120 protein-coding genes and 1 other RNA gene (2 of these 121 running past the window's edge) are annotated in these 115,343 nt (G+C 42.2%); 24 read left to right on the plus strand and 97 right to left on the minus strand.

Annotated elements, in window-relative coordinates:
• A protein-coding gene (gene rsgA / locus IGI88_RS15915) for a ribosome small subunit-dependent GTPase A (RefSeq protein ID WP_016611787.1) crosses the window boundary here: on the plus strand, window positions 1-704 show its 3' portion. The gene continues 238 nt to the left of window position 1, outside the view; the window shows 704 of its 942 coding nt (coding positions 239-942); the start codon falls outside the window, past its left edge; its stop codon occupies window positions 702-704.
• 313 nt (window positions 705-1,017) lie between these two features.
• On the opposite strand, the gene IGI88_RS15920 is transcribed toward rsgA, so the two are convergent.
• The 4 genes from IGI88_RS15920 to IGI88_RS15935 form a co-directional block, all read right to left on the minus strand.
• Window positions 1,018-1,371 carry a DUF2200 domain-containing protein gene (locus tag IGI88_RS15920; protein ID WP_005235929.1) on the minus strand — a complete coding sequence of 118 codons (354 nt, stop codon included), beginning with the start codon at window positions 1,369-1,371 and terminating at the stop codon, window positions 1,018-1,020.
• 96 nt (window positions 1,372-1,467) lie between these two features.
• Window positions 1,468-1,755: a hypothetical protein gene (locus tag IGI88_RS15925; protein ID WP_005226077.1), complete on the minus strand. Its 288-nt coding sequence runs from the start codon at window positions 1,753-1,755 to the stop codon at window positions 1,468-1,470.
• Window positions 1,752-2,030 carry a hypothetical protein gene (locus IGI88_RS15930; RefSeq protein ID WP_016611786.1) on the minus strand — a complete coding sequence of 93 codons (279 nt, stop codon included), beginning with the start codon at window positions 2,028-2,030 and terminating at the stop codon, window positions 1,752-1,754. Before IGI88_RS15930 ends, IGI88_RS15925 begins: the two co-directional genes overlap by 4 nt.
• 41 nt (window positions 2,031-2,071) lie before the next feature.
• Complete coding sequence (locus IGI88_RS15935) at window positions 2,072-2,440, minus strand: hypothetical protein (protein ID WP_005235931.1); 369 nt, start codon at window positions 2,438-2,440, stop codon at window positions 2,072-2,074.
• Window positions 2,441-2,653: 213 nt separating this feature from the next.
• On the opposite strand from IGI88_RS15935, the gene IGI88_RS15940 reads away from it, so the two are divergent.
• Window positions 2,654-3,040 (plus strand): hypothetical protein, encoded by a 387-nt coding sequence (locus IGI88_RS15940; RefSeq protein ID WP_005235932.1) that lies wholly within the window; start codon window positions 2,654-2,656, stop codon window positions 3,038-3,040.
• Between the two features lie 160 nt (window positions 3,041-3,200).
• Here IGI88_RS15940 and IGI88_RS15945 read toward each other — a convergent pair whose 3' ends face one another.
• Both IGI88_RS15945 and IGI88_RS15950 read right to left on the minus strand, forming a co-directional pair.
• Window positions 3,201-3,611 (minus strand): hypothetical protein, encoded by a 411-nt coding sequence (locus IGI88_RS15945; protein WP_429960777.1) that lies wholly within the window; start codon window positions 3,609-3,611, stop codon window positions 3,201-3,203.
• Window positions 3,612-4,435: 824 nt separating this feature from the next.
• Window positions 4,436-4,696, minus strand: a complete 261-nt coding sequence (locus tag IGI88_RS15950; protein ID WP_429969535.1) for a helix-turn-helix domain-containing protein — start codon at window positions 4,694-4,696, stop codon at window positions 4,436-4,438.
• A gap of 137 nt (window positions 4,697-4,833) precedes the next feature.
• On the opposite strand from IGI88_RS15950, the gene IGI88_RS15955 reads away from it, so the two are divergent.
• From IGI88_RS15955 to IGI88_RS15995, 9 genes are all read left to right on the plus strand, one after another.
• Window positions 4,834-5,073: a hypothetical protein gene (locus IGI88_RS15955; protein ID WP_429960779.1), complete on the plus strand. Its 240-nt coding sequence runs from the start codon at window positions 4,834-4,836 to the stop codon at window positions 5,071-5,073.
• Window position 5,074: 1 nt separating this feature from the next.
• A complete protein-coding gene (locus tag IGI88_RS15960; protein ID WP_429969536.1) occupies window positions 5,075-5,701 on the plus strand; it encodes a hypothetical protein in 627 nt (208 codons plus the stop codon).
• 231 nt (window positions 5,702-5,932) lie between these two features.
• Window positions 5,933-6,112, plus strand: coding sequence for a hypothetical protein (locus IGI88_RS15965; RefSeq protein WP_429960781.1), 180 nt, complete (start codon window positions 5,933-5,935; stop codon window positions 6,110-6,112).
• Window positions 6,113-6,195: 83 nt separating this feature from the next.
• Window positions 6,196-7,584, plus strand: a complete 1,389-nt coding sequence (locus IGI88_RS15970) for a hypothetical protein (RefSeq protein ID WP_429960782.1) — start codon at window positions 6,196-6,198, stop codon at window positions 7,582-7,584.
• Window positions 7,585-7,830: 246 nt separating this feature from the next.
• Entirely contained in the window at window positions 7,831-8,568 is a 738-nt protein-coding gene (locus IGI88_RS15975) for a hypothetical protein (RefSeq protein WP_429960783.1), read from the plus strand.
• 477 nt (window positions 8,569-9,045) lie between these two features.
• Window positions 9,046-9,240 (plus strand): hypothetical protein, encoded by a 195-nt coding sequence (locus IGI88_RS15980; RefSeq protein ID WP_429960784.1) that lies wholly within the window; start codon window positions 9,046-9,048, stop codon window positions 9,238-9,240.
• A gap of 10 nt (window positions 9,241-9,250) precedes the next feature.
• Window positions 9,251-9,526, plus strand: a complete 276-nt coding sequence (locus IGI88_RS15985) for a hypothetical protein (protein WP_429960785.1) — start codon at window positions 9,251-9,253, stop codon at window positions 9,524-9,526.
• Window positions 9,519-10,697 (plus strand): replication initiation factor domain-containing protein, encoded by a 1,179-nt coding sequence (locus IGI88_RS15990; protein ID WP_429960786.1) that lies wholly within the window; start codon window positions 9,519-9,521, stop codon window positions 10,695-10,697. The genes IGI88_RS15985 and IGI88_RS15990 overlap by 8 nt, the downstream gene beginning before the upstream one ends.
• A gap of 50 nt (window positions 10,698-10,747) precedes the next feature.
• Window positions 10,748-10,981, plus strand: coding sequence for a hypothetical protein (locus tag IGI88_RS15995; RefSeq protein WP_429969537.1), 234 nt, complete (start codon window positions 10,748-10,750; stop codon window positions 10,979-10,981).
• Between the two features lie 676 nt (window positions 10,982-11,657).
• Here IGI88_RS15995 and IGI88_RS16000 read toward each other — a convergent pair.
• The 23 genes from IGI88_RS16000 to IGI88_RS16110 form a co-directional block, all read right to left on the minus strand.
• Complete coding sequence (locus IGI88_RS16000) at window positions 11,658-11,810, minus strand: hypothetical protein (RefSeq protein ID WP_008379912.1); 153 nt, start codon at window positions 11,808-11,810, stop codon at window positions 11,658-11,660.
• 120 nt (window positions 11,811-11,930) lie between these two features.
• Window positions 11,931-12,779, minus strand: coding sequence for a sce7725 family protein (locus IGI88_RS16005; protein WP_016611778.1), 849 nt, complete (start codon window positions 12,777-12,779; stop codon window positions 11,931-11,933).
• 15 nt (window positions 12,780-12,794) lie between these two features.
• Entirely contained in the window at window positions 12,795-13,463 is a 669-nt protein-coding gene (locus IGI88_RS16010; RefSeq protein WP_008379910.1) for a hypothetical protein, read from the minus strand.
• A gap of 87 nt (window positions 13,464-13,550) precedes the next feature.
• Complete coding sequence (locus tag IGI88_RS16015; RefSeq protein WP_429960788.1) at window positions 13,551-14,189, minus strand: hypothetical protein; 639 nt, start codon at window positions 14,187-14,189, stop codon at window positions 13,551-13,553.
• Window positions 14,190-14,325: 136 nt separating this feature from the next.
• The gene (locus IGI88_RS16020) at window positions 14,326-16,593 is read right to left on the minus strand and encodes an AAA family ATPase (protein WP_429960789.1); all 2,268 of its coding nucleotides are present in this window, start codon (window positions 16,591-16,593) and stop codon (window positions 14,326-14,328) included.
• 18 nt (window positions 16,594-16,611) lie between these two features.
• A complete protein-coding gene (locus IGI88_RS16025; protein WP_005235941.1) occupies window positions 16,612-17,091 on the minus strand; it encodes a DUF6530 family protein in 480 nt (159 codons plus the stop codon).
• 195 nt (window positions 17,092-17,286) lie between these two features.
• Window positions 17,287-17,544, minus strand: a complete 258-nt coding sequence (locus IGI88_RS16030) for a TfoX/Sxy family protein (RefSeq protein ID WP_429960790.1) — start codon at window positions 17,542-17,544, stop codon at window positions 17,287-17,289.
• Window positions 17,537-18,079: a GNAT family N-acetyltransferase gene (locus IGI88_RS16035; protein WP_429960791.1), complete on the minus strand. Its 543-nt coding sequence runs from the start codon at window positions 18,077-18,079 to the stop codon at window positions 17,537-17,539. Before IGI88_RS16035 ends, IGI88_RS16030 begins: the two co-directional genes overlap by 8 nt.
• A gap of 177 nt (window positions 18,080-18,256) precedes the next feature.
• The gene (locus IGI88_RS16040; RefSeq protein ID WP_005235946.1) at window positions 18,257-19,105 is read right to left on the minus strand and encodes a DegV family protein; all 849 of its coding nucleotides are present in this window, start codon (window positions 19,103-19,105) and stop codon (window positions 18,257-18,259) included.
• 93 nt (window positions 19,106-19,198) lie between these two features.
• The gene (locus IGI88_RS16045) at window positions 19,199-20,473 is read right to left on the minus strand and encodes an LCP family protein (protein WP_429960792.1); all 1,275 of its coding nucleotides are present in this window, start codon (window positions 20,471-20,473) and stop codon (window positions 19,199-19,201) included.
• 116 nt (window positions 20,474-20,589) lie between these two features.
• Window positions 20,590-21,060, minus strand: a complete 471-nt coding sequence (locus IGI88_RS16050; RefSeq protein WP_429960793.1) for a GNAT family N-acetyltransferase — start codon at window positions 21,058-21,060, stop codon at window positions 20,590-20,592.
• On the minus strand, window positions 21,035-21,916 hold the full coding sequence (gene pheA, locus IGI88_RS16055) for a prephenate dehydratase (protein ID WP_086295403.1): 882 nt from the start codon (window positions 21,914-21,916) through the stop codon (window positions 21,035-21,037). The genes IGI88_RS16050 and pheA overlap by 26 nt, the downstream gene beginning before the upstream one ends.
• Before the next feature lies 1 nt (window position 21,917).
• Window positions 21,918-22,424 (minus strand): shikimate kinase, encoded by a 507-nt coding sequence (locus tag IGI88_RS16060; RefSeq protein ID WP_008379901.1) that lies wholly within the window; start codon window positions 22,422-22,424, stop codon window positions 21,918-21,920.
• A complete protein-coding gene (aroA, locus tag IGI88_RS16065; RefSeq protein WP_429960794.1) occupies window positions 22,421-23,710 on the minus strand; it encodes a 3-phosphoshikimate 1-carboxyvinyltransferase in 1,290 nt (429 codons plus the stop codon). Before aroA ends, IGI88_RS16060 begins: the two co-directional genes overlap by 4 nt.
• Window positions 23,711-23,719: 9 nt before the next feature.
• Complete coding sequence (locus IGI88_RS16070) at window positions 23,720-24,802, minus strand: prephenate dehydrogenase (protein ID WP_008379898.1); 1,083 nt, start codon at window positions 24,800-24,802, stop codon at window positions 23,720-23,722.
• A 45-nt stretch (window positions 24,803-24,847) separates the two neighbouring features.
• Entirely contained in the window at window positions 24,848-26,014 is a 1,167-nt protein-coding gene (aroC, locus tag IGI88_RS16075; protein WP_016620144.1) for a chorismate synthase, read from the minus strand.
• 19 nt (window positions 26,015-26,033) lie between these two features.
• Window positions 26,034-27,089 (minus strand): 3-dehydroquinate synthase, encoded by a 1,056-nt coding sequence (gene aroB, locus IGI88_RS16080; protein ID WP_016611764.1) that lies wholly within the window; start codon window positions 27,087-27,089, stop codon window positions 26,034-26,036.
• A 36-nt stretch (window positions 27,090-27,125) separates the two neighbouring features.
• Complete coding sequence (gene aroF / locus IGI88_RS16085) at window positions 27,126-28,151, minus strand: 3-deoxy-7-phosphoheptulonate synthase (protein WP_005226100.1); 1,026 nt, start codon at window positions 28,149-28,151, stop codon at window positions 27,126-27,128.
• Window positions 28,152-28,191: 40 nt separating this feature from the next.
• Window positions 28,192-29,061 (minus strand): shikimate dehydrogenase, encoded by an 870-nt coding sequence (locus tag IGI88_RS16090; RefSeq protein ID WP_034872642.1) that lies wholly within the window; start codon window positions 29,059-29,061, stop codon window positions 28,192-28,194.
• A gap of 413 nt (window positions 29,062-29,474) precedes the next feature.
• Window positions 29,475-30,233 carry an ABC transporter ATP-binding protein gene (locus IGI88_RS16095; RefSeq protein ID WP_005235966.1) on the minus strand — a complete coding sequence of 253 codons (759 nt, stop codon included), beginning with the start codon at window positions 30,231-30,233 and terminating at the stop codon, window positions 29,475-29,477.
• Window positions 30,233-31,117: an ABC transporter permease gene (locus IGI88_RS16100; protein ID WP_008379889.1), complete on the minus strand. Its 885-nt coding sequence runs from the start codon at window positions 31,115-31,117 to the stop codon at window positions 30,233-30,235. Before IGI88_RS16100 ends, IGI88_RS16095 begins: the two co-directional genes overlap by 1 nt.
• Before the next feature lie 78 nt (window positions 31,118-31,195).
• Window positions 31,196-32,248 (minus strand): tryptophan ABC transporter substrate-binding protein, encoded by a 1,053-nt coding sequence (gene trpX, locus IGI88_RS16105; protein WP_010748363.1) that lies wholly within the window; start codon window positions 32,246-32,248, stop codon window positions 31,196-31,198.
• Window positions 32,249-32,625: 377 nt separating this feature from the next.
• Complete coding sequence (locus IGI88_RS16110; protein ID WP_005235969.1) at window positions 32,626-33,201, minus strand: hypothetical protein; 576 nt, start codon at window positions 33,199-33,201, stop codon at window positions 32,626-32,628.
• Between the two features lie 126 nt (window positions 33,202-33,327).
• Here IGI88_RS16110 and IGI88_RS16115 point away from each other — a divergent pair, with 126 nt between their 5' ends.
• On the plus strand, window positions 33,328-33,726 hold the full coding sequence (locus IGI88_RS16115; RefSeq protein WP_005235970.1) for a DUF1622 domain-containing protein: 399 nt from the start codon (window positions 33,328-33,330) through the stop codon (window positions 33,724-33,726).
• 108 nt (window positions 33,727-33,834) lie between these two features.
• Complete coding sequence (efbA, locus tag IGI88_RS16120; RefSeq protein WP_429960795.1) at window positions 33,835-35,535, plus strand: fibronectin-binding protein EfbA; 1,701 nt, start codon at window positions 33,835-33,837, stop codon at window positions 35,533-35,535.
• Window positions 35,536-35,788: 253 nt separating this feature from the next.
• On the opposite strand, the gene IGI88_RS16125 is transcribed toward efbA, so the two are convergent.
• The 19 genes from IGI88_RS16125 to IGI88_RS16215 form a co-directional block, all read right to left on the minus strand.
• Entirely contained in the window at window positions 35,789-36,280 is a 492-nt protein-coding gene (locus IGI88_RS16125; RefSeq protein WP_429960796.1) for a pyridoxamine 5'-phosphate oxidase family protein, read from the minus strand.
• On the minus strand, window positions 36,280-37,197 hold the full coding sequence (locus tag IGI88_RS16130; protein WP_005235975.1) for a helix-turn-helix domain-containing protein: 918 nt from the start codon (window positions 37,195-37,197) through the stop codon (window positions 36,280-36,282). Before IGI88_RS16130 ends, IGI88_RS16125 begins: the two co-directional genes overlap by 1 nt.
• A 323-nt stretch (window positions 37,198-37,520) precedes the next feature.
• Entirely contained in the window at window positions 37,521-38,198 is a 678-nt protein-coding gene (locus IGI88_RS16135; protein WP_016620153.1) for a carbonic anhydrase family protein, read from the minus strand.
• Window positions 38,199-38,355: 157 nt separating this feature from the next.
• Window positions 38,356-38,991 carry an orotate phosphoribosyltransferase gene (pyrE, locus tag IGI88_RS16140; RefSeq protein ID WP_144330363.1) on the minus strand — a complete coding sequence of 212 codons (636 nt, stop codon included), beginning with the start codon at window positions 38,989-38,991 and terminating at the stop codon, window positions 38,356-38,358.
• Window positions 38,988-39,707, minus strand: coding sequence for an orotidine-5'-phosphate decarboxylase (pyrF, locus tag IGI88_RS16145; protein WP_008379878.1), 720 nt, complete (start codon window positions 39,705-39,707; stop codon window positions 38,988-38,990). Before pyrF ends, pyrE begins: the two co-directional genes overlap by 4 nt.
• On the minus strand, window positions 39,707-40,630 hold the full coding sequence (locus IGI88_RS16150; protein ID WP_008379876.1) for a dihydroorotate dehydrogenase: 924 nt from the start codon (window positions 40,628-40,630) through the stop codon (window positions 39,707-39,709). The genes pyrF and IGI88_RS16150 overlap by 1 nt, the downstream gene beginning before the upstream one ends.
• Window positions 40,630-41,406: a dihydroorotate dehydrogenase electron transfer subunit gene (locus IGI88_RS16155; RefSeq protein ID WP_429960797.1), complete on the minus strand. Its 777-nt coding sequence runs from the start codon at window positions 41,404-41,406 to the stop codon at window positions 40,630-40,632. The genes IGI88_RS16150 and IGI88_RS16155 overlap by 1 nt, the downstream gene beginning before the upstream one ends.
• A 21-nt stretch (window positions 41,407-41,427) precedes the next feature.
• Window positions 41,428-44,613 carry a carbamoyl-phosphate synthase large subunit gene (gene carB, locus IGI88_RS16160; RefSeq protein WP_008379870.1) on the minus strand — a complete coding sequence of 1,062 codons (3,186 nt, stop codon included), beginning with the start codon at window positions 44,611-44,613 and terminating at the stop codon, window positions 41,428-41,430.
• Between the two features lies 1 nt (window position 44,614).
• Window positions 44,615-45,694 (minus strand): carbamoyl phosphate synthase small subunit, encoded by a 1,080-nt coding sequence (locus tag IGI88_RS16165; protein WP_005235984.1) that lies wholly within the window; start codon window positions 45,692-45,694, stop codon window positions 44,615-44,617.
• A gap of 1 nt (window position 45,695) precedes the next feature.
• On the minus strand, window positions 45,696-46,979 hold the full coding sequence (locus IGI88_RS16170; RefSeq protein WP_008379867.1) for a dihydroorotase: 1,284 nt from the start codon (window positions 46,977-46,979) through the stop codon (window positions 45,696-45,698).
• A 36-nt stretch (window positions 46,980-47,015) separates the two neighbouring features.
• The gene (locus IGI88_RS16175; protein WP_005235988.1) at window positions 47,016-47,942 is read right to left on the minus strand and encodes an aspartate carbamoyltransferase catalytic subunit; all 927 of its coding nucleotides are present in this window, start codon (window positions 47,940-47,942) and stop codon (window positions 47,016-47,018) included.
• A gap of 47 nt (window positions 47,943-47,989) precedes the next feature.
• Window positions 47,990-49,270: a solute carrier family 23 protein gene (locus IGI88_RS16180; protein WP_429960798.1), complete on the minus strand. Its 1,281-nt coding sequence runs from the start codon at window positions 49,268-49,270 to the stop codon at window positions 47,990-47,992.
• A gap of 19 nt (window positions 49,271-49,289) precedes the next feature.
• Window positions 49,290-49,826, minus strand: coding sequence for a bifunctional pyr operon transcriptional regulator/uracil phosphoribosyltransferase PyrR (gene pyrR / locus IGI88_RS16185; protein WP_005231374.1), 537 nt, complete (start codon window positions 49,824-49,826; stop codon window positions 49,290-49,292).
• Between the two features lie 243 nt (window positions 49,827-50,069).
• Window positions 50,070-50,978 (minus strand): RluA family pseudouridine synthase, encoded by a 909-nt coding sequence (locus tag IGI88_RS16190; protein ID WP_005235994.1) that lies wholly within the window; start codon window positions 50,976-50,978, stop codon window positions 50,070-50,072.
• Window positions 50,962-51,447: a signal peptidase II gene (gene lspA / locus IGI88_RS16195; protein ID WP_005226122.1), complete on the minus strand. Its 486-nt coding sequence runs from the start codon at window positions 51,445-51,447 to the stop codon at window positions 50,962-50,964. Before lspA ends, IGI88_RS16190 begins: the two co-directional genes overlap by 17 nt.
• Window positions 51,444-52,151, minus strand: coding sequence for a CBS domain-containing protein (locus IGI88_RS16200; RefSeq protein WP_005235996.1), 708 nt, complete (start codon window positions 52,149-52,151; stop codon window positions 51,444-51,446). Before IGI88_RS16200 ends, lspA begins: the two co-directional genes overlap by 4 nt.
• A complete protein-coding gene (locus IGI88_RS16205; RefSeq protein ID WP_005235998.1) occupies window positions 52,144-52,551 on the minus strand; it encodes a hypothetical protein in 408 nt (135 codons plus the stop codon). Before IGI88_RS16205 ends, IGI88_RS16200 begins: the two co-directional genes overlap by 8 nt.
• A 228-nt stretch (window positions 52,552-52,779) precedes the next feature.
• On the minus strand, window positions 52,780-54,450 hold the full coding sequence (locus IGI88_RS16210; RefSeq protein WP_429960799.1) for a formate--tetrahydrofolate ligase: 1,671 nt from the start codon (window positions 54,448-54,450) through the stop codon (window positions 52,780-52,782).
• Window positions 54,451-54,658: 208 nt separating this feature from the next.
• Window positions 54,659-55,069, minus strand: coding sequence for an EbsA family protein (locus IGI88_RS16215; RefSeq protein WP_194199743.1), 411 nt, complete (start codon window positions 55,067-55,069; stop codon window positions 54,659-54,661).
• Window positions 55,070-55,134: 65 nt separating this feature from the next.
• On the opposite strand from IGI88_RS16215, the gene IGI88_RS16220 reads away from it, so the two are divergent.
• Entirely contained in the window at window positions 55,135-55,551 is a 417-nt protein-coding gene (locus tag IGI88_RS16220; RefSeq protein ID WP_005236004.1) for a ribonuclease HI family protein, read from the plus strand.
• On the opposite strand, the gene cls is transcribed toward IGI88_RS16220, so the two are convergent.
• The 4 genes from cls to IGI88_RS16240 form a co-directional block, all read right to left on the minus strand.
• Window positions 55,531-56,997: a cardiolipin synthase gene (gene cls / locus IGI88_RS16225; RefSeq protein ID WP_008379854.1), complete on the minus strand. Its 1,467-nt coding sequence runs from the start codon at window positions 56,995-56,997 to the stop codon at window positions 55,531-55,533. The two genes, IGI88_RS16220 and cls, sit on opposite strands and share 21 nt — an antisense overlap.
• Window positions 56,998-57,021: 24 nt before the next feature.
• The gene (locus IGI88_RS16230; protein ID WP_429960800.1) at window positions 57,022-58,164 is read right to left on the minus strand and encodes a cation diffusion facilitator family transporter; all 1,143 of its coding nucleotides are present in this window, start codon (window positions 58,162-58,164) and stop codon (window positions 57,022-57,024) included.
• A gap of 277 nt (window positions 58,165-58,441) precedes the next feature.
• Entirely contained in the window at window positions 58,442-61,084 is a 2,643-nt protein-coding gene (alaS, locus tag IGI88_RS16235; protein ID WP_005236010.1) for an alanine--tRNA ligase, read from the minus strand.
• 351 nt (window positions 61,085-61,435) lie between these two features.
• A complete protein-coding gene (locus IGI88_RS16240; protein ID WP_005236012.1) occupies window positions 61,436-62,488 on the minus strand; it encodes a DUF7278 family profilin-like fold-containing protein in 1,053 nt (350 codons plus the stop codon).
• Window positions 62,489-62,558: 70 nt separating this feature from the next.
• On the opposite strand from IGI88_RS16240, the gene IGI88_RS16245 reads away from it, so the two are divergent.
• Entirely contained in the window at window positions 62,559-63,002 is a 444-nt protein-coding gene (locus tag IGI88_RS16245) for a GNAT family N-acetyltransferase (RefSeq protein WP_087664150.1), read from the plus strand.
• Window positions 63,003-63,033: 31 nt separating this feature from the next.
• Here IGI88_RS16245 and IGI88_RS16250 read toward each other — a convergent pair whose 3' ends face one another.
• Window positions 63,034-64,380: a DEAD/DEAH box helicase gene (locus tag IGI88_RS16250; protein ID WP_005236016.1), complete on the minus strand. Its 1,347-nt coding sequence runs from the start codon at window positions 64,378-64,380 to the stop codon at window positions 63,034-63,036.
• 58 nt (window positions 64,381-64,438) lie between these two features.
• Window positions 64,439-65,602: a VanZ family protein gene (locus tag IGI88_RS16255; protein ID WP_429960801.1), complete on the minus strand. Its 1,164-nt coding sequence runs from the start codon at window positions 65,600-65,602 to the stop codon at window positions 64,439-64,441.
• A 93-nt stretch (window positions 65,603-65,695) separates the two neighbouring features.
• Between IGI88_RS16255 and IGI88_RS16260 the strand changes: the two genes are divergently transcribed.
• Entirely contained in the window at window positions 65,696-66,022 is a 327-nt protein-coding gene (locus IGI88_RS16260; RefSeq protein ID WP_005236019.1) for a hypothetical protein, read from the plus strand.
• A 158-nt stretch (window positions 66,023-66,180) separates the two neighbouring features.
• Here IGI88_RS16260 and IGI88_RS16265 read toward each other — a convergent pair whose 3' ends face one another.
• The 8 genes from IGI88_RS16265 to IGI88_RS16300 form a co-directional block, all read right to left on the minus strand.
• A complete protein-coding gene (locus tag IGI88_RS16265) occupies window positions 66,181-66,414 on the minus strand; it encodes a hypothetical protein (RefSeq protein WP_005236021.1) in 234 nt (77 codons plus the stop codon).
• Complete coding sequence (locus tag IGI88_RS16270; RefSeq protein WP_005236023.1) at window positions 66,411-66,791, minus strand: hypothetical protein; 381 nt, start codon at window positions 66,789-66,791, stop codon at window positions 66,411-66,413. The genes IGI88_RS16265 and IGI88_RS16270 overlap by 4 nt, the downstream gene beginning before the upstream one ends.
• A gap of 83 nt (window positions 66,792-66,874) precedes the next feature.
• Window positions 66,875-67,534 (minus strand): HD domain-containing protein, encoded by a 660-nt coding sequence (locus IGI88_RS16275; protein ID WP_016620164.1) that lies wholly within the window; start codon window positions 67,532-67,534, stop codon window positions 66,875-66,877.
• 147 nt (window positions 67,535-67,681) lie between these two features.
• On the minus strand, window positions 67,682-69,196 hold the full coding sequence (locus IGI88_RS16280) for a carboxypeptidase M32 (RefSeq protein ID WP_005236028.1): 1,515 nt from the start codon (window positions 69,194-69,196) through the stop codon (window positions 67,682-67,684).
• Window positions 69,193-70,356 (minus strand): THUMP domain-containing class I SAM-dependent RNA methyltransferase, encoded by a 1,164-nt coding sequence (locus IGI88_RS16285; RefSeq protein ID WP_005236030.1) that lies wholly within the window; start codon window positions 70,354-70,356, stop codon window positions 69,193-69,195. Before IGI88_RS16285 ends, IGI88_RS16280 begins: the two co-directional genes overlap by 4 nt.
• Window positions 70,357-70,422: 66 nt before the next feature.
• Window positions 70,423-70,788: RNase P RNA component class B (gene rnpB / locus IGI88_RS16290), an RNA gene on the minus strand.
• A gap of 19 nt (window positions 70,789-70,807) precedes the next feature.
• On the minus strand, window positions 70,808-71,218 hold the full coding sequence (gene gpsB / locus IGI88_RS16295) for a cell division regulator GpsB (RefSeq protein WP_005226142.1): 411 nt from the start codon (window positions 71,216-71,218) through the stop codon (window positions 70,808-70,810).
• Window positions 71,219-71,289: 71 nt separating this feature from the next.
• Complete coding sequence (locus IGI88_RS16300) at window positions 71,290-71,835, minus strand: DUF1273 domain-containing protein (RefSeq protein WP_042890769.1); 546 nt, start codon at window positions 71,833-71,835, stop codon at window positions 71,290-71,292.
• Between the two features lie 70 nt (window positions 71,836-71,905).
• Between IGI88_RS16300 and recU the strand changes: the two genes are divergently transcribed.
• Together recU and IGI88_RS16310 are read left to right on the plus strand one after the other, a co-directional pair.
• The gene (gene recU / locus IGI88_RS16305) at window positions 71,906-72,544 is read left to right on the plus strand and encodes a Holliday junction resolvase RecU (protein ID WP_005236038.1); all 639 of its coding nucleotides are present in this window, start codon (window positions 71,906-71,908) and stop codon (window positions 72,542-72,544) included.
• The gene (locus tag IGI88_RS16310; protein ID WP_034872636.1) at window positions 72,534-74,855 is read left to right on the plus strand and encodes a PBP1A family penicillin-binding protein; all 2,322 of its coding nucleotides are present in this window, start codon (window positions 72,534-72,536) and stop codon (window positions 74,853-74,855) included. The genes recU and IGI88_RS16310 overlap by 11 nt, the downstream gene beginning before the upstream one ends.
• 76 nt (window positions 74,856-74,931) lie before the next feature.
• Here the strand turns inward: IGI88_RS16310 and IGI88_RS16315 are convergent, their stop codons facing one another.
• The 17 genes from IGI88_RS16315 to IGI88_RS16395 form a co-directional block, all read right to left on the minus strand.
• Window positions 74,932-76,131: a hypothetical protein gene (locus IGI88_RS16315; protein ID WP_429960802.1), complete on the minus strand. Its 1,200-nt coding sequence runs from the start codon at window positions 76,129-76,131 to the stop codon at window positions 74,932-74,934.
• Complete coding sequence (locus IGI88_RS16320; RefSeq protein WP_254910584.1) at window positions 76,131-76,982, minus strand: hypothetical protein; 852 nt, start codon at window positions 76,980-76,982, stop codon at window positions 76,131-76,133. Before IGI88_RS16320 ends, IGI88_RS16315 begins: the two co-directional genes overlap by 1 nt.
• 121 nt (window positions 76,983-77,103) lie before the next feature.
• A complete protein-coding gene (gene lepB, locus IGI88_RS16325; protein ID WP_008379825.1) occupies window positions 77,104-77,583 on the minus strand; it encodes a signal peptidase I in 480 nt (159 codons plus the stop codon).
• Between the two features lie 18 nt (window positions 77,584-77,601).
• Entirely contained in the window at window positions 77,602-79,653 is a 2,052-nt protein-coding gene (locus IGI88_RS16330) for a glucosaminidase domain-containing protein (protein ID WP_429960803.1), read from the minus strand.
• Between the two features lie 299 nt (window positions 79,654-79,952).
• Entirely contained in the window at window positions 79,953-83,006 is a 3,054-nt protein-coding gene (locus tag IGI88_RS16335) for a pectate lyase-like adhesive domain-containing protein (protein WP_429960804.1), read from the minus strand.
• Window position 83,007: 1 nt separating this feature from the next.
• A complete protein-coding gene (locus IGI88_RS16340) occupies window positions 83,008-84,135 on the minus strand; it encodes a DUF916 and DUF3324 domain-containing protein (RefSeq protein WP_429960805.1) in 1,128 nt (375 codons plus the stop codon).
• Between the two features lie 13 nt (window positions 84,136-84,148).
• Window positions 84,149-84,961, minus strand: coding sequence for a WxL domain-containing protein (locus IGI88_RS16345; RefSeq protein ID WP_429960806.1), 813 nt, complete (start codon window positions 84,959-84,961; stop codon window positions 84,149-84,151).
• A 42-nt stretch (window positions 84,962-85,003) separates the two neighbouring features.
• Window positions 85,004-85,807: a WxL domain-containing protein gene (locus tag IGI88_RS16350; RefSeq protein ID WP_008379814.1), complete on the minus strand. Its 804-nt coding sequence runs from the start codon at window positions 85,805-85,807 to the stop codon at window positions 85,004-85,006.
• 14 nt (window positions 85,808-85,821) lie between these two features.
• A complete protein-coding gene (locus tag IGI88_RS16355) occupies window positions 85,822-86,196 on the minus strand; it encodes an LPXTG cell wall anchor domain-containing protein (RefSeq protein ID WP_429960807.1) in 375 nt (124 codons plus the stop codon).
• Window positions 86,197-86,791: 595 nt separating this feature from the next.
• A complete protein-coding gene (gene nth, locus IGI88_RS16360) occupies window positions 86,792-87,448 on the minus strand; it encodes an endonuclease III (RefSeq protein WP_005236053.1) in 657 nt (218 codons plus the stop codon).
• 24 nt (window positions 87,449-87,472) lie between these two features.
• Complete coding sequence (locus IGI88_RS16365) at window positions 87,473-88,174, minus strand: DnaD domain protein (RefSeq protein WP_016611727.1); 702 nt, start codon at window positions 88,172-88,174, stop codon at window positions 87,473-87,475.
• A 111-nt stretch (window positions 88,175-88,285) separates the two neighbouring features.
• Window positions 88,286-88,672, minus strand: coding sequence for a RidA family protein (locus IGI88_RS16370; protein ID WP_005236057.1), 387 nt, complete (start codon window positions 88,670-88,672; stop codon window positions 88,286-88,288).
• Window positions 88,669-89,109, minus strand: a complete 441-nt coding sequence (locus IGI88_RS16375) for a Fur family transcriptional regulator (RefSeq protein WP_005226158.1) — start codon at window positions 89,107-89,109, stop codon at window positions 88,669-88,671. The genes IGI88_RS16370 and IGI88_RS16375 overlap by 4 nt, the downstream gene beginning before the upstream one ends.
• A gap of 167 nt (window positions 89,110-89,276) precedes the next feature.
• Entirely contained in the window at window positions 89,277-90,206 is a 930-nt protein-coding gene (gene cysK, locus IGI88_RS16380; RefSeq protein ID WP_005236064.1) for a cysteine synthase A, read from the minus strand.
• A gap of 200 nt (window positions 90,207-90,406) precedes the next feature.
• The gene (locus tag IGI88_RS16385; protein ID WP_016611726.1) at window positions 90,407-91,276 is read right to left on the minus strand and encodes a glucosaminidase domain-containing protein; all 870 of its coding nucleotides are present in this window, start codon (window positions 91,274-91,276) and stop codon (window positions 90,407-90,409) included.
• A gap of 372 nt (window positions 91,277-91,648) precedes the next feature.
• Window positions 91,649-93,646 carry a transketolase gene (gene tkt, locus IGI88_RS16390; protein ID WP_194199752.1) on the minus strand — a complete coding sequence of 666 codons (1,998 nt, stop codon included), beginning with the start codon at window positions 93,644-93,646 and terminating at the stop codon, window positions 91,649-91,651.
• A 100-nt stretch (window positions 93,647-93,746) separates the two neighbouring features.
• On the minus strand, window positions 93,747-93,986 hold the full coding sequence (locus tag IGI88_RS16395; protein ID WP_005236078.1) for a DUF896 family protein: 240 nt from the start codon (window positions 93,984-93,986) through the stop codon (window positions 93,747-93,749).
• A 136-nt stretch (window positions 93,987-94,122) separates the two neighbouring features.
• Between IGI88_RS16395 and lexA the strand changes: the two genes are divergently transcribed.
• Together lexA and IGI88_RS16405 are read left to right on the plus strand one after the other, a co-directional pair.
• Window positions 94,123-94,743 carry a transcriptional repressor LexA gene (gene lexA, locus IGI88_RS16400; RefSeq protein ID WP_005226165.1) on the plus strand — a complete coding sequence of 207 codons (621 nt, stop codon included), beginning with the start codon at window positions 94,123-94,125 and terminating at the stop codon, window positions 94,741-94,743.
• 128 nt (window positions 94,744-94,871) lie between these two features.
• Window positions 94,872-95,084, plus strand: coding sequence for a hypothetical protein (locus IGI88_RS16405; RefSeq protein WP_005236082.1), 213 nt, complete (start codon window positions 94,872-94,874; stop codon window positions 95,082-95,084).
• A gap of 75 nt (window positions 95,085-95,159) precedes the next feature.
• On the opposite strand, the gene IGI88_RS16410 is transcribed toward IGI88_RS16405, so the two are convergent.
• The 7 genes from IGI88_RS16410 to obgE all read right to left on the minus strand — a co-directional run bounded on the left by IGI88_RS16410 (window position 95,160) and on the right by obgE (window position 102,452).
• Window positions 95,160-95,672 (minus strand): adenine phosphoribosyltransferase, encoded by a 513-nt coding sequence (locus tag IGI88_RS16410; protein ID WP_429960808.1) that lies wholly within the window; start codon window positions 95,670-95,672, stop codon window positions 95,160-95,162.
• Between the two features lie 11 nt (window positions 95,673-95,683).
• Window positions 95,684-97,984 carry a single-stranded-DNA-specific exonuclease RecJ gene (gene recJ / locus IGI88_RS16415; protein ID WP_196044330.1) on the minus strand — a complete coding sequence of 767 codons (2,301 nt, stop codon included), beginning with the start codon at window positions 97,982-97,984 and terminating at the stop codon, window positions 95,684-95,686.
• A 147-nt stretch (window positions 97,985-98,131) separates the two neighbouring features.
• Window positions 98,132-98,569: a lipopolysaccharide assembly protein LapA domain-containing protein gene (locus tag IGI88_RS16420; RefSeq protein ID WP_196044329.1), complete on the minus strand. Its 438-nt coding sequence runs from the start codon at window positions 98,567-98,569 to the stop codon at window positions 98,132-98,134.
• Window positions 98,570-98,581: 12 nt separating this feature from the next.
• Window positions 98,582-99,370 carry an SDR family NAD(P)-dependent oxidoreductase gene (locus tag IGI88_RS16425; protein ID WP_016612306.1) on the minus strand — a complete coding sequence of 263 codons (789 nt, stop codon included), beginning with the start codon at window positions 99,368-99,370 and terminating at the stop codon, window positions 98,582-98,584.
• Window positions 99,354-100,310 (minus strand): ribonuclease Z, encoded by a 957-nt coding sequence (gene rnz, locus IGI88_RS16430; RefSeq protein WP_196044328.1) that lies wholly within the window; start codon window positions 100,308-100,310, stop codon window positions 99,354-99,356. Before rnz ends, IGI88_RS16425 begins: the two co-directional genes overlap by 17 nt.
• A gap of 84 nt (window positions 100,311-100,394) precedes the next feature.
• Window positions 100,395-100,958: a DUF456 domain-containing protein gene (locus IGI88_RS16435; RefSeq protein ID WP_196044327.1), complete on the minus strand. Its 564-nt coding sequence runs from the start codon at window positions 100,956-100,958 to the stop codon at window positions 100,395-100,397.
• A gap of 180 nt (window positions 100,959-101,138) precedes the next feature.
• A complete protein-coding gene (gene obgE / locus IGI88_RS16440; RefSeq protein ID WP_042890376.1) occupies window positions 101,139-102,452 on the minus strand; it encodes a GTPase ObgE in 1,314 nt (437 codons plus the stop codon).
• 249 nt (window positions 102,453-102,701) lie between these two features.
• On the opposite strand from obgE, the gene gap reads away from it, so the two are divergent.
• Window positions 102,702-103,712 carry a type I glyceraldehyde-3-phosphate dehydrogenase gene (gene gap / locus IGI88_RS16445; protein ID WP_429960809.1) on the plus strand — a complete coding sequence of 337 codons (1,011 nt, stop codon included), beginning with the start codon at window positions 102,702-102,704 and terminating at the stop codon, window positions 103,710-103,712.
• 50 nt (window positions 103,713-103,762) lie between these two features.
• On the opposite strand, the gene IGI88_RS16450 is transcribed toward gap, so the two are convergent.
• On the minus strand, window positions 103,763-104,713 hold the full coding sequence (locus IGI88_RS16450) for an alpha/beta hydrolase (protein ID WP_087664158.1): 951 nt from the start codon (window positions 104,711-104,713) through the stop codon (window positions 103,763-103,765).
• Between the two features lie 177 nt (window positions 104,714-104,890).
• Complete coding sequence (locus tag IGI88_RS16455; RefSeq protein ID WP_061054147.1) at window positions 104,891-105,982, minus strand: DUF871 domain-containing protein; 1,092 nt, start codon at window positions 105,980-105,982, stop codon at window positions 104,891-104,893.
• 182 nt (window positions 105,983-106,164) lie between these two features.
• Between IGI88_RS16455 and IGI88_RS16460 the strand changes: the two genes are divergently transcribed.
• Entirely contained in the window at window positions 106,165-106,914 is a 750-nt protein-coding gene (locus IGI88_RS16460) for a peptidylprolyl isomerase (protein ID WP_061054146.1), read from the plus strand.
• A gap of 52 nt (window positions 106,915-106,966) precedes the next feature.
• Here the strand turns inward: IGI88_RS16460 and fabZ are convergent, their stop codons facing one another.
• The gene (gene fabZ / locus IGI88_RS16465; protein ID WP_005226178.1) at window positions 106,967-107,407 is read right to left on the minus strand and encodes a 3-hydroxyacyl-ACP dehydratase FabZ; all 441 of its coding nucleotides are present in this window, start codon (window positions 107,405-107,407) and stop codon (window positions 106,967-106,969) included.
• A 206-nt stretch (window positions 107,408-107,613) separates the two neighbouring features.
• Between fabZ and fabI the strand changes: the two genes are divergently transcribed.
• Both fabI and IGI88_RS16475 read left to right on the plus strand, forming a co-directional pair.
• Window positions 107,614-108,369, plus strand: a complete 756-nt coding sequence (fabI, locus tag IGI88_RS16470; protein ID WP_005236100.1) for an enoyl-ACP reductase FabI — start codon at window positions 107,614-107,616, stop codon at window positions 108,367-108,369.
• 146 nt (window positions 108,370-108,515) lie between these two features.
• On the plus strand, window positions 108,516-109,433 hold the full coding sequence (locus tag IGI88_RS16475; protein ID WP_005236101.1) for a mechanosensitive ion channel family protein: 918 nt from the start codon (window positions 108,516-108,518) through the stop codon (window positions 109,431-109,433).
• A 34-nt stretch (window positions 109,434-109,467) separates the two neighbouring features.
• Here the strand turns inward: IGI88_RS16475 and cbpB are convergent, their stop codons facing one another.
• From cbpB to IGI88_RS16515, 8 genes are all read right to left on the minus strand, one after another.
• On the minus strand, window positions 109,468-109,971 hold the full coding sequence (gene cbpB / locus IGI88_RS16480; protein ID WP_008381899.1) for a cyclic-di-AMP-binding protein CbpB: 504 nt from the start codon (window positions 109,969-109,971) through the stop codon (window positions 109,468-109,470).
• 109 nt (window positions 109,972-110,080) lie between these two features.
• Window positions 110,081-110,593, minus strand: a complete 513-nt coding sequence (locus IGI88_RS16485; protein ID WP_005236103.1) for a metallophosphoesterase — start codon at window positions 110,591-110,593, stop codon at window positions 110,081-110,083.
• Window positions 110,590-111,942, minus strand: coding sequence for a ribonuclease PH (rph, locus tag IGI88_RS16490; protein ID WP_429960810.1), 1,353 nt, complete (start codon window positions 111,940-111,942; stop codon window positions 110,590-110,592). Before rph ends, IGI88_RS16485 begins: the two co-directional genes overlap by 4 nt.
• A complete protein-coding gene (gene racE, locus IGI88_RS16495; protein WP_008381904.1) occupies window positions 111,943-112,758 on the minus strand; it encodes a glutamate racemase in 816 nt (271 codons plus the stop codon).
• Between the two features lie 231 nt (window positions 112,759-112,989).
• Window positions 112,990-113,646, minus strand: a complete 657-nt coding sequence (locus IGI88_RS16500; protein WP_005236107.1) for an amino acid ABC transporter permease — start codon at window positions 113,644-113,646, stop codon at window positions 112,990-112,992.
• Window positions 113,647-113,663: 17 nt separating this feature from the next.
• Entirely contained in the window at window positions 113,664-114,311 is a 648-nt protein-coding gene (locus IGI88_RS16505; RefSeq protein WP_005226186.1) for an amino acid ABC transporter permease, read from the minus strand.
• An 11-nt stretch (window positions 114,312-114,322) separates the two neighbouring features.
• The gene (locus IGI88_RS16510; protein WP_008381907.1) at window positions 114,323-115,132 is read right to left on the minus strand and encodes a transporter substrate-binding domain-containing protein; all 810 of its coding nucleotides are present in this window, start codon (window positions 115,130-115,132) and stop codon (window positions 114,323-114,325) included.
• An 18-nt stretch (window positions 115,133-115,150) separates the two neighbouring features.
• Window positions 115,151-115,343, minus strand: partial view of an amino acid ABC transporter ATP-binding protein gene (locus IGI88_RS16515; RefSeq protein ID WP_008381909.1) — the 3' end only. Its footprint extends 545 nt past the window's final position; the window shows 193 of its 738 coding nt (coding positions 546-738); its start codon lies beyond the right edge, outside the window; it ends in the stop codon at window positions 115,151-115,153.

Genomic DNA, 115,343 nt, shown 5'->3' on the forward strand with positions numbered 1-115,343 from the left:
GCACGGACGAGCAAGGCATTGCGGCGAACATCGACACAGTTTTTATTGCAACTAGTGCCAATGAAGAATTCAATTTGGCTCGGTTAGAGCGCTTTGTAACGATCGCTTGGGACAGTGGGGCTAATCCGGTGATTCTCTTGACCAAAGCCGATCAAGTTACTGCTGATAAAAAAGCAGAGCTGCTGCAAGCATTAAACGATGCATTTGGTGTGAAAACATTTGCTACGTCCATTTTTGAACCAAACGAATTGCTGATGGAAACGTATTTTTCTGACGGACAGATCAGCGCATTTATCGGTTCATCTGGGGTCGGAAAGTCCAGCTTATTAAATCAGCTTATGGCGCAAGACGTTCAAAAAACCAATGACATACGAGAGGATAGTCGAGGACGACACACGACGACGAGTCGCCAGTTGTTCACTCTGTCCTCTGGCGCAATGATCATTGATACTCCTGGCATGCGGGAAGTTGGCATCAGTACCGTCCGGTCAGCTTCGATCGACCAATCCTTTGAAGCGATCAGCCAGTATGCTGAAGGTTGTTTTTTCAGAGACTGTCGTCATGAAACAGAACCGAAATGCGCGGTCAAAGCGGCCATTGCTGCCGGTGAACTTTCAGAAGAAGCTTTCGCCCGCTATCGTAAAATGGAAAAAGAACTGGCGTATTTGAAGCGAAAAGAACAGATCAAAGAATTGAAAAAGTAAAAGTTAGCACTCCTTTCTTTAAGAGGAGTGCTTTTTTGTACGTGTTAAGAGAGTCTTGTTGAGTAAAGAAGAGGGACGTAGACAATGTCCTTGTGTTTTCACGAAAAGTCGGCCAATTCCACTGGGCACTACATGCTAAATGGTTGAACTAAGCTAAGAACGCCTGTCTCGTTGAAAGCTACCGTCAAGAAAGTCAGTATAAAAAAACACAGTGGGGTGTTTTCCCACTGTGTTTTGAGCAATGATTTGCCCCTGCCAAGGTATTTCAAGTATAAAGCGTTGATTCTTAAATAGCAACTCGAAAAAAATCGCCTCATTCAGCAGAGCGCAGAATTTTCGTCATGGCTTTTCCTTTCGCCAGTTCATCGATCAGTTTATCTAGATAACGAATTTCTTGGACCATTGGCTCTTCGATCTCTTCTACCCGAATGCCGCAAATGACACCAGTGATCTGCTTTCGTGCGGGATTGAGCTGAGGGGCTTGACTAAAAAAACGTTCAAAAGAAAGCTCTTCATTCATCTGTTGCAGCGTTTCTTGGTCATAACCGGTCAGCCAGGTAATAATCTGATCCACTTCTTCTTTTGTTCGATTTTTCCGCTCTGCTTTGGCAATATATAGGGGATAGACTTTCGCGAAACTCATTTGGGTGATCTTTTGATTTTTCATGATATACTCCTTTAGTCTTTACACAAAGTATACTTTATTTTCTTCGTTTTGCCGAGATTTTCGACACTTGTTGTGTGCCAAAAATAGGCGAGGGGACTAAAGAATGATCTTTTCTTCTTGTTCACGAAACCCTAGAACTTTTTGACGTGACTCGCCATCCCAATAGAGTAAGTCCAAATTCTTATGCAGCATTAGCTGTGTATATAATTCTTTCAGCGTCAGAGCGGGTTTTTTTGGTTCAAAAAATAAAATCAATTGGTTATGGCTATCTTGGGCGATCGTCGTAAAAGGAATCAGGTTTTCTTTGTAAGTTAAATAAATTCCTTGGTAATCTGCTGCACTCGACGACGTTGTCAGTGCTGTCAAGAGGTCTCTTGCTCTCATAATGAACCCGCCTTTACTGTTTTTTGTCGATAGGCATCGATATCCAACATGATTTTCGTTTTGCCGTACACCGTATACTTTTGCACCACGAATTGACGGCGCTTATTCCAATAGCCGCCCACGGTTAGAAACATGCCGTCATCAACATCCCCTAAAAAATTCAAACTGTGTTTCGCAATCAAACAGTTGGTGGTACCTAGTGTAAAGCGGACCAAAGGGGAGGGGGCAAAGGAGACGATTCTTATTTTTGAGACAGATCCTTTTTGTGTTTCCATCATTTCTTCCTCCTTTAGTTTAAGTAGTGTAAACAGTTGTATTATTCGCTGAGATCAAACCATTTTCTTTCTTCGTAGAAAGCAACGTGACGAATCTCATCATAATGGATTTTTTCCGTTCTTTCTCCCGTCAAATAAATACCTAATGGGTCATAACCGTTGATTTTCCCGATAATATCTGGAGGATAGCCGCCTTCTTCATTAACTTCTTCTCGTTGGATCGCCACAGTTAGGTTCTTTTTCATGGCTTCAAATAAGCACTGATTGATTTCTTCCGTTGTGAGTGACGGCTTAGGTGGACAATCAAACTTACGTGTCGGTTCCTCTTCAATTTCAGTTGTATGCTCAGATAAAAAGAATCCTTGCCACTTTAGCTTTTTCCGATCTTCATATGGTTGCAGCATACCCATAGCAATCACCTCTTATCTATATAATACAAACATACGTTCTCTTTTGTAAAGCGAACAGATTTTTAAATTTCTGATTCTTCTATGAAACATCTAAAAAGTGCATCAAACAAGGGGATAGTGGCGGGTATCGTTTTTTTATACTATATATGTTATAATTTATCCTGAAGTAATCATGAACGTTTTAGAAAATAGCTGGCGAAAAAGGAGAATAGTATGTCTGGATTAATCGTGGTCCTGCTTACGATCTACTTTGCAAGTAGGAAAGATAAAGAACAGTGGCTTTTTGATCGCAAACGATTGACTATTCTGGCGCTTATGTTTATGATCGTCGGCATAAGTTGGGGCTTAAATGACAAAATAATGAAGGATCCTCTGAACCAAAATATTAGAAGTGATTTACTGTTTAATTATTCGTTCCCCTTATTGATATGTATGCTAGGTCTATTTATCAAAGAAATACCACGGTGGGGACGGATCGTGACTTTGTCATTTGGCTTTATGATTTTCGGGTATTTAGCCATGCACTATTTGATAGGGTTTCACAATCCGTATTGGGAAAATCTACAGCTAAGTCCATTGTATTGGCTACCAAGTGACTAGCCATACGAAAGTATCGCCAATGGAAACGCAAAAAAAGCACTCCCTTTATTGAGTGCTTTTTTCGGCTAAATAACTGCAGCAAGGTGTTTCTTTTCCTAAAAAAATGGGTTGGGCCTAAGTAACGAGGGGATCATGCAAGGAGAAATCACGACTGTTTAAATCAAAACGATTGATTCTTGACTAATCCGTATCTTTTGATCATTGCCAAAGTAAAATATGCGATGAGCGTTCCTGCAATACCAAAAAGTAAATCGATTCGATCAGGGGTGTTCATAAAGCCAAAGACAGTCTCACTCAATAGATTGGCAATGAGCAAAAGCAGGGTCAATAGCGTGACGGCTTTAAATGGCGCACCTATAAGAAGCCAAAAATACCCCAGTAAGCCAATAATCAAACTAATCGAAAAATTGGAGATATGAAGATAAAAGTCAGCATACCTCGAAGTAAAGAAAGAAATGTCCAAGTACTTTGATAAATAGAGGAAAAGGGCTGTGAACACAAAAAGCAAGTAGAGGAGTGACGCCCATAGTTTTGGTAAAAGGGCTAGCTTTAATTGCTTCTTCTTTTTCATTTTTATTCTCCTTTTTAGGAATTGTCAGCCATACTTATGAAATTGCTTTTATCGGATATTAATTATACAAATGGAAAAAAAGTTGCAAACCAGGCAAATCAGTGGTCTGCACCTCATTAATGGTAAAATGAGTTGAGGTGATAAAATGACAATAATAAACAATGAGCGATTATGGTTAGGCTTAGGGGTAGAAATTATTTTGCTTATATCATTCAGCATGATTATGTATTTCATCCTGACTAGTGGCAATTTGAAGCAAAGTCCGTTCACCAGTCAACGAAATGGAAAAATAAGCTTCTGGATAGCTGCTGGTTTGATTTTACTTGCCAACGAAATATCCTAAGTTATCTACCTGATTTTAGGGTTCTTTTTTATAGAATCATGTAACGGGTATTTGTTAGCATTTGCAACATCTAAGCACTAGTGTTAGAACTTTGAAATGGATTGGCTGTAAATGAATAAAGTTCTAGGTAAAAGCTCAAAGATTTCCAAAATGATTATAGCATACAATCAAACCGATTGGTTCGTAAATCAAGGCTAAGGCTGATAGCTTGAATCTGTATTTGCTGAGATAAAGTAGGACGACGAATCCGCAAGTACTTGCTACCAGACAGTTATCAATCTGTTAATCAGCAAATCAAAAAAAGAATCTGAAGAACATGTAAAACAAGAAATTCTTAGTTTTAATTGAATTTTAGGTGCATTAGCGACAATCTACTGATAAAAGTCATTCGGAGGGAGGTAAAATGATACAAAATTGTCTTGAACTATTTAGAATGGCACGAACCCTTTTTTGAATGTAACTTTGTATAATATATAACTTGTCACTTAATCGAAGTCTCTCTTGAGGCTTCTTTTTTGTTATATGGGTAAAAATCGAAAAATTCAGAAAGAGTGATATTCAAAGCTGTGCAAATAGATAATACTGTTGATACTGTTGGTATTGAACCGTTATTAATAATATTGTTTATAGTGGATTGCCGTAAACCTCCTAGCAAAGCCAGTTTTCGAATTGTTATATTATTCTCAAATGCTAGTTGTTTAATTCTATCTGCGATTAATCTGTTCTGTAAAGAATGGTCCACGCCTTAACCCCCTTTTAATTTATAATAGTATAACACTCAAGGTGAACTTAAAAAAGTTTATTAAAATAAATATTAAGGTATACTTAACTTGTGAACTTAATTCAGTTCAACTTTATATAAATTGAGGAGGATGTCAAATGTTTGTCAGTAATTCAGATTTTATTTTCGAGAAAAAAGAGGAAAAGGTTTCAAAGGCAGGTAATCCTTATACTGTTATTCACTTGATCGATACGAAAAATTATCAGCGTTTAGAGTTCTTTGCAGATGAAAATCTTACTATCAGTTGTGGTGAAGGTGCAAAATGCAAAGCTGTATTAAAAGCTGAGCGTCGTGGATTTAGCACTAACTTAAATTGTTTATCTATCACTGCAGCATAATATGTTTGATTATACTGCAGAAATGAAAATCATTGAAAATATGACTTATCAAGCAAGGACTGTTGATACTTCTGTTTTTGATGAATTGCTTGATCGTGATGTTTCAGACGATACGAAAGCCTTGATAGAAGCGCAGCGAGAAGTCTATATAAGTCAATATGCGATCGTTGACATGGTCGAATTTCGTGGGCAACAAAGTTTTATGGCAATTCTTGCTACTCAAAATCAGCTAGCTAGTTCGTTTGATAAAATCGATCAAAAACAAACAGAAATTATAGATCACTTGAAAAATAATAGTGATCACTTAGAAAAAAATGAATTGCGAGGTGATCAATTAAATGACTTGCTACTTGATATCAATGGCTCGTTGGTCTCGAGCGCCGACAAAATAAGCGATTTTGAAGCTTCATTTCAAAATGAAATGGCTAAAACGCACGATTTCAATGAACGTTTAGGCGAAGGAATAATAAGCATTCGTGAGAATACTTATGTATCAGAAGAAAAAGAAGCAATAGAAATGTATGCACTACTTGCGATTATCCTTGTTATAGTGTTTGCTGTTCCAGTGATACTCACAGCAAGAACAATTTGGTTCTTTTATAAGAATGTGATCTTATCTGTATTTTAGAAAGCAGGTAGAAAATGATAGAAGAATTTACTGGTAAATATGAGGTTAGTAAGAATACACTCAAATGTAATGAATGTAATTCGAGCAATATTGAGTTTCATTTTTATCGAGAAATCGACACATACAACTTTTTAGTCGTTGTTGTTTCGTGTGAATGTGGTTATTGTACAACGTGTAAAATTACAGATGGAAGAAAAATATAAAAAAACATAATTTTGGAGGAAAAAGAAAATGAATGAAACGTCAAGAATTGCTACTAGTGCTATTGCGGATATGCTCGCAGAAATGCTTGTGGCTTCTCAAGAGATTATTATTCTGGCGGTACCTGCATTACTTTCGATTATCGGGGTTGTTGCGGTTGGGATGTTTGTAATTAAGATGGGCAAACGTATTGTGAATAAAGCCGGATAGCAACAGGGTACTTGAGATCTCAAATGGTCTAAGGTGGAGAGACTAAGGTCTCTCCGCTTTTTTTTTAGAATGTGGGTGGATATATGAAATGTATTAAATGGTTCGTATTGCTTTTGTCTTCTTTCTTGTTTCTTTTTTGTAATCCAACTGAAGGGGACGCTTTAAGCTTTTCTGATGCCCCAACGTTATCAGATTATATTGAGAGTAGAGGGGAATCTAAGCTTGTATATGTACTTGGTGCTGTTGCTAGGCTCCATTTCGGCGCTACTGCGAGAGATTGGGATGAACTTGAAGAGCAAGGGACGAAAATGCTCCAAGGGCTATCTGCTCAATCGATAGCAGAATTTATTTTTGTTAATACGTATGAGTATAAGCTGACTATGACGTTTTATCAGCTTTTATCGGAAAGTTTGCATTCAGAATTTGCTGTGCAAAACAAAGAATACTTTGATTTATCAGGTTCTTATATACCGCTTAATGCACAAAATGTTTTAGTTCGAGGTGGCGCGTTTGTCGATGTAGCTAACTTATTTGGTGCAAGTGCTATTTTGACGACGACAAGACCACTAGAAAATGGTTACGAATACTCTAATAATCAGTTGTTGATCAACGGCATTGAAATGCAGCTGATCAATTCTGATTTGTCGCTTACTCAAAAGATTTTAGATTTTGAAGTTGTTTCTGGTGAAAACAATTCTTCCGGACGTTATCTGCCTTTTGTTGGATCGCTACAAAATGCGTATAACTATCAGTACACCGCTGCAGGTATGGCGCAAGATTATTCGTTTTTTAGAGTTGATGCTGATGTTTCAGGTTCGCTTTCTGAATTGCGATTATTAACACAGATGAGCATGACTATCACAATCGGCGATATGACAAGGACTGTTTACGGTACCGGTAATATAAAATCTGATTTGGAAATTGATAAAATTGTTACTGTCGATCCTGATGAGCCTCTTGTGACAGATGGTAGTGGCAGTGGTGAAGATGATAGCGGGGGCGGTAGCTGGTGGGACGGCGTTGTTGGTGGTGTTGTTGGTGGTCTTACAGACTGGTTGCTTGAAAAATTATTAGCACCGCTGCTTGCGTTCTTCGAGTGGATCAAAGAGTTCTTAAATGACTTTCTTCTTAAACCGCTGTTGGCATTTTTCGATTGGATCAAGGATTTTTTTATTCCTGACTTTTCTGGTATTGCTGATCGATTTCATGAGTTTGTTGATTTATTAACGAATAAATTTTCAGGAGTCCTAGAAATAATGGATTTGTTATCTGGTTTCTTTGTGTCAGAGAAAAGTTTGCATGATCTAACGGTAGTTTGGCTAGACGAAAAGGAATATGCTATTTTTCCTAGAGAGTATACCGAAGAATTTTTTGTCAATTTAAAGCGAGCTGTCAACGTTTTAATCTTTATGTTAACTGCTATTCATATTTACAAAAAAATTACTGGAGAAGGTGACGCAATTGCTACTTAAACTACTCTTTGATGGTTTGTTTTCCATACTTGAGTTTTTTATCGGTTTGTTTCCAACGATTAGTCTTCCTGATTCTGTTGCTACGGATATACCATATTTTACTGATGTTATGGGGTATTTTGGGACTGTAGTTAGCTTCCCTCTAGTTTTATCTTGTATCGCTGCGATCGTGACTGTACAAAATTTTAGCTTGTTTACTCGAGTTTTAAAATTTGTGCTTAATAAATTTATGTTAGGGTGATTATTTTGAAGAAAAAAGAAAAGAAAAAGAAGCAGATGCCTTCTAAAAGATACGAGGTTTTGCGTGAGAAATTTTTTATTGTGAAGGTAGGGTTATTTATAGTTAATGTTTTAAAAGACCTTAAAACACACTTTAAGAGGGATAGGAGAAAAATGAATCTTTATGGATTGACTATGTATGCAGGCATGCAGGGGGAAGGGAAAACTGTTTCATTGGTTGAACAATTAGAATATATTCGTTCTCGTTTTCCTGATGTTCCTATTTGTACAAATTTTGGTTATGAAAAAGAGACGTTTCCCCTTGACGATTGGAATTTTATCACTGAAACAGATTTTAAAGAAGAATATCCAAACGGCATAGTCATTGCGATCGACGAGATCCAGAATGAATTTAGTGTGTATGAGACTAGGAATTTTAATATGGATCTCTTGCATAAGATCACGCAACAACGGAAAAGCGGGGTGAAAATCTACGGTACGTCGCAACACTTTACACGAGTAACTAAACCGCTTAGGCAACAAACCTTTGAAGTGGTTGAGTGTAAAACGTTTCTGGGACGTTGGACGTTCCAACGTTGCTTTGATGCTCAAGAATATGATGCTCTAGTGGAAAATCCTTTGAAGCTGCGAAAACTGCCTAGGAAATGGCGTAGGAATTTCGTTCAGTCGGACAAGCTGCGAAGTATGTATGATAGCTATGCAGTCATAGATAGATTGAAAAAGCTTGATAAAACGAGTAAGTAAAGGCTCCAAAATAAAAATGATGATTTTCGCTACTGTTTCTTTGCGGAACGGAGGACGGAGCGCAAGCCCGGCCGACGCACGCAAAAAACGGTAGCAGCAATCTTGAAGAATTTTAGCAGCTCTTAATTAGTTTTAGCAATTTTCATCTGTTTACAGCTATCAACTTATACAAACAAAAGAAGCTTATACGAGGTGCTGTCAAGTATAAATGTATGACCGCAGGGAATTTATGCCTTGACAGCTATAAACAGCACCCCAAACCCTAGAGTGCCTTCTTCGGTATTACCATACCGGAGAAGCTGGCTCCCGCCGAGGGGTGCCCCTCGAGAACGAGGGGGTGGGGAGTTGATTTTTTTTACTGTAGTAGAAGTGTAACACCAACACCTTCAGTAAAAGGTGTTACACGGTTCACACGTGCAAAAGGTGAAACACTATTCAGGACAAAGGTGGTTCACTTGAATCCAGGAGGGAAAAATAATGGTTATCAAAAAAGGAAAAACGAGAAAATTTATTACTTTGTCAGATGAAACCTGGGAATACCTTGAACGAAGAGTTTCTGCCAAAAAGAGAGACTGGTGGAATAACAGGGGACAAATTACTTGTAGTACGGTTTTGGAAGAACTGGCTATCTCAGATAAAAAAGTAAGAGAAGCAATTGATATAAAAACTTAGGAGTGGTCGTATGTTTGTAGAACATGATTTTATGATAATCAAGAAAGTATCTGTTATAGAAATGTACAAACGAAAAGTACAGTTGTTAGTTTTGGGTGTTCCCGAATCAAGCATAGAATTGCATTATCTTGTGAATTGCAAGATAAACTTGGATAAATTAAAAAAATATGACAAAGTTCGAGTAAAACTGGGTGTCAGCTGCAAAGGCGCTTCAAATGTTCCTCATTATTTTGTGAAATCTATCGAACGTGTTATTTTAAAAGATGAGGTATCTTCTTATGTTTGATGGAAAAGAAAATTCAACCCCCGTTTCTAACAGGGGGGTTGTCGATACATGCCCAAAATCTCCAATCGCTTGCGTGGACTGGTTTAGTTGCACTTTTTTTTCTGCAAGAAGTTGGCAAGAACTTGCAGCACTTTTTCGGCTTCCTTTAGAGAAATTTACGGTAAAAGATAAGGGCATAAATGGTTATTTAAAATCAGCAATATGGGATAATATTGAATTTTATTTTGAAGGTCATAACGATTCTATGGGTATTTGGTTAAACTTAGGGGGACAAGGTTGTCGTCAATTCGAGGAATTGTTTGAACACACCAAATGGACATGGATAGAAGTTTTTGAGTTTGTACTTGAAGAAAAAGCAAATGTAACTCGATTAGATATTGCGATTGATGATTTTAACAACATATTTACGATACACCAGTTAGAATTATGTATGAGAAACGGGTGTGTAGCAAGTCGATTTAAACATGGCAGAAATTTTGAAAAGATAAATCTTGATACGGGTAAGACAGAGGGGCAAACATTGTATTTTGGGCAATCAGAAGTCATTTTCAGGTTCTATGATAAATATTTCGAAAGGTTGCAAAGAGGGAAATATTTTCATGAGGATATTAAAACATGGGTTCGTTCTGAGGTTCAGCTTCGTGGTGATCGTGCGAAAGCAGCGTTAGATGTGATTGTAAATAATGATATGGATTTGGGTGATTTTCTTAGAGGGTTGTTAAATCGCTATATTGCATTTAAGGTAAAGGGGAATGATACGAACAGAGCGAGATGGAAAAACACAAGATGGTGGGATAAATTTCTCAATAAAATTGGCAAAATTAAGCTCTCTCTACAAGCTCCCGATAAAAGCGTTCTTCGCACAAAGGACTGGATTGACAAACAAGTGCTTGCCTCATTAGCAACTCTGTATATCTCGCTCGGTTCAGATGATAAACTCTTTAATGATTATATCATCGAGAAAGGCAAATCACAAATGAGTGACCACCAGTTGCAAATGGCTCTAGAGTTTGCTAAAAAGGATGATTTTAGAAATCAACTTAAGTCTGATATGGCTTTATACATTCAGGATAAGAAGACTTTTAGTAAACAGCAAGCGACTAATCAATGGCTTCAAACAGCGAATTCTATAATTCAATATAACAGTGAAAAAACAACCAAAAAACCTTAAACAACTAAACAATTTTAACGTAAAATGGTAATATTAATTGAGGTGATAAAATGACTATTATGAATTCGGATAGAATTTGGTTAGGAATTGGGATTGAGGTTTTATTAGTTGCAAGCATATGGTTAATACTTTACTTTATTTTTACAAGCGGAGCTATTAGAAAAGATGTGTTTAGCAAACGTGGCAAAAGTAAATTAACTTTATGGTTGGCTGTATTGCTAATGATGGTTACAATGGTACTAATTTATAAAGGTATGATTAGTGGATCGACTTATAGTTTTTAAGAAAAAATCGGGTTTTAAATGTTACAATTATATTAAATAACAAAATAGGGCTAAAAAAAGCTAAAAAAAATAAGCTTATTAGCCTTTATATTTTAACTATTAACTTTGTATAATATATATTATGTAAACTAAAATAAAAAATTTTTTAAACACCGTATTTAGCTAGTAATTGTGCGACTCTCCTCTCTCTTATTCATGATTATTTCCTTCAAATTAACCTAAATAGCAGCAGCAGCATAATCCAAAAAAACGGTTATTTAAGCGATAGTTTAAGATTTTTGTTTATTTTACGACTGACAAGAAAATCAATTGACAAATTATATCTGTACCTTTGTCTGTATTTGATCTTGTTGATCCTTTAATCTTTGAATTCAAACATTGCTTGCAACTGCTAGCCAATCTCAATGAATCACTCAGCGCTTAATGAATCGCTGTTCACGATTTTATCAGTAGTGATTCGTACATAACCCAGCCAAATTTGTGCTAACTAAATAGCCTAATGGGAATCTTGATCACAGGCAAACCAGCAACGATAAACAAGAAAAGTTGAGTTGCGTTCAGTTTTCACCTAAACGGATCCAATTCCCATAGCGAGTCCTAATCAAGGGATCACAGTCATCTAAGTACAATTTTCTTTTTGTTGCTGCTAATAAAGCAATGACAGCTACGGAAAGTTTCAAACTATGTAATACAGGATCGCCGAAAAGACAATGATCAAAACGACCAAAACAATGATTAGTTGATTTAAACGTCGAATAAGCAGGTTTTTCTTATTTTTTTCAAATTCTTTTCCTTCATTTCGATAATATTCTCTATCTTTTGTTCCCACGAGCGCCAACTCCTTTTCCCTGATTTTATCACTATCCTGAAAACAATGGGTGCAATCAAGGTGTTTTGTACAATAAATGGCAGTATTTTGTTAGAGCTTACCATCGTATACGTATAGAGACTAAATAAGACGACTGACGAGTTCCAAGTGATTCATAACCGCAGCTTTCCGAATAACGCCCATACCTGGAAACGACCTTTGCTGATAGGCAGCAATTAATAGCTGCAGCCCAGCTGTTTGTGTAGGATACTCTTCTTCATGCTGTAACAAAGCTTCCATGACTTCGAAAAATTTTTCTTTCTGATTTGGTAATTCTTCCTCAGAAAATAAGTGAACGATTCGCAAATCTTGCTCAGTTGTCGGATAGATCCAATGCAAAACCAACCGCTTTGAGGGATAACTGTGCTCATAATAAATTTTGCTATCGACAGAAAAATCACTAAAGCCAGCATAACCCAATTTTTGATAAAGATGATGGGTTTTTGAAAACCCTTCGTCCGGACATTCTGTATAAAAACTATTTTTAGGTAAACGTGTAAACGGATCTTCCATCAGTAGTTTCGGGCCGTTGATTTTATTTAACAAACGAAACTCTTTGCCTACCAGCACCGGCAGTGTATTTTCCCGCCAATCACTAGCGAGTGCTGGGTCCGCTTGATGAACGATCCAAAGATCAGGCGTTTCTTCCACTGTTTCAATGGGTCGATCTACGATCATTGCTTTAGGGGCAGCAACATTTTGCAACTCTGCTAACCCCTCTGCAGTCAGAAAAGCCCCAGCCTGTGGATTGCGAACAAGATAAAAAGGATGCTGCTTCCTTTGAAACAGGTCAATGGTCGTCCAAAACGTTTTTGATTGCTTGACCGGTTCAATGATCGGCTGGATCGCTTCTGACAAGCGATCTTGTTCCAACAGTGCTTTCAATGCCAATAAATCAAATTGTTTTCCACGAATATAAGGGAAGTACATCTTCTTCTCTCCTTCTTACTCGCCTGATAAAAAACGTTTTTCCAGCGCTTCATAGGCTGCTCTCGTAGCGGCCAATTCTTCTTTCAAGGCTTCGATCGCTTGCAGCTGAGTATCTTCAATAAATCGATCATAGTAATTGACTCCACCACCGAACAAGTCATACTCAGGCTGACGTTTCTTCAGTTCTTGGTACAAACGTTCTGTTGAAAATACCCGCAATCCTCGAGCAGTCTGTTTTGCTTTGCCGACTTCTCTCGCTTGTGCCGAAATCAACCGAAACAATAAGCCATTTTCTGGAACCTGCAGCTCTTGCCGTTGGGGTTTCTTTTCGACACTGAAATACCCTTTGCTGCCCGTTTCTTTTTCAAGAAATGCATGATAGACCAAAACACCAATTGTAGGTGCAATCTGATCTTTGACTTTTTCATACAATGACTTGGGTAAGACAAAATAATTATAATTCCCAATAAAGGATAGTTTTGCTTTTGAGCGAAAATCTGCCAAACTAACTTTGAGTTCGTAGCAACGCCATTCAAATGTATTTTCAGTCGTCAAGCGACAACTCAAAGTATCCACGATGCCGTGATCATCTGGCATGACTACCTCTTCTACAACAATATCACTGTTTTCACGACAATAATAATAAAGTGCCTCTTCCATTTCTAAAGTTAAGGATGTCTTCACAAATTCACGACCTTTATCTTGTTTCACCTATTATAAAACATATGTTCGCATTTTAAAAGAGGGAAATAAAAGCAACCTATCATCCCCTCACTCATTCGGGCATCCGTTACCGAGAATCTCTTCAACCGTCCTCTTTGTACCGCGGAATCGTAACAAAAAAAGCAGCAAGAGCACACCAAGTTGCGTGATTAATAGACCTTTAAAGGGAAATTCAAAAGTAAATCCTGCGGGAAGATGAAAGAAATGGAAAAAATCCTGCAGTGCTTTTTGACTAAGCCACAAACCGCTGACAAGCCCTATCAAACCAATAACAATGCTTTGAATGCCTACAAAGAAAAGCTCTTCTAAGGTGACCACCAACGGAGACTGTCCTAACAACAACCGAATACTCAGGGATTGCTGCTCCTCCCCCATCAAATGAAAACGATACATGTGATTGCAGTGCCATAAAAAGGTGGCGATCAAGCCTATAGCTAGAATGCTAAGTACGAAGCGCAGCAATTGCAAAAAGAAAAGCCAACTGGCATATGTGAGATCCATCTGATTCTCACTGCTATTTGTTTCATATTGTAGCCATTGATGAAAAAACACTAGCCAATGCTCTGCAAAGATGGCGATGATCAGTAGAAGAATCGCCAATACACCACTCATCAGCAAACTGCGCCTACGAAGTGCTGCGTGCCAGCCGAATTGGCAAGGATAGTAGAAGTACCGCCATTTGTTCATGATATCCCTCCTTTTGGCGTCTATTTTACAGAACTTTTCAAATTTAGACAAACATCTTCTTGTTTACATAATATAATTATGATCAAAAAAGAGTGCGGCACGTAGCCCACACTCTTTTCCCTTTAGCTATCGACGTTTACAAATACCTTGTCAGCAGCTGCAACAAGCGCTGCGGAAATTCTGTTAGATTGGAAAGATCAATAAAGCGTTCTTCCCCATAAATCGCTTTGATCACCTCTTTGTCTTGGCCAATGGCAGCTGCCAGAAACAGCACCCCTTGTCGTTCATAGTCAGCGATCACCTGCTGAATATCTTCTTTGGCTTTTACCCCTGTATAATCAGGAAGAGCTTTTGGCTGGCCATCACTGATATTCAAGAGTAATTTAGTGGTTGCCGGCTGATGAGCGAGCTTTTCAGCTAGCACGCGCAAGACAGCCCCATCACGGTTATTTTGCCGAGGCTTCATTGTCATGAGTTTCTCTGGCACAAATTCAAAGCCTTCATTAAATTCTTTGTATGCAAAAAGCGAGGTTTTTTCACGAGCGGTCACGTCTGCTGTATCGCCATAGATCATCAATGGCAAAGATAAACGTTCGGCAAAAGCATTCACCGCTAAGACCGCCTGTTGCGCATACAATATCCGATCTTCTCGAATCATCGAACCCGATTCATCGATGCGCAAAGCAAGAGCTAAGGAAGGCTGTTCATGAGGTGGATTCTTCTTGTCAAAGGTCCGGAAATCTTGATACGCAACCTTGCTGGCATCAAAGCGTGTGCCGCTGTACTTACCTTTACTGTATGCCGAAGCTTGTTCATTTTCCAATACTTCTTGGGTTTGCTTGATCAATGACTCTACGATCGGCAGCAACGGCTGCAAACGCTGTTGGGCTTCAGTCGCTTTTTCTAAATCGACGGGTGGTCGATGAACGATCAGCCCTTCTTTGGCATGGATTGATTCTTTCAATGCTTGTCGTGCTGTCTTTGATGCCGTGGTTTTCTTTTCTTTCTCCTGGGTTTCATACGCTTCGATCGACAAAGAATGAGCAGCAGGAGCTGCCTCTTGTGCCTCACTCCCAGCTTTTGCTTGGCCATCGTGACTATTGCGTTCCAGTTCTTCTGAAAACGTCGCCTCAGTTGCTGCGCTTTTCGCTTCTTGTTTGTCAGAATCACTGGTTTCCATCGTTTCCGCCTCAGTTTCTTGATTGGGCGTCTCAAGGACTTGTTCATTTTTTAGGACGGGCGTACCTTCTTCCACTACATTGCGCTGGTCCGCCTCTTCGCTGCTGATTCGACGCCCTTTGATTTGTTGTTTAAAGGCATTTAGTGGTTGTCCAGAAAACAAAAGTCGCAGTTGCGCCAATAACCCTGAAGCTTCTAGTGCCTGTTGTAACAGAGAAAGCTCATTTGGATCGGTGGTGATTTTGTATAGCACTTTGCTATCAATTGCAGTAAAAGGATCTTGTCCTTGTTTGACTGCATTTAGCCAATAAAAATAGGAACGCATGCCCGCCACCCCTTTGATGGCATTGGCTTTGGCGGTCACGTCTAGCAAGCGTATGATCTCAGCCATTTTCTCCGCAGTCGTTTTGTCTGGATAATTGGTTTTGGCAATGCCTCGCTGCACCATGACTGCCAGCTCAGGTAAATCCATTTTTTCAGCATGCTGCATCCGGTCTCGCAAGGATTCGTTCAAGGGGCGGTTGCCTTGGTAATTCCGATTCGTTGTGATGATCACCACACAGTCAGGGTGTCGTCGGACGAAGCCAGTCGGGATATTCAGCATTCCATTTTGTTCAAGGGCCGAGTTTAGTGCCACTAGTACCGAAGCATCACGAATGACCGTTGGCTCTTGAATCTCAAGCAAGTAGCCTTTTTCCAGCGCCCGTACGATTTCGGAGGGATAAAATTTGTATTGAATCGTAGGTTGTTGATCACTGGTTTCGATTCGTTCGATCAGTTCTGCAAATTTCGCCCGTGCCCGCTCACGAGTCAGGGAAAAATGCCGCTGGATCAACCCCAAAACATCTTCAAAACAATCACTTCGATAAATCGCATCCAGCAAGTCCTTGTCCTCTTCTTGGTCGGTGTTGATCACTGGTAATAAAGCACCAAACACATCTGACTTATCCATATCCGCAAAGCAGGTGATTTTGGTGTAGGGCAGTTGCAGGTCGGCAGAAAGTGCCTTTGCCAACTGGGTCTTGCCGGAACCAGCATCGCCTTCCAACAACACATTGAAGATCTTCATTTCTGGATCCGTCCAGTTCAACGCGATCTCTGAAGCGATTCGCAGTTCTTCGGCACTGGTCTGATGACTTTGTGGTTTCTTCCAAATCATTGTTTGTTCTAATTTGCTAAAAGCGCGTCCTTTCGTTACGACAAAAGACGGTTGAATTTGTGTCATGGCAATCTGCTCCTTTTCTTAATAACCTAGCTCATCCAAAAGCCGTTTTAGGATTTTGAAGCGTTCACCATAAAGTTCGCCATCTTTTTGCAAGGAATCATAAAAAAGTAGAATGTCTTCATCGATCTTAGGATTTTCGGTGTCTACTTCAACGGTCATACGATTTCCTTGTAAGCCAATGATCTCGATCAACGGATTTTCAGGATCGTAAAACTTTTCATGGCGATAAGCCTCTTGAAAATACAAACTGGATTGCGCCACTAAGATTGCTAGATCTAAGATTCTAGTGAGCGGTAGTTCTTCTGACTGACGAGACCATTTTTCACCTGTGTGGCGCCAAACCTTGCCTGAGATATCGACTTTTCCCCGGTCGTTCCATTGTGCCAATCCGAGGGAAAGGCCTTTTGCATCCGTATGTAACGCATTTTTTCCGTCAACAGTATCATAGTCTTCCACTTTAATGACGGGCTTATGTTTCAAGTTTTCTGGTATTTTCATTGTTCTCACTCCTTGTTTAGTAAATTACTAATTTACTAGATAGAGTAAGTATAATGAGGAAGCTAGTTTGGGACAAGCAAAAGGTCTTTTCTAGTAGCTAGGGACAGATGTCTATAGAAAAAGCACTTGATAAGAAGTATCTAAAAACAAACGCTCTTAAAAAGTGCTTTTTTATGACGCATTACTTCAACTTCACTAACTCAATTGATTGAAAAAAAGGCGCAATTCTTGCTTTCTCTCACTTGCAAGCTGCGCTTTGGGAATGCCTTGGATCGCCCCTTCAATGCCGTAGAGCATATGCAAGCAAGCGCCCGTATCGCATTGTTGGCGGATAGCTAGAAAAACCTCTTCGGCCGTTTTTGTGCGTAGTTGTTCAGGGGTGTTGATGCCGATACGAACCAGGTGATCCGCTAAAACTTGACCTACATTTGGTAACTTTTGCAGTTCATTCATAGGTTTCTCCTTTTTGATTGTTGTCATCCTGCCCGTCTTCCTCTTGACGAATCAACGCATAGAGTTTCATATCTAACAGCTGATGGTTTTTCTCCGCATGCTTTCGCAAAACGCCTTCTAATGTAAAACCTGCCTTTTCCAACACACGACAAGAGGAATGATTCTTCGCAAAAGATTCAGCAGAAATACGAACGATAGTTGAAGTAGTAAATATATAGTCACATAGTTGTTGAACGGCTTGTGTCATCAAACCTTTTCCCCAGTACTCTTGTGCAATAGAGTAGCCAATCTCAGCCGTTCTATAATGGATATTTTCTTTGCGAACAGCACGGATACTGCCGACTGCTCGGTCATCCACAGTGATTGCAAAGGCAAATTCTGCTTCTTCCACAGATCGAATATAGGCTTGTGCATCTGCGACCGTATACGGGAATGGCAACCCATGCATTAAATAATCGTGGATGGATTGATTATTTAATGCATGGGCTAAATCTTGCGCATCGCTCATTTGCCACCTTCTTAAGGAACACTTCATAGCAATTCCTCCTTTGTCAGTCCTTCATTTTGATCCTATTGTACGAGTTTGTGTGATTTTTTACAAGCGAATCTCAAAAAAGCAGAAAAAAGAACCAGCTAGACGAACGTCTAACTGATTCTTACATACATTGTCTTGAGGAGATAATGGCGTGAATAAACATAGAAAAAATAAAAATTATTGCGCTGAAATAGCGATGCCAATGGCTTTTTCCCCTAAATGCGTGCCGATAACTGGTCCGAAGTGACCAATCTCAATTTCTGCATTTGGGTATTTCGCTTGAAGCTTCGCTTTTTCTTCTTTCGCTACTTCTAAATTATTGGCGTGGATTACATAAAATTTAACAGGCAATGCGATTTCTTGCTCCCGTTGACCAATGATATCTTCCGCGCGATTGAATGCTTTTTTGCTGGAACGAATGCGCTCGTAAAGCACAATTTTTCCTTGATCAAAGGTCAAAATCGGTTTGATTTTTAATAATCCGCCAATCAAGGCTGCTCCATTGGTTAAGCGACCGCCACGAACCAAGTTATTCAAGTCGTCAACGATCAAATAGGCATAGGTATTGTCTCTGATAGTGTCCAGATGGGAAATGATCTCTTCTACGGTTTTGCCTTGACTTGACAGATCAAGAGCGGTTTCTACCATGTGGCCCATCGGCATACTTGTGATTTTCGAATCGTAAGGAATGATTTGAACGCCTTCGATTTCATCGGTAATTCCATAAAGCGTTCCGATAAATCCAGAGATACCGCTTGATAAGTGGATACTAATGATCGTGTCGTAACCGCGATCTTTCAATGACTCATATAAGGCTAACACTTCTCCTAATACCGGTTGAGAAGTGGTGGGGAATTCTTTGCTGTTTTTCAACAAAGCGTAATACTCATCAGCTTCAATGTCGATGCCCTCATTGTAGACTTTTCCATCTAAAATAACAGGGATCGGTATGATAAACAAATCTTCATGGTTTTTGATCCGTTCCGGCAGATAAGCTGTACTGTCAGTAACAACGGCTAATTTCATTCTTTTTCCTCGTTTCAACAAATTTCAAACGTCATTAATAATATAGCATAAATTTACTTACTTTCAAATGGTTTTCAGAACTTTTCATTCTGCTTACTCATTAAGAAAATTCCTGATCGCTTGTTGATTGGTTTCAAGATTGACGACTAACACACTTCCGGCACTCGCACTTGAACCGTATTGCCAAGAGTCAGCGACTGGGACAGTCAAGCTGTCGACTCCTCCCGCCCCTCGAGCAATCGAGAAGGTATTTTTTAATAGGAAAGACATTGGCAGGTTGGTGGAAGCATAGCCTAAGACTTTTCCAGCTGCATAAGGCAATTTTAAAATAGCTAAAGGATTTTTCATTTCGCTAAAGATCGCATCCATTACTTGCTGCTGTCGTCTTACACGACCGAAGTCACCTTCTTCGTCCATCCGAAAGCGTGCGTATTGCAACAGCTCAAGCCCATTCATTTGTTGTTGCCCTTGCTTGATGGCAACTTCAAGATTTTTACTCATATCTTTTTCCGCGTTGATAGCAACGCCTGAGGGAAACAATGTGTCGATCACTTTTTCAAAGGAACGAAAGTCAACTTTTGCATAATAGTTGGTTTCTAGCCCGAAGTTCTCCGCTAACGTTTGTCTAACCAAATCAGCACCACCAAAGGCATAAGCCGCATTGATCTTGTTTTCGCCATAACCGGGAATCGTAACTAAAGTATCCCGCATAAAGGAAAGTAGCTTCGGTTGCTTACTGGGACCATCTAATTGCAAAACCATAATAGTGTCTGCTCGTCCAGCTTCTCCTTCACGACTATCACTACCAATGAGCAATATATTCCGAGCACCATTTGCAGCGGCCGTACCATTAAAGATCTCTTCATCAGTCGTAGCAAAAGCAGCGTCACTTCTTGCGACTTGCTGACCGACAAGAAACGCAATCAATGAATAGGCAAAAAGCACCAATAGTACCCGAACCACAATACGCAGAACTGGGTGCTTCCGCTTTTTCTTTTGTTTGGGTTGCTTGGTCTTCTTAAGCTTTGACGGTTTTTGTTTGCTTTGTTCCTGGCTTTGATGCATCGCAGGCCTCTGAGCAGATAGCGGAGGGATCGCGCTTTTTCGTCCCTCAGATTTTATTGCTCCTACTTGTGACTGTTCTCGAGAACTTTGAGCCGCACGAGAGTCGCTTGCCCTAGGATGCTCGGTGTTTTGATAAGGAATGTCTCCTACTCGCTCATCAGCAGAAGAAGTAGAATCACTCGGTCTGACGCGCTGGTTTCTTCTTTTGGTTTCTCGACGGGCAAAGATACTTTCTTTGGCTGCCTGACTGGATTCCTTTTCTAGCCGTTCATGCAGTTTTTTATTTTTTTCCATCCTGCTCATTGCTTCTGATCCTCCAACTAAAAAATAGCTCTCTGTCTATAAGGATACCCTAGACCTTATAGAAAGAAAGCTATTTTCTGAAATTTTAACCTTTTTCTAGGAAATTTCTTCATATTTTACCTTAGATGCTTTGATGCACCTTGTCGTATGCTCACAAATCCTGCTTGCTCATAAAATGATTTCACTTGGTTTGCCGACCAAAAGTTTAGTGAGAGATCATCGAAGCCTTTTTCCAGCGCAACGTTTTCAGCAAATGCCAACAATTGTTTTCCAATATGCATCCCTTGGTACCGAGGGTCAACAGCGATCGCTGCAATTTCCAGCCACTTTCGTTCATGCATCATCGCATTTTGGGGCAAACAGACCTCTTGAAGATGCACAAAGCCACAAGGCTGGTCCGCCAACCAAGCGATAAAAAAGTGGTGGCTTGGCTCTTGCAGCTGCTGTGTGATTGCTTGTTCAAATCTTGACTGATCAAAGGGCTTAAAAATCGTTGGGTACCATTGATGGTGCTGTGTTTGGATCTCTTTATGAAACGTTGCTAAAAGGGTTTCATCATGGCTAAATTTTATTTTGACTTGAGTCATTTTTTGTCACTTCCTCAACAACATTTACGGAATACACGCCGAGAAGATGGACTTGACCACCCAACAACTGAATCTCTTCAAAGGCATTTACAATCAGTTGCCACGGCTTGTCCATCACCAGATCGATCACGAAAAAGTATTCCCCTAAGGTGGTTTTTGAAGGCCGCGATTCAATTTTGCTTAAATCAATTTCTCGCCAGCCAAAGGTTGCTAAGATTTTGTGCAAGATCCCCGGTCGATTTGCCGGGAGCGTCACAAAAATCGTTGCTTTCTCAGCAGTCTGCTCTGGTAATTGGGTGTTTGCTGCTTTCTTCGTCAAAACCCAAAAACGGGTTTGATTAAAGGCAACATCTTGAATATTGGTTTTTTTGATCGTTAATTGATAGGCCAATGCCGCTTCTTTGGAAGCAATCGCCGCAACTGCTTCTTCTGGATGTTTTGCTACGTAGGCTGCTGCAGTCGTTGTGGAAGCAACCGCCTCAACAGTAGCTCCAGCAAATCGGGCTTCGATGAAGTCGGCACATTGCGCTAAGGCTTGCGGATGAGAAATTATCTTAGTGATGGGACGGTTGTCTTTTGCTGATTGCTGAGAAACTAACAATTGATGATTGATCGGTAAAATAACTTCCTGTTCGATGCTCAACTGATTTTGACGAAAGAGCGTATCAATCGTGGCATGAACAGATCCTTCTAATGAGTTCTCGTTCGGAACGACCGCGCGATCGATCACGCCGTTAGCTAGCGCTTGAATACAAAGCGGAATCGATCCATAGGGGATACAGGTATTTTCCGGATAAGCTTCTTGCGCAGCTAAATGCGTAAAGGAACTTTTCGGTCCTAAATAACCAATCTTCATTTTATGCACCCGCTTTGATCAAAATTTCCTGTACGATTTCTTCTGGTGCTTTGTTCGTCGTTTCAACGATCAATGAAGCAGTTTCTTCATAAAGAGGGATCCGAGGACGGTAAACAGCCAATATTTCTTCTGGTGATTTTGAGACGACTAAGGGACGAATGCTGCCATTATCCGCCTTTAAGCGATGAATCAGCTCCTCGGGATCTGTTTTTAAATACACGACGAGCGGCATCTCTTTTAAAAGTTGACGATTTTCTTCTTTTAATACGATGCCCCCACCAGTGGAAATAATTTGTTCCTTTGCCAAAGTTTTAGCTAAAATATCCGTTTCGATTTTGCGAAAGGCTTCCTCACCGTGTTGGTCGAAAAATTCTTGAATGGTCATGCCGATCTCAGCAACGATCAAGTCATCAAAATCCACATGAGACTGTTTCGTTTCTTCAGCCAAAAGACGACCAATCGTGGTTTTTCCAGCACCCATAAATCCAATTAATATCACTTTTTTCACTCGCTGTTTCCTCCTTTAGCCAAACGTGCGACATCCTCAAAAAAATCAGGATAAGAAACTGCTACGGCTTCGGCTTTTTCTAATTCTACCTCTTCATCTGTCAATAAGGCGGCAATTTGCAGCATCATGCCGATGCGATGGTCCCCCCGACTTGACACACGTCCGCCATGCAAAAGGGTTGGACCGTTGATGATCAACCCGTCCTCGGTGGGAGTGATGTCCGCCCCAAGTTTTGTCAACTCTTCGGCAGTTGCATCAATTCGGTTGGTTTCTTTTACTTTCAGTTCTTCCGCATCTTTGATCACCGTTTTGCCATGAGCCTGCGTGGCTAACAACGCAATGATCGGCAATTCATCGATCAAGCGTGGGATAATATCGCCAGCGATGGTTACTGCCTGCAAGGTAGAACTTCGAACGGTAAGGTCAGCTGATTGATTCTGATCGTCTTGATTGGAACAAGCAATCGAAGCACCCATCTCCTCTAGCACGTCAAGAATTCCTGTACGAGTGGGGTTGATCCCGACATTTTTTAAAACGATCTCACTTTCTGGCATAATCGCGCCGGCTGTTAGGAAAAAAGCAGCGGAGGAAATATCACCAGGAACAATTACTTCTTGTCCTTGGAGTGTTTGAGGTCCCGTCACAGTGATCGTTTTGCCTTGTGTTGTGATGACGCCACCGAATTGACGGATCATTTCTTCAGTATGGTTACGGCTCGCCTCTTTTTCAATAATCGTCGAGGTACCTTGTGCTTGCAATGCTGCAAAAATCAGCGCCGATTTTACTTGGGCACTTGCTACGGGCATCTGATAATTGATGGGCTGTAAAGAAGCAGTACCATTAACGGTGATCGGTGGGAACTCCGTCTGCTCATGCCCTCTCACATTGGCACCCATTTCTCTTAATGGCAGCATCACTCGGTTCATCGGACGTTTATTCAAAGAGTTATCGCCGAATAAGGTGGTTGTAAATGGCTGTCCAGCCAAAATCCCCATCATTAAGCGAATCGTTGTACCAGAATTGCCGATATCAATGGGGTCTTGGGCAGGCTTAAGGCCATTAAAGCCCTGCCCTTCAATCGTGATCGTCTGACCGTCATCATGGATTGGAACGCCTAATGATTGAAATGCATGAAGGGTGCTATAGCAGTCTTCTCCACGCAAGAAATTACGGACAATCGTTGTCCCTTCGGCTAACGCCCCGAACATGATACTACGATGCGAGATTGATTTGTCAGCAGGGACTGCTATCGTCCCTTTTAGATGTGTTGCTTTTTTTAGTTTCATAACGGCCTCCTATTTTTTTCGACATGAATAGGTCGTCTTTTTTTGAATCAGCTGCTCTGCTTGCAGCAAATCATTTTGCGTTTTGAATGAAATCTGTAAAACACCAATAATATCTTCTCGAGTTTCAAGAATTTTCAAGTTGATCAAAGAGAGCTGATGTTCGCTCAATAGCCCCGTCACTTCAGCGACAACGCCGGGATGATCCGGTACATCGATGAATAGATCATAGAATGCTGGGATCGCCCCATTTTGATGAACCGGCAATTGATCCCGTGTTTCCTTCGCGGATTCAAAAAACCGAAAGATCGCCCGTTCGTCTTTTTTCTGCAACCAGTGAGCCATGGTCGTCATTTGTTTTTGCCACTCATCGATCAGCTGCAGCAGCTCCTGTCGATTACTCAATAAGATATCGGTCCACATACGAGGATCTGAAGAAGCAATGCGAGTGATATCGCGAAAACCGCCTGCTGCAAGTTGCTGTGCTCTAGGGTGTTCGTGGTTGAAGGCATCTGCCTGATTGACTAATCCCGAAGCAATAATATGAGGCAGATGGCTCAACATCCCTGTGATTTGATCATGCTCTTGGGGAGCAAGTGCCACATATTTGGCTCTAGTGCCGCGAAAAAGCTCTTGTAGTTCTTCCACCCGCTGACTTTTCGTCGGTGTGAAGATATAGTAAGCATTCTCGAAAAGGTTCTCATCGGCTGCTGTGATCCCTGATTTATGAGAGCCAGCCATCGGATGGCCCCCAATAAAATCAAAGGAAAAGGACTCGGCAAATTGCGTGATTTCCGCTTTGGTACTGCCGGTGTCTGTTACTAGCACCGAAGGCTTTAATGAAAGTGCCCCCAGTTCGGCAAGATAGTTTTTGGTGATCTCTACCGGCAATGCCAACAAAATCACGTCGGCACGGACAGCACCTTCAGAAAATGAAGGGGGCACTTCGTCTACTAAATTTGTTGCTAATGCGATCTCATTGGTTTCCTGACAATCCCACCCCATCAAATGCACTTGCGGATGTGCCTTTTTGATACATGTTGCTAAGGAAGCGCCGATCAATCCTAGACCGGCGACGAAGATATTTTGGCTCATGAAAAGAATCCTCATTTCTACTGGAATTTTTTGCTGTTTCTTTAATCAGTAGGTTAACAAGTATTCTCGATACGCCTGAACAGATGCGGTCAATTCTTCGAAAGAATCACTTGGAAACTTTTCTAATAGTTCATTGGCCACCACTGTTGCCACCACACTCTCACAAACAACACTAGCTGCTGGTACAGCGGTGCTATCTGAGCGTTCGACGCTTGCTTTATACGGTTCTTTGCTGTCGATATCAACACTTTGCAACGGCTTGTACAAGGTCGGGATCGGCTTCATAACCCCGCGAACCACAATTGGTTCCCCGTTCGTCATGCCGCCTTCAAAACCACCTAGGTTGTTGCTGCGACGGGTGTAGCCCCGTTGTTCGTCCCATAAAATCTCATCCATGACTTTAGAACCCGGTAAAACACCTGCCTCAAAGCCAACACCGAACTCAGCACCTTTAAAGGCGTTGATACTGACCACGGCTTGGGCAATCTTCGCATCAAGTTTTTTGTCCCATTGCACGTAACTGCCAAGACCAGCAGGAACGCCGCCAACAAGCACTTCCACTACGCCACCGATCGTATCACCATTTTTCTTCGTTTGATCGATCAACTGTTTAATTTCTTCCTCGACAGATGGATCTAAGACTCTTACTTCCGAGGCTTCAGAGCGTTGTGCGATTTCTTTGACAGTCAAGCCTTCTGGAATTTCTGCTTTGATGCCGCCTAACATCGTTACATGACCTGCCACATCGATGCCAAGCTCCTTCAAAATTTTCTTCGCGATTGCGCCGATGGCTACCCGCATAGTCGTTTCCCGGGCAGATGAACGTTCCAGGACGTTTCGTAGATCTTGATGGTGGTATTTCATGCCGCCGACCAAGTCAGCATGACCAGGTCTTGGTCGTGCCACTCGTCGTAGTTTGCGGTCTTTTTCTGGTACCTCTTCGATTGCCATGACCTTGGTCCAATTTTTCCAATCTTTGTTCTCGACCACTAAAGTCACAGGAGAGCCTAATGTTTTTCCATGACGGATACCGGAAGTGATACGGACTTGGTCTTTTTCAATCAACATCCGTCCCCCACGACCATAGCCGGTTTGTCGTCTCGCTAATTCAAAATTGATGTCTTCTGCTGTTAATGGCAATCCTGCCGGTAACCCTTCGATAATGGCGGTCAACTCTGGTCCATGTGATTCGCCTGCTGTAATATAACGCATGATCCGTTACCTTCCTTTCTTATACTAGGTAGTCTTTGATTTTTTCAGTCGGGATCGTCACGATTTTCGCCTGACCGATCGCTTCTAATAGAATAATCTTCAATTGTTGCCCGCGGGCTTTTTTATCATGAGTGATTGCTTGGTATAATTGCTCTTTATCTATTTCCCTTGGTGTAATCGGCAAGTGAAACTTCTCAACCATTTCTGTAAGTTGCTGGGTCGTACCTTTTGGTGTTAATCCGGTGACTTCTGCATGTCGGGTGATCATAATCATCCCCATCGCAACGCCTTCTCCGTGACTTGTCTCAAAAGCAGCCGTTCTTTCTAAGCCATGACCGATCGTATGACCGAAGTTCAGTGTCAGACGACTACCATGATCAAAGGGGTCTTCTTCCACTACTTTTTGTTTAACCTTTAAAGAAGCTGTGATCACATTTTCAGCGTGGGCCAACAAATCGGCTTCATCTTTCAAACCTGCTAACGTTTGCCAAAGTTCAGGATCTGCAATAGCGGCTGACTTGATGATTTCAGCAATGCCTTCTTGGACGCGTTTAAGGGGCAAACTTTCAAGTAAATCTGGATCGATCATCACACCGGCTGGTTGGGCAAACGTGCCAACGAGATTCTTGGCACTGCCAGTATTTACAGCTGTTTTTCCGCCGATACTTGAATCGACCTGTGCCAATAACGTCGTCGGAATCTGCAAGAAATCAATGCCGCGCATATAAGTAGAAGCAACAAATCCTCCGAGATCACCGATCACACCGCCACCAAGGGCAATGATCCCATCGCTTCTGGTCATTCCGAATTGGGCAAGACCATCATATAAACTAGCTGCTTGCTCTAGTGATTTGCTTTTTTCGCCGGCTGGTACGACTAACAGTGTTGCCTCAAACCCTGCAGTGATTAAGGAATCGACGATTTGTCCGCCATACAGGGGTGCGACATTGCTGTCTGTAATGACGGCAATGCGCTGTTTGTCCCACAACTGTTGCACCCAGGTTCCGACTTTTTGAAACGCCCCTCGTTTAATGAGGATATCATAGGAATGGTCTTCTAAGTGAATGTGTAACATTGATTTTTGCACCTCTTTTATTGGTTGTCTTCACGCTTAGTCTTGCAACGCTTTGATTTCTTTCATCGCTTTTTCCATGATATGGACTTCTTTCATCATGTTCATGTACGTTTTTTCGTTAAGTGATTGAGGACCATCAGACCAAGCATTGGCTGGATCTGGATGGATCTCTACGATCATCCCATCGGCGCCGGCAGCAACACCCGCTCTTGCCATTGGTGGTACGAGATCCCAGATACCTGTTCCATGACTAGGATCGACGATGATTGGGAAGTGGCTCAGTTTTTTGATGATTGGTACTGCACTTAGATCAAAGGTATTACGGGTTGCTGTTTCGTAAGTTCGGATCCCACGTTCAATGAAAATCACTTCACTTTTATCTTGAACAGCGATGTATTCCGCTGCATTCAACCATTCGTCGATCGTGCCTGAGATGCCTCGTTTAAGGCCAATTGGTTTCCCAGTTTTTCCAACGGCAGCTAGCAATTTGAAGTTTTGCATGTTCCGAGCACCAATCTGCAAAATATCACTGTATTCCGCCACCATATCGATATGTCCTTCGTCCATGACTTCTGTGATGACTTTCATGCCAGTTTCATCAGCAGCTTGGCGAATGTATTTTAGCCCTTCTTCTTCAAGCCCTTGGAATGCGTAAGGCGACGTGCGGGGTTTGAAGGCACCACCACGTAAGATTTGTGCACCACCAGCTTTGGCGATTCGGGCACATTCACGAATTTGGTCTAAGCCTTCAATCGAACATGGACCAGCCATCGTAACAAAGTTGCCGTCACCGATTTTCACACCATCTACATCCACAACCGTATCTTGCGGATGGAACTCACGAGAGGTCAATTTGTAAGTATTTGAGATCCGAATGGCATCTTCGACACCTTCGTAGCTGCGAAAAGCAACATCTTGGATGCGGCGTGTATCCCCTTTTAACCCGATAACGACCTGTTCTTTTCCTTGGTTGACTTGAACATCTAAGCCTTCTTTTTTGATTCTAGTTACAACAACTTCAACTTGTTCTGGCGTAGCGCCTGGTTTCATAATTACGATCATTTTTTCTTCCTACTTTCGTTTTTTCTAATTTTTTTATTTTTTACATGGATTCAATAAGTGCTTTTACTTTTTCAACAGGCATTTCTTGGCCTGTCCAAAGTTTAAATGCAGCTGCACCTTGATACAGCAACATGCTTAAGCCGTTTGCAGTTTTGGCACCAACTGCTTTCGCATCTTTCAAAAGCTGCGTTTCTCTTGGATTATAGATGACATCATAGACAGCTAATGATTCCCGCAAGAGTGTTTTGTCTTTTAGAGGACTTACCGTATCATTCGGCTTCATCCCCACGCCAGTAGCATTAACTAAAAGACTGCTTTGATCGATGGCTGTTTTTAGAGCCGTCTGATCTTCTAAATCCGTTAATGTGATCTCAGAGGCGGTCTTTTCTGCAATCTGTGTCAATTTTTCCTGGATGATTGGATAAAACTCATCCTTGCGGTTAAAGACACGGATTGTTTTGACACCATCTAGTGCAGCTTGACTAATGATTGCTGTCGCTGCTCCACCTGCACCGATCACAGTCATCGTTTTTCCAATGATCGACACTTGAATGTCTTCAAGTGCGCGCATAAAGCCGATACCATCTGTATTGTGCCCAATCAATCGCCCCTCTTGATTGACGATTGTATTGATTGCGCCGATCAGCTCGGCTGCTGGTGAGCATTCATCCATCAACGGTACTGCTGCCATTTTATGGGGCATTGATAGATTGACACCTAAGAGATCCAACTGACGGATGCTTTGGATACTAGCGGCTAAATCATCCGGCTCAACATCAAAGGCCAGATACACGGCGTCGATCCCTTGTTCTTCAAAAGAAAGATTGTGCATCGCTGGAGAGATGCTGTGTTTGGCTGGTTTGGCAAATAGTGCCGCCAACCGTGTGTGACCGGTTATCATTTGTTTCATCTGGTTCATTCCTTTCAACAAAAAAAGATGTCCACCGTAAATTTAAGAATCTACAGTGAACACCTTCAAACATTACATAGCGACAGCGCCGATATGTGAATATAAAAAATAGCCACTATAGATTTTACGATCTACGTGGCTGCGAATTCATTACGAAATGCTCTAGCCATCATAGATACAAACTTAGCGTTTGTATCCATGCCTTCATGAATACAAACCTATCTAAAATAGCTAAAGTAATATTTATTCAGTTGTGTGGGGTTCGTTAGCAATAATTTTTGCATAGTCCTTCGCTCCAAACTGATGTAAGATTGACCTAAGTATAGGTTTAACTTTGAAAGATGTCAATGATTTTTTCTTATTTTTTTCATTTATTTGATTATATTTTTCGAAAACACTGTTCTATCAAGGGTTTATAAGTCGTCTTCAAAGAACAGTAACAGTTCTGGTAAACTTAAGCGAGCTTTTTCATCTGCTGAAAGATCCTTGACGATTTCCCCTTTTCTGAGCAGGATCAGGCGGTCTCCGTATTTTAATGCATCTTCCATCCGATGGGTGATCATGAGACAAGTTAGGTTTTGTTCTTCCACGCGTCTTGCAGTGATTTGCATCAGCTGTTTGGAGGTCTTTGGGTCTAACGCAGCCGTATGTTCATCTAGCAACAACAGTTTTGGTGTTTGAATCGTTGCCATCAATAAACTTAGTGCCTGTCGTTGACCACCAGATAAACTGCCCGTTGGCGTATCCAAATGATTTTCCAACCCGTTGCCGATTTCTTTACAAAGCGCAAAGAACATTTCCCTTTGTCCTTGGAGTTGTCGAAGACCAAGTGACCGTTTTTGCCCTCTTTTTTGTGCTAACAGCAGATTTTCTGCCACTGTCATACGTGGAGCCGTCCCCATTTTCGGGTCTTGGAAGACACGTGCCAAAAAGCGGGCGCGTTTTTCTTCCGAAAGTGCGGTCACGTTTTGATCATCGATCATCACTTGCCCACTCGTCAAGGGCATGGTGCCTGAGATGCAGTTGAATAACGTACTTTTGCCGGCGCCATTTCCTCCGACGACCGTGACAAATTCTCCTGGTTTTAAAGAAAGATCGATTTTATTCAAGAGCACTTTTTTCTCATTCGGTCCGTTGCCGACAACTTTAAAGGCTTTTTTTAAGGCTAACATTATTCATCCTCCGTTTCAAAACCAGTGCGTAGATGCAAGGCTTGTTTAAATTGAGGGATCAACAGGCAGATCGTCAAGACGATTGCAGAGAAGATCTTCAAGTAAGTCGTATCAAATCCAGCTTTGATCACAAATAGGATCAATAATTGGTAGATAATGCTGCCGATCACGATAGCGATCAGACGTTCCAGCAAGGTCAATTCACCATATAATACCTCACCAATGATGATTGACGCCAGTCCGATAACGATCACACCGATTCCCTTGCTTATGTCGGCGTAGCCGTCGTTTTGAGCGATCAATGCGCCTGAGAGTGCGATCACGCCATTGGAGACGATCAGTCCAATGATTTTCATTCGATCCGTATTGATCCCCATTGACTTGGCCATGTGTTCATTATCCCCGGTAGCAATATAAGCTTGACCCAAGTTGGTATGGAAAAAGTAAACCAAGACGCCCCCAATCAACAAGACCATGATCAATCCGATAATCACCGTATCATAATAATTCGGTAAATTCATTCTAGTAAAAAAATCTTGAATTTTCGGTTGGTTTAATAAAGAGAGGTTTGGTGAGCGCATCACAAACAGCATGACCGAGTTCAATGAAGACATCACCAAAATACCTGCTAAAATCACGGGAATTTTGCCTTTTGTATAAAGAAGTCCTGTCACACAGCCCGCACACATCCCAGCCAATACTCCTAACAAAGTCGCTAAGACGGGCGACACCCCATGGGTGATCGCTGTCACACAGACAGCACCGCCTAACGGAAAGGACCCTTCCGTCGTCATATCCGGGAAATTCAAAATACGATAGGTCATAAAAATCCCTAATCCCAGGATTCCCCAAAGTAGCCCTTGCCCTATTGCTGAAACAATCATCATTCTTCCTCCATATTCTTACAAGTTTTCTCTTTCAAGACTCTCTCGGTGATCGCAGGTGATTGCTGTTCCTAATTGTTACTCATCACTTGCTTCACTTTCCGGTGTCGTTGTAATCAATTTTGCCTCGTCTTTGAGGTTTTCTGGGATAGTGATTCCCAATAACTGCGCTTGTGTTTCATTAATGATCGTTTCGCCATCGCTGAATGTATAGATCGGCGTTGTCGCAGGTTCGGCCGTCCCGTCAAGAATTGCTGCCACCATCTTCCCAGTTTCGACCCCAATCGTAAATTGATCTTGCCCAACCGTTGCTAAGCCGCCTTGTTCCACCATCGTATCAACAGACGTGATGATGGGCGTTTTTGATTTATTGGCTTCTTGTACTACCGTCTGCATTGCGTTTGCAATCGTATTATCTAACGGAATATAGATAAAGTCGACTTCTCGTGCCATCACTTGCACCATTTGAGCAATTTCGTTACTTGAAGGAACGGCATACGATTTGCTGGTCAAGCCATTTTCTTCGGCAGCAGCTTCTGCTTCTGCCACTTGGTATTTCGAATTGTCTTCGGTCGAAGAATACAAAATGCCGACTGTTTTTGCCTCCGGTAGCAAATCTTTTGCTAGTTTGATTTGCGCAGCGACGGGTGCTTTATCTGAAACACCAGTGATATTTCCGCCGGGTTGATCCATATCTGCCACGAGATTTGCCCCAACTGGATCAGTGACCGCTCCTAAAACGATTGGTACATCCTGAGTGACATTCGCCAACGCTTGTGCTGCGGGTGTTGCTACCCCAACCAAAACGTCGGCATCTTTATTTAGCAGCTGCTGACTCATCGTTGCCAATTTACTTTGATCCGCTTGGCCGTTTTGGAATTCGATCGTCAAGTTGTCCCCTTCGGTATAGCCTGATTCTTTAAGGCCTTCTTTGATCCCCTCGGTGATCGCATCTAACGCTTCATGACTGACAAACTGCAGGATCCCAACTGTTTTTTCAGCTTTTTCTACTGGTTCCGAAGTCTCACTGGCTTGATTGGTCCCACTTCTCATTCCTAACTGATAGACAAAGGTCGCTCCTAAAAATAATAAAATAACGGCAACCGATGCAATTAATCCCTTGTTTTTCATTTTTCATTCTCCTTTTTCTGCTTACGTTTTTCGTGTTTTCGTTTTTACGGTTTTTGAGAACAAAAAAAGCAACTGCCTATGTGACGGCAATTGCAAGTAAGCAAAAGCCGCATAGAAGGTTGTCCTATGCGGCGATAAATTCAACTACCAGCATAGATACAGCACTTTAGAAGGTTCTCTAAAAAGTTGTATCTATGGAATGAGGTCCCATCAATACAACTATCTACGCCAGTTTTGCCATGATTTCACTTGCAATGGAATAAATAGTTTCATGATTGTTCCTCCTTCTCAACTTGTTTTCTTTCTTGATTGAATTCAGTTTAGCCTATTGATAAAAAAACGTCAACAATTTTCTGTCAAATTGTCAGATTTTTTTATCAATCATTGGCAGAAGAACGAATCGTCCACATGGGTAAACGATTCAATTCTGGGATGAATTCCGTCGTTGGCTGCTCAAATGAATCAAAAGTAAAGCGATTTTTCTCGACTCCTTCTTCATAGAAGACAAAGGTCACTTTATCAGGATCAATGTCATATTCATTGGAGAAAAATGCCACGTCATAGACGATCGGATAATAAAAAAATGTTCGATTCATTTCGTCTTCCTGTGCTTGGATCAGATCAAACACTTGATCCAGCTGTGGGCCATTTGGTTTACTGTACATCACAGAAATCGCTCTTGTTTCGCGAATCGTCTTATCAGCTGTCAAATATGGTAATGGCTGTACTTTTTCCGAAGGTAACTTGTCGAAAGCGATTCGATCCACTAAAGAGGCGTTGATGCGATTTTGAGAAAAAACGATCAAGCCTGCAAAAACCAGCGCGAAAAGAATGCCTCCGATCAGCGTGAAAATCGTTTTTTTCTGATCTCGGTATAGATCATCTAACAAAGCCTGCCAGCTTTCCACTGTTTTTTCTTTCGTGTAATGAACAAAGTTCCTAACTTGTTCCATAATTTGCCCACCTTTTTTAAAAATCCTACTATTAATTCATACTATCAATTCCCTTCTAGAACGTCAAGAAACTTCACATTTCTTCGATAATTCGGTAAGATAAAAGAAAACGGTAAAGGAGTCATTATGCATAATCTAGCTAGTTCTTTGATGACTGGAGCCAACCCAATCTTCGATTTCATTGTTGTCTGTTTAAACTTTCTCTCCATTTTCGTCATCGTTTGGGGTGTATTGATCGCAGGCATTGATTTCGTGCGCTACGAATTAACAGAAAAGGACCGTTTGGTGGCAGCCAGAGAGAATAATTTTATCCGCAATTATTTAGGGAGTTATGTCTTATTAGGTCTTGAGATCTTGATTGCAGCAGATATTATTGAGACGATCATCCACCCTACTTTCGAAGACATCGTACGTCTAGCTGCAGTCGTTATTATTAGAACAGTCATCTCTTATTTCTTGAACAAAGAAATTGAGCGTGCACTGCAAACCACCGATCACCAACCTAACAAGAAAAAGGAAAGCTAGCTGCCATGGCTTTTCTTTGGATTCTTCGGTATAATAGATAGGAATATTTGACATTGGAAGGATCAATCCCTCAGTCAAACTATCCTTATAAGAAAAGAGGGAAACAATATGTCTTTTGATGGTGTTTTTACCCATTTAATGGTCAAAGAATTACAAAATCAATTAACCAGTGGACGTGTGAACAAAATTCATCAACCTTATGAAAATGAGGTCGTATTTGTGATCCGTGCCCAAGGGAAAAATCATAAACTTTTGCTATCCGCACATCCCACCTATGCTCGTGTGCAATGCACAACGATCGCCTATAGCAATCCAGAAACCCCACCGAATTTCTTGATGATGCTGCGGAAATATTTAGAAGGGGCGATCTTAGAATCAATCGAACAAATCGACAATGACCGTGTGATCCATTTTCATTTTACTCGACGAGATGAACTAGGTGATTTACAATCCCTCGTCTTGATTGTCGAATTGATGGGCCGTCACAGCACGATTTTATTAATGAATAAGATGAGCGGAAAAATTGTCGATACAATCAAACACATTGGTCATTCACAAAATACGTATCGTACTTTATTACCGGGTGCTACTTATATTGCACCACCAAAGCAAACAACACTTAATCCTTTTACAGCCTCTCGCACCAAAATTTTTGAAGAATTATCGACCATCGATCCCTTGACGGCAAAAGAACTTCAACAACGATTCCAAGGCTTAGGCCGCGATACAGCAGAAGAATTAATCGCTCGAATCAATGCCAATCCCAATGAAAAACTGCGTCAGTGGGAAGCTTTCTTTACAGAGCTTACCCAGGAGCTAGCACCAAGTTATCTCCAGTCAGAGAAAAAGGAATATTTTACACCAATTCCCTATCCATCATTGATCGATGCGACCACCACTGTCACCTCTTATCAGAGTCTGAGCGAGCTTTTAGATGCGTTTTATCACGACAAGGCGGAAAGAGATCGGGTCAAACAACAAGGTGGCGAATTACTAAAGAAGATTGAGAATGAACTGAAACGGAACCAATTGAAGTTAAAGAAACGCCAACAAACGTTAATCGATTCAGAAAACGCCGAAGAATTTCGTCAAAAAGGTGAGCTTTTGACGACCTTTATGAATCAAGTCCCCCGTGGTGCTGCTTCAGTTGATTTGGAAAATTACTATGATGAGAATCGGCTTTTGACGATCAAATTAGATCCCGCTCTTTCTCCCAATCAAAATGCTCAGAAATATTTTCAACGTTATCAGAAATTAAAAAATGCAGTCAAATTGGTCCATCAGCAGATTGCCGAAACGAAAGAAGAAATCGCGTATCTCGAATCCGTGTTAGCCCAATTAGAAATCGCCTCTCCAATGGATCTGGCGGTTATTCGGGAAGAACTGATTGCACAAGGCTATGTCAAAAATCGGACGAAACAGCGTAAAAAAGCCGCTCCTTCGCAACCAGAACGATTTCTTTCTTCAGACGCAACAGAAATTTTCGTTGGAAAAAACAATTTACAAAATGACCAACTGACCTTAAAAACAGCTCGTAAGAGTGATATCTGGCTGCATACCAAAAATATTCCTGGCTCTCATGTCATCATTCGTTCGGATGATCCTAGTGAGACAACCTTAATGGAAGCTGCAGAGCTTGCCGCATATTTCTCAAAATATCGTCAATCTGCCCAAGTACCGGTGGACTATGTGCAAGTCAAACATATTCGGAAACCGAATGGTGCCAAACCTGGATTCGTCATTTATGAGAATCAAAAAACGCTTTTTGTGACACCTGATGAGGGAATTTTGAGATTAAAACAGTCCTAGCTGCTCCTCAGTCTATTCGGATCAAAAAATCATAGTGTAATCAATAAAAGAACCGACCACAAAAGCGCTGCGAAACTACACGCGCTTGTGATCGGTTTTTATGCTTTTCCTTCTATCTACTGCTCTTTCAGCGACAATTTTGCTTAGCTTGAAACACAAAAGGCAAGCCTTCTCAGAATTTAGCCATCGACGTATCTGCTAGATCCGATAGAATGGCATTCGAAAATCACCGTGAGAAAGTAGCTTCTGCTAGCTAATAAATTCCACCATCCTCCATAGTGACTTTCTTCTCGAAATCAAAATGATACAGCTTTTCCCAGTGATTGATATTCAACGTTCCTTTGGTCAAATGGATTGCTAGAAAGCAACAGCCTTTATCATTCTCATTGTTGACTTCGTCGTACCAGACAAAGGCTTTGCGAATTTTGCATCTTAATTCTGCATTTTTAGGGTCTAGCACCCAACCTAAATTCTCCCCTTGACCGACCGCAGTATACCATTCACCGCTAACAGCAATGGAAACTGCTGGGTTCTTTTTGATTTGCTTGATTTTATTGGATTGCTCGTGTGTCGACACGTAAAAAACGCCCTCTTCATAAAAAGCATCAACTTCTCGAACGACTGGTTGTTTGTGTCCCTCTACAGTTTTGTCACAAGCTGTCGTCGCAAGGGCAATCACATTGTCTTTAAAATGTCCGAATTTTTCTTCAAGCAGCTTTATTCCTTCTTCATACTGGTGGGTCATTATTCTGTTCCTCCTTGCATCTTAATTCTTTTTTTAAAAGGAATCCATAATTCGACATGAACCACATGATTTTCCCCTTTTCGATAAAGCTCAGGAAAAAAATTCTCAGCAATCCAGCCATTTTTCTTGAGCCAAAAACGGGTATAACGCATCGCCTTTCCCATATTGATGATCAGTTGCTCTGAGACCGTATCAAAACTGCAAACAATATACTCACGTTCTGGTAAAGTCCATTCAGTGCAGTTGAGAAATTGCGAACCATCAGATATTTGACCAACAAAATAACTTGAATAGCCTTCAGGCGCATCTCCCGGAAATGAAACACCGATCAGGCAATGATCGGTGCGAGGCTGATTGGCAGTCTTTTGATAAAAATCATGCCAAATATCATCAATCGGATCAATCCCTGTTCGTTGGCCCAGCATTTTTCCATACTTAAATGGATAGTAACCAACAACGCCACAAAAAACCAGCGGTTGCTGATTTCGCTTCTTCTGAATCTCCAAAACGACTCCTTCGCTGATCAATGGATTGCCTTCTTCTGTGACAATATACCCTAAAGATAGATCCGGCTTATCAAAATTTTGCAAGCCGATCGGCGCTTTTTGGTAAAGAGAAGGTGAAAGTCCATAAACGGTCTTAAAGGTTCTTGAAAATACTGCATGGCTGCTAAAACCAACCTCAAAAGCGACCTCAATGACTCGACTTTTTCTGTCTTTTAATAAAACAGCGGCTCTGGCCAGACGACGCAGTTTTATATATTCCCTAACAGAAATTTTAACTAAGCGAGTAAATAAGCGTTGATAATAAAATACAGAAAGTGATGCGACTTGTGCTAACGTTTCGATCTCTAGCGACTCAGCAAGATTGTCTTCGATAAAATCGATGGATTTTTGGATTGCTTCCCATGCATGCATATGGATTTCCTTTCTTTCACTATAAAATACTCAGCCAAAAAAGCTTTACCGTGTCTGCTCTTTTTCCAAAAAAAACTATATTTGTATTTATTTTCACAATGCATTAACCGCCGAGAATCAGCTTATTTAATATTTTAGCATAGCCTTCATGGTCCTAGAATATAAAAATAAAAAAAGACGAAGAGTTTTCGTCTTTTTCTAGTCAATGAGATTCTAAAAATTCTAACATCATTTTTATAGATTACCCTTACGAAGTGGTTTCTATACTGCCCATCAAATGAAGTCAGTGATAAACACTACGTAAAAGGATCTATTTTTATAAATTAATAGAAATAAATAGGCCGATCTTTGCGGTCTTGTAATGGGCGATTATTGTTTTCTAACACTTCTTCCCGGAATTCCAAAATGAAGCGGCGGCTCATCTCCCCGATCCAGTCAAAGACGAACCAATTGATTGGCCCTTTGGTTGGCGGTGTCGTCAACGAACCCACATAATGGAAATGGTGGGTGCGTTCTGGTAAGAACATAGTCGGATCAAACCATTGCGTATGGTTTTCAAAGTCCCAGATGCTGTCGTCTTGCTGATTGCAGATCCAGTTGAGCTTATCCGTCAATTTGAATAAGATACCCACAACCAAGTTTTCTCCGTCCTCATTCATATGGACGAGATGAAACTCTAATTCTTGCTGTTCATCATCGATAATATGTTCAGACGGCATGTGGAAATGAATATCCGTCAAATAGTAGTTGATCCCTTTAAATGTGACATAACTTTCTTTGTTATATGGAACGAAGTGAATCGTATTTTTGAATTCTTTTTCCGTGAACCGCTCTCGTTTATAGTGAAAAGCCAAGTCCTGATCGATAGGTTCTTCGGTTTCATCGTGAACTAAAGCAATTGGGGATTGGTAAGGAAATTCGGCGCCTTGTGCATACCAATCGCACAAAGTGTGCCAATGTTCAGGTCCATTGTCTCCGGAATAACTCCAGGGAACATCCATATTTCTTTTCAAAAAAACAGCCTCCTAATTCAAGTTGACAGCAAGGAATAGCCCTTCCTATCAAAAAAACTTTCTCCCAATGCTATCAGAAAATAGGTAAAAATAAAACGAATATGCTTGGTCATTCCCTCACATATCCGTTTCTTATTTCAATTCCTTATTCACTCAACCAAGCAGCAGGATCTTTTCGCCACTCTTGTAACAGGGCAACATCAGACTCTTGAATAGCACCCGTTTCTAAAGCCGACTCGATCAACGCTGTATAGTTTGTCAAAGTCACATAGGATAGACCTGCTTGGTCAAAATTCTCTTGGACTTGAGGCAGCTCGTAAGTAAAGATCGCAGCGACGCCTAATACGTCGGCTCCTTCTCTTTTGGCTGCTTCACAAGCTTCTAAGACACTGCCACCTGTTGACAATAAATCTTCAATGACGACCATTTTTTGATTTGGCTGAATACGACCTTCAATTTGATTGCCTTTGCCATGTTCTTTTGCTTTGCTGCGAATATAAACCATTGGCAAATCTAACAATTCAGCGACCCAAGCAGCATGGGGAATCCCGGCTGTTGCGGTCCCTGCAATCACTTCTGCTTCGGGATAAGTCTTTTTGATGACTGCAGCTAAGCCTTTCGCAATGGCGCGACGTACATGAGGATAACTCATAGTGATTCGATTGTCGCAGTAAATAGGGCTTTTGATGCCGCTTGCCCAAGTAAATGGTTCATTCGGTCGTAAAAAAATCGCCTCGATGTCTAAAAGATCTTTGGCAATTTGATTGGATTGTTCTTTCATTGGCTAGCTTCCTTCCATTCTTGTTTTATTTGCAGATAACTTTCATACGGTGTCTTAGACTGGGTGATTGGACGTCCCACAACGATCATGGTAGCCCCCGCATTGCGAGCTTGTGCAGGTGTCATGATCCGTTTTTGATCGCCAACTTCACTGCCAGCTGGTCGGATACCAGGCGTCAAGCGTATGAAGGCATCGGTTGTTCTTTGCTTGATCTGTTTTGCTTCGTGTGCGGAGCAAACAACACCGTCTAATCCAGCTTTTTGGGCACAAGTGGCGTAATGGATAACACTTTCTTGCAGTGACGTCATGATCTGCTGATCATGATGCATTTGTGCCTCACTAGTGGAGGTCAATTGGGTAACTGCAATCAAATCAGGGACTTTGTCTCCTGCGGGGGTTCCTTGTTGCAGACCTTTTTTAGCAGCAGTCATCATTTCGATCCCGCCGGCTGCATGAACATTCGTCAAAGCAACACCTAAAGAAGCTAAGCGCTCCATTGCTCGTCCAACAGTATTAGGGATATCATGTAGTTTTAAATCTAAAAAAATGTCATGGCCAAAGGATTTCAACCAAGTGACGATCGCTGGTCCTTCTTGGTAGAAAATCTCCATTCCAACTTTTACAAATAATTTTTCTCCCGCAGGAAATTGCGCTAAAAATGTTTCAATAGCCTGTTTGTTGGGGAAATCTAAGGCAATAATTGGTCGTTCACTCATCACACGTGCTCCTCTCTCACTTCTTTTATCAACTGTTCCAAAGAAGTGATCCCTAATTCTGCCATTCGGATAGGCAATTCTTCAATCAATTTTGGGCAAATGTAAGGATCGGTAAAGTTTGCAGTTCCTACTGCAACTGCACTTGCACCTGCCAGATACATTTCAAGTACATCATCCACTGACATCACGCCCCCCATGCCAATAATTGGTAATTGAGAAACTTGCGCCACTTGTTTGATTAGGCGGATCGCCACTGGTTTGATTGATGGACCAGACAAGCCCCCGGTTTGGTTGGCTAAAATCGGTTTTCGTGTTTTTAAATCGATCCGCATGCCCAAAAGCGTATTGATCATCGTAAACCCGTCGGCGCCGCCTGCTTCGATCGCTTTTGCAATTGGGACAATATCCGTCACATTCGGCGAAAGTTTGACATAGATCGGCACTTGCGAGACTTTTTTGACCGATTCAGTCAATGCACCAGCAACCGCAGGATCGGTTCCGAAAGTGATACCGCCATGTTTGACGTTAGGGCAAGAGATATTCAGTTCGATCGCTTTGACATTTTCTGCCTGACTGATTTCCTGACACACAAGAACGTAATCTTCGACGGTCGAACCAGCAACGTTTGCAATGATCGGTAACTCTGGATGTTTTTGAGCTAAGTCCGGCAATATTTGATTCATGACCGTTTCTAACCCAGGATTTTGCAACCCGATGGCATTTAACATACCACTAGGCGTTTCCGCTACCCTTGGGGTTGGATTGCCGAAACGTGGTTCAGGTGTGGTCGCTTTGATCATCACCGCACCTAATTGACTGATGTCATAATATTTATCATATTCTGCACCAAACCCAAAACAGCCGCTGGCAGGCATGATCGGATTTTTTAGACTCAATCCGGGTAGCTCGACGTTGATCGACATTAAATGACCACCTTTCTCGCCTGAAATACAGGCCCTTCGTCACAAACTTTGACACTTTTTGTACCTTGTTCGTCATCTTTCGTATGGCAAACACAGGCATAACAGGCACCCATCCCGCAAGCCATTCGCGCTTCCATGGATAATTGAACATCTGAAAGGTCTTCGAAAAGCTGGGCGGTGGTTTTTAAAAGACCGTTATTTCCGCAGGCAAAGACTGCCGCAGGTGTTTGCTCTGCAGCTAATAACAGGTTGCCAACATTTCCTTGTAAACCAGCGCTGCCATCATCGGTAGCGATCCTCGTATCTCCCAGTGCGCGAAATTCCTCTTCATAATACATGACGCCTTTGCTGGCAAAGCCCAAAAAGTGAATGACGTGGATCCCTTGTTGCGTCAGACGTTTCGATAGTTCGTAGAGCGGCGGTACACCGATACCGCCACCTACGATAAATGCAGTGTCCCCTTGGTTTAAATGATGATAGCGAAACCCATTTCCTAACGGCCCCATCACATCGATTGGATCACCAACGGTCATTTCTGAAAAAATTCGTGTGCCATCTCCTTCGACCCGGTAAATGATTCGGCATTCTTTTTTCTCAGCATCGATATGATTGATACTGATCGGTCGGCGAAGAAGAAAGGCATTTTGAGGAACCCGCAGGTGCAGAAACTGCCCTGGGGTCCTCATCTCATTGACTAATTCACCAGTCAATGTCATTTCAAAAATCCGTGGTGCCAGTTGACGCTGTTTGCTGATGGTCATGATTTCTTGCTTCATCAAAAAACTCCTTTATCTGCGTTAAATTGCTTTTGTTGAAAAACTGCGGGATTCCATCACTTTTAGAATTGCATCCGCTGTATCAAGAGAAGTAAAGGTCGGTACACCATGCTCCACTGCTTCTCGGCGAATGATAAATCCGTCTTCCGTTGCATTTTGGCGATCTTTGTCCATGGTATTGACTACTACTTGGGTCGTTCCTTTACGGATCAAATCAACAACCGTTTCTTCTGCTTGTTGATCAGAGATTTTAGCAACTCGTGTCACTTGCAGGCCTTTTTCTTCAAAGTAATCAGCGGTTCCATTGGTAGCCATTAAGGTGAAGCCGACCTCTACGAAACGCGCCGCCAGTGCTGCTGCCTCTTCTTTGCTTTCGTCTGCAACGGTGAAAAGTGCTTTTCCAAATTCAGGAATATGCAGGCCTGATGCCTCAAAAGCTTTATAAAGTGCTTTTGCCAAATCTTTGTCTGATCCCATTACTTCACCCGTTGATTTCATTTCAGGGCCTAAGTAAGTATCGACTTTTAAAAGTTTTGTAAAGGAGAAGACAGGTGCTTTGATGTGTACTTCATTTGGTGTTGGAGCAAGTCCGTCTTGATAACCTAACGCTGTGATCTCTTCCCCGAGAATCGCCTTCGTGGCAATTTGTGCCATTGGGATCTCTGTTACCTTGCTTAAAAATGGCACGGTTCGGCTAGCACGAGGATTTACTTCAATGACATACACTTTGTTCTCATGGATGACAAATTGGATATTCATCATACCGATACAATTTAAACCTAATGCCAAGCGTTTGGTATATTCTTCGATCGTAGCAATTAGTTCATCCGAAAGATTTTGCGGTGGATAGACCGCCATTGAATCTCCTGAATGGACCCCTGCACGCTCGATATGTTCCATGATTCCAGGAATCAAAACAGTTTTGCCGTCACAGATAGCATCGACTTCACATTCTTTACCAACCAAGTAACGATCGACCAAGACAGGATGTTCTGGTGATGCTTTCACTGCATGACGCATATAATCTTCTAAATCGGCTTGGTTTTCCACGATTTCCATCGCACGTCCCCCTAAGACATAACTTGGGCGGACTAAAACAGGATAGCCGATTTTTTGTGCGATGGCGATCGCTTCTTGTTCGTTCGTCGCCGTGTCGCCTGGTGGTTGCGGAATATCTAGTGCTTGTAATGCTTGCTCAAAGAGATCGCGGTTTTCGGCACGATCAAGATCTTTAATGCTGGTGCCTAGGATTTTGACTCCGGCTTTCACCAAAGGTTCGGCTAAATTGATCGCCGTTTGCCCGCCAAATTGGACGATGACCCCAATTGGCTGTTCCAAATCGATCACATGCAAGACATCTTCTAAGGTCAACGGTTCAAAATACAGCTTGTCGGAGATAGAAAAATCAGTCGAAACCGTTTCAGGATTACTGTTCATGATGATCGCTTCATAGCCAGCAGCTTGGATCGCTTTCACCGAGTGCACTGTTGCATAGTCGAACTCCACCCCTTGTCCGATTCGGATCGGTCCAGAACCTAGGACAAGAACAGATTCTTTTTCACTGCGCTTGCTTTCATTCTCAAACTCATAGGTGCTATAGAAATAAGGTGTTGCTGATTCAAATTCTGCGGCACATGTATCTACCATTTTGTAGACGGGCAAAATCTTTTGCTCATGACGCAGCGTGCGGATCTCAGCTTCCGTGGTTTCCCACAGCTCAGCGATCTTTTTATCCGTAAAGCCGTTTTGCTTGGCTTTTTTCAACACATCAAGGGAATGTGGTTCGTTTGCTAATGCTTGTTCGATCTCAAAGATGTGAAGCATTTTATCTAAGAAGAATAAATCGATTTTCGTCATTTCATTCAAATCTTCGATAGTATACCCTCTTCGGATGGCTTCCATGACGTAGAACAGGCGATCATCTTGGGCCTTGATGACCTTCTCCATCAGATCATTGTCAGAAAGAGCTTCTAGTTCTTTCATTTCGATATGATGTGTGCCGATTTCCAATGAACGAACAGCTTTCAGTAATGACTCTTCAATATTACGACCAATGGCCATCACTTCTCCAGTTGCTTTCATTTGTGTTCCTAATCGACGTTCCCCCGTTTCAAACTTGTCAAACGGCCAGCGAGGAATTTTTGCCACAACATAGTCAAGGGCGGGTTCAAATTCTGCATAGGTGGTTTCTGTGACTGGATTTTTCATTTCATCCAATGTTAAACCGACGGCAATTTTCGCTGCCAGTTTGGCAATTGGATAACCTGTTGCTTTACTTGCTAGTGCAGACGAACGAGAAACCCTTGGATTTACTTCAATCACATAGTAATTAAAGCTATGTGGATCAAGTGCCAACTGAACGTTACAACCACCTTCTATTTTTAATGCGCGAATAATTTTTAATGACGCATCTCGCAACATTTGGTATTCATGGTCTGACAGTGTTTGACTAGGGGCAAAGACGATGGAATCGCCGGTGTGGATGCCGACTGGATCGAAGTTTTCCATATTACAAACAACGATCGCGTTGTCTGCAGAATCCCGCATCACTTCATATTCGATCTCTTTAAACCCAGCAATACTACGTTCAATCAAGCATTGGGTCACGGGCGAGAGCTTCAAGCCGTTTTCAGCGATTTGGCGTAATTCTTCTTCATTGTTACACATGCCACCGCCCGTTCCTCCTAGCGTAAATGCTGGACGAACAATGATTGGAAAGCCGATTTTTTTCGCAAATTCAACTGCTGCTTCCACCGTTGATACGATTTCGGATTCTGGGATCGGTTGATCCAATTCTTCCATTAATTGTTTGAATAAATCTCGATCTTCTGCCTGATCGATTGCCGCTAATTTGGTTCCTAGCAACTCAATTCCTAATTCATCCAAAATACCTGAGTTGGCTAATTCCATCGCCATATTCAAGCCCGTTTGTCCGCCTAATGTCGGTAAAATTGCATCAGGCTGTTCTTTACGTAAAATCCGTGAGACAAACTCAAATGTGATTGGTTCAATGTAGACTTTGTCAGCAATTTCTTTGTCCGTCATGATCGTTGCGGGATTCGAATTGACTAACACCACTTCGTAGCCTTCTTCTCGTAAAGCTAAACAAGCTTGTGTACCGGCATAATCAAATTCTGCCGCTTGTCCTATAATAATCGGTCCAGAACCGATTACCATGATTTTCTTGATATCTGTACGTTTTGGCATATTAGTTCTGCTCCTTCCATGCATCGATCATCTCTAAAAATTCGTCAAATAAGTGGACCGCATCATGCGGGCCCGGTGCCGCATCTGGGTGGTATTGGACACTGAATGCTGGGTAGCGGCGATGACGAACCCCTTCGATTGTGCCATCGTTCACTTCGACGTGTGTCACCATTAGTTTTTCAGGATCGATGGATGCTTCATCCACAGCAAAGCCATGGTTTTGTGAGGTAAAATCGATCCGACCAGTGGCGATCTCTCTTACCGGATGGTTCAATCCGCGGTGACCGAACTTCATTTTATAGGTATCTGCCCCATTCGCTAATGAGAAGAGCTGATGGCCTAAACAAATCCCGAAGATCGGTACCTTGCCTTGAATCCCTTGTATCATTTTAATTGCTTCTGGCAAGCTTTTAGGATCACCCGGTCCATTTGTCAGCATTACACCATCTGGTGCGAGGTCTAAAATTTCTTGCGCTGTCGTATTGTATGGCAAAATCGTTAGATTGCAATTACGGCGTGACAACTCCCGTAAAATACTGTGCTTCAAGCCGAAGTCGATGACCACGATATTGCGACCCGTTCCAGGACTTGGATAAGGTTTTGAGGTAGAAACTTGTGCCACTTGATTGGTTGGTAAAACCGCCGCTTTTAATTGATCAAAGGCATGGTCAAAGACATCTCCTGCATCAACGATACTCGCTTTCATGGTCCCATGTTGACGGATCTTTCTTGTCAGCGCGCGTGTATCGATTCCTGCGATCCCTGGAATATTTTTGCGTTTTAAAAATTCATCTAACGTCAGCTGTTTCCGCCAATTGCTCGCTAGACGCGCGTGTTCTTTCACAACAACCCCTTTACAAGTCGGTGAAATTGATTCGTAGTCGTCTCGGTTGACGCCGTAATTTCCAACCATCGGATACGTAAACGTAATGATTTGTCCGTTAAAGCTTTGATCCGTAATGGCTTCTTGATAGCCCGTCATGCTGGTGGTAAAAACAATCTCACCAAAAACATTGATACTGGCACCAAAGCCTTCGCCTTCAAAGTATGTTCCATCTTCTAAAATAAGCCAACGTTTCATATTATTGCCCACCTTTTTGCCATACTAATTTTCCATTTACAAATGTATAACTTGTATCCCCATATAACGTCCATCCACCGAAAGGCGTATTGACTCCTTTTGATAGAAATTGCTTAGGATCCACGTTATAAGCTGATTCTAAGTCAAAAATCGCGAGATCGGCTTTGTCTCCGACCATCATCGTTCCGGCGCTTAGACCAAAGATTGATGCTGGTTTCACGGTCATCCAATCCACTAGTTGCTGCAAGGTAAAGCGTCCTGTTTTGACAAAATGAGTGTACAACAATTGGAAGGCATATTCTGATCCGACGATGCCAAATGGTGCTTTTAAAAAGCTTTGCATTTTTTCTTCATAGCCATGTGGTGCATGATCCGTCGCAATACAATCGATCGTGCCATCCAGCAGACCTTTGATCAACGCTTCACGGTCTTCTTGCCCACGTAACGGTGGGTTCATTTTCCAAAAGCCTTCATCGGCAGGAATATCTTCATCGATTAGAAGCAAATGATGAGGAGAAACTTCAGCTGTCACATGGATACCAGCTTTTTTGGCATCTCGGATCACTCGAACACTTTCTTTGGTCGAGACATGGCAGACATGGTAATGAGCACCTGTTGCTTCCGCCAAAAGTACATCACGAGCGATTTGAGAAGCTTCCGTTACACTCAAGATCCCCGGTAGTCCAAGTTCTTCTGCTTTTTTACCAGCATGCATCACGCCGCCAAAGAGTAAGGAGTCATCTTCTGTATGGGCAACCAAGGCCAAGTCATTTTCGGCTGCTTGCTTCATGGCCAGATACATTGTGCCAGCAGTCTGAACACCCACGCCATCGTTCGTCAAGGCGAAAGCGCCAGCAGCTTTCATTCCAGCTGCATCCGTCAACGTTTCACTGCGTAAGTTTTCTGTGATCGGGGCGTATTGTAAGACATTGATTGACGCATCTGCGTTGATTTTTTCGTAAACAGCTGTTAATTTTTCCGGTGTATCGGGAACTGGGTCAAGGTTTGGCATTGCGCAAACTGTCGTGAACCCACCGCGAGCTGCTGCGATGCTGCCCGTTTCAATTGTTTCTTTGTATTCAAAGCCTGGTTCTCTGAAGTGTACATGAACATCCACTAAACCTGGCGTGATCAATTGCTCTTTGGCATCGATGACTTCGTCAAAATCTGTTTCGGGAAATGCTGTACCGATCCCACGAATGATTCCTTCTTCGATCCAAATTGCTGCAGGAACACAGTGATTGTCTTTTTTGATGATTTTACCGTTTTTAATGAGTGTTTTCATGTAAACTTCCTCCTCTAATTCTTTCCTTTTTGCCTGTTAGGCCTTACCGTTCAACACCGCTTCAAGAATCGCCATTCGAACAAAGACGCCATTGGACATCTGTGTGATGATTCGTGAGCGTAAGCTTTCAACTAGCGCATCAGCCAATTCCACATCGCGATTGACCGGCGCTGGGTGCATTATGATCGCATGCTCTTTCATTCTTGCGGCCCGTTCGACGGTCAACCCGTGATTTTTTAAGTATTCTTCTTTGGAAAAGCTTTCCGTTCCATCATGGCGCTCGTGCTGGACACGAAGCATCATCATAACATCGACTTCTGCAACCAATTCGTCTAATGGTAGCCAATGACCGTATACTTCAAATTCTTCGTCATACCATTCCTTTGGACCTGAGAAGAAGACTTTCGCTCCGAGACGCTTCAACATTTGCATGTTTGATTTTGCGACCCGTGAGTGGGTGATGTCACCTACGATTGCGACTTTCAAGTCGTCAAAATGCCCAAACTCTTCATAGATCGTCATCAAATCTAGCAAGCATTGCGTTGGGTGTTGGCCGCTGCCGTCCCCGCCATTGATGATACTGCACTGGATCGTTTTGCTTTGGATCAAAGCGTCGTAGTAGTTTTCATCGCCGTGGCGAATGACCGCAACGTCTACACCTAAAGCTGACATCGTCAAGACCGTGTCATACAAGGTCTCGCCTTTTTGAACAGAGCTGGTGGAGGCTTCAAATTCGATGACTTCGATCCCTAGTTTTTTCTCAGCAACATCGAAGCTTTTGTGGGTTCTGGTACTGTTCTCAAAAAAGAGATTTGTTGCGAAATATTGTTCTTTTTGGGGCATCCATTTCGCCCCTCTTTTGAATTCTTGTCCTCTGCGGATGAGTCCCATCACTTCACGGTCCGTCAATGCTTCTACCGTCAAAAGATGCTTTAAGCTGATTCTTTCGGATTGAATAATCATGAATGAATTCCTCCTTTGATTCTGTTTAAACGATGAGTTGGCACAAGTTATTTTTCTTCGCTGCGAGAGCTGTCAGGTAAAATAAGATTCAAGAAGATTCCTAGGACAGTTGCTAACGCCATTGCGGATAATGTGAAGGTACCGACCGTGAATACAAGACCGCCGATTCCTACCACAAGGATCACTGACGCAATGATCAAATTCTTCTTACGATCAAAATCGATTTTGTTGTCGATCAAAATTTTCAACCCGCTGGCAGCGATGACGCCAAAGAGCAGGAAGCTGATCCCTGAGATGACTGGACCAGGAATACTTAAGATCAATGCGCTTAGTTTTCCAACGAAGCCTAGTACGATGGCTAGAACTGCTGCTCCACCGATGACGAACACACTGTGGACCCGTGTAATTGCTAAAACCCCAATGTTTTCTCCGTAACTTGTCACTGGGGGGCCCCCAACGAGACCGGCTGCAATTTGAGCAAACCCATCTCCCAATAGTGTTCGGTTCAAGCCTGGCTCTTCAAAAAAGTTCCGCTTGGTTAATTTGTTCAAGACCATCAGATGACCGATGTGTTCGGTCATGGTAACAAAAGCGATCGGCGCCATCGTAGTGATTGCATTCAGATACAGTTCTGGTTCATAGTTAATGAAGGGAATCTCGAAGCTTGGCATGCCAAACCAGTTGGCGTCAATGATGGGCTGCACATCGACGATCCCCGCTGCTAAGGCGATCAAGTAGCCGCCCACGATCCCCAGAAGGATCGGGATCAATCCTAAAAACCCTCGCAGAAACATATTGAAGAAAATCGTTAATCCTAAGGTAGCCAAAGCTACCAGAATGTACTTGAAATCGTAGACTGAGTCATTGTACATTGCATTCTGGGCGGCGTTAGCGGCTAACCCTAATCCAATCACCATAATCACAGGACCGACAATGATCGGTGGTAAAATTTTAACCAACCAAGCTGCACCGGCACGTTTAATGATCATCGAAACGATCACGTAAACCAACCCAGTCGTGATGGCGCCTTGTGCGATAGCTGGGTAGCCATCAGATTTCATCAGCATCTGCATCGCTGCGATAAACGCAAAGCTGCTGCCTAGATACGCTGGAATCTTCCCTTTCGTCGTGACCAAGTAAACCAATGTTCCAATACCTGAACTAACTAAAGCGATGCTTGGGTTGATCCCAACGAGGATCGGAACTAAAACGGTTGCCCCAAACATCGTGAAAAGATGTTGTAAGCTTAGACCTAACCAAGGCAGTGCTTTGGGCCGATCTTTGATGTCTAAAACTGCGTCTGGATTACGAAATTCTTGCTTCTGCATGTTGCTGTCACTCTTCTTCCTAGTCGTTTTCTTTATTGATCATGATCCGGTCAGAACCATCGGATTCTTCCATCTCCACGATAATTTCTTCACTTAAAGCAGTTGGAATATTTTTTCCAACAAAATCTGCCCGAATCGGCAGTTCACGATGACCGCGGTCAACTAAAACGGCGAGTGAGATTCTTTTTGGTCGACCAATATCCATGATGGCATCCAAAGCTGCCCGAATCGTCCGTCCTGTAAACAAGACATCATCGATCAAGATGACTTCTTTGCCATCAATGGCAGTCGGGATGTCTGATGAATGGATCTCTGGATCATCTTCTGTCTTTTTGTCATCTCGGTACAAGGTGATGTCCAATTCACCGACAGGTACTTCTACGCCTTCTAGTTGTTTTAAACGTTCTGCTATTCGTTGAGCGATATAGATGCCTCTTGTCTTGATTCCTACCAGCACCAAGTTATCAATGCCGCGATTTCTTTCAATAATTTCATAGGTGATCCGCGTTAACGCTCGTTTCATTGTTACTGCATCTACTACTTCTTTCGCTGCCATATGTTATTCCCTCCTAATTTTGAACATAAAAAAACTCCTACCTGCTTGAGGTAGGAGTCATGTTTTCCGATCGTTGCCTAAAATCCCATTCTGTGAATTTTGGGTACACGTTATCATCTAGTAAGGGTTCGAATCTCCAACGCGGGAGTCGTCTGCTTACTCATTCCTTCTTAGCCTCACGGGACTACATTTAAAGGAGCTATTTAGTTGTTACAATTACTATACAGTTCTCACACAAAAAAATCAATCATTTTTCCGCAATTTTTTTAACGTGTCCGCGAACAGCTCTGGTAATGGGGCTTCAAAGACCATTGACTCACCCGTAGCGGGATGTGCGAAACCTAAAAGCTTGGCGTGTAAAAACTGGCCGTTGCCTTTTAAGGTACGCTTTGGTCCGTAGATTGGGTCACCGGCTAACGGGAACCCGATATATTGCATATGCACTCTAATTTGGTGGGTTCTTCCAGTTTCCAATTGCAATTCCACCAAGGTAAATTGATCAAAGCGTTCCAACACGGTGAAATGAGTCACTGCGGGTTTGCCATTCTCAATCACCGCCTGCATTTTCCGATTGACTTTCGAGCGGCCGATCGGTGCATTGATCGTGCCTTTTTCGTGGCTGATATTGCCATGGACCAATGCCACATACTTGCGTAACGAGGTTTTGTCTTTCAATTGTTTCGCTAACGACTCATGCGCCTGATCATTTTTGGCAATCATTAACAGACCCGACGTATCTTTGTCGATTCGATGAACGATTCCTGGCCGAACAACATCATTGATCGTGGATAAATCATCCATATGGTACAATAACGCATTGACCAAGGTGCCATTTGGATGCCCAGCGGATGGATGAACCACCATCCCTTGCGGCTTGTTGATGACTGCCACATCAGCATCTTGATAGACGATCGTCAAAGGAATATTTTCTGGCTCTAAACCTACTACTTCCGGCTCTGGCACTTGGATGACCAAGTGATCGCCTGCTTTTACTTTATAATTAGCCCGAACCGTTTCACCTTCTAAAGTAACGGCATCTTCTTTCAGCCATTGTTGAACTTGTGAACGGCTATGGTCAGGCAAGCGTTCAGCCAACACTTTGTCGACCCGCCCTTTTTCTTCTTTAATGATTACTTCAATTTGCTTTTCCATTTGATTCTCCTTGTTTCCCTTTTGCTTCGTCATCTACCAGTGCATAAATAAAAATCAAGATTACCCCAAACACTAATGACATATCAGCGATATTGAAAATTGGGAAATTGATAAAATCAAGCTGGAACATGTCCACCACAAAGCCATGCTGCAAGCGATCGATGAAGTTTCCGATAGCGCCACCTAGAACAAATGCCAATCCAAAGCGAAACCACAAACTGCTTTTTTGGTAACGAAACAATAGGTAAACAACGACGGCAACCGCGATAACGGTGATGATCGCAAAAAAAGTGATTTTTCCTTCTAGAATACTCCAAGCTGCACCGGTATTCTGAAGATAGGTCAGGGACAACACATTGTCGATCAGAGAATGTGTTTCACCTAGTTGATAATTGGCAACGATCCAAATTTTCAGCCATTGATCCAAGCCAATGACAACAGCACTTAACAAAAAAAACAACGCGATCATAAATTTTCCACTCTTTCTTCTTTAAAAATATCTCGTGGACGGATGATGCCCAAGAGATTTCCATTCGGATTTTTATCCTTGGTGATCAAAACCGCCTCAAGCAGGGCATTTTTTTGAAACAATTCTTCCACTTCTACGATGGTCGTTTCAGCCGACACGAAACAATAATTTGATCGTTTCCCATCTCCTGCTAATAATTCATCTGCCGTTCTGCCTGTCAACTTGATTTCACCATGGAGGCTTTCTTTCGCTAACCAGTATCCCAGCATCCGCAAAGTGATCAAGCCCAAAAATCGACCATTATCATAGATCGGAAATTGTGAATAGCGCTTTTGGGCAACGATTTTCAATAACTCTGGTAATGGCAGGTGCTTTTCAAAACCAGTCACTCGTTTCGCAAAACGCGGCATGACTTTTTCAGGTGCCAGTAAAGAGCGTTCAATTTCTTGAATGCGATTGACGACCCATTCATTCGGTTCAGCAATGACAAAGTTTTCTCCGATTTTTTCATGTACGATGGCATTGCGCAGCTGAGCCATTTGTAATAGATCATCTTCTGCTCTTCTGACATTGATATTTTTGCTTTTTGACAAGCGACGAACCATTTCAGAAAAACCCATATTCCGTGGATTATCCAATTCGTCACGAAGCCGCTTTTCGATTCGATTAAAACTACTCAAAAATTGATCTGCACCACTAGCCATGAGGAACCTCCTTGATAAGATACGCTTTTTTCAAATAAATCAAAACAAAGACAAAATATGCCACCAAATACACCCCGACAAAAAGCAACGAGTAAAGGGAGATAGAGAATAAGCCCAATACCCCCATCATGAGAAAAAGGCTTAAATAAAAGCCGATATATAATCTTTTAAGCGTAGGATTCATCACGATCTCCAGCTTGAGCGCTGATTGGCCTTGTGGTAGCTGAAAAGGCTGACTTTCTAAAAAAAACATGCGCACACGAATCGGTGTCTGCTCAGCTAACTCTAAAAAAATCGTTTGCTGATGATTGATGGCAGCGATTCTTTTTTTCCCTTGCATGACCTCTAAGGGACTGCCCATTCCATAAAAACCAGTCCTCCTAGTTAGTTGTAGCTCCATTGACAAAGATCACCTCAATTGGTTAAGTATACTTGATTATCAAAAGAAAGAAAATAGACTTTTGCTTGCTTCCTTGATTATTATAACAAGAATCCCTACTTTTATCTTCCATCACGTCTAATGAACGAGAAAAAGACGAATGCCGCTTGCATCCGTCCTTTCAAATCATCTCTTTCCGTTTTTTCGTTTCAAATGCAGCGAATGTCTTCTTTGCTTGTGATCACTCTTTTAGAAAAGACCGATCGCTTGGCCATCAGAAGTCACGTCCATATTGATAGCCGCAGGTTTCTTCGGTAATCCAGGCATTGTCATCACGGCACCAGTCAAGGCAACGATAAAGCCAGCACCTAATTTTGGCACGAATTCGCGAATCGTTACTGTAAAGTCATCTGGTGCGCCCAATCGCTTTGGATCATCACTGAAGGAATACTGGGTTTTTGCCATACAAATCGGCAGCTGATCCCAGCCTTGCTCTTTGAAGCTTTGTAACTGCGCTTTGGCTTTTGGTGCAAACTCAACCTCAGCTCCTCCATAGATTTCCCGCACGATCAAAGAAGCTTTATCCGCTAAAGGCAAATCGTCGGTATACAAGCGATGATAGTTGGCGGGTTTTTCCTCGATTAGTTGAACCACTGCTTTTGCTAGATCCGTTCCACCGGCGCCACCTTCTGCCCAAACGGCTGTCCGTGCGATGGTGACGTCGATTTGCTGGCACAAGGTTTCGACTAATGTTCGCTCCGCTTCTGTGTCTTGTGAGAACTCATTAAGCGCAACGACAACTGGAATACCATATTTACGCATGTTTTCAACATGACGCTTTAAATTACTGAAGCCTCGCTCTAATGCTTTTAAGTTTTCTGTCCCTAAATCAGCGACAGCGACCCCACCATGCATCTTCAGTGCTCTGATCGTTGCTACCACTACGATCGCATCTGGTGCCTTTGATAAATTCGGTGTTTTGATATCAAGAAATTTCTCTGCGCCTAAGTCAGCACCAAACCCAGCTTCGGTCACCGTGTATTTGCCTAAGTGCAAAGCCGTCTCGGTTGCGATGACACTGTTACACCCATGGGCGATATTCGCAAAAGGTCCGCCATGGATCAGCGCAGGGGTTCCTTCAATCGTTTGAACGAGATTCGGTTTGAGGGCATCTTTTAAAAGTAAGGCTAAAGCACCTTGGACCGCCAAATCTTTTACGTAAATTGGTTGTTTCTCAAAAGAATAACCAATTAAAATCTTTCCTAATCGCTCTTTTAAATTATCAATGCTTGTTGCCAAGCACAAAATCGCCATGATTTCACTAGCAACGGTGATGTCAAAACCGTCTTCTCGGGGAACGCCTTGTAACGGTCCCCCTAGACCGACAATCACTTGTCGTAACGCTCGATCATTCAAATCGACAACGCGTTTCCATGTGACCCGACGTCCGTCGATCCCTAATTCGTTGCCTTGTTGGATATGATTGTCGATCAACGCAGACAAGGCGTTATTGGCAGCCGTGATCGCATGCATATCACCTGTGAAATGTAAGTTGATGTCTTCCATCGGTAGAACTTGTGCTTTGCCGCCGCCGGTGGCGCCGCCTTTGATGCCCATTACTGGGCCCAATGATGGCTCACGTAAGGCGATGACGGTTTGCTTGCCGATTTGATTTAACGCATCTGCAAGTCCAATGGTCACGGTTGATTTACCTTCCCCTGCTGGCGTTGGGCTGATCGCTGTGACTAAAATGAGTTTACCCAGCGGATTGTTTGCTTTTTCGTTGATTGCTGACCATTCGATTTTTGCTTTATATTTGCCATAAAGTTCTAGGTCATCCCCTGTTAAACCAAGTGGTTCAGCAATTTCAATAATCGGTTTAGGCATTGATTCTTGTGCAATTTCGATATCTGATTTCATTTTTACCCTCAATTCACGAACTATTTAGCACTTTAAAATGTATTTTGTTTGCTATGCTCTTATTATACTTGATTTTATTCAGAAAGAAAGAGAGATTTTCCACACTTTTACAAGAAGTTTGCCGAATCCTCTATGTAAACAAAAACAACGTCCTTCCTAAGGCTGTGCCGCCAAAAGGAGTGATCGCTGTTTTCTAGATTTCTATGAATTACTCGTTGGTTTCGACCTGCACCCTTTTTTCAGGGATTTTTTCTTGAAAAAAAGTTTCTAACCATACCACATCTTTTTTACGTAACGTGAAGGTATACGTTTTTTGATGATCGGTAATGCTGATTAAATGGTTTTCAATTTGCCATTTTTCTATCTCAGGTAAAGAAACAAGGCGTTTCTTCCATAAGCGGGCATAGCGAATAAGGAGCAAATCATTCCTGATGAGTATGCTTCGATGAATACCTAACCATACAAAAAAGAAAAAGACGGCTAAAACGAGGTTGCTTTTCCAATAAGGTCTGGTATTTTCTAACGAAAGAATCAAACTGATAAATAATATCATCATAGTAAACGACCAATAAATGATCGCTGTAGCAGCTTCCGGTTGCCAATACAATTTACGCTTCATAAAAGTTCCTCACAACATAAAATTTCTAGTATACTATCTTTATCATATCAAAAAAGGGTGAGACAATGTTAAAAGTTTATCTTGATGCTTCCACGAAAGGCAACCCCGGCCCTAGTGGCGGTGGAATCGTCATTGTCGGTACTGATCTGCATGAGCAAATTGCGTTTCCGCTACCTGATTCAACCAACCACCAAGCAGAGTTCGCTGTGATGGTAAACGCGTTGCAGCTGCTGATTGACAAAGGGTTACAGGAACAGACGATTATGCTCTATACCGACAGCAAAGTCGTTGCGCAGACTATCGACAAGAATTATACCAAAAACCCTGCTTTTTCTGATTATTTAACGGAAATTCAATGCTTGTTGAAACAGTTCCCTTTAGCGATCATCCAATGGATCCCTGAGAGCCAAAACAAAGGTGCCGACCATTTGGCACGCCAAGGATTAGCAAAGGCGTTGAAATTAAAGGATCGGAGACAATAACCGAGAGAAGTTTTGTTTGAAGCGCAACCAGTAAGACTGCTTAGCTAAAATTTCATCCGTCAGTAATGTGGATTGCGCCATATCCTCTTCAAAGAAGCCTTTCAACGTTTGCGTGACATCGTGATCGTAGGCAAAAGCATTGACTTCAAAATTCAAGGCATAACTCCGAATGTCTTGATTTGTCGTCCCAAAGGAACTAATGGTATCATCCATCATGACCGTCTTCGCATGGAGGAAACCATTGTTATAGATGTAGATTTTTGCACCACGACGATGCAAATAATTGGCATAATGCTGTGTTGCCCGGTAAATGAATGGGTGGTCAGGCATACATGGGATCATGATTCGGACGTCTACACCTGAGTGGATGGCAATTTCCAATGCGTTCATCATACTGTCATCAGGAATCAAATAAGGCGTTTGGATCCAAATCGATTCTTTGGCAGCTAAGATCATTTTTACAAAACCGCCTTTGAGAATTTGGGTCTCACTTTCAGGACCATCAGCGACAATCTGCAAATCAACATTTCCAGAGAGCTCTTTCGGCGGTAGAATAAAGTAGCGATCCTCGTATTCCAGTTGATCCTCTTCTTTTTTTACAGATGCGTTCCAGTCACGAATAAAAATCTCTTGTAGTGTAAAACTGGCAGTACCTACGATTCTCGCATGGGTGTCTCGCCAATAGCCAAATTTGGCCTTTTTCCCTAAATATTGATCGCCGACATTAAAGCCGCCAGTCCAACCAATTTGACCATCGATCACAACGATTTTTCGATGTAGATGATAGTTCAATCGTGTGTTACGGATCAGGTTCTTCGAAGTGATGAAAGGCACGACTTTTCCACCGGCATCAATCAACGGTTGAAAGAATTTCCGATTGGCTTTCGGTGACCCCCATGGATCATAGACCAAACGCACTTCAACACCTTCACGGGCTTTATCGATCAAGATAGACAGAAATTGGCCACCGATCTCATCATTAAAAAACGAATAATATTCCACATGCAGATTATCTTCTGCTTGCTTCATGTCTTCAAACAATGCTGCAAATTTTTCTTTTCCATCTGTATAAAATTCTACTTTGTTTCCTTTAGTCAAGGGCGATTCATCAAGGTTCTTAAAATAGCGCTCTAATAGATGATTGTCATCTGAGTAAGGATGTTCAGGAAAAGAATAATTGTGCACTTTGATGATTTGATTCAACTCATTGATCCTACTTTGGTGGTGCTCACTAAATTTATAAATAATTTCTCCGTCGATCCCCCGACCACAAAACAAGTACAACAAAAACCCGATGCCGGGGATGAATACCAACGTCATCATCCAAGCAAAGACACTTGCAATCGAGCGTGGTTTCCGAAAAACAGTAATAAAGGCAGCAATCGTATTAATAAACAAAAGTGCCAATAATACCGTGGAAATCATGCTCATATCCATTTTTATCATAGTTTCCTCCTATATCCTGTAACCCTATAATAGGTAACTATGATCGAAAGCAAGCTTCAATTCATAGTCCCCTAGTGTTTCTTTGATTTTTTGTTTCAGCATTTCTTCGATTTCTTGATCACTATACGCCGATTTTGCGGGAATCACTAAATCAAACGCCAACAGATCTCCTTTGACCTGAAAATCATGCATCCGTAACTGCGGATCAACGAAGCGAATGATCTTTGACACTTCTTTTTTTAAATACCGATACTGCTGATCTTGAATTGGTACTGGATCAAGATGACAGACAAGGTCGACCTTTAAAGATTGGCGAAAATCTTGTTCAATAGCATCAATCACCTCATGCGCTTCTCGTAAAGACCACGTTTCATCCACTTCGATATGCACACTGGCAAAGCGATTTTTCGGTCCATAATTATGAACCAGTAAATCATGGTAACCGAGAATCGTCGGATAGTGATCCAAGCGCTGCTCCATGGCAGCTACTTCTTCTTGCGTTGGGCGTGCCCCTAATAATTCGTTGATAAAGGAACGAATCATTTTGATTCCGCTAATCAAAATATACAAGGCAATCAGACAGCCGACAAAGCCATCGATACGTAGGCCAGTCAACCACTCGATCGTCGCTGAAAACAAAACCGCACCCGTTGTATACACATCGTTGAGACTGTCTTGCCCACTGGCTTTAAGTGTTTGAGAGCCAATCATGTTCGCCAATTTTCGGTACATCGCTCCCTGCCAGATTTTGATCAAAATCGATAAAACCAAAACGATAAACAATAGTGGTGAAAGACGGATACTCGTCGGTTCCATGATTCGTTGCACAGAGCTGATGAGAAATTGACCGCCAACAAACGTGATGATCAAAGATACCACAAACCCACTGATGGCTTCAAATCGCTCATGTCCATATGGATGTTCACTGTCGGCTGGTTTCGCCGAGATCCGAAAACCGATCAATGTTAAAATAGACGAGGCTGTATCTGAAAGACTGTTGATGGCATCGGCCATAATCGAAACAGATTGTGCAGATAAACCAATGATAAATTTTCCGGCAAATAATAGGAGGTTGGAAAGCAACCCGAGGCTACCTGCTAACTTCCCAATGGCTGTGCGTTCGTAGACACCATTTTTTTTGCTACGATTTAAAAAAAAGTTTAGCAAATCATCACCCTCTCAAAAAACCATCTTTCTTATTTTACCCCGAAGGAATTCAATTAAACAACTATTCGTATCGTTTTTTCGAAAAAAAAGCGAATTCCCTTCAATTATCAAACGCATTTTCAGATAACACGTAGGAAAAAAGGAAAAAGATAACGGAAGGGTCTCCCCCTCCGTCATCTTCGTTCAAAAAAGGAATGTGTTAAAGACCTACGCTCCTCTTTCACCTATCTTCTTAGAAGGAAAGGAACTCGCGGGTACAGATTCAACCATAGTGTGCTTACTTGGCAGCTAACCACGCTGCTGCGGTCTCAAGTGCTGCTGTGATTCCTTCAGGATTCTTCCCGCCGGCTTGTGCCATATCAGGACGGCCGCCACCGCCGCCACCAACTTTAGGTGCGATCTCTTTGATCAAATCGCCCGCTTTCAATCCTTTTTCATTGGCTACTTTGTTCATAGCAGCTAAAAGATTCACTTTGCCATCATTCGCGGTAGCTAACACTAAAATATCAGAATGGTCTTTTTGTTTCCATTGATCGGCTAGTTGACGTAATTGGTTCATGTCCTTAACAGTCACTTTCGCTGTGATTAGACGCAGACCATTTACTTCTTTGACATCTTTGAAAACATCCCCTGCTTGCTGATTTGCTAACTTGCTGGCAAGAGCTTCGTTTTCTTTTTGCAATTCACGTAGCTGCGCTTGCAGTTGTTCTGTTTTGGCAACGACTTCTTTTAATTGGGCAGATTTAACGATTCCTGCGATTGCTTTTAATTGCGTTTCTTCTTCATGCAATAACGTATAGGCCTCTTGACTAGTCACGGCTTCGATCCGACGAACACCAGCACCGATCCCTGATTCAGAAACGATTTTGAAAATACCGATATCCTCCGTATTTGCCACATGGGTTCCCCCACATAATTCGATCGACCAATCGGCAACATTGACGACGCGAACGTCATGCCCATATTTTTCACCAAAGAGTGCCATCGCTCCCATGCCTTTTGCGGTATCGATATCCGTTTCGATCGTCACAACAGGGAGGGCTTCCCAAATTTTTTGGTTGACGATTTGTTCCATTTGGCTCAGTTCTTCGCTGGTCACTTGCCCGAAATGACTAAAGTCAAAGCGCAAATGTCCTGGAGCAACTAATGAACCTGCTTGGTTCGCATGGCTACCTAATACTTCTTTTAACGCTTTATGCAATAAGTGAGTCGCCGTATGATTTTTGATAATCTTATTGCGACGATGCTGATCCACTTGTAAGAAATAGTTCACGCCTTCTTGTAGTGGCGCTTTGACTGTAGCAGTATGCAAGAACTGACCGTTCGGTGCTTTTTTGACATCCGTCACTTCCGCTACGATCGTACCATCTTCTGCTACGATCGTGCCTGTATCCGCAACTTGTCCACCCATTTCTGCGTAAAATGGTGTTTCAGCAAAAATCAGTTTTGCTTCACCTGTCGAAACAGAATCGTGTAACGCTTCGTCTTGGATGATCACTAATAATTCACTGTTAGCTTCAAGTGAATCATAGCCAACGAAACGGCTGTCTACTTTGATATCCGTCAATAAAGCGGATTGTACGCCCATTGAAAGCTCCGTTTGTCGAGCCGCACGAGCGCGGGCACGTTGTGCATCCATTTCTTGTTCAAACCCTTGATGGTCCACTTTCAACCCTTCGTCTTCCGCCACTTCTTCTGTCAATTCAACTGGGAAGCCGTAAGTATCATACAATTTGAAAATATCTTGACCAGCTAACGTATCTTGGTTGTCTGCTTTTACTTGGGCGATCACTTGATTTAAAATATCTAACCCTTCATTGATGGTTTCATGGAAACGTTCTTCCTCGTTGCGGATCACTTTTTCAATAAATTCTTGCTGCTCTAGTACTTCAGGATAGTAGCTTTCCATGATCTCGCCAACGATCGGTACTAATTTGTATAAGAAGGCAGCATCGATCCCTAATTTTTTCCCATGCATGACTGCACGACGTAATAAACGACGTAAAACATAGCCACGGCCTTCATTTGAAGGAAGTGCCCCATCGCCGATCGCAAAAGAAAGCGCGCGGATATGGTCTGCAATCACTTTAAAGGAGATATCTGTCGTTTTGCTGTCGCCGTAGTTCACACGACCGCTTAAATCTGCCACTGCATTGATGATCGGCAGAAACAAGTCTGTTTCAAAATTGGTTGGTGCATTTTGAACGATGGAAACCATTCGTTCCAGCCCCATCCCCGTATCAATGTTTTTATGTGGTAGTGGTTCATAGGAGCCATCTGGTTGATGATTGAATTCTGAAAAGACCAGATTCCAGATTTCCAAATAGCGCTCGTTTTCGCCACCAGGATAGTTTTCGGGATCATCTTCCGCTACGTCATTAAACTCAGGACCACGGTCATAGAAAATCTCCGAATCCGGTCCACATGGTCCTGCACCGATGTCCCAAAAGTTGTCTTCAATCTCAACGATATGCTCTGGTGTCAAGCCGACTTCTTCTGCCCAGATCCGTTTTGCTTCTGTGTCTTTTGGATAAACCGTGACATATAACTTTTCTGGATCAAAAGCCATCCATTCTGGGGAAGTCAAAAACTCCCATGCCCAATGAATCGCTTCATTCTTGAAATAATCGCCGATCGAAAAGTTTCCTAGCATTTCAAACATCGTATGGTGTCTTGCTGTTTTCCCAACGTTTTCGATGTCGTTGGTCCGAATTGATTTTTGCGCATTGGTCATTCTTGGGTTTTCAGGAACAACACTGCCGTCAAAATATTTTTTTAGCGTTGCCACCCCTGAATTGATCCATAATAGGGTTGGATCGTTGACTGGGACAAGGGACGCACTTGGTTCAATTGAATGACCTTTTGATTGAAAGAAGTCCAAAAACATTTGGCGTACTTCTGCACTGGATAATTGTTTCACGTTATTCTCCTACTTTCTTCTGTGTTCGCTTAAGATACAGGGGCTGACAAAATTGCTGGTAAGGCGCTCTTATGCCTGTAGAGTCGTTTTGACGATAAAAAAACACCATTGCAGAGCAAGGACGTCGATACGCGGTACCACCTTGCTTGCAATGATGTGACTCATTACCTCTTAGACTCGTTAACGCGGAGTGGACGGCAACATTTCTGCTGCAGTTGAGCACCAAAGGGAGCAATCCGTCTGAATTCATGTTTTTCTCTCAGCAGTGAAAAACTTTCTGTAATGAATCATCAAACCGACCATATCCTTCGTCATTCAAAGTATAAGGAAATGTGTCGAAAAAGTCAATCCTCAAATCCGGTCTTTATTGATCAGAATCGCTTTGCGGTAACGATAGCTCTGCGGAGAAAGCTTTTGATCTGGCTGTAGCATTTTCCGTGAACGGTAATAACTGGCATAAGGCAATGCATCGAATAAGGGATGCCCACAAATTTGCCAGTTCTCCATTTTTAAAGACAAGCCATCTGTCAGCTCCCACGCATCCGCAAGCCCATAGGTGCAGCCAAATAAATTCGGTTCAAGCAATTCAGCGGTTGGCAAAGAGACACCATCGTCGCAAGACTTTTCATTGCCCCAGCGAAAAAGTCGCCGAGTAGCAGCACCGCAGACATATTCCCATTGATCCTCTGAAAGCAGCTGAAAGCCTTGTTTATCTAACTGCTGTTTCAATTCTGTTTGACTGACGGATTCGTGGGTAAATAACTGATAGGTTTCCGATAACGGCTCTAGTGCAGCAAAATAGCGATTCTCTTCGTGATAAAAAGCGGGTAATTCCCAACGCAAGCTTTCCTCAAAGGACGCTGGTGCTGTGAATTGTGCCTTTAGCTCTTTTTCGAAAACACTGAATTGATCGACTAACCCGTGAAACTCCCCAGTGATCGTATTTAACTGCCCGATATACCTTGCGCCAGCAGGCAGAGAACTTTTTTGGACTAGCATGGGATCAATCACAGCTTTACGCAAAGGGCTCGTCGACTCATTGACAAAAATCCCCCAATCCTGGCTGGTTTCTAACTCATAGATTGTTTCCAGTTGGCGAATGATCTCATTGGGTGGTGACTGCCAATTTTTACTCCAGCAAGTAGCCGGTAATCCTTGCACACCGAGATCCCAACCTAAGATCGCCTCAGAATTCCCTGGTATAAAGACAAAGTCTTCGCCATCGATCGTTAATTCAAAGGTAGCACATTTCAATCCTGCATACGTCAACTGACTAAAATGGACATCGGTGATCTCCTTTAAAGGACTGACAAAATACATTAAAATTTGCTGGATCAGCTGTTCTTTGATTTCAAAGGACAGTGTCTTCCAATTTGACCATTGTAACGCCTCAAAAAAATCCACGTCATTTCTCCTCTCATCTGCTACAATTACTATATAACGAGTATACCACGAAAAAGGAGGAAAACGACTGATGCTTTATTTTGGACGCAGTCCGTGGATGCTACAAGCGGTTTTCGCCTTGCGGCAAGCCGTTTTTGTAGAAGAACAGCACATTCCGGCAGAATGGGAATTTGATGAAAAAGACCAAACCTGTCCATACTTTCTTTGGCTTGATGGAAACACACCGATCGCTACCATTCGCTATCAATTCTCTACACCGAACACTCTGCAACCTGATCGCTTTTGCGTAGCTAAGGCCTTTCGGCACCAAGAATACGGCACCAAATTATTGCATTATCTCGAAATGCGTGGTGTCCAAGAGGGTGCCCTCCAATCAGTGTTATCCGCAGAGATCGACGCTTGTGCGTTTTATGAATCCTGTGGGTATCAAAAAACATCTGAACCCTATGCTGAAGATGGCGTATTGTGTGTAGAAATGACCAAACAATTAAAAACAGCAGTCAAGGAAGAGTAGTTCTCTTCCTTGACTGCTGTTTTGGTAAGCATTAGCTATTCGAATTTTTCTTGTTTTTGCGGGCGGTTCGAGTCGTTTGACGACGTTCGATCTTCCGTTTTTCTTTGTTCTTCTTATCAACGGCCCATTGAATTTTTTTCTTGTAGCCAGGCTTGATTTTTTTCTTCTTTTTCTTGACTAAGCCAATCAAGGTTGGGTCTAATTCGTCACGAGATTTTTCCCGCTTTTGCCGACGATTCCGATCGTAAGTCGCAACGATCTCGCCATTTTTGATTTCCTTCGGTTGGAAAACAACCCCTAGATCTTCGATGGCTTGGATTGCCCCTTCATCGCTTGGATCATATAAAGTGATCGCGGTCCCATCCATTTGATTTCGACCGGTCCGACCAACACGGTGGATAAAGAAATCCAAATCAGCTGGAATCTCGGCATTGATGACATGAGAAACCCCTTCAATATCAATTCCTCGCGCAGCTAAATCTGTTGCGACAACATATTGGTAGTCCAAATTTTGCACTTGGCGCATGATCCGTTTTCTTTCACGAGGACTGATGTCGCCGTGGATCTTCGCTACTTTTAAGCCTTGTTCCTTTAAGTAATCCGTAATTTCATCCACACGGCTCTTCGTGTTGGCAAAAACGATGGCAAGATAGGGATGGCCTGTAGTCAATAATTGATAGATCAATTTATTGGTATTTTTCCCTTTGGTAGAAATCAACCAATTCTCGATCGTATCAGAGATGACTGCTTTCGATTTGATTTCTTCGATCAATGGATTGGCCATGTATTTTTTCAAGAATGGGCGCAATTTCTCTGGAATCGTTGCGGAGAAAACCAGCATTTGTAGTTTCTCAGGCAAACGCCCCGCAATTTGATCGACTTCTTCCAAAAAGCCCATATCCAAGGTCATGTCTGCTTCATCCACGACAAATACATTGGCAGTGTGAACCCCTAAGGCTTGTTCGTTGATCATATCCAAGATACGACCAGGTGTCCCAATCACGACATGGGGCTGTTGATTTTGCAGACGGCTCAATTGGCGCTGTTTATCCGTTCCTCCAACAAAATTTGACACACGAATCTCCGGATCATGAAACCCGCCGATCTGTTTTGCGGCTTGATAAATTTGTGTGGCTAATTCACGACTCGGTGCAGTAATCACGACTTGCACTTCATCTTTTTCGGCATCAATTTTATCCATCAATGGCAGTAAAAATGTATGGGTCTTACCACTCCCAGTCTGAGATTGTCCAACAACACTACGGCCTTTTTGGATAACAGGTATCAATTTTTCTTGCACTTCTGTTGGATTAGAGAACTTTTTATCAGCAAGTGCTTCATAAATAAATGGTTGAAATTTAAATGACTCAAAAGACATTCAAACACCTTCTTTCTTTTAGCATCCTTTGGATTATAGCATATGTTGCCTTGATTTCCTAACTTTCTTTTGTCACGGGTTTTGGATCAATCGTGCTAATTGTATACGTTGCACTGCGGCGTTCATAGAAAAAGCGGCTTTCTTTTTTTATTGCAGCCCAAAAGAGATTCATGTAAAAGCCAAACTGGATCAAGCCAAAAATGACCACCATCAATAAACTGACGACCAGAAGCAGCGTATTATCCGAATCAAGAAACGGTGCAAAAAAGATGTTGACCCGACTGATGCTGGCATAAATCAGATAAAACAAACCATAACGTTTCAATAACGCAGCCAAGCTGACCCTCTGACGGGCTTCTTGCATGATTTTGATTCGTACGAGTTTTTTTCCAATCGTTTGTCCTTTGGCAAGATAAGCAAACAACACAAAGTACAGTAATACTTCAAGAGCAAAGTACCAATAGTCCCCACTAAAGTCCCTTACCGTCTGTTGAGTAAGCAAACGAACAGCGATCACCACAATGAAACTGACCACATTCAGTATTCCCCAATCGATCAACCAAGCAAATATCCTTCGTGTTACGGTTACCCGAGTACCTTTGGCGTATGAATCGGCATCCATCTCTTCTCTTGATGGCAATAAGAACGTAAATAGCGGGGCAATGCTCCACCCCAACAATCCTCCTAGTGTATTGACAAAGAGATCATTAACATCAAATAAGCGATAAGGACGGGGATAAATAAAATAAAGTCCTGTCAGCTGAGTCAATTCAAAAAACAATGTCAGACAAAACGTAATCGCCAGCGTTTTCAGAAAAGAACATTTGAAGTAATAACGTAAGTAAACGCCGAAAGGCAAGGGCAACAATAAATTAAAGAGTGGTTCGAGAAAGACCCCCTGCTTCATGGCAGGAAGATAGGTTTGCGGGTCGTGGATATTTAAGACCGTCTGTTGGACAAAATGGTGCCAGGATGCTCCTAGCTGCAATTCCATCTTAGGACCAGTCATATGAGCTACCTCTTCAATCGAGGGCAATGGCAAAATAACTAAAAAATAGGCGCATAATAAATAGAAGACAAACGAATAAAGAACCAGTGCACGAGAAAAGATAAAACGACCGTATTTTCGATATTGGATAACAAAAAAAATCATTGATATCGCCAATGCTAGAAATGGAAAAACTAGCAGAGCAACCTTTATTGGGGTAATATAAGCGGACATAAAGAACTCCTTCACGTTTTCTTTTTATCTTACACGCTATTTCCCAAAACGTAAATTTTGGAGTATCATAAAAGAAAAGGAGGTTAAAAAACCATGTTAAATCCCTATTTTGCCTTTGGCGTACCGGCATTCCTTTTGGTTTTATATGTAGCTTTTGCTCTTTTTCGTCGGTCTTCCGATATACCCTACTTAGGATTTGCCCTATTCATCATTGCTGGTTTTCTGACTGGATTTAGTTTACAAGTCATTCAACAAGCCATCAATGAAGTGGAGAAAACTTCTCTTGAACACGTGCAAGAAACACACCTTTACTCGCCCTACTTATTAGCGATTCCATTGATTGTGGGCATTCTTTTACTTATTCTCAACTTGATTCGCGGCTATCTAAAAGTCAAAAACGTTCGTCTGCGGACAAAATAAAAGCAACCTACCTAGAAATACGAAATGATCCTGTTCCTCTTAATGGGAAATGAGATCGCTTCGTATTTTTTTTGGTAAGCTGCCTAGATTGCTAAACCCCTTCAAAAGATCCAACCACCACTCCCGTAGTAAAACAGTTTATCAACCACAAAAAGCGTTTATTCGTCGGCTAGTTCTTCATCCAGGTCTGTCTCTGACGTATCAGCAAAAGATTCTTTTACATCATCATTGACTTGTTCCAATAAATATTGCCAGTCACTATTCGACACAACCACCACATCGATATTCTTTTCTTCATCGATCAGCTCGAGATTCGAAACATCCTCTCCTAACTGCTGGAAAAGGTCAATCAATGTTTTGTCTTGGAGTGTTACGTATTCAGTCCGTTTCATTCTTCTTCCCCCCATGAATCAAAAAATTCATAAAACAAGATATCGAAACTAGTAAGATCGGTCATCTTTTGTAAAGTAGATAGATCTAAACGAATAAACGCTTTTTCCACTAATAAATAATGGTTTTCTTCCAACGCTTCTTCGATAAATGGTAAAATCTCTTCCTCGTCCCCTAATGTCTCACTAGAGATTTGTTCGATTTGATCAAACAAGCGATCATCTTGCAACAAAAAGAATTGATCGTCGTAAAGATAGACTGCGATTTGATATTGCCGGATGGGTAGCTCAGCCCGAATGACAAAAAAGCATTCCCCTGAATTGGAAATCGCTGGCAATAGTTCACTCGGTTGTAATGCCTGTTGGTAGTACATTTCCATCCCTCCTTTGTACTTACTATTATAAAGAACAATAAAGGAAAAAGGAAATAATCGAATTTCAGTTTAAAAAACTCTAAACAAAGTTAGACATCCCATTCTGCATAGAATTCTTCTAAAAAATCCTTCATGAAAACCACACGTCGCTGAGCTTCTTTTTTGCCATAATCCGTGGTCATCTTTTCAGGAAGCAAAAATAGTTTTTCATAAAAATGATTGATCACCGTCGTCCCTTTTCGGTAATCCTCATGATTTTGAAACGTCTTTGGGGCTAAGTCACTGACATGGATCGGGTGTTGATGACTGCCACCAAAATAGCTCGTCCGTAAAATACCGATCGCACCTAAAGCATCGAGACGATCTGCATCACGAACGACGCGGCCTTCTACTGAGACAACTTGTGCGCCTTGCAAAAGTTCTTTTGAAAAAGACAGATTTTCGATAATAGAAAAAATTTCTTTCGTTTGTGCTTCACTTGCCCCTGCTGCGGTCAAACAAACTCGCACTTCGGCATAAGCCGCTGTGACATCCGCCACAACTTTGTCATCCACCGTATCATGCAAGTAAGCTGCCGCCTGTACGACAAAACGATCAACCGCCAATTCGTCGGCATCGATGATAGCTTGACTTAAGCCCGCCACCCGTTTGACATGATCAAACCCATGTCCTGTGTAATCATTCCCCAAAATACTTTCGGCATAGGCAATTACTTTGCTAAGATCGGTAACATTGTTTTCTTCCTTCATTTTTTTCCTTCTTTCGATACGAAAGTAGCAAGCCTTCCTTTTTTCAGTGGTTATCGATACAAAAGGAAAAGAAGTTCAACAAAACGAGCATCCCACGAAACAGTTAGGGCGGCAACGTCTTGCGAAGCTTCTTTCCACTCGTTATTTTTAAGCGAAATCTTGCGTCTCGCTGATTTTATAGACACTAAAATAGATCTTGCGTAAATAGTCTAATAGATATTGAGGATTCAATAATTCATCCGTTGCATCTAAAATCAATTCATTTGGTTTCTTTGATGCGCCATATTGATGGATATTTTCAGTCAGCCATTTACGAATCGGTGAATAATCATCTGAAGCCAACACTTCATCGACATTGATTTCTTTTTCCATCGCATGCAGTAATTGCGCGGCATACATATACCCTAACGCATAGGATGGGAAGTAACCAAAGCTGGAACCTGACCAATGAACATCTTGTAAGATTCCTTCAAGGTCATTCTCTGGACGGATCCCTAAATATTCCTCGTATTTGTCATTCCAGATTTTCGGCAGTTCATCGATCGATACGGTTTCGTTAAAGATCATTTTTTCGATCTCGTAACGAATAATGATATGGATTACGTAAGTCAAACTGTCAGCTTCAATACGGATCAAGCTGGCTTTAGAATGCTTCAAAGAATCATAGAAGGTGTCAAAAGACACATCATCAAATGAGCCTTCCGCACATTCTTGGAAAAATGGGTATTGCTTGGCCCAGAAATTGCGATTACTGCCGATAATGATCTCATTAAACAGCGATTGAGATTCGTGGATCCCCATAGACGCTCCTTCATGAACCGGTGTTCCTTCGTATTTTTCGTCAATATTTTGCTCGTACATTCCATGTCCGGCTTCATGAATTACACCGAATAGTCCCATTGAAAAATCGTTTTCGCTCCAACGAGTAGTCAAACGCACATCGTTGTGATTGATCCCCGTAGCAAATGGGTGGACCGTATTATCCAAGCGGCCGCGAGAAAAGTCATAGCCTAAGTCGGCAATCACTTTTGAGATAAATTTACGTTGCTGCGCTTCGGTCATCTTACGTGACAGGATCGAAGTATCTGGTGCTGTTCCTTTTTCAGCCAATTGACGACGAATATCCATGATACCATCTCTCACTTGTGAGAAAACATTATCCAAGATCTCAACCGTCATATTTGGTTCGTATTGGTTTAACAACACATCATAGTTTGTCAGCTCATTCTTCTTCCAATAAGGAATCAATTCTTTCGTCAAGCGAATATTTTCAGAAAGTGCGTCTTTAAATAAAGAAAAATCTTTTTCTTTACGGGCTTTGAGCCAAGCAGTATGTGCTTTTGACGTTGCTGCGGAAGCCGCCATCGCCAACTCATTTGGTACATCTTTTTGCAATTCATACTCTTCTTTGACTAGCTGATAAGCCGCTTTCCCAACCTCTGATAATTCTTCTGGGTGTTTCCCAAAATAGCTGATTGCTTCTTGGATCGGCTCTCCAATCTTTTTGTCAAAATAGAGGCCATATAAATAGCTGTCAACTTCCGCCCGGTAATCACTGGCTTTTTCTGGCATCCCCGTTTGATTGTCCCAGCCTAAGATCCCCATTGCTTGTTGTAATAGATCGATTTCTTTTAATTCTTTCAGAAATTCTTGTTCTTTCATTCAGCAAACTCCTTTTTGCGTGGCGGACGTTGTCCCCAGTATTGGAAGAGATCGGTACGAATCGCACCGTTGTATAATTTGCGTTTTTTTGTCGCTTTTTCGCCGTAATGGGTCTCAAAAGTCAAGTCACTGGTCAAAAAGTATTTACTCCAGGTTTTAAGCGGTCGAAACACTTGGCCCATTTCTTGATACAGTCGCTGAACAGACTCTTCTTCTCCTAAGCGTTCGCCATAAGGAGGGTTAGCCACAACGACACCATACTCTTTTTCTGTTTTAAAGTCTTTAACAGCTTGTTGTTTGAAGGTGATCGAGTCTCCAAGACCTATTTCTTCCGCATTCCGGCGGGCGATCTCAATCATTCGACCATTGATATCCGAACCGGTAATATCTAATTCGACATCATAATCTGCTGCTTCATCTGCTTCTTTCCGTACTTTTTCAAATACTTCTGCTGGGAACCAATCCCACGTTTCGCAAACAAATTCCCGATTAAATCCAGGGGCGATATTATGGCCGATCAAAGCTGCTTCAATACACAATGTGCCTGATCCACAAACGGGATCGACAAAAGGCTTGTCTTTGTACCAATTTGTCAGCATCACTAAAGCCGCAGCCATGTTTTCTTTCAGAGGTGCGCCCCCTTTTTCTAAACGATAGCCGCGTTTAAACAAACTAGGGCCAGTCGTATCCAATGTGATCATCGCATGGTCTTTCAATAAAGCGACTTCTAATTGGAAAAAAGCGCCAGTTTCAGTCAGCGGCACACTTGCCGGACGATGATATACTTCTCTTAAGCGATTGACGATTGCTTTTTTGGTAATCGCTTGGCAGTCAGGTACACTATACAATTTTGATTTGATTGATTTTCCGGCTACTGGAAATTCAGCGTCTAACGGTAAAAAGTCTTCCCACGGTAACGCTTTAACTTCTTCAAACAGCTGATCGAAAGTCAATACGTCAAATTCCCCAACGACGATTTTGATACGGTCGGCTGTACGGAGCCACAAGTTCGCGGTAGCAATGGTCTCCATTGTCCCTTTAAAGCGCGCTCGGCCGTTTTCAACCTCACACTCGATCCCTAAATCCCGTAATTCTTTGCCCACTAGTGCTTCTAAACCGCTCGCAGCGGTGGCAATACAATTAAATGTTTTTTCAGTCATAACGCTCTCCTTCTTGGTATAAAAAAACCTTCCGTTGCTGGAAGGATTCCCTGATAGGTTGTGATTTTCTATAAGCCATGTTTTGTCCGTATTTTCCTCAGGGAGAAGAAAACACTGGGTAATTATCTATCTGCAATTACTTGCCTTCTTGCTCCGTTCATTTCCGTGCAAAAAGTGCCCCTACCATTGTTTGGGTTGCTCGCTCGAGGGGTTTACCGCGTTCCACCAAGACGGTTTCCCGGCTTGCTTCGTCACTGTGGCACTTTCAAGGATACTTTAGCATAGCTTGCACCTTAGCCATTTTTCCTGCCGTTACTTTCTCAAGTACCCTAGCTTATGGTTTCGCTAGGCACGAACACTACAAGCGTCTCAGCTTGTGCGAGCATGGACTTTCCTCAGCATAATCGAGTTATGCCGCAATTACCCGAAAACCACAACTATCTTTTCTACATTAGAATTGACGGGTTTTTTCATTGTCATCTTCAAAATCAGCATTTGTATAGTTGCTGTTGTATGAAGAAGAACGAGTGACAGGTTCTGATTCACGATCAAGCTTTTTGCCAAAAACTTCTTTTTCAAGATTAGACAAACGTTTTAAAATATCAAAATTTGTGACTGTTTGGCTTTTCGGTGCTTCTTGTTGAACACGAGAAGCGATTGCTTGGTTTTTCGACAATTGATCGATTTTCGCTGTCAGACGATCGTTTTCTTCTTGCAGGGCTAAGATCTCTTTATTGTAGCTTTCGTAGTCTTTAATGATATTATCTAAAAACTCGTCCACTTCCACTGGATCATATCCACGCATTTTTGTTTTGAATTCTTGTTGCAGAATATCTTTTGGACTATAAATTAAATTTGCCATTATTTACACCTCATTGTTTATTCCAAATGGTTTTCACTTTCTAGACCATTCTATCAAAAAATATACGAAAATCAAAGTAAATTACTATCAAATGTTGCGTTTTGTAAATCATCCATTGTTATTTGATGAATAAAGTAGGGATTTTGCTCACTATAGGCTTTCGCATCTCTTAAGAAATAATTAGGTTTTCCTGGAAATTCGTCATCATATAACACAAGTGCGCCTTCAGTATGCTCCAGTAAAAACGCTGTATGATTTCTTAATTGACTGGGGTCTTGGTAAGGCTTATGGCTGGTGGCATTGACATAATCGGCAAATGACTTCGCTGTTTGCAGTGCCTGCTGATTTGTTTCGTTCCAATTTTCACCAAACCCTTCAAAAGGAAAAATAATTCCTAGTTTCAGTTCCGGGTATGTTTGTTTTAATTGTTCAATGACTTCGGCACACCACAGCTCTGCTCCAAGATTCCCGCTGATCAAGAGCCATTCTAGCCCTTCTTCGACATAATTGGTCAATGCCGACATTATTACTTTCTTAATAACTGCAATCTTGGGATCTTTTGCTTGAAAGACACCTAATTCATAATTACGATAGCCAGTAAAGTATAAGGTTTTCATTGTTTCTCTGGTCATCTCTTTTCTTTCCAAACGACTTTTTGGTATAATGTTGCCTAGGAGTGTGAACAACATGGTTATTCGTTACCCGAATGGACAATCTACTACCTATGATGACGGCAAAAAACAAAAAATGCAAGAAAAACTAATAAAGCCAAAAACGTATGCCAATCGTGGGATGCGTTTTGAAGAAGCGATCAATGAAAGCAACCTTTATTATTTAAATCGCAAACTTGCGGTCATTCATAAGAAACCGACACCAGTTCAAATCGTCAAGGTAGATTATCCGAGAAGAAGCGCCGCAGTAATTAAAGAAGCCTACTTTCGAGAGGCCTCTACCACCGATTACAATGGGGTTTATCAAGGGCAATATATCGACTTTGAAGCGAAAGAGACTCAAAACAAAACGTCATTTCCCTTTAAAAATTTTCATCCACACCAAATCAAGCATATGGAAGACTGTTTGGAACAAGCGGGATTATGTTTTGTTCTTTTATGGTTTTCTAGTCTACAACGCTGCTTTTTTCTAGATAGCAAGTGCTTAGTTTCTCAGTGGCACCTGCAAAAGGAAACGGGAAAAAAATCAATGACACTGGCCTATATTGAAACGAATGGGATTGAAATTATCCCTTCAATTGCGCCGCGTATTCCCTATTTAAAAGCAGTTGATCAATTTTTAACGATGAAGGAGAATGATGAGTATGGCAAATGAATCACAATCGAGGACCTCTCGGCATGATTCTAAGAAAGGCACTGCTAAAAAAGCACCAAAGCCCCCTAAAGCCAAAGGCAAACGAAGTATTGGGAGTATTATTTTAAAAGTGTTTATGGGCCTATTTTTCTTAGGCTGTATCGGGATTTTATCAGGAATGGGGCTGTTTTGGTGGTACGCCAAAGATGCACCAGCACTTGATGAAACACGTTTGGATTCGACTGTTTCTTCGCGCTTTTATGCCTCCAACGGTGAATTGATCACTGAATTCGGAAGTGAAACGAGAGAAAAAATCACCGCAAGTGAGATTCCCCAACTGCTGGAAGATGCGATCGTCTCTGTCGAAGATCGTCGGTTCTATCAGCATATCGGGGTCGATCCGATCCGAATCGTTGGTTCTGCATTATCCAATGCCACAACCGGCGGTATGCAAGGCGGAAGTACGTTGACTCAGCAATTGATCAAGCTGTCCTTCTTTTCTACCAGCGCCGAAGATCAAACGTTACGAAGAAAAGCACAAGAAGCTTGGATGGCGGTTCGGCTTGAACAAACCAAATCAAAGCAGGAAATTTTGACTTACTATATTAATAAGGTATATATGTCCAACGGGGTTTATGGAATGCAAACAGCTGCTATGAAGTTTTACGGCAAACCTTTGGCTGAACTAGACCTAGCGCAAACCGCTTTGATTGCTGGTTTACCAAATGCCCCTTCTGCGTTTGATCCTTTCGCTCATCCTGATAATGCGAAAAGTCGTCGAGATGTGGTTTTAGGCGCAATGCTTGAAAACGAGAAAATCACGCAAGCGGAATATGATGCGGCCGTTGCCGAAGATATTCAAGAAGGATTGCAAGAAAACCCGCGAGAAAACCAAGAGTGGAAATACTTTGATAATTACTTCAACGAAGTGATCGCAGAAGTTAAAGAAAAAACCGGCAAAGATGTTTATACCGATGGCTTAGATATTTACACCAATGTCGATATCGATGCGCAAAAACGGTTATATGACATCGTCAACAGCGATGATTATGTTAATTATCCAGACGATAAGATGCAGGTTGCCGCTACTTTAGTTGATGTCAATACGGGCAAAGTCACGGCTCAAATTGGTGCCCGCAACGTTGATGACGTTCTAGCAAACAACCTGGCTGTCAACGTCGCTCGGGACTTTGGATCGACCGTTAAACCGATCACAGACTACGGCCCTGCCTTCCAATTTCTACAAGACTCTACCGGTAGAATGATTTTAGATGAACCTTATACTTATAAAGGAACCGATATTCCTGTGTACAACTGGGATCGCCAATATATGGGCAATATCACGCTTCGAACTGCTTTAGCAGAATCCAGAAATGTACCAGCAGTGAAATTGTTTGATGAAGTTGGAGCGGATAATATCGCCGACTTTCTTAGCGGGTTGGGTATCGAATACCACACGATTACTCAATCTAATGCGATTTCTAGCAATACGGATAAATTAGATGGCACAAAATATGGGATCTCCAGCCTGAAAATGGCCGCTGCTTATGCTGCGTTTTCAAACGGTGGAACCTATTATGAACCTCAGTACGTCAACAAAATCGTCATGCAAGATGGGACCGAAGATGAAGAATCCTTTAAAGTTGATGGTCAAGAAGCAATGGATGATACGACGGCTTATATGGTGACCGATATTTTGAAAGATGTTATTTCTGTCGGTACTGGAACCAATGCGCAAATCGATGGGTTATACCAAGCAGGGAAAACGGGAACTTCCAATTACACCGATGACCAGCTAGCACAACTGGATACATCAAACGGTGCTTATCCGGATATTACTTTTGCCGGCTATACTCCCTCCTATTCATTGGCGGTATGGACCGGATACAACGACAAAATGACACCGATCACTGATAGCAGTACCCATGTGGCTTCAGATGTCTATCGTGAATTGATGCGCTATGTTTCTGCTTCTGTAGAAAACACGGACTGGACAATGCCAGATGGACTGACACGGATCGGAAGAGAGCTTTATCTTGAAGGGACATACACGCAGCCAAGCTATTCAGCACCAAGTTCGTCCAGCAGTAGTTCGTACGTTGAACCGACGACACCTTCTACAGAAAGTAGTGAAGCAACACCATCAAGTACAACAGAATCATCAAGCGAAGTGACACCCCCAGTGACAACACCTGATGAGGATGATTCATCTTCGGTCGTTACACCTCCTGCTTCTAGTCAGGATCCTGGCTCAACAACGCCTTCCAGCAGTGAAGAAAATCCTTCCTCACCGCCGGATCCACCAGAACCAAATGATGGTAACTCCGAATAACTGAGAATAGTGAAAAACAGTAGATCAGATTTTGATCTACTGTTTTTTTTACTAACGACCATATAAATGTAGAAGCTTACTTTTCAAGCTCTTCAAAAAGCAATTTTTTATCTGAAAGCTGATAAACTTGATTATGCAGATCGTCAAACAAATGAATCACATTTTCTTTTGTCTCGTTCACTTCAAAAAGAATCTCCTTGGCACGATCATGAATGCCATCGATTCGCATTTCTGTCGTACGGATCATTCGTTCAGATTCGATCTTCGCTTCTTGAATCGTGCGATTTGCTTTTCTTCTAGCAAAGACTAAAACCTCACTGATTTCTGTTTGGAACTGCTCGTTTTCGATTTGTAGGGTTGCATTTTCTTCCCTTAGTGCTTCGATCTTCGCCTGAAGCTCTGCGACTTCTTCATTTGATTCGCTAGCTGAAACTTTTGCTGCAAGCTCTTCTTTTTCTGCCAATTGCTGTTTCAAATCAGCAATTACTTCTTGCAACTGCTGGATTTCTTGCCGCTTCAACGTCCATTCAGCGCGTTCCTTTTCGTAATTTTGTTTCTCTTTTTGCTCTTTTTCTTGCTGAACAGCTAACTTAGCTTCTAATTGCTGGATCTTTGCTTCAAGTTTTTCTGTATCTACTTTTGTAAGCTGTTCTTCTAGGTCTTTGACTTTCTTATTCGCTTCTACTAGCGAAGCTTTTAATTCTTTTGCCTCTGCTTCTTGTTGAGCCACTACCTTCTGCTGTTTTTTTAACTGTTTTTTTTCTTCCTGTAGTTGCTCATTTTCTAAAATCAATTCTTTAATTTCAAAAGATAAATTTTCAATCATATGATCCTTTTCTTGTTCTTCTGACTCTTGCTTATGTGTCTGGTTTATACTCAATTCTTTCTCCATACGTTCTCCTTTGTCTTCAACGAGTTGACTATCTTTGGCGTGGTTATCACGGTTCCCAGAGGATTTTTGCTGCACTGCTATCTTTTTGACACTTTGATCTGTCTGTTGATCAACAGACACTCTTTGGTGAGAAATCGGTTTTGCTAAAGTCTGTGCGACAGGTTTCGCTGTTTCTTTCTGGGTTTTAGGGGGTTCATTGTCCGCTTGTCGATTGGTTCCTTTCTCTTTTTTTTCAGGCTTAGCCTTTGCGGACCCTTGATCCTCAATGATTCCCTCTTCTTGATTTGTCTCCTCAAATTCATTCAGCTCTCCTATGGATAATTGATTTACTTCATCCATTAGCTTTTGGACAGAAAACAAACCTTTGTTTTTCTTTTTCATCATTAATTTTTCACACTGCCTTTTTGTTCATTTGTATTGATCGTTTCACTTTGATCCGTTTGAGGAGTAGAGGATATGCTTTCGCTCCCCTCGTTATTAGCTACTTCTTGAGCGTCAGTGTTTGGAAAGCTGCGTTCTAAAAGGGTCCAAACTCCATTCTCATCACGAATGATCGTCTGCTCAAAGGACTGATCAGAATCCTTGGAAAATTGAACAGAGAAGGTTCCTTGGGTGATCAAAGGAACGTTCTGCATATCATGTAGTAGACGAGAAAAATTTTCTTCCCATCCGTTTAAGTCATCAATTGATGGTAATTTGCTAGATAGAACAATCGAGATTTCTTGCAAGGGCTGATCAACAAAAATCATCGCTACGGTGCGACCTAGATATGGTGATAACTGATAGGCCAACTCATATTCAGCTGCAAACTGTGCTTCACGATCATTGGATACGAGTAAATGCTCCCAATCAATCGCTTCAAAAGCAAAGCCGTTCTCAGGATAAGCAAAAATCGGCATACGCATCCATTCCGTTTGCTCAGTTCTTAGCGCGAAGACTTCCTCTTTCAATTGACTAGTTTCTTCTTGCAGCCTTTGCAAATGAATGCCGCCTGTCAGTTGAAAAACTGTTAATAGTAAGACACTTACGATTATGGCACTACTGCAGCCCAATACAATTAGCAAGTGCCCACTACGCAGGTTGTGCTTAAATAAACGAAGTTTCCTTTTGGCTAAAGCATCTGACGACAGCTGCTTTTCAACTTTTCTTAATAAATATTCTCGATACAATCGCCAACCGATGATACTACCTGCTCCAATGGCAAGCAGTATCATCCCAATATAAATAAAAATCACAGTCTCTTCCTTCCATCAAAACTAAAATTCGTTTTATTCATCCCTTTTGATACAAACTTAGTCTCGTTGATATGTTGCAAGAAATGAATCATCGCAAGCTTCCTTTCAAGAAGCTGATGTGTCAGAAGAACGTGATTACCACACCATAAAAGGTTTTACTTGAAATGATTCCAAATTCTCTACTATCACTTGAAGTGAGCAGTGCATCGCCAACGACAAAGTACTCATCTTCTTTGAGGTACCCCCGAATCGGCAACGCCTCAAAGGCTTCATCCTTCACAGTGATCATAAATGAAAAATCAAAGTCAGTATCCTCCGCCCCAATCAATAAACGCTCCTGTGTACGAACGAAGGAATCTCCCGGCACACCAATCACTCTCTTGATCAAAAATTTCCCTTCCTGTTCGAAAGCGATCAGCTGATAGCGATTTGGCTGGCGCTTTTTATGGATCAGCACAACTTGTCGATCCTCGATCGTCGGCAGCATGGACGCTCCTCTGACTAACGCCAGTCGATACGGCTGAAGAAACGCAATAAGCAAAAGGACCATCAAAAAGATACCGCTGATAGGAAGACCTATTTGTCTATGCCTTTTACTCATATTGCCAGCCCTCCATCCTTATTTTGGCATAATATATGAAACACTTGATGAGTGCGCCAATTCATTGCTGATCACGCGATAAGAGATTGTGGTTCCACCATAGACATTTCCTTCTGAAACCAAAATACCATTTGGACCAACGGCTTCAACAAAAGCGACATGACCATAACGAGAATCAGATCCAGCTGTTCCAGGTGCAAAAGAGATCATACTGCCTGCTTTAGGTGTTTGACTGACGTTGTAACCTAAACGTCGTCCGGTATTGCCCCATTGACCACCATTTCCCATGTAGTCATCTACTTGACCGCCTAATTGACTCACGCGATTGAACACATACCAAGTACATTGTCCAACAGGATACGAACCAGAAAGATTGTAGTCACGACCGTTGTATTCTCGAAATGTCATGAGGGAGCGATACTCTTCTGGAATTTGTTCTTTTCCTTGGATAAACAAGCCTGTTTCTGTTGCGATCACTTGGTCATATTGCGTCAATCCATAGACCGCAATCAGCGAATTGATTTTTTTACTATAATTAACATCGGTCGCATAAGTGCCCGTCAAAGCATCTGCTGCCCGAAGATAGTTTTTTGATTCAGAGCGCCACACGTCTTGATAAAAGGTTGGATTTCCAGTGATTCCTCCGCGAATCAATTTGACATAATCAGCCATGGAATCTCGATAACTTGAATAGGAACGAAAGGCGGCTTGAATTTGGAATAGTTCTCCGTTGCCTTTATCTTCCATTGTTGGTAAAGTCACGCTGTTTCCTTGATAACTGCCTTTGATCCCAAAAAGGTTATAATGGGGACTGCTGGAAAGCCCGCTGTCTCCACTGCCGCTTTCAAGGATCGCTTGCGCGATCAATACAGAAGCAAAGACATCGTATTCTTGCCCTAAGCTTTGGGCTTCTTGTGCCAATTTTTCAATAAACGTCTGGGTCTTTTGATTCACTGTAAATTCGTAAGGGGCTGGATATTCAGTAACTAGCTTTTCGCCATATGTAGCCAATTCAGGATTTGATAGCCGTCTGATCGATAGCAGCTCTTCGATAGAAACCCGCTGAACTTCGATGGCAGTTTTCGTTGGCTCTTCTTGATTTGTCACTAAACTTGCTTGGTAACCATCTGCGAGGTAGATACCGATTAACTTATTTGCGTCATATAAAAGATCCCCCGGTTGTAATTGTTCAACCTGCTGTTCTTTTTCTATCCAGCTAGCTTCTCCTTTTATAACCGCTTTGATCCGTTCATTGATCCATTCGTCCATCGTCAATGGTTCTTCTAGTTCACCAATTTGCCCGATGATCTCGTAGACGAATGCCGCTTGCCATTGCGCATCATAATCAGCTAATATCGGCAAGGTGAAATCTAACAGATTCGAATCTGCGATCTTTGCTGCCCGAAAACTCTCTGGTAAATCAATGGTACGTCCATCATAAAAAGAATTTTTCAAGTGAGAAGTAGCATCTGGTGATTGAACGACAGGGTTTATTACTTGCTCAGGTGCAATAATCGGAGGTGTTTTCGGCTCCTCTTTTTTTGCATTTTCAGTATTTTCGTTGCTCTCAGTTGAAATTTCATTTTCTTTTGGTGCCAATGACTCATCAATCAAGTCGGTCTCTTTTGGCTTGTTCTCTGTTTCTACTTCTAGATCGTCCGTTTCAGCATCTATTTTTTCCTCTTCCTCGGAAGGTTCCGCGGACTCTGATTCCTCTAGTTCGGTCGTTTCCGATGACTCGGTCGTTTGCGTTGAGTCTGCTTCTTCAGACGAATCAAGAGATTCTACAACGGTATCTGCTGTTTCTGAATCCATAAGCGGCTCATTTGATTCGGAGGATAACTCGGTCGAGCCCTCCGTTTGCTCTTTGCTGACGTCTTCTTGACTCTCTTGGGCTTCTGCTGCCGATGAATCTTGGTCATCAAGTTGCTGTTCGACATTTGTATTTTCTGAATAGTTATCAGGCTGAGGGCTTTCTTTCGCCAGTAATACGGGAGAAACAAAAAGTTGGCTTGCTAAAATCCCAGCACTGAATAATGTTAAATATGACTTCTTTTTTCTACTCTTCATACAGTTTCCTTTCTCTTGTTTCAGCCGGCATCATTGGTTTTGATCAAAACCTGACGAACTGATTCAAAGTTGCTTGAATAGTTTTTGCACGAGTTTAGGTGAACTCTGTATCTTCGCGATTATTTTTGAAGCAAACGATTGATTTAGCCAGCTTAAGCAGATTTTGCTCAGCAGCGTGATCTACCATAAAAAAGCGTTAAAATCCACTGCTTTTCAACCGATTTATTCACTGTCTTCCTATCAAGAATGGAAGCTGTCATAGGCGTCAACAGCTTCCATTTGATAAGATTGAGCATCGATCATTCGGTAGATGGGACAAAACTTAACTCCCATTCAATCGTTGCTTGATAGGTCATGTTACGCGGATTTGATCCAATGGGTACTTCAAGTTTGACACTATCCCCCATCGTCCCCATATCCCCGTAGCGCTGAATCCAGGTACCGCTTCCTTCATTTGCATCCGCTTCAGCGATCAAAGCGGGTACCCCAGGATCAAGGATCATTGATTCACTATAAGTGGGAGGAATTGCTGAATTGGCGGCATTCGTCAGCATAACTGCATTTTCTAAAATAATTCGTGCACCCCGAAGTTCTTCTCCTCGATCATTACGAAATCCTGCAGCGGATAATGTCGCGTTTAATTCCCAGCCGGTAAATTGAGCGCGCCGGTCAGAAATCTGCACGTAATTTGGCCGTTCCTCAGTTACTGAGCCATCAGCACTGCTAAGACGTTGTGGCAATGCCTTGTACTGTTTGGTATCTGCACTTATTGATACATCTCCAAAGCTATACTGGGAGATGAAATCGATACTGATAAACCCTAAATGTTCTGGTATATCCGGTTTATTTTCTGGATTCACTTCAATATCTGGCGCGATCGGATCTCGTGGATTCATTGTGGCAATCTCTTGAACAACTGTTTCAGCTGTATCAAATTTTCCATTTAAGAAAGCGTAAGCCGTCACCGTATTATGTTTTGTAAACCGCTCCCCCTCGGCTAAGGTCAAGCTGAAATCACCATTGGCATCTGCTTGAAGATGAAACAAGCTGTTATCATCAAAAGAGGGTGATTGCAGTTGCGGTGCGGGAATCGCTGGATCTCCGTCAAAACGAATCACACTATATGGTGTGGCTTTTCCCCTAATGATTCTTGAGCCTTCCAGTGCCGGATCTTCCGTTAATGGTTCTAAATGAACCTCGACATCTGGAATATATTCAAATAGAATACGTTGTGCTCTTGTGGTAAAATTCGCGCGAAAATGATCAACGATCTCTTGTGAGATGGAAGAAACATTCGAAATCGATGACAAGGTAGAGGCAAAATTCACTTTTAAATTGAAGATTGGACTCCAACTGAAGTCTGGTTCCTCCGTCAAGTTTCCATGCCGCCATTGCTTCGCAGCTTGAATATCCACATCTAATAGCCCGCCGCTGCCGGAAATCGAAATAAGGCTACTATTTGCTGCATTTCCGGTAACCGCCCTTGTTTTCTCTAAATTGATGCGTTGTGCATCCGCAAAAGTGAAGGTTGAGGCCGAGCTCAAAAATGTCATCAAGGAATGAGAGGGATTGGTTCCGTCCGACTTAATATCCAAGACTCCTTCTTTAGCAACAATAAATGTGGCGGCACCGGCTACATGGATCACTCCGGAGGTGGTGGTCCCTTGATTCACTGCATCAATTTCGACACTGCTTTTATTTCCAATAAGCATCGTGCTTCCAGCACCCATGTAGATAATGTTATAGCCCCATCCATTGAGGCTTGTGGTACGTCCGTCAGCTTTGATTACCACTTTGCTATCCTCAGACATTTCAAAGTGGGCGCCGCTAGCATACATACTGATTGCGGGGGAGTTGGCTCGGGCAGTCAAATGAAGCTCTGATCGATTACCGATATTGATCCGTCCATTCACAATATAAATATTTGCTCCAAAAGCCTCACCGGCTGTTCCAGCTGCACGCAGAGACATCTTTGCATCATTGCCAATAGTCATACGCCCCGTTGCATAATATAAATAGATATTGCCGGAATTTATTGTCGACATGTCAACTGTTGCGTTATCAAGAATTTCCAATTGTGTTACTTCCATATTTGCTTGGTTGGTTGCATTGATCGTTTGCACACGTCCAGATCTGGAAGTATATGTCGGAGTTTGATGCGATATTACTTCGCCAGACATAATAACAGGTGTCGCTAACGAGTGGATCAACTGATTGCCCGCGTTGGTTAAATTGTGGTAACGCATTCTGGATAGATTTTGTTGCGGAATACTCATATTTGTAAAATTCATGAAGCCATAATAGTTGCCATGAACGATATCGATATTTTGGTACGTGATATCCCACGGCGATGCACTATTGACGGTACTATCATAAAATCCGACAGCAACAGCTCTAAAGTCGATTTGATACCCATTGCCTTCGATCACAAGCGTTCTCGAAATTCCAGAAGCATTGGTCCAAATATAGGCTACCCCATTCGACGGGTTGGAAGTTGCACTTCCCGCAGCCACTCCGGAAACTCCTTGAGTAGGATTGTTTGATGATTCAAAGTCATTTACGATATTGATATAATTTACTTCTCTATTCACGATTGCCGCCATAAACTCTTGCCAGTTGGAAACATCCCGATGACTGATTTCGTCTAACGGTGTGACCGGTTCTGTCAATTGGGCAATTGCTTCTGCTTGGTCAGCTTCTGTGTCTTGCTGATTCTCATTTAGTTTCGCGTCATTAGAAGGTTGCGTGGTTCGTTTCCCTTCCTGCGGCGTGTCTGATGGTGAGACCTCTGTCTCGATCGTTTCATTATCTGCATCATCATCCAAGTCCTCTTCCCCGTCATCTTCTGCCTGTACTTCGATCGTTAGTTCCGCTTCACCTATAAAAAGTCGATAATCGCCTATTTTATTAAAGACGATAGGAATCTCGAACTCCATTAGCTCTTCATCAAAGGTGAGCGTCCATTCCTGTTCTTCTTCAGACAGCTTCTTATTCTTCACTTCTGCAGCAAATTCTTCTTCCACGATCGCTGCTTCTTTCGCTACAACTAGCGTAATCTCATTTAAAGGTTGGCTTGATACGACGAAAACGTCGATCGGTTGATCCACGACACCTTCAATCACACTAACTGGAAACTGAAAAAAAGGTTGATGGATGTCAAATTCTTTTGTTTGGATCGGTTGTGTTGCTTTATCAAGCAAGGACATATTCTGCGTTTCGTCCAACGGTTCAATCGTGTGATCGATGGCGTGGATTTCCGGCAATAGGATACTGCTCAGACTTGGAAAAAAAGTTTGCACACTTAGTAATCCAATAATGATCGCAATTATTACCTTGTGCGGGGTATTCTTCATTTCAACTTTTCCCACCTTCCTTTGCATTTTTTTTCTTATGAACAATTAGGATGATCGCAATAATTAGAAGCAAGCTGATTAGACCAGCCGTGGCGATCATCCACCAATTGAGTGACGTATCTACAGTGACATCGAGTTCATTTAAGCGGCGAGCATCTTCTGCCTCTACGCTAAATATCTGTTCCCAAGACCACTCTTCCTCTCCTGACCGCGCAGTAAGATTCAATACATACTCCCCATTACGAAAACGATCGCCATCCAAGGGAATTGGGAAATGCATATGTGAATTAGGAGCCATTTGCATAGATGATTGACTTGTTTCATATAAGATCGTCTCACCACCAACAGAACGAATTTCAGCTGTTACTTCCAATTGATTGACAAATGTTGCTGTATAATTTTGGATAACAGCACTATATACGTTTCGGTAGTTTACTTGATCGGCAAAAACATCAAGCAGTTCCAATCCCGGATCCGTTGCGGACCGATTGTTGCTTACTACCACACCAATGACATAGGAAAATGCATTCCGAATGCCTAATCCTTCTTCAGCAGATTGTGTTTGCTCCTCTTCCGAAATAACCTCTTTGATTCGAATGCCACCTGCCAAAACCCCTTTGAATTCCTCTTCTGGCATCGTAATCGGTAAAGAAATGATTCGTTTTTCTAATGGATCGAACAATACGGTTTCAGGCACCTCTACCAGTTCATCAATTGATGCAGGTAAAGTCGGATCAGGGGATTCTGCATCCCTGCCATATTCCACAACACCATTCACATTCGTAAATGCCGTATGGGCAGAAATTTCTATTTCGATCGCTTGATCAGAACCATTTTCGATCTCTAAAGCCAATTCATCACGTTCTCCTGCCCCAAGATTTAAATCGAAATACCCCAACGCCCCTCCTTCCAGCTGACTTTCCGGTAAGATAGGCGTCACATAAAAGTTTAATTCTGATTCTGTCTGAGCATAGCTCATTCTTGGTGAAAAAAAGAATGATAGTAGGATGACCGCACAGGTAACCGTTTTTATCCATTTCATTCTCATACGTTGTTCAGTCAAAAGTGGTTCTCCTTCCAAAAAAGGCAGGAATAATTTACTATTCCTGCCAGTTGTTTCTTGTTGCAAGCTATGATCCTTCTTACGGATTTACTGTTTCGCCGCCACTATCAACAGAAGCAGTTAGCGTCCATGTCATTTCAGCAGTATAGTTAGTTGCTAGCTGCGTGGTAGAGCCTGGTACAAATAGTTGAATATCATCATTTCTGATAATTTCGCCTTCTTGTTTATTAAGATTTTGTTCCGTCAATTTTTCCTGATCTCCCCAGTAAATCGATGAAGCGCCCGCGCCTTGACCGACCGAAGCACGCATGACAGGAATGTCTTGATCGTTGACATCTAGGATCAACGCATTTTGTTCTTCATTATTGATAACGGCACTTGGCTGTAAGTCTCGATCACCCTCGCCTTTGTTGAACACGATTTCAGGGTTTGCCAACTTGATTTTTGCCCCAGTCAAGACATCTCCTGATTCAGAAGTAAAATCAGTTAGACTAACATTTAATGTCCAACCAGCATGCGTTCCTCGGGTATCTTGCACTTGGGCAAACGATACGTACGGTGTCGTCCCTGATTGATCAGCCAAATTACGCTCATCAGCAACGATTGAATACCAACGATCACTGGTAGAAATAGCATTCTGACCAAAATCGAATGTTTGTGGTGCATAAGCAATGGTAAATGGGCCCGTTTGTCCTGGCGGTGTTGGTTCGATTGTTTCTACTTCTGGGTGCACGACTGGCGGTTGTACCACTGTTAGATCGCTTCCGTCTGAGGTAAACCCTACAACGTTATCGGTAATCGTTTCTAATGAAGATTGGGCAAAGGCTTGAACGCCTCCTGCTAGTAAAGTGGTGGATAATACAGCGACCGTAGCTAAACGAATCTTTTTCATTTCTAGTTCCTTCTTTCTTTTTTTATTCAGTACAAAACCAAGTTACTGAACCGTTTCTCCGTCCGGTCCAGCTGTTGCAGCCAAAGTCCAAGTAAGAGTTGCTTCATAAAGAGCAGCGTCTTTTGCTGTTGATCCAGGAACAAGTAACTCAATTCCAGCATTTTCAACAACCTCTGCACCTGCTTCTACTTGTCGATTGATTTCTTCCTGATCGCCCCAAACGACTGACGATACGCCAGCACCTTTTGTTTGAGCAGCGGTCAGAACCGAACGTTCACTATTTGTAGCATCTAAAATCAATCCATCCGCATGAATTTGTGGCTCATTTTCTTGGTTGCTTCCGTTATATTCCAATTTTGGCGAATTAAAACGAATTCTTGCTCCAGTCAGTTCATTATTCTGTGTTCCTGATTCAAAAGCACTTAAGGAAACTTTTAAATCCCAACCAGCATTTGTCCCACGCGTATCTTGGACTTGGGCAAATGAAACATAAGGAACTCTTTCTTCACTATCTTCCGCGTCTTTTAGCTTGTGTAATTCAGCCACTAGCTTATATTCTTGATCGGTATTAGAAATCACTTGCTCACCGAAATTAAGCGTAGGTGCGTAAGCAATGGTCAATGGTCCCGTTTGTCCTTCCGGGCCGACTGGATTGATCTCTACATCTGGACCATTAGGACCAGGATTTGGTGGTTGAACTACTGTCGCTTCGCTATCGTTTGGTACAAAGAGAACTTTCCCTTCTGTATCATGGTTTGTTACACTCTCAGTAGCGAAGGCTTCCGCGCTAATAGTAAATAAAGTTGCAGCTAAAACAGCTGCCGATGCAAATCGTACGAATTTCAAATTCATCCCTGCTTTCAAATTATTTGTCTTTTCTTTTTAACCATCACAAATTTTGATCGATGTTTGGTATATTGCACATACAATACAACCAGTACAAGCAGTAATCCAAGATAGATTACGCCGTAAGTTCTTGTCTCGTTGGTCTTTGGTAAAATACCACCTGGTTTTGCTACCTTGTTTGGTGGCGATATATTCTCTGTAGGGCCTGCTGGCGGTGCTGGTTCGGGTTGCCCAATAGGCTCATAAACACCGGTAAAGAGCACAGAGCTTTCTTTTTCAACCGACTGCACTTCCTGAGCATTCACCGCTGCCGTAGAAATAGTTATCCCATAAAAAAGAGTGCAAAACAGAACCATACGAACTAATTTCCATACCTTTTCTCCTTTCATTCTCCCTCCTCCTCTATACTTGCCACGTCTTATAAGTGATCTTTTCAAAACAGCGTTTGCCAAAGACCCGTTAACAAAAATGATTTTGAGATCGTTTTAGAATCATTTGAACTGTGCAACGCTTTTTCTGTCATTCGTAAAATAGCAGAGAAAGACTTATAACTTTTGACAAAGTTCACTATACTGATGATTTTCACAGATTTGAAATATTATTTTTCACCAATGGGTGAATTTTCTTATTAATATTCCTTTTTATTGACCAAAAATAAGCATTTTTATAAAAAGAAAGGGTAAAAATTTTGCGAAAGAAGCCCATCATACTAAGCTTACAAATAGTTTCAAAAAAAAGGCGTATTGGAAGGTTCATTTCGCATCGAGCATCACCCCTCACACGATCTATTTGTGAAAAAACACCTGATTTTGAGTGGTGTAATCAAAAAAATTCAGTAAGCTTATGTTTTTCCAGTTACTTGAAAGGGCTTTAATAAAGGGTATTACGTTAATTACCTGTTTTTTTATCAATTTGTGCAAAAAAAAACGCTAAGCGATTTCGCTTAGCGTCTTGATCCTAGATACTTTTGGTCTATGTTCACCATTAAATGGTTTTCTTCCCCTTCATGCGAAGCTTTCCTTCTTGGCACATCGCCAACAACGGGCAAATCTCACACTTTGGCGCCCTCGCGGTACAATGATAACGGCCAAAGAAAATCATCGTATGGTGGGTTTTGACCCATAATGGTTCGGGAATCTTTTTCATCAACGTTTGTTCAACTTCTAGTACATTGGCATCTAATTTACAAATGCGCAATCTTTTTGACACCCGTTCGACGTGGGTATCGACAGCGATTGCCGGTATCCCATAGGCATCACCAAGTACCACATTCGCAGTTTTTCTGCCGACACCTGGCAAAGAAACCAAATCTTCTCTTGTTTTCGGCACTTCACCACCAAAACGTAGCAATAGTTCCGAAGCACAAGCTTTGATATTTTTTGCCTTGTTTCGATACAGACCGATCGACTTGATTTTTGCAATCACATCTTCTAAAGGTGCTTCGCTCAAAGCTTGCGGTGTAGGATAAGCCTCAAAAAGTGCCGGGGTGACTTTATTTACCGAGACATCTGTTGCTTGCGCACTTAAAATGACTGCGATCAATAATTCAAACGCATTTTTGGATACTAATTCACCATGCGCTTCGGGAAACATCTCGTACATTGTTTCGATGGCGATCATAGTTTTTTCTTTGCTGATCATAGGACTATTTGAACTCCTTGTCTATTACTCTCCTTCTAACCAATTATGCATAGGGATTTTAGGCATTGGCCCTTCTTCCTGTGAAATACTCTCATTTTGAAGAAATTGTTTTTTTCTTCTTTTTTGTTCTTCCTCAACTTGCGCTTTCGACGTGATATTCTTACGTTCCCAAGAAAGTAAGATACGATCGATGTAATTTAAGCTATAAGCCTGATTCAAAACCGCTTCTCGCAAAGCAAACTGAATCAGTTCCGGATCGTAATGGTCCTCATCCAACCACTGCCCGATCCGCTGGTATTCGATTGCTGACAATGGCCGACCAAACTCGCCTTCAAACAAGCGATATAACCCACGGATTTTTTCTTCATTTGATTCTACTGCCTCATTTTTCGATTGCTGTGTCAAGAGAAATTCTAAACGGTCATAGATTCCTGTGAAATCATAATAATCAACCATTTTTCCGGCAGCATCTTTTTTTGATTCCATTCGCAATACATCTTTTTTAAGTAATTGATTTAACCAATGGTAAATTTCTTTTTGATCACTCCCCATCACAGAGGCAATCTCACGTAAATCGGGGAAATCATTTCCTTGCTCATGACTGCGATACAACTGCAGCCATAACAAAAATTCGTCATTTGTCAATCCAAGATGATGGTAATTTTCTAAAAGCAAATTTGATATCGTTGTTTGCCCTTTTGCTAAATAGTCCTTTAACGAAACCATACTGTATCCTCTTCTCCTTGATTCACCTGAAACTCTATGATCCTTTGGTCCAAGATCGATCCAATAAAAAGGGGACGACGCAAAGGCGGACGTCCCACGATTCATTCTTGGTTACGCTTTTTCTTTGACTGCTGCGATGATCTCAACTTCAACCAAAACATCTTTTGGCAAGCGGGCAACTTCTACAGCAGAACGTGCAGGTAACTCTTCATTGAACAATGTGCTATAGGTATTATTGAAAGGAACGAAATCATTCATATTTTTTAAAAAACATGTCGTCTTAACGATGTCATCTGGCGTAAGTTCCGCCGCTTCAAGAATCGCGTTGATATTTTTCAATACTTGCTGAGTCTGTACTTCAATCGTCGTACCGACAACTTCCCCCGAAACAGGATCTAATGGCACTTGACCAGAAGCAAACAAAAAGCCGTTTGCGATTTTTGCTTGAACATAAGGACCGATTGCTTGTGGTGCTTGATCTGTAGAAATTATCTTCATTTTGTTTCCTCCTCTTTCACTTGGCATTCGGGACATAGACCATAAACTTCTAGTCGATGGTTATTTATTTGATACCCAGTTAATTTCGAAGCCGCCATTTCGACATCTTCCAATCCTGGATAGTAAAAATCAGCGATCTTTCCACACTTTTGGCAGATAGCATGATAATGAGGCTCCGTTGTAAAATCAAAACGACTGGAGGCATCTCCATAATTCATTTCTTTTACAAAGCCAATTTCTGTGAATAAACGTAAGTTATTGTATACCGTTGCGACACTAATACCAGGAAAATGAACTTCAATCGCTCGATAAATCTCTTCAGCGGTCGGATGGGCATCGTGACTGGCTAAAAACTCTAATATCGCTACTCGCTGCGGTGTAATACGAATATTTTCATGTTTTAATCGTTTGATCGCTTCATCGTAGATCGTACTCACAGGAGTTCCTCCATTTCTCTTATCTCACCTATCATACTATGTAAAACCTAAAAATTCAAACAGCTTTCCTTATTTTTTCAAAGGCAAAACGCTTTTTTCAGCCCGCTTCCGTCCCCTTTTTTCGAGAAAGAAAAGCAGACATTTCAATGCCTGCTTTCTCTCGATTGTTAGTCTTCAAACTGATACAGTGCTGTGGACAAATAACGTTCGCCATTGTCAGGCACGATTGCTAAAACTTTTTTGCCTTTGCCTAGTTCTTTTGCTACCTGTAAAGCAGCTTGGATCGCAGCCCCTGAAGAGATTCCAACTAAAATCCCTTCTTTCATCCCAACTTGCCGTGCAGTTTTCATCGCATCGTCACTGGCAATTGCAATGACTTGATCATAAATTTCGGTATCTAATACTTTAGGGACAAATCCAGTACCGATCCCTTGAATCTTATGCGGTCCTGGCTTACCACCTTCTAAAATCGCAGATTCAGCAGGCTCAACACCAACTATTTTCAAATTAGGATAGACGCGCTTCAGTTCTTTGCCCGCTCCAGTGATCGTTCCACCAGTGCCGATTCCAGCGACAAAAGCATCTAAACCTTTTGATTCAAATGCATCCTCAATTTCTTTTCCTGTCGTTTTTTCATGAATTTCTGGGTTAGCTGGATTTTCAAATTGTAATGGCATATAGTAGCCGTCTTGCTCCGCTAATTCTTTTGCTTTGTTAATGGATCCTGTGATCCCTTCAGACCCAGGCGTCAAAATCAACTCTGCACCATAAGCTTGTACGATTTTCCGTCTTTCGATACTCATCGTTTCTGGCATAACCAACACAACCCGATAGCCTTTTGCCGTACCGATCATGGCTAAACCGATCCCCGTATTTCCTGAGGTTGGCTCGATAATCGTATCGCCGGCTTTCAATAAGCCGCTTTTTTCGGCTTTTTCAATCATGGCTAAAGCAATTCTGTCCTTTACGCTACCCCCAGGATTGAAAAACTCTAATTTCACATACACATCAGCAGAACCTTCTTCTACGATATGATTTAATTTGACGATTGGCGTATGACCAACTAATTCATTGACCGATTGATAGATTTTTGTCATTGAAAATCCCTCCCGTTCTTATTCTTCCATTCTACCTAAAATACCTCGGAGTTGCGAATAAAAAGTAAGCAATTTCAAATTTTTTTTCATATAGTTTTATACTTTGTTCTATTTCCACTGACCAGAGTTTGATTGCCACGTCAAAAAAACCTTAAGATTGGCTGCAATTGTAGCAATCCATCTTAAGGTTTTTAACTTACTTATACGATCAACTCTTGTCCGATAACGATGATCTCACTGGATAATCCATTCGATGCCATCAACGCATCAACGGTTGTGCCAAATCGGTTGGCGATATCCCAAAGCGTATCCCCAGAAGCAACTTGATAGCTCTGTGCTGAAGATGTACTACCTGAATACGTGGTCGTCGTTGTTTCGCTGGTCGTTGTGCTAGTTGTGTTTGTCCAGGCTGTATTTTGTGTCGTTCCTGTATCGAACCGTGTAAGCTGATAGGTTTCGATCAACCAGTTCAGTTTTTGTGCGTAACCTGGATCGGTAGCATAACGTCCCGTCAAGTAATTCGTTGCATCATAAAATGAGGTTGTTTGGCTTTTCCAGACACCACTGTAATGAGCAGTCCCTGTCGCGAAACTTGTACTTCGCAAGACGTTCGCATGATCCTGAAACGATTCCCAATAAGAGTTATATTGACGAAACGGTTCATTCATCTCTACCCACTGACCATTCAAATACTCTTGGGTAGGCATATACACACTTTGTCCGTTGTAACTGCCTTTGACCCCAAATAAATTGTAATAGGGGGCATTGGATAATGCGGAAGAACCATAGCCGCTTTCCAAAATCGCTTGAGCGATCATCACAGAAGCATATAGATCATTGTTGGCAGCAACATCTTGTGCTGACCAGCCAATTTGTTCGATGAACCCTGAGATGTCCTGCGTCGCATATTGATTCTCAGCAGCTTGTACCTGTTGAGGAACGAAAGTGACCGTCATTGGCGCTAACATCATTCCTGCACCCATCAAAGAGACCACCGCCTTTTTACTAGGTCTTTTCATCGTCTTCTTTGGTTGATGATGTCTTTCACTTCTTGTTTGATAACTTCCCATCTTTTTCCTCCAGTAACTGTACGTTTTTTCAAATAAATCAATACAGCTATTATACGGAAAAATGCCTAGCAGTGCAAACAATGTTCACTTTTGACCCGACAAAAGACTTTTAAAAAACTTTCTGGACATCCCTCTCAGTTTGTTAATTACTGAGAAGTTTTTAAAAAAACTATTAGAATGGGATTGTATTGCTTCTCTCTTACTATTTAAAAGAGTCTATATCTTGTGGTGAAACCATTTTTCAGAAATCTTAGCCACTACTACCTTAAATAAGTCACTCTGGCACTTTCAGAGTGAGCAGTACTCGAAAAAAACACGCTCGAAAATCGAAAAGATTCTCGAACGTGCTAGCTTTGATTGATTGTCGATCAATTAATCGATTGATTTAAAAGTATTCACAACATTTTCAACACTAAAGCCGAATTCTGCTAATACTTTGTCGCCAGGTGCTGATGCACCGAAGTGATCGATCGCGATCACTTTTCCATGACAACCGGTGTAACGTTCCCAACCAAATGGGGAAGCCGCTTCAATCGCTACCCGTTTCTTCACTGCTTTTGGCAAGACGCTTTCTTTGTATTCTGAACTTTGTGCTTCAAACAAATCAAAGCTTGGTAAGGAGACCACCGATACATCGATGCCTTCTTCTGCCAATTTAGCTTGTGCTTGAACCGCAAGATTCACTTCAGAACCTGTGGCGATCAAAATCCCCGCTGGTGTTTCACCGGCTTGTTTTGAAATCACATAGCCACCTTTTGCGACATTTTCATCCGCACCAGTTTGCGTGCCTTCGATCACTGGTAGGTTTTGTCGGCTTAAGACTAAGACCGTTGGTTTATCCGTTGTTGTCATAGCCAGTTTCCAAGCAGCACGGGTTTCATTGCCGTCTGCTGGACGAATCACTTGGACATTTGGCATGCAACGGACGCTAGCTAATTGCTCGATTGGCTCATGCGTCGGTCCATCTTCTCCCACCGCCACGGAGTCATGCGTCAAGACATAGATCACAGGTGCATGCTGGATCGCAGACAAGCGCACCGCTGGACGCAAGTAATCAACGAAGACGAAGAAGGTTCCGCCATAGATTCGTGTACCGCCATGCAATTGGATGCCGTTCATCGCTGCCGCCATCGCAAATTCTCGGACACCAAACCAAATGTTGCGGCCTTCGTATTGGCCAGGTTCAAAGTCTTTTTCTGCTGCCACCATCGTGTTGTTGGAGCCAGAAAGGTCAGCCGATCCACCCCAGAGACTAGGGACGGCTTTGGATAAGGCTTGGATCATCTCTTTGCTAGAAACCCGGCTAGCTTGTGAGCTGCCAACTTCGTAGCTTGGTAATGTTGCATCCCAATCTGCTGGCAATTCACCCGCAAAGGCTTGTTTGAATTGCGCCGCAAGTTCTGGGTAGGTTGCTTCATAGGCACGGAAGGTTTCGTTCCAAGCTGCTTCAGCTTTTTGCCCTTCATCGATCATGGTTTCTTTGAAGCGCGCGGCAACTTCTTCAGGTACGGTAAATTCTGGGTATTCCCAACCATAAATCGCTTTAGCTGCAGAAATGCCTTCGGCACCGATCGGCGCACCATGAACAGCAGAGGTGCCTTGATTTGGCGCACCGTATCCGATCACAGTCTTGATTTCGATCAAGGTTGGTTTGTCGCTTTCAGCTTTTGCTTCGTCGATCGCTTTTGAGATCGCTTCTAAATCATTGCCGTCTTCAACGAGAATGTGTTGCCAGCCATACGCCTCAAAACGCGCACCGACATTTTCTGTAAAAGCTTTTGAGGTCGGACCATCTAGGGAAATGTCGTTTGAATCGTACAAGACGATCAGTTTGTCTAATTTCATGTGACCCGCCATGGATGCAGCTTCTTGCGAAACACCTTCCATCAAATCCCCATCGCCACATAAGGCATAGGTATAGTGATCGATGACTTGATACTTGTCGCGATTGTAGGTTGCAGCCAAGTGGGCTTCGGCCATTGCCATACCGACTGCCATGGCGATCCCTTGTCCTAAAGGTCCAGTGGTTGCTTCCACGCCGTCTGTGTGATCGACTTCTGGATGTCCTGGCGTGCGGCTATCCCATTGACGGAAGTTTTTTAGATCCTCAATGGTCACATCGTAACCAGACACATGCAACAAGCTGTACAATAGCGCCGAACCGTGTCCAGCAGACAAAACAAAGCGGTCACGATCCACCCAGTTGCGAGAAGTCGTTGGATTGACTTTCAAGTGTTTGGTCCACAAGGCATAGGCCATGGGTGCTGCCCCCATCGGTAATCCTGGATGTCCTGAATTGGCTTTTTGTACGGCTTCGATACTTAATGTACGAAGGGTGTTCACTCCTAATTGATCGATTTTATCAAACAATGGTAGTTCCTCCTAATTTAGGTTTTTTTTACCTTTATTACATCTTTTATTATACGTGATCCAGATGCTTATTTCAATAGCAATGAAAAGGAATTCACAATTATCTGCCGTGGAGACCTTTTTTCTTTTGAATCTCTTTTAATTTCTCTGGTGTCACATCAGCACCTTCAGGATCAACGATCTTCATTCCTTCGATATGGTGACGCATTCCTCCACGAAAGGCGGTTAAATACTCGTCACGTAGAACTTTTTGTTCGTTCGTTTCTGCCTCAGTCAATCCCTCTGTTTTTTTCTTGTTGGCAAGTTCATTGATTCGAGCTAATTTTTCTTGAGATAGCATATTCGTTCCTCCTTTTCCCTCTTGATTTTACTACAAACTAGCGAATAAAAACAATAGTGTAAAAAGCGAACATTTGTTTGAATATTCGATATACCTATGGTACACTAATGTTATCAAATGAAAGAAGGTGTCAGTTTTGGCAAAACGAACAGAAAATCGACAAATCGAAATTCTTAAGTTCATTCATACCCGTGTCACTGAAAAAGGCTATCCGCCGACTGTTCGCGAAATTGGCGAAGCCGTTCAGTTATCTTCTACCTCAACTGTTCATGGCCATTTGTCCCGACTTGAAAAAAAGGGGTTGATCTTACGAGATCCTACAAAACCCAGAGCCATTGAATTAACTGCTTCCGGTCTTGAAAAAATCGATGTTCAGCCAGCATCCATTCCGATGCTTGGTGTCGTAACTGCGGGAGAACCGATTTTAGCAGTGGAAGATGCATCCGATTTCTTTCCGATTCCGCCAGATTTAGCAAATAGTACCGGTAGTTTGTTTATGTTGACGATCCGAGGAGAAAGTATGATCAATGCTGGCATCCTTGACGGCGATCAAGTGATCGTTCGCAAACAACAAAGTGCGCAAAATGGTGATATTGTGATCGCTATGACAGATGAAGATGAAGCTACTTGCAAACGATTCTATAAAGAAAAGAATTACATTCGTTTACAACCGGAAAATGATTACTTAGAACCAATCATTTTGCCTGACGTAACGATTTTAGGATTGGTTGTTGGGTTGTATCGACATCTGCTTTGATGCTCAACGAGCTGACTAGGAAATCTTCGTTTTTACGAAGATTTTTTTCTTTCCTCTTTACAAAGCGAACAAACATTCGTATAATAAGTATACAAACATAAGTTCGTATTATTTAAGGAGTGAATGAGATGAAAGCAGTTCGTCGATTTGGTTTTATGTTGTGGGTATTATTGATGGGAATTGTTATTGGCTATTTTGGCGTTTTAAGTGCTGTTCTGATTTTTTGCCCTCTAATGATGCTTTGGTTCATGCTTTGGGATGAAAAGAAATTCCGCCAAGCAGAGCGCAAACGTAACCGCCATTATTATCACGATCATGATTTTTATCGTTACGAACCATGATCCTTCCCCTACATACGCCATAAGGCAGAAGAAACAAAAAAGGACTCCTGCGAGTCCTTTTTTGTTTCTTCTTTTTTAGTATTCCATTAACGTCTTGATTTCAACACCTTGGATTTTGTCTCTTCCATGTAAATCCATTAGTTCGATCAAAAAGGCACAGCCCACAACGATACCGCCTAGTTTTTCTACGAGTTCAATCGTTGCTTTGATCGTTCCACCAGTTGCTAGTAGATCGTCACAAATCAAGACACGTTGTCCTGGTTTGATAGCATCGGCATGCACCGTCAAAACATCCACGCCATACTCTTTTTCATACTCTGCTTCAATGGTTTCCCGTGGCAATTTGCCTTTTTTACGTACTGGGGCAAAGCCGACACCTAACTGGTACGCAACTGGACAACCAACGATAAATCCGCGGGCTTCTGGTCCTACCACCATATCGATGCCCTTTTCTTGTGCATACTCAACGATCTGCTGTGTCGCATAACGATACGCTTCTCCATCAGCCATTAACGGCGAGATGTCCCGAAAAATAATTCCCTCTTGGGGATAATCCGGAATACTAGCAATATACTCTTTTAAATCCATTTTTTTTCCTCCTAGACTGTCAACCACTGACGTAGGGTTGATAAATCACTCATTAATAAAAATTCTTCTGTTTTGATCATTTTTTGTCGTTGCTGATACAAATGACTCTCTGTCAGCGGACGAGAAACAGGATCAGCCGTTTTATTCAAAACACCATCTTGTATTGTAACAAATTCCAGCTCAGAAAACACCTGAATCATAAAAATAAGTAATTTTTCTGGAATTTTTAGATAGTTAGCGACCATCTTTAATTTGTAGCGAATATCCAAACGAGGCTGCTGCTTGATCAATTGAAAAAGCCGACCATATTGCTCTCTGGTGCCTACCCCGTCTAAATAGGCATCTTCCGTCGAGTAAAACACAAACGCAATTCTTGAAGCATGAAGCGCTTGAACGACCTCTTTGATCACAGCAGAATCAGCAGGACAATCTAAAAACGCGATCTCTTGGAACGGACCAGCACAAAATGTATCTTTCACAGCAGCCACCGAGTCGAATAAGATCGTTTGTCCACAAAATCCTTGCAGCTCTCGAGGCAGTTTCTTATTGAAAACGACCCCTAATGTTTCATTTCCCAGAGAGACACCTTGCCGACTCCTTTTCGAACGATAATCAAACAACTGCAGCCCTTCCACTGCAAAGTCATCCAACATCAGCTGCGGTTTTTTGTTGCCATTCCATTCATTGATTGAAAGCTGACCGACGATCGATAGTCGATCATTTTCAAACTCTACTGAGTCTTTTCCAAAACCAAAGCCAATCACATCTAGCTGTAGATTGGACTCATCTGTCATCACTAACTTCAAGTGCTGGTTTTCGGTACCAATCTGGCGGGCATTTTGAGTCGATAAATTGGAAAACAGAAATTTCGGTAACGGATTGTCCGTTCCGAAAGGCGCTAAAACGTTTAAAGACTCAATAAAGTTGATCGATACTTCCGCCAATGGCAGTTCCTCATCGATCGCTAAGGGGATTCCCTGACTAAGATCAATTCCATTTTCTTCCACATAGCGATTCATCTGAGCTTGTAGCATGTCCAAATGATCAATCGGGATACTTAAGCCGACCGCCGCATGATGACCACCAAAACTGGTAAACATGTCTTTCATCGTAGCCAACATTTCAAATAGATTCAACGCAGCGACACTTCTACCTGACCCTTTTGCTAACCCATTTTCTTTTTTGGTCAAAACGATCACGGGCTGTCCGGTACTTTGCATGATACGTCCAGCTACGATTCCTAAAACCCCTTCGTGCCAGTTATCACCTACGACCAGATGAACATGATTGGCAGGGTCGATTTTTTCTTGCGCTTCTTTCATGATTTCTTCAACGAAAGTTTTTCGCTGCTGATTGATCGTATCTAATGTCTTGGCTAAGGTTACTGCTTCTTCTTCATCAAATGTGGTTAACAAACGAACAGCAGGATTAGGATCTTCCAACCGACCAATTGCATTGAGGCGGGGGCCAACAGCAAAACCAATATCGGTTTCGTTGACTGTTCGTTTTTTCAACCCACTGACCGTCAACAACTCATTCAAACCAAGCCGATCAGTTTGTTGGATCATTTTCAGGCCATTGCTGACTAGTAGTCGATTCTCATCTGTCAAAGAAACCATATCAGCAATCGTCCCAATTGCAACAAGGTCCAGCAGTTCGACGGGCACTTCTTCTAATAGGGCACAAGCCACTTTAAATGCGACACCGACTCCCGCTAAATCACCAAACGGATAGTTTCCTTCAGGGTGACGGGGATGAACGATGGCAAAGGCTTCTGGGAGTTCTGCGGGAAGTTCATGGTGATCCGTCACGATCACATCGACCCCTTGCCCTTGAGCATAAGCAATTGCCTCATGTCCAGATACCCCATTATCAACGGTGATGATCAATTGCGTCCCTGCCGCAATTTTATCTTTATAGACAGTTATGTTGGGACCATACCCATCTGAAAAGCGATTGGGCAGATAATATTCAGCTTCAGCCCCTAGCAACTCCAGTGTTTCTTTTAATACGGTGGTGCTCGTAATCCCATCTGCGTCATAGTCGCCATAAATCAAGATCCGCTCACCATTTAAAATGGCTTCATGGATCCGTTCCACGGCCTTATCCATATCATGAAAGAGAAACGGATCATGAAGGTATTGCAGATCCGTTGATAAAAAAGCGTCTAGCGCTTCTGCTGTTCGAATATTTCTTTGCCATAGCAACGCGCCGATGCGCTCAGGAATCTTTCTTGCTTGGATCAATTCTTTAAATACAGGGGTAGCTTCGCTATCTTGCGGTCGCACCCAATGAAAATTTGCACGTTTCACCAAATCACTCCTAACTAGGTTATTATAGCAAAGTTTATGTAAAAAGGAAAAACAACGAAAGAAACAATTTATTTTTTCATGTCACAAAAAAGAGCTTGCAGCGAACGATGCGCCGGCAAACTCTTTTCTTAATTGCTCTCATGTATTCTAGGCTTGCGATTCAAAAGACTTCATTTCTTCATCAATCGTTGGCGGCGTTGAGGCGCCTGCAGCACGTGACGAAAGTTCCGCTTCTTGATCGTCGAGTTGTTGCTGCCTAGCTGCTAACTCCGCCTGCTTGTTGATATATTCTCTTTCCAAGGCTTCTCGTTCATCTTGCAGAACTTTCTCGTTATTCGTGCGATAATCCGAGAGCTCTTTTCTCAATTGTTTTAGTTCTTTTTTTTGACGGAACATTGCACTTGTGGAAACCAGCAACAAAATCAATGCGCCTAACAAAGCAGAACCAATAATGACTAAGATCAGTGGCGATTGAATCGTTGTGAAGCCAAAATTGATCGGAACAGTCATATTGTTTGCAACCGCAAATAAAACGATCACTAAAATCAGTAAAATACCAACGATAACACGCCATTGATTTTTCATGGGTTTCAACTCCTATTTTTTGTTGAACATCGTTCCTGCCATATAATCCCCGATTGCAGGAAACAGTGTATACAGTTTTGCTGCCGCCCCTAAAATATGTGGGCGATTGATTTCTCGTTTTGGATGAATCATGGCTTTGACGATCGTTTGTGCCAATTTGTTTGGTTCAAGGACAAGGCTGCCCACCGATGATAAGTAACTACCGCTAGGATCTGCTTGGTCAAAGAATGCCGTTTCGATCGGCCCTGGGTTGACCGTTGTTACGTTAATCCCCAGTGGTTTTAGTTCTAAACGTAAGGCGTTAGAAAAACCAAGTACAGCAAATTTCGTTGCAGAGTAAACTGCGGTCTTCGGCGTAGCTATCTTACCCGCAATTGAAGCAACGTTTATGATATGACCATGCTTTTGTTCAGCCATTTGAATCGCAACTTGCTGAGTCAAAACCATCATCCCAAGTACATTGACTTCAAACATATTACGGATGACCGCAGGATCCATCTCTGTAAACTCTTGAAAGATCCCGTAGCCAGCATTATTGACAAAGACATCGATCTTTCCGACTTTCTCACTGATTTTTTCTAATAAGCGCTCCACGCTTTCAGGATTTGCTACGTCCAATTGAAACGCATACGCTTCTTTGCCGCTTAATTCCATACATTGTTCTTTGACTTTTCCGATCAAATTCGTCCTCCGGGCACAAGTCACGACGATCGCACCACGTTTTGCGGCTTCATAACAGATTTGTTCTCCAAGTCCGGCAGAACCACCTGTTACAACGACAACTTTATTCTCCAAGTTCATCTGATTCTTCCTCTCCGGCAAAAGGGATCTCGACAATATCAAAATCTTTGACGATCAACGTATTCGGAAATACTTCTTTTGCTTCATTTACTAAATTTGTAATATCTTTGCCAACATAGCGCGCGCTGATATGGGTCAATAGCAAACGCTTGGCGTGAGCTTCTTGGGCAACTTCAGCAGCTTGTCGCGTCGTCGAATGAAAATAAGCGCGAGCCAACTTGGCTTCTTCTTTGTTGAAGGTACTTTCATGTACCAAAACATCCGCATCTTTCGCTAAAAGCACGGCGTTTTGACATTTACGGGTGTCACCTAATATTGTCACGATCCGTCCTTTTTTGGCTTGACCTAAAAAATCAGCTCCATTGATTTGACGACCATCATCGAGGGTAACTACTTCACCTTTTTTCAAACGTCCGAAGACAGGACCAGGTTTCAGCCCAAGTTCAAGCAATGCTTGCACTTGCAACTCCCCTTGATGGCTTGCTTCGACAATACGATAGCCAAAACTATCAATCCCGTGATCAAGGCGCAGACAAGATACTTCAAATTGCTGATCTTTAAAAAGAACCCCTTCTTCTTCAATCTCAAAAAAATGCAATGGATAGCTGACTTTCGTCTGAGAAATCCGCAAAACGGTTTGAATGTATGCTTTGATCCCCTTGGGTCCATAAATCTCTAGAGGTGTGTCTCCGCCTTGAAAGGAGCGGCTGCTGATCAATCCTGGCAATCCATAAATATGATCACCATGAAGATGGGTAATAAAGATTTTTTCAATCTTTCTCGGTCTAATCGTAGAATGCAAGATCTGCATTTGTGTCCCTTCGCCACAATCAAAAAGCCAAACGGCATTGCGTTCATCTAATAATCGTAACGCAGTGCTGGTCACGTTTCGATGTTTCGCAGGCACTCCAGCACCTGTTCCTAAAAATTCTAATTCCATAAGCTTCTTTCCTTTCATCTCTTTCCAATTTTAGCGGAAAAGAAATCAAGTTGCAATTGAAGCTTGCGGTTTTTATTTCTCGGATTAGCTATCGGATTCATCGTTATGGGAATTTTTCCAATCCTCTTGAACACGTGCCTTGGTGGATTCTTCGACTTTTTTGGCCGTCTCGATCTCTGCCTCAACATCATCGTAGTCAAAACGAGTGATGTCACCGCCTAATTCATTCATGATCAGTTGGTTCAAAGGACGATTGTCCTCTTCATCGGCAATCAATAATAACCCCGTATCGCCTACACCAATTTGGTTTCCGACGTGTTCGAAGAGCATTTGCGCATTTTGGATCTCTTTTGCGTCACGAGTAGCACCGATCATACTACCGCCAAACCAGCCCAGCATGATTCCCAAAGGCCCACCTAACACACCAACGAGCATCCCAATCAAACCACCAGTTGATGTCTTATTGTTTCCAGTAAAATCAAGAAAATCCTCGACTTTAAATTGATGCACGCCTTCATTGGTGTGGGTAAGAACCGCCATTTGCTCTCCTTTGATCTTTCGTTCCATATGCATCCGTTTCACTTCAGAAAAGGCTTGATACGCTTTGGCACTAGCATCAAAGTTCATTACAATGACTCGTTTTGACATAAAAATCGCTCCCTTTGGTTTATTTGTTCTTTTCTTTATTTTAACAGTAAATCATTTAAATGAAAAAAGAAACCAAAAAGACTGCTGATCATTGATTTCTTAGAGAAAATCAATGATCGGCAGTCAAAACCAATTCAACTATGAAGGATTTTTTAAAAAAAATGATGTTCTTTTAAACGCTTATTCGACAAACTCAAATTCAAAATTACCGATACGCACAATATCACCGTCTTTGGCACCTCTCGCACGCAATGCTTCATCGACACCCAATCCACGTAATTGACGAGCAAAACGCATCACAGTCTCATCGTGATCAAAGTTCGTCATTTGGAATAGTTTTTCGATTTTCTCACCGCTCAAGATCCAAGTTGCATCAGGATCGCGATCGATTGCAAACTCCGGTTCATCCGATTGGAAGCCGTAATGAACCACATCTTCTTCGATTTCTTCATCGTACAAGAGGAACTCAGGAGTGACTTCCAATAGATCCGCTGTCGCATTCAGCAAGGCATCGATTCCCTTACGAGTGACACCAGAGATTGGGAAAATCATTGGTTCATCCGCGAACTCATCCGTTTTTTCTTTTGCCAGCTGCTCTTTGAAAAGGGCTAGGTTTTCTTCAGCATCCGGCATATCCATCTTATTGGCAACGATGATCTGTGGGCGCTCTAGTAAGCGCAAGTTATGGGTCGACAATTCATTGTTGATGGATAAATAGTCTTCATATGGATCGCGCCCTTCCATGCCGCTCATATCGATCACATGTAAAATGACCCGCGTCCGTTCGATATGACGTAAAAACTGAGTCCCTAAACCAACACCTTGCGAAGCACCTTCGATCAAGCCAGGCAGATCGGCTACTGCAAAACTACGACCATCAGTGGTCGTTACCATGCCTAAATTTGGCACCAGTGTTGTAAAATGATACGCGCCGATTTTTGGCCGAGCAGAGGAAATCACAGAGAGTAATGTGGACTTCCCAACCGAAGGGAAACCAACTAAACCAACATCTGCTAAGACTTTTAATTCGAGCTCGATTTTTCTTTCTTGACCGGGTTCACCGTTCTCAGCTAATTCTGGGGCTGGATTTTTTGGAGAAGCAAACCGAATGTTCCCACGGCCGCCCCGCCCGCCTTTTGCGATTACTAATGTTTGACCTTGCTCAATCAAATCACCTAATAAGGCACCTGTTTCAGCATCACGAACGGTGGTGCCTTGAGGTACTTTGATGTAAGTATCATCTGAGCCACGGCCGTGCATTCCTTTACTCATGCCATTTTCCCCGGGTTGCGCTTTAAAATGACGATTAAAGCGGAAATCCATTAATGTACGCAAACCTTCGTCTACGACTAAAATGACATCACCGCCACGTCCCCCGTCCCCACCTGCGGGTCCGCCGTCTGGGACATATTTCTCTCGGCGAAAAGCAACCATTCCGTCGCCGCCTTTTCCTGCTTTGACATCGATTGTCACTTGATCTAAAAACATGGACATTATTTGTCCTCCATTCTTTTTTTACTACCTTCTATACTTTTTGATTATCAGTTATCTCACTTTAAGTGGTTACTATTTCTCTAATAAGAAAGTCTATTTTATTGTAACGACCGAAACGCCTTTTGTCTATCTTTTCTCATGGGTTTCCGTAAGAAATCGCGAATTCTTAAGGGTTATTCTTTGACAGTCACAGGAAATCGTAGCAAACTTTTAAGTGTACCAGTACACAATCAAAGGAGGAAACAAGAAATGACAGTAAAAGTTGGAATCAATGGTTTTGGACGAATTGGACGTTTAGCTTTTCGTAGGATCAGAGAAGTTTCTGCCGATATTGAAGTTGTGGCAATCAATGATTTAACAAGCCCCGTAATGTTAGCACATCTATTGCAATTTGACTCGACCCACGGCACGTACCCTGGAACTGTTACTGCAACGGATAATGCTATCGTTGTCGATGGCAAAGAGACCAGAGTGTACGCTGAACCAGACGCAAGCAAAATCCCCTGGGCAAAAGAAAATGGCGTCGATATCGTATTAGAATGTACGGGTTTTTACACTTCCGCAGAAAAAGCCCAGGCCCATCTTGATGCAGGTGTCAAACGAGTCGTTATCTCCGCACCAGCTGGTAATATGAAAACGATCGTTTACAATGTCAACTCAGACACGTTAACACCGGATGATACTATCATATCCGCAGGTTCTTGTACGACCAACTGCTTAGCTCCAATGGCCTACTTTTTAAATGAGGAATTCGGGATCGAAGTTGGTACGATGACGACGGTTCATGCGTATACTTCTACTCAAATGCTATTGGATGGTCCTGTAAAAGGCGGAAACTTAAGAGCCGCTCGTTCCGCTGCTGATAACACGATCCCTCACTCAACGGGTGCCGCCAAAGCAATCGGTCTAGTTATTCCAGAATTAAATGGCAAATTACAAGGCCACGCCCAACGGGTTCCGGTCGTCGATGGTTCTTTAACAGAGTTAGTCTCAATTTTGAAAACCAAAGTAACCGCCGATGAAGTCAATGAAGCGATCAGAAAACACACCGTCGATAATCCGTCATTCGGTTACGATGACCGTGAAATCGTCTCTGGAGATGTGATTGGTACCACTCAAGGGTCTATCTTTGATCCGACACAAACAGAAGTAACCACTACTGGCGATTTCCAACTGGTGAAAACCGTCGCTTGGTATGATAATGAATACGGCTTTACTTGCCAAATGATTCGCTTGCTAGAAGAATTTGCTCGTTTATAAGCTAAAGGTCAAGCAAAAAGTGCCGGTTCTTTTTTAGAACCGGCACTTTTTTATTCACTTGCTGGATGATCGTATTTGTCCAAAAAAGCTGCAATGTTTTCTTTATAAAGGTCTGGATCTGTTTTGTAGCTTTTCGCATGCTCGGCACCTGAAACAACCCACTTTTCTTTTGGTGCATCGGTCGCGTTATACAAAATATCCAGCATCGAATAAGGAACAAACGTATCCGCATCGCCATGGATAAAAAAGATCGGACGCGTATTCTTTTGCAGTTGTTTGACTGCATCTGCTTCACCGAAGAAATACCCCGCTCGGATTTTTGTGACAAGACTAGTGACATTCATCAATGGAAAGGCCGGTAGACCAAACAATTGATCGAGTTGATAACCCAATTCTTCATTGACGTTGGTATACCCACAATCTTCAATGATAGAAGTGACATTTTTCGGCAAGTCTTCCCCACTGGTCATCATTACCGTGGCAGCCCCCATACTGATGCCATACAAAGTGATCGTTTCTTCAGGACCATTTTTTGCGAGTACTTCATCGATCCATTGCAGATAATCCTTACGTTCGTGCCACCCAAAACCAATATAATCTCCTTCGCTTTGACCATGCCCTCGAGCGTCTGGAACCAAGACATTATAGCCTAAATCATGATACATCTTAGCGTAGTCCGCCATCGTTTCTGCGTTCCCCATATAGCCATGCGCGATGATCGCCGTTTTCCCACGATTCTTCTCCTCCGCCGGTAGATAAATGGCGGATAATTTTAAATCATCTTCAGAAGTTAGCTGCCACATCTCACGATTTGCTGGATCTGTAAACCAATTTTGCGATTCATTTCCCGTCTGATTTTCATCCGTACCAGGGGTATCTCCTTCCAAAAAATCTTTTTCTGAAGGAACCACCGCATAATCATAAAAATAGTTTCCTGCATACCCTAACCCCGCAATTGCTAATACAGCCACTCCGATGGCAATCTTCCAGCGCAATTTCACACTTGTCACGTCCTCTTGTTATATAGTTTACATAATATTATTATGGTTTCATCATTCCTCAAGGAAAGAACCCACTACATAAATTACCGTTTTTTGCTCATGTTTGTCAATCGCAAGCGCCCAAAAAGAAAACCATTGCCAACAATCTTTGTTGGCAATGGTTGATTTTCGTGGTAATTAGTTATTTTCGACCAATTTAAAACTTGACCAAGGTTTCAAAAATTCTAATAAGAATAGTTCCTCATCAGCGATCTTACCAACGACATTGACTCGACCATCATTTTTCATTGCTTTCAAGGCGATTTGCGTCTCCCCTTTGTATTGTCCATAGCCAGCATTATCGATCAAGACATCCCCTCTTACCATATCACGGGTATCATGAGGTGGAAATTCCTTGTCTTTATAATAGATCCGCGTCATCGTTGAACGCAAGATGTATTCCGAACGATCTCCTCGATAGCTGTGCAGATTATCGAAGAGACAAATTCGTTCATCTTCAGTGATTCCGTCAACGACATCGACTCTTAATGTCGGATAATCCGCGTGAAACGCTTCAGCCATTGCTGCCAATTCTGCTTCTGAAGCATAGGCATTTCCAACAGAGATATCATCGATCAAACCCGTCAACACTAAATGTTTGACTTGCGTAGCTAGTGGCAGATCACGATGATCTTCCAAAGAGCATAAACCATCTTGTGTTGGCCATGGACCGAAATCAGCTTCGTGAGAATTCACGAAAGCCATCGTATTTAAATTGTATTTGCGGAATTTTTCCGAACAAAAAACGAAATGGTCGTAGCCTAACCCGGAATAGCGATGAGGATAGAAGTTATGCGAGCCTAGTAAATTTTCAGTATTAGGTGAATAACTCATGATGTTATCCACGTAGCTCGTACCACTGCTCATATTGATTTCGATTTTGATCCCGTAAGGATTACGCGTCATTTTGGCTTCTTCTGAACCAGTAAAACCAATATCTAACCGAACACCGTAAGCCCCCATCTCATCAAAGAAGGATAAATCATCATAAGAAATACCTAGCTGTTCGAATAAACCAGGATTGATATCTACCATGACTTCCATTTCTAACTGATTGGCATAATCCACGACTTGTTTAAAGTCTGCCAAGACTTTTTCTTTGTCATCGTTGATTTGCAGCAAACTGGTAAATACCCGTTTAAAGCCGTATTTGTGTGCCAAGTCTAAATACGCTTTGTCCTTTTCAAACGTTGAGCGCTCTGGATAAATCGATATCCCTAATTTTCCCATCAAAAAAACCTCCTGTAAATTCTATCCGTTTATTATAATGAATCCTCTTTCATTATAGCAAACATCTAAAAAGTGGTCTACACCTTTCCACCTGTTTCTTTCTCATTCCACAAAATCTGCGCTTTCTTCTATGTCTCTTTTTTGTTATGATTATCATTAAGAAAACTGGAAGGAATGAAAGAATGAAAAAAATCCTATTCACACTGACAGCAGCTGCTAGCCTTTTATTATTAGCTGCTTGTACAGGTTCAAGTACCACCGATCCCTCATCAAGCAATTCGGCAGAAAGCACGTCAAACTCAGAATCCGTTGACTTGAATGCCCTGGAATTGCCGCAATTATCAACGGATGTGCAAGAGAATGAAGCCTTAGTTGAAATGGTGACGGAAGAAGGCTCGATCAAAATCAAACTTTTCCCAGAGATCGCGCCCAAAGCAGTCGAAAACTTTTTGACCCATGCCAAAGATGGTTATTATGACGGCTTGACTTTCCATCGTGTCGTAGAAGAGTTTATGATCCAAGGGGGCGACCCTAATGGTGATGGGACTGGCGGAGAAAGCATTTGGGGTGAAGGATTCGGCGAAGAATACTCGAACCAGCTTTATCACTTGCGAGGCGCATTGGCAATGGCAAAATCAAGTGCGCCAAACAGCCAAGGCAGTCAATTCTACATCGTTCAAAATGATCAAGATGTATCCGACGGTCTAGCGATCCAACACTATCCTGAAAAAATCATCGAAGCCTACAAAAATGGTGGAACACCACGATTGGACGGTAGCTATACCGTATTTGGTCAAGTGATCGAAGGCATGGATGTCGTAGATAAAATTGCGCAAGCAGAAACCCAAGACTCTGGCAATGGTGAGAATTCTCAACCGGTTGAGCCAGTGAAGATCGAAACGATCAAGGTCTTACAAGAAGCCAAAGAATAAATAAAAAAAACCGCTGAAGTCTCCGATACTCGGGAATTTCAGCGGTTTTCTTTTACTTTTGGTCGCCTACGATAAAGGTAAATTCGCACTCAGCAGCTTTTTTGCCATCCACTGTCGCTACCGCATCAGCAGTTCCAACGGAGCCTTTGATTTTGGTGATCTCAAAAACAAGTTTCATAGTATCTCCCGGAACAACTTTTTGACGGAATTTGGCTTTGTTGATGCCGCCGATATACGCCGTTCTACCTTGGAATTCCTCGGATTTCAAGATCAGGATCGATCCTGCTTGTGCCAATGTTTCTAAAATCAAGGCACCCGGCATTACTGGATTTCCCGGAAAATGACCTTGGAAAAAGTCTTCGTTGATGGTAACATTTTTCGTTGCGATAATCTTTTTGCCAGACTCGATTTCATCGACATAATCAATATATATAATTGGGTAGCGATTTGGAATCAAATCCATGACTTCTGTTTCAGTCAATAGTTTTTTCATGGTTTCCCTTCCTTGCTTAAGAATTTATTATAGTTTGATTATCAAAGTATCATAGTTCAACGGAATTCGCAACTAAATATTTATTAAGAAAAAAATAGTTTGACAATCAAACAATTATGCTTAATAATTAGAAATCAAGATAGTTTGATTTACTATTTGTCATTATACGTATTTTATTATTGTTGAATTTATTAAGGAGTGGAATTATGAGTTTTTTAACCGGTAAAAAAGTTGTCGTCATGGGCGTTGCCAACAAACGCAGTATCGCTTGGGGCTGTGCACAAGCATTAAAAGCACAAGGAGCCGAAGTGATCTACACGTATCAAAACGACCGCATGAAGAAGCCATTAGAGCGCTTATTGGAATCTGATGAATTTGTAGTGGAATGTGACGTCGCTAATGACGAAAGCATTGCTGCCGCTTTTGATACAATCAAAGAATATGCTGGAGAGATCCATGGTGTCGTCCATGCCGTCGCTTATGCTAATAAAGAAGATCTCTCTGGCGATATTTTGAATATTTCTCGTGACGGTTATGCTTTGGCGCAAGACATCAGCAGTTATTCATTGATTGCCGTCACTAAATATGCCAAACCAATCTTAGCTGAAAATGCTGGAATCGTTACCCTTTCCTACTTAGGTGCCGAACGGGCAGTACCAAACTACAACATGATGGGTATTGCGAAAGCTGCTTTGGAATCAAGTGTTCGCTATTTAGCTGCCGAACTTTCACCGCAAAAGATCCGTGTCAATGCGATTTCAGCTGGCGCCATCAAGACGCTGGCAGTAACTGGTGTAAAAGACTATCAAAAACTGATCCAATTGTCAGAGGATCGAACACCAGATCATATTGGAGTGACGATTGAAGAAGTCGGCAATGCTTGTGCCTTCTTGATCAGTCCTTTATCAAGCGGGATTATCGGCGAAGTGATTTTTGTTGATAAAGGCGTTCATTTATCTTAATCAATGATTGTCATAGAAAGTCTGCTGTTTGCCTACCCGTTGGCTGAGCAGGCTTTTTCTGAAAAAAACAGGTATTTCAGAAAACCTCCTTTGCATTTCTATTTTATCTTCGTTAAAATAGATGCAGTAAGACTTGGAGGGATTTTATGAAACAACTGCTACTCGCAGCTAGCACGACCGATTCAAGTGGTTCCAGCATTACCGAACCAGCAGCTGCTCAGCTCAATGCGTTGCAAAAATGGTGGGCGTCCATCGACTGGGAATCGATCATTGGTCTACTGATTCAAAAAGCATTGATGTTGCTTTTTTTATGTATCCTATTCGGTATTTTATTGAAAATAAGCAATATGATCATCGATCGGATCTATCGTTCCTATGAAAAAAAAGCCAGTTTCAATGTGAGTCGAATCAACACGATCCATACCTTGATCCGCAATACGGTTCATTACACATTAGGCTTCTTTTTTGTCTATGCACTCCTTTCAACCATCGGCGTACCTGTAGGCTCTCTATTAGCAGGTGCTGGAGTCGTCGGTGTCGCACTTGGTTTAGGCGCCCAAGGTTTTATGAACGACTTGATTACTGGTTTCTTTATTATTACCGAGCAACAAATCAATGTTGGTGATTACGTCCGCTTGACCAATCTGACGCTTGAAGGTACGGTGACGGCAGTCGGTATTCGGACTGTTCAATTAAAATCCGTCGATGGAACCGTTCATTATATCCCAAATCGTAACATCACGACCATCAGTAATACATCAAGAGCCAATATGCAAGTCGTGGTCGACGTACGTATCTTACCATCTGAAGGCTTAGATGAAATACGTGCCATCATTGAAGAAGTCAATGAACAGATTGCTCAGCAGCATGAAGAAGAGATTCAAACGGCCCCTACGGTCTTCGGTTTAGTGGATCTAGGGAACAACAACTTTGCAATTCGTACGACCATGTATGTGACCAACGGTACGCAATGGAAAATCAAAGAGGAATTTTTGGCCGCATCGATCGATGCTTTAACTGCCAAAGGCTATACGATCCCCAATGCGCCGATCGTCGGTATTTAAAAAAGGTTATCCCGAAGCTGGGATAACCTTTTTTCTATACCACATGCAGTTCATCTGTCACCTTTGGGGCATCTTCTTTAGAAATCAGCAAATAGCGTCTTTCAATTTCGTGCGCCAAATGATTGACGGATTTTAAAATCTCTTTGCGGGTGATAATCCCAACAAAGACATTGTCATCATCAACGATCGGCAAGAATGCTTGATCTACTAACAAATGCAGCATACTTTCCAACTCATCGTTTTCTTTGATGCAATTCACATTGACTTCCATGACATCTGCCACAGTCAGCCCTTCAATATTTTCCATACTGAAGCCAGTGAGATCCATCATGCGTTCTACGATGTTTGAGAGGCTGATTAAGCCGACTAAATGGTCCTCACTATCTAGTACTGGGATCTTTGAATAGCCCACTTTTGATAAAACAAGCAATGCGTGACTCAAAGGGTGGTTATAAAATACCGATGCCACATTCTCTGCCGGCACCAAGAAATTTTCTTGATTCTCGAGTAATATTTTTTCTACGGTCTGTCCTATCAATCTAATTGCCTCCATTTCACAGCTACTCTTCTATTTTACTTGAAAATGAGAATAGAAAGTATAAACCTGCAAAATTATAATGAAATTTTTACTTTTTGATTCCGCTTACTTAGCGTGTGAAAACAAAAGCTAGCTCAGGGACTTTATGAAAGGAACGATCATAGTATTGGATTGCCCATTGTTCTGGCGTACTTTCGATAATCGCAAAGCTTTTGATTTGAATTTGCCCTCGCGGTTGGGAAATACTGCCGGGATTCAAGAAAAGCCGATTCCCAACTTTCTCACAAGCAATTTGATGCGTGTGACCAAACAGTGCGATCGAGGCATCGGCTTGTTGCGCTTGCAGCCCTAATTTCGTTACACCAAAACGGACATCTGCTAAGTGGCCATGAGTCATATAGATGGTGTCCAGCGGCGTTTTGATGATACGCTCATTGGGAAAACCACCGCCATAATCGCAATTGCCGCAAACGACTTGAAAAGTATCCCACAAAGGGTCTGTGTCAGGTAGTTCGGAGTCCCCACAGTGCAGGAATAAATCGACTTGATTTTCGAATTCATTTTTAAGATCAACAAGAATCTCACGATCTGAATGATTGTCACTGACAACTAAGTATTTCATACATTTTCTCCTTCTAACCACTCCCGCCACTGTTCCTGCAGTTTTTTGATTGCTAGACCACGGTGGCTCACTCGGTTTTTTTCTTCTTGACTCATTTGGGCTGCGCTTTGCTCTGAACCATCAGGAATAAACAATGGATCGTAGCCGAACCCATTTTCTCCACGAGGGATGCGGCCGATTCTCCCCGGCCATTGAGCTTCAACCACCAAACTCTCTTTTCCTGGCGCTGCGAAAACTAACGTACAGTGAAATTGGGCACTGCGTTTGTCATCTTCGACATCCGTCAATTCATAGAGCAATTTTGCATTATTGGCAGCGTCACTTTTTTGCTCACCAGCAAATCGAGCAGAGTACACCCCTGGTCGTCCCCCTAATGCATCGACTTTCAGTCCTGAGTCATCAGCTAACACCGGTCTTCCCAAAATTCTGGCGATGGTTTCGGCTTTAAGGCGGGCATTTTCTTCAAAGGTGGTGCCGGTTTCTTCAACATCTGGCAAGGAAGGATAGTCTTTTAAGGTACGGACATCGTAACCTGCCGCGCCAAATACGGCTTTAAATTCCTTGGCTTTTCCTGGATTGCCTGTAGCAAGGACGATCGTTTTTTCGGGAATCTCATAAGGGGGTTCATCTGGTAAAAACAGTGCCTCTTTTTGATAGGCGATCAATTCTTCGATAGCCGTTTTTCCGTAGATCAGCATCTCATTCAACTGCTGACCATCAAAGGTCGCTTCTTCCCCAGTTCCTTGCAATTCGACAAATCGACTAGATTCCGTCATCACCAAATTCATGTCAACAGCAGCTGAAGAATCTTCTTGATAATCGAGATCAGTCACACAGGTACCATCTGGTAAGATCCCGACACTAATTGCTGCCAAATGCTCCTTGATTGGATCTTCCGTCAATGCTTTGTCACGCAACAAGGTATCGATAGCTAAACGCAACGCGACAAAAGCGCCGGTAATACTGGCTGTTCTGGTACCGCCATCCGCTTGGACGACATCACAATCGACGACGATACTACGTTCCCCTAATTTTTCTAAATCGACTACGGCTCGTAAGGAACGAGCGATCAGCCGTTGGATCTCCATCGTACGACCAGAAAGCTTGCCTTTGGCACTTTCTCGACGATTACGAGTGTTGGTCGCTCGTGGGAGCATACTGTATTCGGCTGTGACCCAGCCTTTTCCCGTATCTCGTAAAAACGGAGGGACCCGATCTTCAATCGTTGCCGAACAAATCACGGTTGTGTCACCAAAAGAGATCACAACCGATCCTTCGGGGTGTTTGTAGACGTTGGTTTGAATGTTGACTGGTCTTAACATTGTTTCTTTTCTGCCATCATGTCGCATTTAAAAGCCTCCTAAATCAGTGTGAATCGATGAGATCGTGTCTAAATCAAGCCAATCATTGGCAATCTCATCAAATATTTTCGGTGAACCAGTAGTAAAAAATGCATGTTGCGGATGCGGATCGTCCTGACTCGTTGCTGCAATGGAAAAATAGTCCAACAAGGTACTGACTTCCCCCACCGTTTCTGCCCCTGAATCAATCAGTTGGATATGGGCGCCTAATTCATTTTGGATCAAAGGGCGCAATAAAGGATAATGAGTACAGCCCAGAATCACTGTATCTAACCGCTTGTTTTTCAATGGACGCAACGTTTCTGCCACGATTTTCTTGGCGACCGAGCTATGGTATTGTTTGCTTTCTACGATCGGCACAAACTTTGGGCAAGCCAAACTGACGACTGACGCATGGGGCGCTTTGCCATGAAGAGCGCGCTTGTAAGAGTCGCTTTTGATCGTTCCATTTGTTCCGATGACACCGATTCGCTGGTTTTTGCTTGCTTTGACTGCTGCTCGACTACCGGGCAGGATCACGCCAATCACCGGGATCGCTAGTTTTTCTTTGATTTCTTCAAGGGCGACCGCTGTCGCTGTATTACAAGCGATCACCAACATTTTAATGTTTTTTTCTAATAAAAAACGGGTCATTTGCCACGTATACGCGATAACTTGCTCAGCAGGTCTCGGACCATACGGGCATCTGGCTGTATCTCCCAGATAAAGAATCGATTCGTTGGGTAATTGCTTGATTGCTTCTTTGACGACCGTCAACCCACCAACACCAGAATCGATAAAACCAATTGGTCTGTTGTTTGTCATAGTTTCCATCCTTTACATGAAAAAAAGAGTTTGGTGCGTTTTTCTCTCTTATTCATTTTGGACTTTTTTTGTCTATTTTTCAAGTATTCCTTTCGTTTGCTAAAAAAGCTTTCCCAAAAAACACGAAACGGTCAAAAAGAAAAAAAGCCCCAACGATTGGCTCACAACCCACAAGTTGCACTTGCATGGGTAAAAGACCGATCGTGGGGATGATTTTGTCGATTATTCTTTTTAGTAATCGTACTGACGTTTTTCCAAAAAGCCAGAAAGCAATGATAATGCATAACAAACCAAAAAGTATAAAACAGTCATTGCCAAAAACATAGGCAAAACATAGTTTGTATTTTGACCATAAATGATTCGAGCATGATGAGTCAGCTCTGGTAAAGAAATAATCACGGCTAATGACGTATCTTTGATCAAAGAGATCAACTGACTGACGATCGCTGGCAACATCGCTTTAAATGCCTGTGGCACGACGATACTCCGCAATACTTCGACATAGCTTAGCCCTGTTGACAAACCAGCTTCCATCTGCCCTTTTGGCACAGCATTCAAACCAGCACGAAAGATTTCAGAGAGCATCGCTGATTCAAAAATCGTCAACGCCACAACCGCTGACCAAAAAATATTAAAGCGGATACCGATCTGCGGCAATGCAAAGTAAGTGAAAAAGATGATCAAGAGCAAAGGCAAGTTACGAATAACATCGATCACGACACCTAATACTTTCGAAAAGACCGGGATCGAGCTGAAGCGCAAAATGCCGGCGATCCCTCCGATAATAAAGCTAAATAAAATCGATAGGATCGACACTTCAACTGTTACCCGCAAGCCATCGATCAAGAAGCGAATGTTAATCGCTGAAAAAGCTTCAAAAAAATCCATAGTTCGTTAGCTCCTTTCTATGAGCGGACAGCCCAACGCCGTTCCAAGTAAACCATCAAATAAGACAATGGTAGGGTAATGATCAAATAGAAAAGACCAACAATGATATACGTATCGAATGTATTGAAGGTCTCACTTGCGATCAAATCCCCTTGATACATAATATCTAATCCTGCGACCATCGCCAAAATTGATGAGTTTTTAACAAGATTGATAAATTGATTGCCTAACGGCGGTACGACGATCTTAAAAGCCTGAGGCAAAATAATGTAACGCATCGCTTGGCTGTACGTAAAACCAGAAGACAAGGAAGCTTCCATCTGGCCTTTAGGAACCGTTTGAATCCCTGACCGGATCGTCTCAGCGATAAATGCCGATGTATAGATCGTTAAGCCGATCGTTCCCGCTTGAAAACCGTCAAAAGAAACCCAATACATTGGCACAACGACATAAAAGAACATCACGATGATCAATAAGGGAATATTTCTAAAAAACTCAACATACGCTTTGGCAATCCCTTTGATGAGGCGATTGTCTGACAACTGAAAAATTGCCATTAAGGTTCCGATCAAAAGACTAAAAAACAGTGCGATCAAACTCGCCATGACTGTGTATTTAAAGCCTTCAATAAACTGACCGGTATACGTTTGAAATAATTCAACCATTCAGTTTCCTCCTACTCTACTTTTCCTGATTCGTCTTCAGGGAACCACTTGTTGTATATCTCATCATAGGTTCCATCTTCACGCATTTCCCGCAAGGCTTGATTCACTGCATCAAGAAACGGCTTTTGTCCTTTATTGATGGCAATCCCATAAGGTTCTTCTGTAAAAGTTTCGCCAACTAAATGGTAATTGGGATTTTCACTCGCCATCCCTAATAAGATCGCATTATCCGTGGTCATAGCATCCCCTTGACCAGATTGTAAAGCAGTAAAGGCTTCCGCATAATTCTCAAGTTCTAAAATTTGCGCTTCTGGTGCTGCTTCACGGATGTTCACAGCTGAGGTAGAGCCTTTCACGACCAATACAGTGGTGTCTGCGGTCAAATCTTCGATCCCTTGAATAGGACTGTCTTTGGCAACTAATAAAGATTGACCTGCATCAAAGTAGACATCGGAAAAATCGACCTGTTTTTTACGTTCTTCTGTGATAGTCATCGTGGCGATGATTGCATCGATGTTGCCGTTTTTCAAAAGAGGAATCCGGGTTTTTGAGGTAACTTCAACAAAGATGGCATTGCCATCACGACCTAAAATTTTCTCAGTGATTGCACGAGCGATATCAATATCGAATCCCCGTACTTCTCTAGTCGCGATATCCATCAATCCAAAAAGACGGGTATCGTTTTTTACGCCCCAAACGATCTGATTCGTCTCTTTGCTGTTTTCTAAAATATCGATATCTGCGGCACTTTGTCCTTTACAACCTGAGAAAGTCACAAGGGCAAAGGCTAAGACTAGAAAGGAAAATATTTTCTTTCTCATAAGGGTTCCTCCTATTGCTTAATGATTTGTGACTTTACTCAAGAATTGCTTTGCACGTTCGTCTCTTGGTGCATCAAAGAATCCATCGACATCGCGCCGGTCTTCTAAGACTTGTCCTTCCGCCATAAAGACGATTCGATCTGCTACTTCACGGGCAAAGCTCATTTCATGGGTAACAACGATCATGGACATACCTTCACTGGCAATTTTT

Origin of the sequence: Enterococcus sp. AZ179 (assembly GCF_050498885.1) — a bacterium.
In the GTDB taxonomy this organism is placed as follows: domain Bacteria; phylum Bacillota; class Bacilli; order Lactobacillales; family Enterococcaceae; genus Enterococcus_D; species Enterococcus_D entomosocium.

Coding starts and splice junctions, on each gene's coding strand:
- IGI88_RS15920 (WP_005235929.1), bottom strand. CDS start 1,371: ATGAAAAATCAAAAGATCACCCAAATGAGTTTCGCGAAAGTCTATCCC.
- IGI88_RS15925 (WP_005226077.1), bottom strand. CDS start 1,755: ATGAGAGCAAGAGACCTCTTGACAGCACTGACAACGTCGTCGAGTGCA.
- IGI88_RS15930 (WP_016611786.1), bottom strand. CDS start 2,030: ATGGAAACACAAAAAGGATCTGTCTCAAAAATAAGAATCGTCTCCTTT.
- IGI88_RS15935 (WP_005235931.1), bottom strand. CDS start 2,440: ATGGGTATGCTGCAACCATATGAAGATCGGAAAAAGCTAAAGTGGCAA.
- IGI88_RS15940 (WP_005235932.1), top strand. CDS start 2,654: ATGTCTGGATTAATCGTGGTCCTGCTTACGATCTACTTTGCAAGTAGG.
- IGI88_RS15945 (WP_429960777.1), bottom strand. CDS start 3,611: ATGAAAAAGAAGAAGCAATTAAAGCTAGCCCTTTTACCAAAACTATGG.
- IGI88_RS15955 (WP_429960779.1), top strand. CDS start 4,834: ATGTTTGTCAGTAATTCAGATTTTATTTTCGAGAAAAAAGAGGAAAAG.
- IGI88_RS15960 (WP_429969536.1), top strand. CDS start 5,075: ATGTTTGATTATACTGCAGAAATGAAAATCATTGAAAATATGACTTAT.
- IGI88_RS15965 (WP_429960781.1), top strand. CDS start 5,933: ATGAATGAAACGTCAAGAATTGCTACTAGTGCTATTGCGGATATGCTC.
- IGI88_RS15970 (WP_429960782.1), top strand. CDS start 6,196: ATGAAATGTATTAAATGGTTCGTATTGCTTTTGTCTTCTTTCTTGTTT.
- IGI88_RS15980 (WP_429960784.1), top strand. CDS start 9,046: ATGGTTATCAAAAAAGGAAAAACGAGAAAATTTATTACTTTGTCAGAT.
- IGI88_RS15985 (WP_429960785.1), top strand. CDS start 9,251: ATGTTTGTAGAACATGATTTTATGATAATCAAGAAAGTATCTGTTATA.
- IGI88_RS15990 (WP_429960786.1), top strand. CDS start 9,519: ATGTTTGATGGAAAAGAAAATTCAACCCCCGTTTCTAACAGGGGGGTT.
- IGI88_RS15995 (WP_429969537.1), top strand. CDS start 10,748: ATGACTATTATGAATTCGGATAGAATTTGGTTAGGAATTGGGATTGAG.
- IGI88_RS16005 (WP_016611778.1), bottom strand. CDS start 12,779: ATGTACTTCCCTTATATTCGTGGAAAACAATTTGATTTATTGGCATTG.
- IGI88_RS16015 (WP_429960788.1), bottom strand. CDS start 14,189: ATGAACAAATGGCGGTACTTCTACTATCCTTGCCAATTCGGCTGGCAC.
- IGI88_RS16020 (WP_429960789.1), bottom strand. CDS start 16,593: ATGACACAAATTCAACCGTCTTTTGTCGTAACGAAAGGACGCGCTTTT.
- IGI88_RS16025 (WP_005235941.1), bottom strand. CDS start 17,091: ATGAAAATACCAGAAAACTTGAAACATAAGCCCGTCATTAAAGTGGAA.
- IGI88_RS16030 (WP_429960790.1), bottom strand. CDS start 17,544: ATGAATGAACTGCAAAAGTTACCAAATGTAGGTCAAGTTTTAGCGGAT.
- IGI88_RS16035 (WP_429960791.1), bottom strand. CDS start 18,079: ATGAAGTGTTCCTTAAGAAGGTGGCAAATGAGCGATGCGCAAGATTTA.
- IGI88_RS16040 (WP_005235946.1), bottom strand. CDS start 19,105: ATGAAATTAGCCGTTGTTACTGACAGTACAGCTTATCTGCCGGAACGG.
- IGI88_RS16045 (WP_429960792.1), bottom strand. CDS start 20,473: ATGAGCAGGATGGAAAAAAATAAAAAACTGCATGAACGGCTAGAAAAG.
- IGI88_RS16050 (WP_429960793.1), bottom strand. CDS start 21,060: ATGACTCAAGTCAAAATAAAATTTAGCCATGATGAAACCCTTTTAGCA.
- pheA (WP_086295403.1), bottom strand. CDS start 21,916: ATGAAGATTGGTTATTTAGGACCGAAAAGTTCCTTTACGCATTTAGCT.
- aroA (WP_429960794.1), bottom strand. CDS start 23,710: ATGAAACTAAAAAAAGCAACACATCTAAAAGGGACGATAGCAGTCCCT.
- IGI88_RS16070 (WP_008379898.1), bottom strand. CDS start 24,802: ATGAGCCAAAATATCTTCGTCGCCGGTCTAGGATTGATCGGCGCTTCC.
- aroC (WP_016620144.1), bottom strand. CDS start 26,014: ATGCGTTATATTACAGCAGGCGAATCACATGGACCAGAGTTGACCGCC.
- aroB (WP_016611764.1), bottom strand. CDS start 27,089: ATGTTACACATTCACTTAGAAGACCATTCCTATGATATCCTCATTAAA.
- aroF (WP_005226100.1), bottom strand. CDS start 28,151: ATGATCGTAATTATGAAACCAGGCGCTACGCCAGAACAAGTTGAAGTT.
- IGI88_RS16090 (WP_034872642.1), bottom strand. CDS start 29,061: ATGAAACAAATGATAACCGGTCACACACGGTTGGCGGCACTATTTGCC.
- IGI88_RS16095 (WP_005235966.1), bottom strand. CDS start 30,233: ATGTTAGCCTTAAAAAAAGCCTTTAAAGTTGTCGGCAACGGACCGAAT.
- IGI88_RS16100 (WP_008379889.1), bottom strand. CDS start 31,117: ATGATTGTTTCAGCAATAGGGCAAGGGCTACTTTGGGGAATCCTGGGA.
- trpX (WP_010748363.1), bottom strand. CDS start 32,248: ATGAAAAACAAGGGATTAATTGCATCGGTTGCCGTTATTTTATTATTT.
- IGI88_RS16110 (WP_005235969.1), bottom strand. CDS start 33,201: ATGGAACAAGTTAGGAACTTTGTTCATTACACGAAAGAAAAAACAGTG.
- IGI88_RS16115 (WP_005235970.1), top strand. CDS start 33,328: ATGCATAATCTAGCTAGTTCTTTGATGACTGGAGCCAACCCAATCTTC.
- efbA (WP_429960795.1), top strand. CDS start 33,835: ATGTCTTTTGATGGTGTTTTTACCCATTTAATGGTCAAAGAATTACAA.
- IGI88_RS16125 (WP_429960796.1), bottom strand. CDS start 36,280: ATGACCCACCAGTATGAAGAAGGAATAAAGCTGCTTGAAGAAAAATTC.
- IGI88_RS16130 (WP_005235975.1), bottom strand. CDS start 37,197: ATGCATGCATGGGAAGCAATCCAAAAATCCATCGATTTTATCGAAGAC.
- IGI88_RS16135 (WP_016620153.1), bottom strand. CDS start 38,198: ATGGATGTTCCCTGGAGTTATTCCGGAGACAATGGACCTGAACATTGG.
- pyrE (WP_144330363.1), bottom strand. CDS start 38,991: ATGAAAGAACAATCCAATCAAATTGCCAAAGATCTTTTAGACATCGAG.
- pyrF (WP_008379878.1), bottom strand. CDS start 39,707: ATGAGTGAACGACCAATTATTGCCTTAGATTTCCCCAACAAACAGGCT.
- IGI88_RS16150 (WP_008379876.1), bottom strand. CDS start 40,630: ATGTCGATCAACGTCGAGCTACCCGGATTGAGTCTAAAAAATCCGATC.
- IGI88_RS16155 (WP_429960797.1), bottom strand. CDS start 41,406: ATGAAGCAAGAAATCATGACCATCAGCAAACAGCGTCAACTGGCACCA.
- carB (WP_008379870.1), bottom strand. CDS start 44,613: ATGCCAAAACGTACAGATATCAAGAAAATCATGGTAATCGGTTCTGGA.
- IGI88_RS16165 (WP_005235984.1), bottom strand. CDS start 45,694: ATGAAACGTTGGCTTATTTTAGAAGATGGAACATACTTTGAAGGCGAA.
- IGI88_RS16170 (WP_008379867.1), bottom strand. CDS start 46,979: ATGAAAACACTCATTAAAAACGGTAAAATCATCAAAAAAGACAATCAC.
- IGI88_RS16175 (WP_005235988.1), bottom strand. CDS start 47,942: ATGATTATTCAATCCGAAAGAATCAGCTTAAAGCATCTTTTGACGGTA.
- IGI88_RS16180 (WP_429960798.1), bottom strand. CDS start 49,270: ATGCAGAAGCAAGAATTTCGTAATCCAGACGCAGTTTTAGACATCAAA.
- pyrR (WP_005231374.1), bottom strand. CDS start 49,826: ATGGCAGCGAAAGAAGTAGTAGATGCAGTAACAATGAAACGAGCGTTA.
- IGI88_RS16190 (WP_005235994.1), bottom strand. CDS start 50,978: ATGGAAAAGCAAATTGAAGTAATCATTAAAGAAGAAAAAGGGCGGGTC.
- lspA (WP_005226122.1), bottom strand. CDS start 51,447: ATGATCGCGTTGTTTTTTTTGTTAAGTGCTGTTGTCATTGGCTTGGAT.
- IGI88_RS16200 (WP_005235996.1), bottom strand. CDS start 52,151: ATGGCTAGTGGTGCAGATCAATTTTTGAGTAGTTTTAATCGAATCGAA.
- IGI88_RS16205 (WP_005235998.1), bottom strand. CDS start 52,551: ATGGAGCTACAACTAACTAGGAGGACTGGTTTTTATGGAATGGGCAGT.
- IGI88_RS16210 (WP_429960799.1), bottom strand. CDS start 54,450: ATGAAATCAGATATCGAAATTGCACAAGAATCAATGCCTAAACCGATT.
- IGI88_RS16215 (WP_194199743.1), bottom strand. CDS start 55,069: ATGAAGCGTAAATTGTATTGGCAACCGGAAGCTGCTACAGCGATCATT.
- IGI88_RS16220 (WP_005236004.1), top strand. CDS start 55,135: ATGTTAAAAGTTTATCTTGATGCTTCCACGAAAGGCAACCCCGGCCCT.
- cls (WP_008379854.1), bottom strand. CDS start 56,997: ATGATAAAAATGGATATGAGCATGATTTCCACGGTATTATTGGCACTT.
- IGI88_RS16245 (WP_087664150.1), top strand. CDS start 62,559: ATGCTTTATTTTGGACGCAGTCCGTGGATGCTACAAGCGGTTTTCGCC.
- IGI88_RS16250 (WP_005236016.1), bottom strand. CDS start 64,380: ATGTCTTTTGAGTCATTTAAATTTCAACCATTTATTTATGAAGCACTT.
- IGI88_RS16255 (WP_429960801.1), bottom strand. CDS start 65,602: ATGTCCGCTTATATTACCCCAATAAAGGTTGCTCTGCTAGTTTTTCCA.
- IGI88_RS16260 (WP_005236019.1), top strand. CDS start 65,696: ATGTTAAATCCCTATTTTGCCTTTGGCGTACCGGCATTCCTTTTGGTT.
- IGI88_RS16265 (WP_005236021.1), bottom strand. CDS start 66,414: ATGAAACGGACTGAATACGTAACACTCCAAGACAAAACATTGATTGAC.
- IGI88_RS16270 (WP_005236023.1), bottom strand. CDS start 66,791: ATGGAAATGTACTACCAACAGGCATTACAACCGAGTGAACTATTGCCA.
- IGI88_RS16275 (WP_016620164.1), bottom strand. CDS start 67,534: ATGAAGGAAGAAAACAATGTTACCGATCTTAGCAAAGTAATTGCCTAT.
- IGI88_RS16280 (WP_005236028.1), bottom strand. CDS start 69,196: ATGAAAGAACAAGAATTTCTGAAAGAATTAAAAGAAATCGATCTATTA.
- IGI88_RS16285 (WP_005236030.1), bottom strand. CDS start 70,356: ATGACTGAAAAAACATTTAATTGTATTGCCACCGCTGCGAGCGGTTTA.
- gpsB (WP_005226142.1), bottom strand. CDS start 71,218: ATGGCAAATTTAATTTATAGTCCAAAAGATATTCTGCAACAAGAATTC.
- IGI88_RS16300 (WP_042890769.1), bottom strand. CDS start 71,835: ATGAAAACCTTATACTTTACTGGCTATCGTAATTATGAATTAGGTGTC.
- recU (WP_005236038.1), top strand. CDS start 71,906: ATGGTTATTCGTTACCCGAATGGACAATCTACTACCTATGATGACGGC.
- IGI88_RS16310 (WP_034872636.1), top strand. CDS start 72,534: ATGGCAAATGAATCACAATCGAGGACCTCTCGGCATGATTCTAAGAAA.
- IGI88_RS16315 (WP_429960802.1), bottom strand. CDS start 76,131: ATGATGAAAAAGAAAAACAAAGGTTTGTTTTCTGTCCAAAAGCTAATG.
- lepB (WP_008379825.1), bottom strand. CDS start 77,583: ATGAGTAAAAGGCATAGACAAATAGGTCTTCCTATCAGCGGTATCTTT.
- IGI88_RS16330 (WP_429960803.1), bottom strand. CDS start 79,653: ATGAAGAGTAGAAAAAAGAAGTCATATTTAACATTATTCAGTGCTGGG.
- IGI88_RS16335 (WP_429960804.1), bottom strand. CDS start 83,006: ATGAAGAATACCCCGCACAAGGTAATAATTGCGATCATTATTGGATTA.
- IGI88_RS16345 (WP_429960806.1), bottom strand. CDS start 84,961: ATGAAAAAGATTCGTTTAGCTACGGTCGCTGTATTATCCACCACTTTA.
- IGI88_RS16355 (WP_429960807.1), bottom strand. CDS start 86,196: ATGAAAGGAGAAAAGGTATGGAAATTAGTTCGTATGGTTCTGTTTTGC.
- nth (WP_005236053.1), bottom strand. CDS start 87,448: ATGATCAGCAAAGAAAAAACTATGATCGCCATCGAAACAATGTACGAG.
- IGI88_RS16365 (WP_016611727.1), bottom strand. CDS start 88,174: ATGGTTTCGTTAAAGGACTATTTAGCAAAAGGGCAAACAACGATATCA.
- IGI88_RS16370 (WP_005236057.1), bottom strand. CDS start 88,672: ATGAAGATAATTTCTACAGATCAAGCACCACAAGCAATCGGTCCTTAT.
- cysK (WP_005236064.1), bottom strand. CDS start 90,206: ATGACAAAAATCTATCAATCGGTCAATGAATTAGTTGGTCATACGCCA.
- IGI88_RS16385 (WP_016611726.1), bottom strand. CDS start 91,276: ATGGGAAGTTATCAAACAAGAAGTGAAAGACATCATCAACCAAAGAAG.
- IGI88_RS16395 (WP_005236078.1), bottom strand. CDS start 93,986: ATGCTATCTCAAGAAAAATTAGCTCGAATCAATGAACTTGCCAACAAG.
- IGI88_RS16405 (WP_005236082.1), top strand. CDS start 94,872: ATGAAAGCAGTTCGTCGATTTGGTTTTATGTTGTGGGTATTATTGATG.
- IGI88_RS16410 (WP_429960808.1), bottom strand. CDS start 95,672: ATGGATTTAAAAGAGTATATTGCTAGTATTCCGGATTATCCCCAAGAG.
- IGI88_RS16420 (WP_196044329.1), bottom strand. CDS start 98,569: ATGAAAAATCAATGGCGTGTTATCGTTGGTATTTTACTGATTTTAGTG.
- IGI88_RS16425 (WP_016612306.1), bottom strand. CDS start 99,370: ATGAACTTGGAGAATAAAGTTGTCGTTGTAACAGGTGGTTCTGCCGGA.
- rnz (WP_196044328.1), bottom strand. CDS start 100,310: ATGGAATTAGAATTTTTAGGAACAGGTGCTGGAGTGCCTGCGAAACAT.
- IGI88_RS16435 (WP_196044327.1), bottom strand. CDS start 100,958: ATGTCAAAACGAGTCATTGTAATGAACTTTGATGCTAGTGCCAAAGCG.
- obgE (WP_042890376.1), bottom strand. CDS start 102,452: ATGTCCATGTTTTTAGATCAAGTGACAATCGATGTCAAAGCAGGAAAA.
- gap (WP_429960809.1), top strand. CDS start 102,702: ATGACAGTAAAAGTTGGAATCAATGGTTTTGGACGAATTGGACGTTTA.
- IGI88_RS16455 (WP_061054147.1), bottom strand. CDS start 105,982: ATGGGAAAATTAGGGATATCGATTTATCCAGAGCGCTCAACGTTTGAA.
- IGI88_RS16460 (WP_061054146.1), top strand. CDS start 106,165: ATGAAAAAAATCCTATTCACACTGACAGCAGCTGCTAGCCTTTTATTA.
- fabZ (WP_005226178.1), bottom strand. CDS start 107,407: ATGAAAAAACTATTGACTGAAACAGAAGTCATGGATTTGATTCCAAAT.
- fabI (WP_005236100.1), top strand. CDS start 107,614: ATGAGTTTTTTAACCGGTAAAAAAGTTGTCGTCATGGGCGTTGCCAAC.
- IGI88_RS16475 (WP_005236101.1), top strand. CDS start 108,516: ATGAAACAACTGCTACTCGCAGCTAGCACGACCGATTCAAGTGGTTCC.
- IGI88_RS16485 (WP_005236103.1), bottom strand. CDS start 110,593: ATGAAATACTTAGTTGTCAGTGACAATCATTCAGATCGTGAGATTCTT.
- rph (WP_429960810.1), bottom strand. CDS start 111,942: ATGCGACATGATGGCAGAAAAGAAACAATGTTAAGACCAGTCAACATT.
- racE (WP_008381904.1), bottom strand. CDS start 112,758: ATGACAAACAACAGACCAATTGGTTTTATCGATTCTGGTGTTGGTGGG.
- IGI88_RS16500 (WP_005236107.1), bottom strand. CDS start 113,646: ATGGATTTTTTTGAAGCTTTTTCAGCGATTAACATTCGCTTCTTGATC.
- IGI88_RS16505 (WP_005226186.1), bottom strand. CDS start 114,311: ATGGTTGAATTATTTCAAACGTATACCGGTCAGTTTATTGAAGGCTTT.
- IGI88_RS16510 (WP_008381907.1), bottom strand. CDS start 115,132: ATGAGAAAGAAAATATTTTCCTTTCTAGTCTTAGCCTTTGCCCTTGTG.